At 37.7% G+C, this 115,343-nt stretch carries 133 protein-coding genes, 1 pseudogene and 1 riboswitch (1 of these 135 running past the window's edge); of the genes and pseudogenes, 114 read left to right on the top strand and 20 right to left on the bottom strand.

Going from position 1 to position 115,343, the window contains the following annotated elements; genetic code table 11:
* Positions 1-1,122, bottom strand: the 5' portion of a protein-coding gene (gene zwf / locus KW850_RS18370; protein ID WP_256358322.1) for a glucose-6-phosphate dehydrogenase. It extends 360 nt beyond the left edge of the window; only the first 1,122 of its 1,482 coding nucleotides appear in the window; it begins with the start codon at positions 1,120-1,122; the stop codon falls past the left edge of the window.
* A 268-nt stretch (positions 1,123-1,390) separates the two neighbouring features.
* On the opposite strand from zwf, the gene rnz reads away from it, so the two are divergent.
* Positions 1,391-2,317, top strand: a complete 927-nt coding sequence (rnz, locus tag KW850_RS18365; RefSeq protein WP_218349214.1) for a ribonuclease Z — start codon at positions 1,391-1,393, stop codon at positions 2,315-2,317.
* A gap of 49 nt (positions 2,318-2,366) precedes the next feature.
* On the opposite strand, the gene namA is transcribed toward rnz, so the two are convergent.
* The 3 genes from namA to proC all read right to left on the bottom strand — a co-directional run bounded on the left by namA (position 2,367) and on the right by proC (position 5,512).
* A complete protein-coding gene (gene namA, locus KW850_RS18360; RefSeq protein WP_218349212.1) occupies positions 2,367-3,386 on the bottom strand; it encodes an NADPH dehydrogenase NamA in 1,020 nt (339 codons plus the stop codon).
* An 82-nt stretch (positions 3,387-3,468) separates the two neighbouring features.
* Positions 3,469-4,608, bottom strand: coding sequence for a glycosyltransferase family 2 protein (locus KW850_RS18355; protein ID WP_218349211.1), 1,140 nt, complete (start codon positions 4,606-4,608; stop codon positions 3,469-3,471).
* 58 nt (positions 4,609-4,666) lie between these two features.
* Positions 4,667-5,512 carry a pyrroline-5-carboxylate reductase gene (gene proC, locus KW850_RS18350; protein WP_218349209.1) on the bottom strand — a complete coding sequence of 282 codons (846 nt, stop codon included), beginning with the start codon at positions 5,510-5,512 and terminating at the stop codon, positions 4,667-4,669.
* A gap of 482 nt (positions 5,513-5,994) precedes the next feature.
* On the opposite strand from proC, the gene KW850_RS18345 reads away from it, so the two are divergent.
* Positions 5,995-6,957 carry an MBL fold metallo-hydrolase gene (locus tag KW850_RS18345; RefSeq protein WP_218349207.1) on the top strand — a complete coding sequence of 321 codons (963 nt, stop codon included), beginning with the start codon at positions 5,995-5,997 and terminating at the stop codon, positions 6,955-6,957.
* A 30-nt stretch (positions 6,958-6,987) separates the two neighbouring features.
* Positions 6,988-7,785: an SDR family NAD(P)-dependent oxidoreductase gene (locus KW850_RS18340; RefSeq protein ID WP_218349206.1), complete on the top strand. Its 798-nt coding sequence runs from the start codon at positions 6,988-6,990 to the stop codon at positions 7,783-7,785.
* Positions 7,786-7,838: 53 nt separating this feature from the next.
* On the opposite strand, the gene KW850_RS18335 is transcribed toward KW850_RS18340, so the two are convergent.
* Positions 7,839-8,030 (bottom strand): YqzH family protein, encoded by a 192-nt coding sequence (locus tag KW850_RS18335; RefSeq protein ID WP_218349204.1) that lies wholly within the window; start codon positions 8,028-8,030, stop codon positions 7,839-7,841.
* A 161-nt stretch (positions 8,031-8,191) separates the two neighbouring features.
* On the opposite strand from KW850_RS18335, the gene KW850_RS18330 reads away from it, so the two are divergent.
* Both KW850_RS18330 and KW850_RS18325 read left to right on the top strand, forming a co-directional pair.
* Positions 8,192-9,451: a Y-family DNA polymerase gene (locus KW850_RS18330; RefSeq protein WP_218349203.1), complete on the top strand. Its 1,260-nt coding sequence runs from the start codon at positions 8,192-8,194 to the stop codon at positions 9,449-9,451.
* 35 nt (positions 9,452-9,486) lie between these two features.
* Complete coding sequence (locus KW850_RS18325) at positions 9,487-9,822, top strand: YolD-like family protein (RefSeq protein WP_218349201.1); 336 nt, start codon at positions 9,487-9,489, stop codon at positions 9,820-9,822.
* Positions 9,823-9,861: 39 nt separating this feature from the next.
* On the opposite strand, the pseudogene KW850_RS18320 reads toward KW850_RS18325, so the two are convergent.
* A pseudogene (locus KW850_RS18320) lies at positions 9,862-10,067 on the bottom strand (CDGSH iron-sulfur domain-containing protein).
* 45 nt (positions 10,068-10,112) lie between these two features.
* Between KW850_RS18320 and KW850_RS18315 the strand changes: the two are divergent.
* Complete coding sequence (locus KW850_RS18315) at positions 10,113-10,550, top strand: iron-sulfur cluster biosynthesis family protein (RefSeq protein ID WP_308128824.1); 438 nt, start codon at positions 10,113-10,115, stop codon at positions 10,548-10,550.
* Between the two features lie 21 nt (positions 10,551-10,571).
* Here KW850_RS18315 and KW850_RS18310 read toward each other — a convergent pair whose 3' ends face one another.
* From KW850_RS18310 to KW850_RS18300, 3 genes are all read right to left on the bottom strand, one after another.
* Entirely contained in the window at positions 10,572-11,492 is a 921-nt protein-coding gene (locus tag KW850_RS18310; RefSeq protein ID WP_026564006.1) for an alpha/beta hydrolase, read from the bottom strand.
* A 316-nt stretch (positions 11,493-11,808) separates the two neighbouring features.
* A complete protein-coding gene (locus KW850_RS18305; protein WP_218349199.1) occupies positions 11,809-11,952 on the bottom strand; it encodes a hypothetical protein in 144 nt (47 codons plus the stop codon).
* A gap of 78 nt (positions 11,953-12,030) precedes the next feature.
* Positions 12,031-12,933: a hydroxymethylglutaryl-CoA lyase gene (locus tag KW850_RS18300; protein ID WP_218349198.1), complete on the bottom strand. Its 903-nt coding sequence runs from the start codon at positions 12,931-12,933 to the stop codon at positions 12,031-12,033.
* 146 nt (positions 12,934-13,079) lie between these two features.
* Here KW850_RS18300 and KW850_RS18295 point away from each other — a divergent pair, with 146 nt between their 5' ends.
* From KW850_RS18295 to KW850_RS18275, 5 genes are all read left to right on the top strand, one after another.
* Positions 13,080-14,267: an acetyl-CoA C-acetyltransferase gene (locus KW850_RS18295; RefSeq protein WP_218349197.1), complete on the top strand. Its 1,188-nt coding sequence runs from the start codon at positions 13,080-13,082 to the stop codon at positions 14,265-14,267.
* 29 nt (positions 14,268-14,296) lie between these two features.
* Entirely contained in the window at positions 14,297-14,986 is a 690-nt protein-coding gene (locus KW850_RS18290) for a CoA transferase subunit A (RefSeq protein ID WP_218349195.1), read from the top strand.
* A 23-nt stretch (positions 14,987-15,009) separates the two neighbouring features.
* Positions 15,010-15,678: a 3-oxoacid CoA-transferase subunit B gene (locus tag KW850_RS18285; RefSeq protein ID WP_218349194.1), complete on the top strand. Its 669-nt coding sequence runs from the start codon at positions 15,010-15,012 to the stop codon at positions 15,676-15,678.
* Positions 15,650-15,874 carry a hypothetical protein gene (locus KW850_RS18280; RefSeq protein WP_218349277.1) on the top strand — a complete coding sequence of 75 codons (225 nt, stop codon included), beginning with the start codon at positions 15,650-15,652 and terminating at the stop codon, positions 15,872-15,874. The genes KW850_RS18285 and KW850_RS18280 overlap by 29 nt, the downstream gene beginning before the upstream one ends.
* 98 nt (positions 15,875-15,972) lie before the next feature.
* The gene (locus tag KW850_RS18275; RefSeq protein ID WP_218349192.1) at positions 15,973-16,227 is read left to right on the top strand and encodes a YqkE family protein; all 255 of its coding nucleotides are present in this window, start codon (positions 15,973-15,975) and stop codon (positions 16,225-16,227) included.
* Between the two features lie 38 nt (positions 16,228-16,265).
* On the opposite strand, the gene KW850_RS18270 is transcribed toward KW850_RS18275, so the two are convergent.
* Positions 16,266-17,177: an aldo/keto reductase gene (locus KW850_RS18270; RefSeq protein WP_218349191.1), complete on the bottom strand. Its 912-nt coding sequence runs from the start codon at positions 17,175-17,177 to the stop codon at positions 16,266-16,268.
* Positions 17,178-17,325: 148 nt separating this feature from the next.
* Positions 17,326-17,457, bottom strand: a complete 132-nt coding sequence (gene mciZ, locus KW850_RS18265) for a Z-ring formation inhibitor MciZ (RefSeq protein WP_218349187.1) — start codon at positions 17,455-17,457, stop codon at positions 17,326-17,328.
* Positions 17,458-17,528: 71 nt separating this feature from the next.
* Here mciZ and KW850_RS18260 point away from each other — a divergent pair, with 71 nt between their 5' ends.
* From KW850_RS18260 to lysA, 18 genes are all read left to right on the top strand, one after another.
* Positions 17,529-18,083, top strand: coding sequence for an NUDIX hydrolase (locus KW850_RS18260; RefSeq protein WP_218349186.1), 555 nt, complete (start codon positions 17,529-17,531; stop codon positions 18,081-18,083).
* Positions 18,080-19,243: an endonuclease Q family protein gene (locus tag KW850_RS18255; protein WP_218349184.1), complete on the top strand. Its 1,164-nt coding sequence runs from the start codon at positions 18,080-18,082 to the stop codon at positions 19,241-19,243. Before KW850_RS18260 ends, KW850_RS18255 begins: the two co-directional genes overlap by 4 nt.
* Positions 19,244-19,371: 128 nt before the next feature.
* Entirely contained in the window at positions 19,372-20,019 is a 648-nt protein-coding gene (gene spoIIM / locus KW850_RS18250) for a stage II sporulation protein M (protein ID WP_218349183.1), read from the top strand.
* Positions 20,020-20,137: 118 nt separating this feature from the next.
* On the top strand, positions 20,138-20,602 hold the full coding sequence (fur, locus tag KW850_RS18245) for a ferric iron uptake transcriptional regulator (RefSeq protein WP_218349182.1): 465 nt from the start codon (positions 20,138-20,140) through the stop codon (positions 20,600-20,602).
* A gap of 148 nt (positions 20,603-20,750) precedes the next feature.
* On the top strand, positions 20,751-20,978 hold the full coding sequence (locus tag KW850_RS18240) for a YqzK family protein (protein WP_218349180.1): 228 nt from the start codon (positions 20,751-20,753) through the stop codon (positions 20,976-20,978).
* Positions 20,979-20,983: 5 nt separating this feature from the next.
* Complete coding sequence (xerD, locus tag KW850_RS18235) at positions 20,984-21,871, top strand: site-specific tyrosine recombinase XerD (protein ID WP_218349178.1); 888 nt, start codon at positions 20,984-20,986, stop codon at positions 21,869-21,871.
* Positions 21,872-22,092: 221 nt separating this feature from the next.
* Positions 22,093-23,277, top strand: coding sequence for a phosphopentomutase (gene deoB / locus KW850_RS18230; RefSeq protein ID WP_218349177.1), 1,185 nt, complete (start codon positions 22,093-22,095; stop codon positions 23,275-23,277).
* A gap of 13 nt (positions 23,278-23,290) precedes the next feature.
* On the top strand, positions 23,291-24,112 hold the full coding sequence (locus KW850_RS18225) for a purine-nucleoside phosphorylase (protein ID WP_218349175.1): 822 nt from the start codon (positions 23,291-23,293) through the stop codon (positions 24,110-24,112).
* Positions 24,113-24,150: 38 nt separating this feature from the next.
* Complete coding sequence (locus KW850_RS18220; protein ID WP_218349174.1) at positions 24,151-25,455, top strand: pyrimidine-nucleoside phosphorylase; 1,305 nt, start codon at positions 24,151-24,153, stop codon at positions 25,453-25,455.
* A gap of 145 nt (positions 25,456-25,600) precedes the next feature.
* A complete protein-coding gene (locus KW850_RS18215) occupies positions 25,601-26,773 on the top strand; it encodes a D-alanyl-D-alanine carboxypeptidase family protein (protein ID WP_218349173.1) in 1,173 nt (390 codons plus the stop codon).
* 193 nt (positions 26,774-26,966) lie between these two features.
* On the top strand, positions 26,967-27,317 hold the full coding sequence (gene spoIIAA, locus KW850_RS18210) for an anti-sigma F factor antagonist (RefSeq protein WP_218349171.1): 351 nt from the start codon (positions 26,967-26,969) through the stop codon (positions 27,315-27,317).
* Positions 27,318-27,758 (top strand): anti-sigma F factor, encoded by a 441-nt coding sequence (spoIIAB, locus tag KW850_RS18205; RefSeq protein ID WP_218349170.1) that lies wholly within the window; start codon positions 27,318-27,320, stop codon positions 27,756-27,758.
* Between the two features lie 12 nt (positions 27,759-27,770).
* Positions 27,771-28,529, top strand: a complete 759-nt coding sequence (gene sigF, locus KW850_RS18200) for an RNA polymerase sporulation sigma factor SigF (RefSeq protein WP_218349167.1) — start codon at positions 27,771-27,773, stop codon at positions 28,527-28,529.
* A gap of 111 nt (positions 28,530-28,640) precedes the next feature.
* A complete protein-coding gene (locus tag KW850_RS18195; protein ID WP_218349166.1) occupies positions 28,641-29,261 on the top strand; it encodes a stage V sporulation protein AA in 621 nt (206 codons plus the stop codon).
* A complete protein-coding gene (locus KW850_RS18190) occupies positions 29,254-29,673 on the top strand; it encodes a stage V sporulation protein AB (protein ID WP_218349165.1) in 420 nt (139 codons plus the stop codon). Before KW850_RS18195 ends, KW850_RS18190 begins: the two co-directional genes overlap by 8 nt.
* 53 nt (positions 29,674-29,726) lie before the next feature.
* The gene (gene spoVAEA / locus KW850_RS18185; RefSeq protein WP_308128825.1) at positions 29,727-30,296 is read left to right on the top strand and encodes a stage V sporulation protein SpoVABEA; all 570 of its coding nucleotides are present in this window, start codon (positions 29,727-29,729) and stop codon (positions 30,294-30,296) included.
* A complete protein-coding gene (locus tag KW850_RS18180; protein WP_218349162.1) occupies positions 30,283-31,773 on the top strand; it encodes a spore germination protein in 1,491 nt (496 codons plus the stop codon). Before spoVAEA ends, KW850_RS18180 begins: the two co-directional genes overlap by 14 nt.
* 158 nt (positions 31,774-31,931) lie before the next feature.
* A complete protein-coding gene (gene lysA, locus KW850_RS18175) occupies positions 31,932-33,236 on the top strand; it encodes a diaminopimelate decarboxylase (RefSeq protein ID WP_218349160.1) in 1,305 nt (434 codons plus the stop codon).
* Positions 33,237-33,439: 203 nt separating this feature from the next.
* Here the strand turns inward: lysA and KW850_RS18170 are convergent, their stop codons facing one another.
* Positions 33,440-34,303 carry a DUF1002 domain-containing protein gene (locus KW850_RS18170; protein ID WP_218349159.1) on the bottom strand — a complete coding sequence of 288 codons (864 nt, stop codon included), beginning with the start codon at positions 34,301-34,303 and terminating at the stop codon, positions 33,440-33,442.
* 496 nt (positions 34,304-34,799) lie between these two features.
* Between KW850_RS18170 and KW850_RS18165 the strand changes: the two genes are divergently transcribed.
* Positions 34,800-35,150, top strand: coding sequence for a GNAT family N-acetyltransferase (locus KW850_RS18165; RefSeq protein ID WP_218349157.1), 351 nt, complete (start codon positions 34,800-34,802; stop codon positions 35,148-35,150).
* Between the two features lie 29 nt (positions 35,151-35,179).
* Here the strand turns inward: KW850_RS18165 and KW850_RS18160 are convergent, their stop codons facing one another.
* Positions 35,180-35,701 carry a DUF309 domain-containing protein gene (locus tag KW850_RS18160; RefSeq protein WP_218349155.1) on the bottom strand — a complete coding sequence of 174 codons (522 nt, stop codon included), beginning with the start codon at positions 35,699-35,701 and terminating at the stop codon, positions 35,180-35,182.
* A gap of 181 nt (positions 35,702-35,882) precedes the next feature.
* Positions 35,883-35,969, bottom strand: coding sequence for a YjcZ family sporulation protein (locus tag KW850_RS18155; RefSeq protein ID WP_142292238.1), 87 nt, complete (start codon positions 35,967-35,969; stop codon positions 35,883-35,885).
* 208 nt (positions 35,970-36,177) lie between these two features.
* Here KW850_RS18155 and KW850_RS18150 point away from each other — a divergent pair, with 208 nt between their 5' ends.
* From KW850_RS18150 to KW850_RS18065, 18 genes are all read left to right on the top strand, one after another.
* Entirely contained in the window at positions 36,178-36,948 is a 771-nt protein-coding gene (locus tag KW850_RS18150) for a segregation/condensation protein A (RefSeq protein WP_218349154.1), read from the top strand.
* Positions 36,935-37,522, top strand: a complete 588-nt coding sequence (scpB, locus tag KW850_RS18145; RefSeq protein ID WP_218349153.1) for an SMC-Scp complex subunit ScpB — start codon at positions 36,935-36,937, stop codon at positions 37,520-37,522. The genes KW850_RS18150 and scpB overlap by 14 nt, the downstream gene beginning before the upstream one ends.
* Before the next feature lie 119 nt (positions 37,523-37,641).
* Entirely contained in the window at positions 37,642-38,061 is a 420-nt protein-coding gene (locus KW850_RS18140) for a hypothetical protein (protein WP_218349152.1), read from the top strand.
* Between the two features lie 35 nt (positions 38,062-38,096).
* Entirely contained in the window at positions 38,097-38,585 is a 489-nt protein-coding gene (locus KW850_RS18135; protein WP_218349151.1) for a YpuI family protein, read from the top strand.
* A gap of 264 nt (positions 38,586-38,849) precedes the next feature.
* Positions 38,850-39,740, top strand: a complete 891-nt coding sequence (locus KW850_RS18130) for a superoxide dismutase (protein WP_218349150.1) — start codon at positions 38,850-38,852, stop codon at positions 39,738-39,740.
* A 184-nt stretch (positions 39,741-39,924) separates the two neighbouring features.
* Positions 39,925-41,070 (top strand): D-alanyl-D-alanine carboxypeptidase family protein, encoded by a 1,146-nt coding sequence (locus KW850_RS18125; RefSeq protein ID WP_218349148.1) that lies wholly within the window; start codon positions 39,925-39,927, stop codon positions 41,068-41,070.
* Positions 41,063-41,650 (top strand): nucleoside recognition domain-containing protein, encoded by a 588-nt coding sequence (locus KW850_RS18120; RefSeq protein WP_218349144.1) that lies wholly within the window; start codon positions 41,063-41,065, stop codon positions 41,648-41,650. The genes KW850_RS18125 and KW850_RS18120 overlap by 8 nt, the downstream gene beginning before the upstream one ends.
* A gap of 6 nt (positions 41,651-41,656) precedes the next feature.
* Positions 41,657-42,193, top strand: coding sequence for a spore maturation protein (locus KW850_RS18115; RefSeq protein ID WP_218349142.1), 537 nt, complete (start codon positions 41,657-41,659; stop codon positions 42,191-42,193).
* A gap of 240 nt (positions 42,194-42,433) precedes the next feature.
* Complete coding sequence (gene rluB / locus KW850_RS18110; RefSeq protein ID WP_218349140.1) at positions 42,434-43,171, top strand: 23S rRNA pseudouridine(2605) synthase RluB; 738 nt, start codon at positions 42,434-42,436, stop codon at positions 43,169-43,171.
* 98 nt (positions 43,172-43,269) lie between these two features.
* The gene (gene resA, locus KW850_RS18105; RefSeq protein WP_218349139.1) at positions 43,270-43,794 is read left to right on the top strand and encodes a thiol-disulfide oxidoreductase ResA; all 525 of its coding nucleotides are present in this window, start codon (positions 43,270-43,272) and stop codon (positions 43,792-43,794) included.
* Between the two features lie 21 nt (positions 43,795-43,815).
* Positions 43,816-45,438 (top strand): cytochrome c biogenesis protein ResB, encoded by a 1,623-nt coding sequence (gene resB, locus KW850_RS18100; RefSeq protein WP_218349137.1) that lies wholly within the window; start codon positions 43,816-43,818, stop codon positions 45,436-45,438.
* Positions 45,439-46,626 carry a c-type cytochrome biogenesis protein CcsB gene (gene ccsB / locus KW850_RS18095; protein WP_218349136.1) on the top strand — a complete coding sequence of 396 codons (1,188 nt, stop codon included), beginning with the start codon at positions 45,439-45,441 and terminating at the stop codon, positions 46,624-46,626. It abuts the gene before it with no gap.
* 184 nt (positions 46,627-46,810) lie between these two features.
* Positions 46,811-47,527 (top strand): response regulator transcription factor, encoded by a 717-nt coding sequence (locus KW850_RS18090; protein ID WP_218349135.1) that lies wholly within the window; start codon positions 46,811-46,813, stop codon positions 47,525-47,527.
* Entirely contained in the window at positions 47,524-49,299 is a 1,776-nt protein-coding gene (locus tag KW850_RS18085) for an ATP-binding protein (RefSeq protein ID WP_218349133.1), read from the top strand. Before KW850_RS18090 ends, KW850_RS18085 begins: the two co-directional genes overlap by 4 nt.
* A 332-nt stretch (positions 49,300-49,631) precedes the next feature.
* Positions 49,632-50,183, top strand: coding sequence for an RNA polymerase sigma factor SigX (sigX, locus tag KW850_RS18080; RefSeq protein WP_218349131.1), 552 nt, complete (start codon positions 49,632-49,634; stop codon positions 50,181-50,183).
* Positions 50,158-51,333 carry a hypothetical protein gene (locus KW850_RS18075; RefSeq protein WP_218349130.1) on the top strand — a complete coding sequence of 392 codons (1,176 nt, stop codon included), beginning with the start codon at positions 50,158-50,160 and terminating at the stop codon, positions 51,331-51,333. Before sigX ends, KW850_RS18075 begins: the two co-directional genes overlap by 26 nt.
* Positions 51,334-51,588: 255 nt before the next feature.
* Positions 51,589-52,323 (top strand): peptidoglycan DD-metalloendopeptidase family protein, encoded by a 735-nt coding sequence (locus tag KW850_RS18070; RefSeq protein ID WP_218349128.1) that lies wholly within the window; start codon positions 51,589-51,591, stop codon positions 52,321-52,323.
* A gap of 144 nt (positions 52,324-52,467) precedes the next feature.
* A riboswitch (FMN riboswitch) is annotated at positions 52,468-52,600 on the top strand.
* 166 nt (positions 52,601-52,766) lie between these two features.
* Positions 52,767-53,351 (top strand): ECF transporter S component, encoded by a 585-nt coding sequence (locus tag KW850_RS18065; RefSeq protein WP_305730407.1) that lies wholly within the window; start codon positions 52,767-52,769, stop codon positions 53,349-53,351.
* Between the two features lie 166 nt (positions 53,352-53,517).
* Here KW850_RS18065 and KW850_RS18060 read toward each other — a convergent pair whose 3' ends face one another.
* The gene (locus KW850_RS18060; RefSeq protein WP_024030326.1) at positions 53,518-53,766 is read right to left on the bottom strand and encodes a ferredoxin; all 249 of its coding nucleotides are present in this window, start codon (positions 53,764-53,766) and stop codon (positions 53,518-53,520) included.
* 257 nt (positions 53,767-54,023) lie between these two features.
* Here KW850_RS18060 and KW850_RS18055 point away from each other — a divergent pair, with 257 nt between their 5' ends.
* The 5 genes from KW850_RS18055 (at position 54,024) to KW850_RS18035 (ending at position 58,431) form a co-directional block, all read left to right on the top strand.
* Positions 54,024-55,061 carry a YpbB family protein gene (locus KW850_RS18055; RefSeq protein WP_218349127.1) on the top strand — a complete coding sequence of 346 codons (1,038 nt, stop codon included), beginning with the start codon at positions 54,024-54,026 and terminating at the stop codon, positions 55,059-55,061.
* On the top strand, positions 55,061-56,575 hold the full coding sequence (locus tag KW850_RS18050; protein WP_218349126.1) for a RecQ family ATP-dependent DNA helicase: 1,515 nt from the start codon (positions 55,061-55,063) through the stop codon (positions 56,573-56,575). Before KW850_RS18055 ends, KW850_RS18050 begins: the two co-directional genes overlap by 1 nt.
* Positions 56,572-57,183 (top strand): CPBP family intramembrane glutamic endopeptidase, encoded by a 612-nt coding sequence (locus tag KW850_RS18045; RefSeq protein ID WP_218349124.1) that lies wholly within the window; start codon positions 56,572-56,574, stop codon positions 57,181-57,183. The genes KW850_RS18050 and KW850_RS18045 overlap by 4 nt, the downstream gene beginning before the upstream one ends.
* Positions 57,173-57,886, top strand: a complete 714-nt coding sequence (locus KW850_RS18040; RefSeq protein WP_218349123.1) for a LysM peptidoglycan-binding domain-containing protein — start codon at positions 57,173-57,175, stop codon at positions 57,884-57,886. Before KW850_RS18045 ends, KW850_RS18040 begins: the two co-directional genes overlap by 11 nt.
* Before the next feature lie 89 nt (positions 57,887-57,975).
* Positions 57,976-58,431: a YpbF family protein gene (locus KW850_RS18035; protein WP_218349121.1), complete on the top strand. Its 456-nt coding sequence runs from the start codon at positions 57,976-57,978 to the stop codon at positions 58,429-58,431.
* A gap of 33 nt (positions 58,432-58,464) precedes the next feature.
* Here KW850_RS18035 and cotJC read toward each other — a convergent pair whose 3' ends face one another.
* Genes cotJC through KW850_RS18020 form a run of 3 tightly spaced genes read right to left on the bottom strand, consistent with a single transcriptional unit; the run spans position 58,465 to position 59,565 of the window.
* Positions 58,465-59,034 (bottom strand): spore coat protein CotJC, encoded by a 570-nt coding sequence (gene cotJC, locus KW850_RS18030; RefSeq protein ID WP_218349120.1) that lies wholly within the window; start codon positions 59,032-59,034, stop codon positions 58,465-58,467.
* 43 nt (positions 59,035-59,077) lie between these two features.
* Positions 59,078-59,338 (bottom strand): spore coat protein CotJB, encoded by a 261-nt coding sequence (locus tag KW850_RS18025; RefSeq protein ID WP_218349119.1) that lies wholly within the window; start codon positions 59,336-59,338, stop codon positions 59,078-59,080.
* Positions 59,335-59,565, bottom strand: coding sequence for a spore coat associated protein CotJA (locus KW850_RS18020; protein WP_218349118.1), 231 nt, complete (start codon positions 59,563-59,565; stop codon positions 59,335-59,337). The genes KW850_RS18025 and KW850_RS18020 overlap by 4 nt, the downstream gene beginning before the upstream one ends.
* A gap of 143 nt (positions 59,566-59,708) precedes the next feature.
* On the opposite strand from KW850_RS18020, the gene KW850_RS18015 reads away from it, so the two are divergent.
* From KW850_RS18015 to fni, 15 genes are all read left to right on the top strand, one after another.
* Entirely contained in the window at positions 59,709-60,341 is a 633-nt protein-coding gene (locus KW850_RS18015; protein WP_218349116.1) for a CBS domain-containing protein, read from the top strand.
* 59 nt (positions 60,342-60,400) lie between these two features.
* Entirely contained in the window at positions 60,401-60,772 is a 372-nt protein-coding gene (locus KW850_RS18010) for a hypothetical protein (RefSeq protein ID WP_218349112.1), read from the top strand.
* A 19-nt stretch (positions 60,773-60,791) separates the two neighbouring features.
* Positions 60,792-61,580: a metallophosphoesterase gene (locus tag KW850_RS18005; protein ID WP_218349111.1), complete on the top strand. Its 789-nt coding sequence runs from the start codon at positions 60,792-60,794 to the stop codon at positions 61,578-61,580.
* A 75-nt stretch (positions 61,581-61,655) separates the two neighbouring features.
* Complete coding sequence (locus KW850_RS18000; protein WP_218349110.1) at positions 61,656-62,237, top strand: genetic competence negative regulator; 582 nt, start codon at positions 61,656-61,658, stop codon at positions 62,235-62,237.
* 374 nt (positions 62,238-62,611) lie between these two features.
* Positions 62,612-63,889: a Glu/Leu/Phe/Val family dehydrogenase gene (locus tag KW850_RS17995; RefSeq protein WP_218349108.1), complete on the top strand. Its 1,278-nt coding sequence runs from the start codon at positions 62,612-62,614 to the stop codon at positions 63,887-63,889.
* 118 nt (positions 63,890-64,007) lie between these two features.
* The gene (locus KW850_RS17990; RefSeq protein WP_218349107.1) at positions 64,008-64,988 is read left to right on the top strand and encodes a YpdA family putative bacillithiol disulfide reductase; all 981 of its coding nucleotides are present in this window, start codon (positions 64,008-64,010) and stop codon (positions 64,986-64,988) included.
* A complete protein-coding gene (locus tag KW850_RS17985; RefSeq protein WP_218349104.1) occupies positions 64,988-65,944 on the top strand; it encodes an asparaginase in 957 nt (318 codons plus the stop codon). Before KW850_RS17990 ends, KW850_RS17985 begins: the two co-directional genes overlap by 1 nt.
* 112 nt (positions 65,945-66,056) lie before the next feature.
* Positions 66,057-66,746 (top strand): glutamic-type intramembrane protease PrsW, encoded by a 690-nt coding sequence (gene prsW / locus KW850_RS17980; protein ID WP_218349103.1) that lies wholly within the window; start codon positions 66,057-66,059, stop codon positions 66,744-66,746.
* A 151-nt stretch (positions 66,747-66,897) separates the two neighbouring features.
* Positions 66,898-67,782 carry a spore cortex-lytic enzyme gene (sleB, locus tag KW850_RS17975; protein WP_256358326.1) on the top strand — a complete coding sequence of 295 codons (885 nt, stop codon included), beginning with the start codon at positions 66,898-66,900 and terminating at the stop codon, positions 67,780-67,782.
* A gap of 14 nt (positions 67,783-67,796) precedes the next feature.
* Complete coding sequence (gene ypeB, locus KW850_RS17970; RefSeq protein WP_218349100.1) at positions 67,797-69,146, top strand: germination protein YpeB; 1,350 nt, start codon at positions 67,797-67,799, stop codon at positions 69,144-69,146.
* Positions 69,147-69,225: 79 nt separating this feature from the next.
* A complete protein-coding gene (locus tag KW850_RS17965) occupies positions 69,226-69,405 on the top strand; it encodes a YpfB family protein (RefSeq protein WP_218349098.1) in 180 nt (59 codons plus the stop codon).
* A gap of 162 nt (positions 69,406-69,567) precedes the next feature.
* Positions 69,568-70,242, top strand: coding sequence for a (d)CMP kinase (gene cmk, locus KW850_RS17960; protein ID WP_218349097.1), 675 nt, complete (start codon positions 69,568-69,570; stop codon positions 70,240-70,242).
* Between the two features lie 2 nt (positions 70,243-70,244).
* On the top strand, positions 70,245-70,826 hold the full coding sequence (locus KW850_RS17955) for a lysophospholipid acyltransferase family protein (RefSeq protein WP_218349096.1): 582 nt from the start codon (positions 70,245-70,247) through the stop codon (positions 70,824-70,826).
* Positions 70,827-70,986: 160 nt separating this feature from the next.
* Positions 70,987-72,126 (top strand): 30S ribosomal protein S1, encoded by a 1,140-nt coding sequence (rpsA, locus tag KW850_RS17950; RefSeq protein ID WP_218349094.1) that lies wholly within the window; start codon positions 70,987-70,989, stop codon positions 72,124-72,126.
* 11 nt (positions 72,127-72,137) lie between these two features.
* Entirely contained in the window at positions 72,138-73,196 is a 1,059-nt protein-coding gene (gene fni / locus KW850_RS17945; RefSeq protein WP_218349093.1) for a type 2 isopentenyl-diphosphate Delta-isomerase, read from the top strand.
* Between the two features lie 29 nt (positions 73,197-73,225).
* Here the strand turns inward: fni and KW850_RS17940 are convergent, their stop codons facing one another.
* Positions 73,226-73,366 carry a YpzI family protein gene (locus KW850_RS17940; RefSeq protein WP_218349091.1) on the bottom strand — a complete coding sequence of 47 codons (141 nt, stop codon included), beginning with the start codon at positions 73,364-73,366 and terminating at the stop codon, positions 73,226-73,228.
* A 108-nt stretch (positions 73,367-73,474) separates the two neighbouring features.
* On the opposite strand from KW850_RS17940, the gene KW850_RS17935 reads away from it, so the two are divergent.
* The 28 genes from KW850_RS17935 (at position 73,475) to ypjB (ending at position 98,384) form a co-directional block, all read left to right on the top strand.
* A complete protein-coding gene (locus KW850_RS17935) occupies positions 73,475-74,083 on the top strand; it encodes a YphA family membrane protein (protein ID WP_218349090.1) in 609 nt (202 codons plus the stop codon).
* A gap of 253 nt (positions 74,084-74,336) precedes the next feature.
* Entirely contained in the window at positions 74,337-75,647 is a 1,311-nt protein-coding gene (gene der, locus KW850_RS17930) for a ribosome biogenesis GTPase Der (protein WP_218349089.1), read from the top strand.
* A gap of 26 nt (positions 75,648-75,673) precedes the next feature.
* On the top strand, positions 75,674-76,726 hold the full coding sequence (locus KW850_RS17925) for an NAD(P)H-dependent glycerol-3-phosphate dehydrogenase (RefSeq protein ID WP_218349272.1): 1,053 nt from the start codon (positions 75,674-75,676) through the stop codon (positions 76,724-76,726).
* 281 nt (positions 76,727-77,007) lie between these two features.
* Positions 77,008-77,193: a DUF2768 domain-containing protein gene (locus KW850_RS17920; RefSeq protein ID WP_218349087.1), complete on the top strand. Its 186-nt coding sequence runs from the start codon at positions 77,008-77,010 to the stop codon at positions 77,191-77,193.
* 32 nt (positions 77,194-77,225) lie between these two features.
* Complete coding sequence (locus KW850_RS17915) at positions 77,226-77,936, top strand: hypothetical protein (protein ID WP_218349086.1); 711 nt, start codon at positions 77,226-77,228, stop codon at positions 77,934-77,936.
* Between the two features lie 272 nt (positions 77,937-78,208).
* Positions 78,209-79,687, top strand: coding sequence for a stage IV sporulation protein A (gene spoIVA / locus KW850_RS17910; protein ID WP_218349084.1), 1,479 nt, complete (start codon positions 78,209-78,211; stop codon positions 79,685-79,687).
* A 537-nt stretch (positions 79,688-80,224) separates the two neighbouring features.
* Positions 80,225-80,497 carry an HU family DNA-binding protein gene (locus KW850_RS17905; RefSeq protein ID WP_026563932.1) on the top strand — a complete coding sequence of 91 codons (273 nt, stop codon included), beginning with the start codon at positions 80,225-80,227 and terminating at the stop codon, positions 80,495-80,497.
* A gap of 151 nt (positions 80,498-80,648) precedes the next feature.
* On the top strand, positions 80,649-81,215 hold the full coding sequence (folE, locus tag KW850_RS17900) for a GTP cyclohydrolase I FolE (RefSeq protein WP_218349081.1): 567 nt from the start codon (positions 80,649-80,651) through the stop codon (positions 81,213-81,215).
* A gap of 32 nt (positions 81,216-81,247) precedes the next feature.
* Entirely contained in the window at positions 81,248-81,484 is a 237-nt protein-coding gene (gene mtrB / locus KW850_RS17895; RefSeq protein ID WP_218349080.1) for a trp RNA-binding attenuation protein MtrB, read from the top strand.
* A gap of 204 nt (positions 81,485-81,688) precedes the next feature.
* Positions 81,689-82,510, top strand: coding sequence for a heptaprenyl diphosphate synthase component 1 (locus KW850_RS17890; RefSeq protein WP_308128823.1), 822 nt, complete (start codon positions 81,689-81,691; stop codon positions 82,508-82,510).
* 7 nt (positions 82,511-82,517) lie between these two features.
* Positions 82,518-83,222 (top strand): demethylmenaquinone methyltransferase, encoded by a 705-nt coding sequence (locus KW850_RS17885; RefSeq protein ID WP_218349079.1) that lies wholly within the window; start codon positions 82,518-82,520, stop codon positions 83,220-83,222.
* A 43-nt stretch (positions 83,223-83,265) separates the two neighbouring features.
* Complete coding sequence (gene hepT, locus KW850_RS17880) at positions 83,266-84,228, top strand: heptaprenyl diphosphate synthase component II (RefSeq protein WP_218349078.1); 963 nt, start codon at positions 83,266-83,268, stop codon at positions 84,226-84,228.
* A gap of 99 nt (positions 84,229-84,327) precedes the next feature.
* Entirely contained in the window at positions 84,328-84,774 is a 447-nt protein-coding gene (ndk, locus tag KW850_RS17875) for a nucleoside-diphosphate kinase (protein WP_026563926.1), read from the top strand.
* Between the two features lie 161 nt (positions 84,775-84,935).
* Entirely contained in the window at positions 84,936-86,108 is a 1,173-nt protein-coding gene (gene aroC, locus KW850_RS17870; protein ID WP_218349270.1) for a chorismate synthase, read from the top strand.
* Positions 86,108-87,178, top strand: a complete 1,071-nt coding sequence (gene aroB / locus KW850_RS17865) for a 3-dehydroquinate synthase (RefSeq protein ID WP_218349077.1) — start codon at positions 86,108-86,110, stop codon at positions 87,176-87,178. Before aroC ends, aroB begins: the two co-directional genes overlap by 1 nt.
* Positions 87,179-87,192: 14 nt before the next feature.
* Positions 87,193-87,567: a chorismate mutase gene (gene aroH / locus KW850_RS17860; protein ID WP_218349076.1), complete on the top strand. Its 375-nt coding sequence runs from the start codon at positions 87,193-87,195 to the stop codon at positions 87,565-87,567.
* 54 nt (positions 87,568-87,621) lie between these two features.
* Positions 87,622-88,710 (top strand): histidinol-phosphate transaminase, encoded by a 1,089-nt coding sequence (gene hisC, locus KW850_RS17855; protein ID WP_218349074.1) that lies wholly within the window; start codon positions 87,622-87,624, stop codon positions 88,708-88,710.
* A gap of 36 nt (positions 88,711-88,746) precedes the next feature.
* A complete protein-coding gene (locus tag KW850_RS17850; protein ID WP_218349073.1) occupies positions 88,747-89,853 on the top strand; it encodes a prephenate dehydrogenase in 1,107 nt (368 codons plus the stop codon).
* A gap of 42 nt (positions 89,854-89,895) precedes the next feature.
* Entirely contained in the window at positions 89,896-91,185 is a 1,290-nt protein-coding gene (gene aroA / locus KW850_RS17845) for a 3-phosphoshikimate 1-carboxyvinyltransferase (RefSeq protein WP_218349072.1), read from the top strand.
* A 139-nt stretch (positions 91,186-91,324) separates the two neighbouring features.
* Complete coding sequence (locus KW850_RS17840; RefSeq protein WP_218349071.1) at positions 91,325-92,227, top strand: hypothetical protein; 903 nt, start codon at positions 91,325-91,327, stop codon at positions 92,225-92,227.
* A gap of 21 nt (positions 92,228-92,248) precedes the next feature.
* On the top strand, positions 92,249-93,514 hold the full coding sequence (locus KW850_RS17835; protein WP_218349069.1) for a tetratricopeptide repeat protein: 1,266 nt from the start codon (positions 92,249-92,251) through the stop codon (positions 93,512-93,514).
* A 33-nt stretch (positions 93,515-93,547) separates the two neighbouring features.
* On the top strand, positions 93,548-94,114 hold the full coding sequence (locus tag KW850_RS17830; protein ID WP_218349068.1) for a ReoY family proteolytic degradation factor: 567 nt from the start codon (positions 93,548-93,550) through the stop codon (positions 94,112-94,114).
* A 110-nt stretch (positions 94,115-94,224) separates the two neighbouring features.
* The gene (locus tag KW850_RS17825) at positions 94,225-94,689 is read left to right on the top strand and encodes a YpiF family protein (RefSeq protein WP_218349067.1); all 465 of its coding nucleotides are present in this window, start codon (positions 94,225-94,227) and stop codon (positions 94,687-94,689) included.
* Positions 94,690-94,832: 143 nt separating this feature from the next.
* Positions 94,833-95,339 carry a QcrA and Rieske domain-containing protein gene (locus tag KW850_RS17820; protein ID WP_256358321.1) on the top strand — a complete coding sequence of 169 codons (507 nt, stop codon included), beginning with the start codon at positions 94,833-94,835 and terminating at the stop codon, positions 95,337-95,339.
* 1 nt (position 95,340) lies between these two features.
* Positions 95,341-96,015, top strand: coding sequence for a menaquinol-cytochrome c reductase cytochrome b subunit (qcrB, locus tag KW850_RS17815; protein WP_144547447.1), 675 nt, complete (start codon positions 95,341-95,343; stop codon positions 96,013-96,015).
* 61 nt (positions 96,016-96,076) lie between these two features.
* The gene (locus tag KW850_RS17810) at positions 96,077-96,850 is read left to right on the top strand and encodes a menaquinol-cytochrome c reductase cytochrome b/c subunit (RefSeq protein ID WP_218349066.1); all 774 of its coding nucleotides are present in this window, start codon (positions 96,077-96,079) and stop codon (positions 96,848-96,850) included.
* Between the two features lie 79 nt (positions 96,851-96,929).
* Positions 96,930-97,523 carry a lipoprotein heptaprenylglyceryl N-acetyltransferase LhaT gene (gene lhaT, locus KW850_RS17805; protein WP_218349065.1) on the top strand — a complete coding sequence of 198 codons (594 nt, stop codon included), beginning with the start codon at positions 96,930-96,932 and terminating at the stop codon, positions 97,521-97,523.
* Between the two features lie 66 nt (positions 97,524-97,589).
* Positions 97,590-98,384 carry a sporulation protein YpjB gene (ypjB, locus tag KW850_RS17800; RefSeq protein WP_256358320.1) on the top strand — a complete coding sequence of 265 codons (795 nt, stop codon included), beginning with the start codon at positions 97,590-97,592 and terminating at the stop codon, positions 98,382-98,384.
* Between the two features lie 36 nt (positions 98,385-98,420).
* On the opposite strand, the gene KW850_RS17795 is transcribed toward ypjB, so the two are convergent.
* On the bottom strand, positions 98,421-99,293 hold the full coding sequence (locus KW850_RS17795; protein ID WP_218349063.1) for a YitT family protein: 873 nt from the start codon (positions 99,291-99,293) through the stop codon (positions 98,421-98,423).
* A gap of 202 nt (positions 99,294-99,495) precedes the next feature.
* Between KW850_RS17795 and KW850_RS17790 the strand changes: the two genes are divergently transcribed.
* The 18 genes from KW850_RS17790 (at position 99,496) to KW850_RS17705 (ending at position 115,226) form a co-directional block, all read left to right on the top strand.
* A complete protein-coding gene (locus tag KW850_RS17790) occupies positions 99,496-99,840 on the top strand; it encodes a nucleotide pyrophosphohydrolase (RefSeq protein WP_218349062.1) in 345 nt (114 codons plus the stop codon).
* A gap of 5 nt (positions 99,841-99,845) precedes the next feature.
* Positions 99,846-100,649, top strand: coding sequence for a 4-hydroxy-tetrahydrodipicolinate reductase (gene dapB, locus KW850_RS17785; RefSeq protein WP_218349061.1), 804 nt, complete (start codon positions 99,846-99,848; stop codon positions 100,647-100,649).
* 12 nt (positions 100,650-100,661) lie between these two features.
* Positions 100,662-101,078, top strand: coding sequence for a methylglyoxal synthase (mgsA, locus tag KW850_RS17780; RefSeq protein ID WP_218349060.1), 417 nt, complete (start codon positions 100,662-100,664; stop codon positions 101,076-101,078).
* A complete protein-coding gene (bshB1, locus tag KW850_RS17775; RefSeq protein ID WP_218349058.1) occupies positions 101,071-101,781 on the top strand; it encodes a bacillithiol biosynthesis deacetylase BshB1 in 711 nt (236 codons plus the stop codon). Before mgsA ends, bshB1 begins: the two co-directional genes overlap by 8 nt.
* 2 nt (positions 101,782-101,783) lie before the next feature.
* Positions 101,784-102,911: an N-acetyl-alpha-D-glucosaminyl L-malate synthase BshA gene (bshA, locus tag KW850_RS17770; RefSeq protein ID WP_218349055.1), complete on the top strand. Its 1,128-nt coding sequence runs from the start codon at positions 101,784-101,786 to the stop codon at positions 102,909-102,911.
* A gap of 10 nt (positions 102,912-102,921) precedes the next feature.
* The gene (locus KW850_RS17765) at positions 102,922-104,121 is read left to right on the top strand and encodes a CCA tRNA nucleotidyltransferase (RefSeq protein ID WP_218349045.1); all 1,200 of its coding nucleotides are present in this window, start codon (positions 102,922-102,924) and stop codon (positions 104,119-104,121) included.
* The gene (locus KW850_RS17760; RefSeq protein WP_218349044.1) at positions 104,106-105,083 is read left to right on the top strand and encodes a biotin--[acetyl-CoA-carboxylase] ligase; all 978 of its coding nucleotides are present in this window, start codon (positions 104,106-104,108) and stop codon (positions 105,081-105,083) included. Before KW850_RS17765 ends, KW850_RS17760 begins: the two co-directional genes overlap by 16 nt.
* 238 nt (positions 105,084-105,321) lie before the next feature.
* Positions 105,322-106,158 carry a 3-methyl-2-oxobutanoate hydroxymethyltransferase gene (gene panB / locus KW850_RS17755; RefSeq protein WP_218349039.1) on the top strand — a complete coding sequence of 279 codons (837 nt, stop codon included), beginning with the start codon at positions 105,322-105,324 and terminating at the stop codon, positions 106,156-106,158.
* Positions 106,155-107,003 carry a pantoate--beta-alanine ligase gene (panC, locus tag KW850_RS17750; RefSeq protein WP_218349037.1) on the top strand — a complete coding sequence of 283 codons (849 nt, stop codon included), beginning with the start codon at positions 106,155-106,157 and terminating at the stop codon, positions 107,001-107,003. The genes panB and panC overlap by 4 nt, the downstream gene beginning before the upstream one ends.
* A gap of 33 nt (positions 107,004-107,036) precedes the next feature.
* Positions 107,037-107,420, top strand: coding sequence for an aspartate 1-decarboxylase (gene panD / locus KW850_RS17745; protein ID WP_218349034.1), 384 nt, complete (start codon positions 107,037-107,039; stop codon positions 107,418-107,420).
* Positions 107,421-107,587: 167 nt separating this feature from the next.
* Positions 107,588-110,389 (top strand): ATP-dependent DNA helicase DinG, encoded by a 2,802-nt coding sequence (dinG, locus tag KW850_RS17740; protein ID WP_218349033.1) that lies wholly within the window; start codon positions 107,588-107,590, stop codon positions 110,387-110,389.
* Positions 110,390-110,475: 86 nt separating this feature from the next.
* On the top strand, positions 110,476-111,327 hold the full coding sequence (locus tag KW850_RS17735) for a ComEC/Rec2 family competence protein (protein WP_218349030.1): 852 nt from the start codon (positions 110,476-110,478) through the stop codon (positions 111,325-111,327).
* 115 nt (positions 111,328-111,442) lie between these two features.
* Positions 111,443-111,613, top strand: a complete 171-nt coding sequence (locus KW850_RS17730; RefSeq protein ID WP_081825341.1) for a YpmA family protein — start codon at positions 111,443-111,445, stop codon at positions 111,611-111,613.
* Between the two features lie 15 nt (positions 111,614-111,628).
* Positions 111,629-112,102, top strand: coding sequence for a cell wall elongation regulator TseB-like domain-containing protein (locus tag KW850_RS17725; protein ID WP_218349029.1), 474 nt, complete (start codon positions 111,629-111,631; stop codon positions 112,100-112,102).
* Positions 112,103-112,128: 26 nt separating this feature from the next.
* Positions 112,129-113,331, top strand: a complete 1,203-nt coding sequence (locus KW850_RS17720) for a pyridoxal phosphate-dependent aminotransferase (RefSeq protein ID WP_256358319.1) — start codon at positions 112,129-112,131, stop codon at positions 113,329-113,331.
* 120 nt (positions 113,332-113,451) lie between these two features.
* Positions 113,452-114,147: a DnaD domain-containing protein gene (locus KW850_RS17715; protein ID WP_218349027.1), complete on the top strand. Its 696-nt coding sequence runs from the start codon at positions 113,452-113,454 to the stop codon at positions 114,145-114,147.
* A 61-nt stretch (positions 114,148-114,208) separates the two neighbouring features.
* Positions 114,209-114,877, top strand: a complete 669-nt coding sequence (gene nth / locus KW850_RS17710) for an endonuclease III (RefSeq protein WP_218349025.1) — start codon at positions 114,209-114,211, stop codon at positions 114,875-114,877.
* 1 nt (position 114,878) lies between these two features.
* Positions 114,879-115,226 (top strand): YpoC family protein, encoded by a 348-nt coding sequence (locus KW850_RS17705; protein WP_218349024.1) that lies wholly within the window; start codon positions 114,879-114,881, stop codon positions 115,224-115,226.
* Positions 115,227-115,343: the final 117 nt, after the last annotated feature.

Genomic DNA, 115,343 nt, shown 5'->3' with positions numbered 1-115,343 from the left:
TTGAATATGAATCACAAGGAGGTTTGGATTTAACATTTTTTCGGTTTGGTAATATAGATTCATTGGTATATCTTTAAATTGAACCACAATTTTTGTTGATTTTGTTGACATTCTTTTTCCTGTTCGAATGTAGAAAGGAACACCAGCCCAGCGGAAATTATCAATCATAATTTTGCCGGCAACAAAGGTTTCTGTATTCGATTCCTTGTCCACCATCGGTTCATCACGATAAGCAGGCACTTGGACTTCTTCAACCGTACCTTCACCGTATTGACCACGAATAAAATAATCATTGACTTGTTCACCCTCAACCGCTCGAAGCGCACGAAACACCCGAACTTTTTCGGAACGTATTTCATCGGTAGAGAGGTTTATAGGTGGTTCCATTGCAAGCAAAGCCACCATTTGCATCATGTGGTTTTGCAGCATATCTCTAAGGGCGCCGCTTGTTTCATAATAACGGCCGCGTTCTTCAACTCCGAGAACTTCACTAGAGGTGATTTGAATATTTGAAATATAACGGTTATTCCAAAGCGGCTCAAAAATAGCATTGGCGAATCGGATTACTTCGATGTTCCTCACCATTTCTTTGCCTAAATAATGATCGATCCGATAAACTTCTTTTTCTTCAAACGCACTTCTGATTTGTTTATTTAGCTCGATTGCAGATGGTAAGTCATGTCCGAAGGGCTTCTCAATGACGAGGCGTTTATAACCCTTTACGGCTGTAAGTTTGTCTGATTTTAAGTGCAAAGCAATGGTTCCAAAAAATTCAGGTGCCATCGCAAGATAAAAAATACGATTTCCTTCTAATTGATAGTTTTGATCAATCTCATCTGCTAAATTTTTTAATAAAGCGTAAGAATTGGAATCAGCAACATCATGCGATTGATAGTAAAAATGAGAGATAAAGTCCTCAATCCTGTCTTTTTCTCCTAGGGCTGATATGACCGAGTCTTTGACTGAATGTTGAAATTCATCATTTGACAAGGATCTCCTTGCTACCCCTATCACGGCAAATTTAGTTAATTTACCTTTCTCAAATAACCGGTAAAGGGACGGAAACAACTTCCGTTTTGCTAAATCTCCAGTCGCACCAAAAATCATAATTAATGAAGTCATGTTTCCAGTCTGCTCCAAAGTAAATACCTCTTTTCTGTTTATGTAAAAATGCTTAATAATCTTATGTTCACATTGTTTGATTTTATCGCATTCCATCAGACTTCGCAAAAATAATACAATGCAAGTCGGTCATTTTTTTATTTTTCACATATTAATTCCTGATATTCACTTATTATATAGCTATCCTTTGAGGAGAAATTGAATTCTGTTTGTGCTATATTATCAATATTGGATTTAAGGAACGGAATTTTGAGAGGAGCTTTTATTTGTGGATATATTTTTCTTAGGAACTGGAGCAGGAATGCCGGCAAAACTCCGTAATGTGACATCTATCGCACTGAAATTGCTTGAGGAGAGGGGAGCGGTTTGGTTATTTGATGCCGGTGAAGCCACCCAACATCAAATTTTACATACTTCGATAAAACCACGACGAATTGAAAAAATATTTATTACCCACCTTCATGGCGATCATATCTACGGGTTGCCTGGATTATTATCAAGCCGCTCTTTTCAAGGCGGGGAATCAGAGGTAACGGTGTATGGGCCTAAAGGAATAAAAGACTATATTCATACCAGCCTATCGTTAAGCCAGACCTATTTGAAATACCCTTTGGTTGTTACCGAGATTGAAGAGGGGATTATTTTTGAAGATCAACAGTTTATGGTGGAAGCTCGGCGACTTGACCACGGTATCCCTTCCTATGGATATCGAATCGTTGAAAAGGATAGACCTGGAACATTGCTTGCAGATAAGCTGAAGGAAGCGGGAGTACAGCCGGGACCGATTTTTAGAAAAATTAAAAATGGTGAAGCAGTAACCCTTGAGGACGGCAGGACCATTGATCCAAATGAGTTTCTTGGTCCGGAACAGAAGGGGAGAATTGTCACGATTTTGGGTGATACACGGTACTGCGAAAATGCGATTTTATTGGCTGAAAATGCAGATCTTTTAGTACATGAAGCAACTTTTTCTTCAAATGAAGAAAGACTTGCCCACGACTATTTTCATTCAACCACCCATCAAGCCGCAGAAGTTGCACGGAAGGCTGGCAGTAAACTATTGTATCTTACCCATATAAGCTCTCGTTATGATCGAAATAATTGGCTGGAATTAGTAGATGAAGCGAAGGAAGTATTTCCGAATACCGATATTGCCGAGGATTTTAAAGAAATAACTATTCCGCTTCATAATTAACTAGGTTGCAAATAAAAAGAGGATGTCATGTTGACACCCTCTTTTTGATCTATAACCAACCGCGCTCGTATTGTTTTGGTCCCTCAATCGTAACGCCAAGTTCCTTTGCTGCAGTCCGCGGCCAATACGGATCGCGAAGTAATTCACGTGCTACGAAGACTAAATCGGCTCGGTCATTTTGTAATATTTCCTCAGCTTGAATCCCTGAAGTGATTAATCCTACTGCACCAGTTGATATGTCAGCACCATTTTTAATGGTTTCGGAGTACTTTACTTGGTATCCAGGATAGACGTGAATATGGGCAGGGACAACAGCACCAGAACTTACATCAATTAAATCCACGTCCTGTTCTTTCATCCATTGACTAAAAGCTATGTAATCTTCTGAAGTTAATCCTTGTTCGTGATAATCATGAGCAGATACTCTCACAAATAATGGACCGTCCCAAACAGTTTTCACTGCATCAATGACTTCACGGAGGAATCTGTAGCGGTTTTCAGCTGAACCACCGTATTCGTCTGCTCTTTTATTGGATAGCGGCGAAAGGAATTCATTGATAAGATACCCATGAGCGCCATGGATTTCAATCACATCGAAACCGGCTTTTCCTGCACGCTCCGCACCTTTTTTAAATGCTTCGACTGTTTCTTCAATATCTGTTTTGGACATTTCCTTTGGTGTTTTCATTTTTTCATTAAAAGCTAGTGCAGAAGGGGCAAGAATTTCACCTTCTAATACGGCTTTCCTGCCGGCATGGGCGAGTTGAATCCCAGTCTTGGCACCATGCTCTTTCATTAGGCCAACAAGCTCAGAAAAGCCTTCAACATGCTCATCGCTCCAGATACCTAAATCTCTAGGTGAAATCCTGCCTTGAGGTGTTACTGATGTTGCTTCAACAATGATCAGACCGACCTGACCGACGGCTCTGCTTGTATAGTGAGTACGATGCCAGTTTTGTAAATGGCCATCTTCGTTGTGGCTCGAATACATACACATTGGCGACATCACGATCCGATTTTTAAGTGTGACCCCCTTGATGGTATAGGGGGAAAATAGTTTTACTGCCATTATATAAGCCTCCCGAAATTCAATAGTAAACAATCCTTTTTTAGTATAGCAAAAGGATTGTTTAATGAAAAAAATCAAGCTTTTATTCTTTTTCTCGGAGTTCGCTTAACCGATAAGTTGTTCCCCTCCAAACAATACCGCCGCGCTTAAAGGTTAGAAGGCTCGCCCGAATAATCGAATAAATAAAGAGCAAGGCTGTAATGGGAAAAACAAAAAACATGAGAGGGGAGAATAACGTTAATTTTTTAATGACCACAATATAAAGAATTCCACTCAGTACAATATTACCGACCGATAACAGGGCGACAGTCTTATTACCGGAAAAAATCATCAAAAAGGGGAGAACGTTTGTGATAAAAACCCCAAGGATCGCAAAAATGACCATGCTGATTCGGTAGTGTAATCCGGCAAATGTATTTTTCTCTAGGCCGACGAAAGCTTCTTTTAAACTTCCATACCATTCCACTTCAATTAGATGTAATGCAGTCACAATTCTTTGGCGGTAACCGGCTTTTTTCATTTTCATCCCGAGCTGCAAATCATCATCTGGTCGCATTTTTATCTTCTCATGTGTACCAAAAGCTTCATATGCCTCTTTTAACACAAGATTAAATGCGCCTATCCCTGTTCCAATCATTGATTTTGGGTTGTTGGCTAACCACGGTCGTTTAAAATAAGAAAAACCAAACAGGAAAAAAGCGACAAATGTTTTTAGCCAAAACCGGTTAGCACTTAAGTTTGGCGCAGCAGTAAGGTGATCCAAGCCGTTCCTTTCAAAATAATGGAGCGCTTTTGCAAAGGCATGTTTTTCAAATTTCACGTCAGCATCGGTAAACAACAGCCATTTACCCGAAGCCAGATTTGCACCTGTGTATAATGCGTTATTCTTCCCAAGCCAGCCCTCAGGCAATTTATCAATATGGATGACCCTTATCCGCGGGTCTTTTTTTGTTAATTTTTCCATGATGGTTCCAGTTGTGTCAGTTGAGCGATCATTGACAAGAATCCATTCTACATGTTTGTAGGTTTGCTCTAACTGACTGAGAATACTTGCAGCTATTTGCTTTTCCTCGTTACGTGCAGCAACCACGACAGACAACAGCGGTCCAAGCTCTAAGTCTTCTTCATTTTCTAATTGATCTATTTTTCGTAAACCAATCAGTCCGTCTAGAAGAAAAATAATCCAGACTAGAATACCTAAGGAAAATAAGATGGTTAGCATGCCCGACACTTCCCTAGCTTTTTTAACTAGTTTAATCCAATAAAGGGAAAAATCAAATTTAGGAAGGCTGGTCGGCAGTCTGAAGCTTAGAACTTAATTCGGCGCCCATCTTTTTTGATTGGGCCGTTGCTGCTTTGATACATGAAATGAATGCTTCATGGACCCCATGTTCTTCAAGGACTCTAATACCAGCCTCTGTTGTTCCGCCAGGGCTTGTTACTTCTTTACGAAGCTGGGTAGAGGACTTACTTGAGTTTTTCACCATTTCTGCTGCACCAAGGAGTGTTTGGACGATTAGTTCACTAGCCATTTCTTTTTCAAGACCTACTTCCACCGCACTTTTTTCCATTGCTTCAATTAGATAATAAATGTAGGCAGGCCCGCTTCCGGAAAGTCCAGTAACAGCATCTAACTGCTCTTCTGCTACAAAAGATGCCAAGCCAACGGTTCCAAATAGGTTCTTGGTTGTTTCTAACTGCTGCTGTGTCACACGATGATTTACGGCTACAGCGGTGGCCGACTTTCCAACAGCAGCCGAGGTATTTGGCATTGACCTTACAATTGCAAGTGGTATTCTTGCCAACGTTTCAATCGTATCCATCGATACACCTGCTAAGACAGAGACGACAAGCATTTGCTCAGTTAAGTGTTCACGAATCGATTGAATCGCAGACGCGACGTCCTTTGGTTTCATTGCTAACATTACAATGTCAGCTTGATCAAACAGTTCATTCAAATTATAGGTCGTTCGAATTCCATAACGAGTTTCTAAATTAGATAATCTTTCTTGATTTGAATTGTTTGTAATCCAAATATTTTTTTTATCAATAAAACCATTTTCAAGAATTCCTGAAATGAATGCTTCAGCCATTGATCCTGCACCAACAATTGCTATTTTTTTCATGATTGTTCCTCCTTTATTTTGTCGATAAAAACAAAAAAACCCTTCATCCATAAAGGACGAAAGGTTTAGCTTCCGTGGTACCACCTTCATTTACCCTCGCTTACATTTCAAGAAGGGTTCACTCGACTCCGATAACGCCGGAGATGCGTTAGGTTTTCCTAAGTGCTCCTAAGGTAGGTTCAATGATTAAGAGGGCGGTGAAGTCTTTCAGCCGTCGAACTTCACTCTCTTGCGCCATTTCTCATTTACTGGCCTTATTCATCGCTTTAACGAATCAAATTTTATTAGATTATGCTAGATAAACAACCTATCTGTCAATAGTTAATTTATTGAATTTTTTATTTTTTCTAAAAAATTATGGGAAAATAATGACAATTGGTCAAAAAGTCGCTACACTTTAGTATATATAATAAATGTCACATAATGCTCATATCTATATCAATGGATTCTTTATTTGACAATAATGTTAAGGGGATAATGTAATGACAAAATGGAAAGACGGAATTGCAAAAATTACGGTGCCGACTCCTTTTGCGGTCGGGGATGTCAACGTCTATTTGATTAAAGGCGAACGACTAACACTTGTGGATGCGGGCGTAAAAACGGAACAGTCCTGGATGTCATTTAAGGAGCAATTGGGGGAGCTAGGCTTAAGTCCGGATGATATCGAGCAGGTCATTCTAACTCATCATCACCCTGACCATGTTGGGATGCTTGACTTTTTTCCAGATTCCTTAGAAATATATGGCCATTATCTGAATGAACGATGGATTCATCCAACCGAAGCTTTTTTTCAAGAACAAGAAGAATTCTTCCGTAAACATTTTTTTAAGTTCGGTCTCCCTGAGGAGTATTTTTCGTTGTTGGCTAAATTAAGGAAATCAATGAAGTATTCTTGTAACCGCTCGTTGACGGGACATCTAGTTGAGGGGATGATACCTCCTGGATTAAATGAGTGGAAAGTAATAGAAACGCCGGGTCACGCTCAAGGTCACATTGCACTCTACCGGGAAAAGGATGGAATTTTAATTGGCGGAGATTTAATCTTAGCTCATATTTCTCCGAATCCATTGCTCGAACCGCCAGCCCCAGGTGAAACTGAAAGGCCAAAACCACAACTGCAGCATAATGACTCGATGAAAAAATTGCTTGCGTATCCCATTCAATGTGTCTACACAGGTCATGGTGAAGAAGTTTACAAGTTAGCAGAGTTGGTTGATAAACGATTGATTCGCCAACATGAACGGGCAATGACGGTCCACTGCTGGTTAAAAGAAGAAGAACTTACCGTCTTTGAAATTTGTAAACGCCTGTTTCCATCTGTTTATCAGCGCGAACTGATGTTGACAATTTCAGAAACTGTCGCACAACTTGACTATCTATCATCAATCGGGGAGATTATTAGTAAGGGTACAAATCCCGTTCTTTATCAAGCAAAGCTTTAACAGTGGATCAACTCAGATGAGGTGTAAAAAATGGTTAGGGAACAATTAAAGGGTAAAACGATCGTGATCACTGGTGCATCGGGAGGAATCGGTGCGGAAATCGCCAAGCTTTGTGCATCAAGCGGGGCCAATCTGGTGCTATTAGCCCGGAGTATCGGTAAGCTCGAGCAGTTGCAAACTGAATTACAGCAAAAGCATCAGGTTAAAGTGGATTTTTTTCAGCTGGATGTGTCGGACACAGCTCAGGTGCAGACGGTTTTCCAACTGATTTTCGATACAATTGGTGATATTGATATCCTTGTCAATAATGCCGGCTTTGGAATTTTCCGTGAAGCTCACTTGGCGACATTGGATGAAATTAAAGGCATGTTTGATGTCAATGTGGTTGGGCTTATGGCTTGCACAAGCATGGTGCTGCCGAAAATGCGTGAAAGGCGTTTTGGCCATATTATTAATATTGCCTCACAGGCGGGGAAGATTGCCACTCCCAAATCAAGTGTTTATTCAGCCTCGAAGCATGCCGTGCTTGGTTACACAAACTCACTGCGAATGGAGCTTGCTGATTATAATGTACAAGTGACCTCAGTGAATCCTGGGCCAATTGCCACTAACTTTTTTAATATTGCCGACGAAAAAGGCACCTATGTTAAAAATGTACAGAGAATTATGCTCAAGCCCGAGTATGTCGCCCAGAAGGTCGTCGACAGCATGCTGACGAAAACAAGGGAGATCAATTTGCCGCGTTGGATGAATATGGGAAGCGTTGTGTACGTACTCTTCCCTAGGCTATTTGAGCGGCTTGGCAGACGTGCTTTTAATCAGAAATAGACATTACGTGGAAGCCTCTCTATCTGGGGCTTTTTTTGTTTTTTGCGGTACAGTCAGCCTGTTAAAAATTCATACACTGTATCATTTATGACTTCATATAAGTCTGCAGTCGGTTCCTCCTCTTTTAATTGGAAAATTCGTTTGGTAATCTCTTCCAAATCCTTTTCGCCAATCGGCATAGAGTCCGCTTCATAATATTGTTTAAAACAATTTTTGATCATCTTAACTACTAGTTTTTTATCCATAAACATGCACCTCACAAACATTATACTATTTTTTCTTCAACTTCCATAAACGAGAAAAGTGTAAAAAAAATTTCCATTGAATACGAACGCATATTCGCTTATGATAATGAATATAATAAAAAGGAACGAATGTTCGATATTTGAGTTGTGGGGGATAAGTCATGGTGGATTACAGCGCACTGCCGCAAAATAAAATTTTATGTGTGGACATGAAGAGCTTCTATGCCAGTTGTTCGGCTGTCATGCAGGGGCTTGATCCTATGGAGTGTTATCTAGCTGTGGTCGGTCAAAAAGAGCGGCAGGGAAGTATTGTCCTTGCTGCTTCGCCGCGGATGAAAAAAGAATTTGGCATCAAAACGGGTTCCCGGATGTTCGAGATTCCCAAAGACCCTAGGATTCAAATTGTTGAGCCCAAAATGGCAACGTATTTGCGCATTGCCACAGAAATTTCCCGTGTATTTAACCGCTATGTTCCAAAAGAAGCCATCCATGTCTATAGCGTGGATGAAAGCTTTATTAAAGTCGATGGTGCTATTCATTTATGGGGGGATGCCCAAACGATTGCCCAAAAAATAAAGGATGATATTGAGCGGGAGTTTCAACTGCCATGTGCTGTTGGAATAGGTCCTAACATGTTACTGTCGAAACTTTGTCTTGACCTTGATGCTAAGAAAAAAGGAGTGGTGGAATGGACATATGAAGATGTTCAAACAAAGCTTTGGAATGTGTCGCCGCTCAGGGAAATGTGGGGGATTGGCAGACGCGTTGAAAAAACATTAAATGGAATGGGCATTTTTACTGTCGGTCAACTGGCCCGCTATGATTTAGAAAAGTTAGAAAAGAAATTCGGCATCATGGGGAATCAGCTTTATTATCATGCTTGGGGTGTCGACCTTTCTGATTTGGGGGCACCGCTTATCCAGGGACAGATTAGCTTCGGAAAAAGTCAAATTCTGTTAAGGGACTATAAGGAAGAAGCGGAAATTAAGACGGTCATTTTAGAAATGTGTGAGGAAGTCGCAAGGCGGGCACGGACGCATCGAAAGGCAGGGCGAACGATTAGCCTCGGAGTTGGCTACAGCCAAGACGAGTTTGGCGGCGGTTTTCATCGCTCTAGAACAATCGGTCAGCCAACGAATGTGACGATGGAGCTTTATCGTGTCTGTCTTGAATTATTTCATGAGCATTACTCCGGAAAGACGGTGCGGCAAATCTCGATTGCCATCAGTAATATTGTTGATGACCGTGAACTGCAGCTTGATCTTTTCGACATGGGTGCCTATAAGAGGCGAGAACTTGGCTATGTGGTAGATACGGTTCGCAGACGTTTTGGCTCAGGGTCCTTGTTGCGTGCTGTTTCTTATACAGCTGCTGGAACGGCAAGGCATCGAGCGACGTTAGTTGGAGGACATAAAAGATAGTTGAATTTTGTTAGTATGGAAAGAAGGAAAGGCGTATGATTCGTGACCGCGGAAGGATAAAATGGACGTCGATGATGCTTCCTGAGCACGTGAAATTGCTCAGGGATTGGGTGAAAGAGGATCTGTACGAGCAGAAACGAGAGATGGATGAACAGCAGCTGGAACTGATGAACGAGATCTTGTCCGAAGCGATTGAATATGATCAGTACGTGACAATCACCCATTACCGGAATCGGAACTACGAAATCGTGATTGGCAAAATCCATTACTGGGACGAACTGGCACAGAGGCTTCATGTGATAGACCGCTTTGAAGAAGTGCACCGGATTCCGATGGATGCCATTGCTGATATCCGGCTGACAGAAGTATAGAAAGAGCGGCTTCGTATTATGAAGCCGCTCTGTTGTTGCTTATTCTTCTTTAGGCACCCGCACCTGGGATTGAAATTTTCCTTTATGCGAGCCGTCGCAAAATGGTTTATTATTGGATAAACCACAGCGGCAGAGGGAAAAGGATGCTTTGTTGTATAGACGTTGCCTTCGCCATCTAATAATTCTACATCACCTGTAATTCTCAGTGACCCGTTATCGTTTACTTTGATTTGTGTTCTTGACATGAAAAGCACCCCTTTATTTTAAATTCCTAATAATTATGAGATTAAATGGAAGAGAAGGAAAAAGCAACTAAATCCATAAGCAAAGAAGAAACAACTTTACCAAACCTGTGGTACAATCACCATATGCTAAAAAAGAGGGGAGCAATAAACTTGGAGATAACGATAACTACAGCGGCAGCTGAAAAAATAAATGAGAGAATCAATGGTCGAGAAGGGTACTTAAAACTAAAATACGATACCGACGGTTGTGGTTGTGCCGTAAATGGAGTAGTGGCTTTGTGGTTTATCCCAGAATTAGAAACTACAGATATCGCGATTGAGACAAATGAGCGAGCGATTTATGTAGAAAAATCAAAAACTGTTTTTTTTGATGAGCAAATGAAAATTGATTTTTCCCCTACGGCTAATTGCTTTCAACTAAAAAGCCCGCAGCAAATCCTAAATGGCCATATGAGTTTAATAATCAAAGAAAAAACAGACTGATCCATTTTGGACAGTCTGTTTTTAGTTTGGCAACGCATGGTCAACATACTTTTGTAAAAATTCATCAATCACTCGTTCATAATCAGCCCGGTTTTCGTTAAATGACTGGGCATGGCGGCCGTTAGCCGCTAAATAAAGCATTTTAGGTCCCTTTTTTTGCTCAAATAAATCCTTTGTCATTGTCGGGAGAATAAAATCATCCTTTTGGCTGTGTATAAACAAAATCGGATGTTTGATATTTTCAATAACCGAAATCGGCGATACATTTCGAATCGAATATTTGTCTCGGAGTCGTAAAAGTGCATCACCGATCGGCAATAAAAGACTAGGGACGAGCTTAAAATCCTTTTTAATTAAATAGGCAAGCTGCTCCTTAAAATCCGAAAATGGACAATCAGCAATATAAAAATCAGCCCCGTCCTCAAGAAGCCCAGCATATAGAAGCATGGTAGCGGCCCCCATCGATTCGCCGTGAATTCCGAGTTCAAGCTGAGGTCCTTTTTCTTTTTTGAGCCAATCGACGACAGTTTTTAAATCAAATTTTTCATAATGACCAAAGCTTGTGGTTTTGCCGCCGGATTCCCCGTGGCGGCGATGGTCATAAATTAACGTATTAAACCCCCGCGCTAAAAACAGATTCGCGTATTTAATCGAATTAATTTTCGTTTCGGTCACACCATGTGAAATAATAATATAACGATTGGTCTGGTGCGGTTCAACAAGAAGAGCTTTAATCATATAACCAAAAGGGGAAGGAATATCAATCTCCCGCTTCGGCAGGGACTCAAATTCCTCGGGATTATACCTGCCTGCCTCTTTCTCCCGTCTTAAAATTAAATCCTCATCCTTCTTTTTCATATACATGAGACGGTTTGTAAAATACAAACCAAGAGATAACCAGAAAAACAACAAGACGAACAAGGTTCGGAATGCCTTCTTCATTAATGGCACCTCCCGTAGTATTTATATTAACATATGTAAAATAAGCACCCAGCGCCCATAAATTAACAGTTTTTATTTTAGCATAGAAAAAGCCGCTGACACCAACGAGCGGCTTTTTGAGTTTGGCTGTGCTCTTCTCGGATGTTGATTTGCTCTCCAGGCGCGTGCGGTTCGCGGGTACTAACCGCCTCCTCGGCGCATAGCACCTGTGGGTTCTCACCAGCCCCGTACTCCCGCAGGAGTCTCGCTGTATCCGTTCCAATCAACATGGCTAAAATATCAGCAATAACCATTGACACAGCCTTGAGTTTAAAAGTTATGATTGCTCTGAGTTTTGTCTTTTGGTAGGGTGGATGGCTTTTTCGACTTCTTCAGCGGCCATTACCCGCTGCCCTCCACCTGCTGTGTCAGCATAGTTTTTTCCTTTTTGACTGGAACCTTTATCACGTTTTTGGCTCAAAATAATCAGTCTCCCTTCAAGCTAGTCTCAATTAATAAGATGCATTAGTAGAAGACTGATTATTCACAGAAAGTAAATTTAGACAGTTTGCGCATGAAGGCGATAGTATCCACTTTCAATTTGCCTGGAAAGATGAGGACGTACGACCTCAATCGCATCGATCAGTTGATTCAAATCAACCCCAGTATCAATCCCCATTCGTTCAAGCATATAAACCACATCCTCCGTTGCTACATTTCCAGAAGCACCAGGTGCAAATGGACAACCGCCCAAGCCGCCGGCAGACGTATCAAACCGATCGATTCCTGCCTGGAGAGATGCTAAAATGTTCGCAAGGGCGAGCTTTCTTGTGTCATGAAAATGTGCGGTTAAGAGTGTATGAGGAAAAAGATTTATTAATTGAGAAAATAAAGCAAAGCTTTCGTCGGGGGTTGCCATCCCGATGGTATCGGCAACACTTAATTCATCGACACCGGCGTCAACAAATTCCTGGCAAAGCTTTATCGTATCACTCTCATCGATTTTCCCCTCATATGGACAATAAAAAGCTGTAGATATGCAGGCTCGGACAAAATAATTCTTATTTTTTAATTCAATGATGATCGGTTTCAATTCCGCCATACTATCCTTTGTTGATTTATTAATATTTTTAAGATTAAAGCTATTGCTGACGCCAACAAACACAGCAACAGCTTGGCAATCGGTAGAGTATACCCTGTCGATCCCTTTACGGTTCGGAGCTAGAACAATATTTCTACCATCAGCATCAAGGCAGTCAGCTACAATTTCAGCAGCATCACTCATTTGAGGCACCCATTTCGGTGACACAAACGACGTGAGCTCCATTTCCTGAAGACCAGCCTTCCTTAATCCTCCAATAAATTGTTTTTTAATATCAGTTGGTACAAATAACTTTTCATTTTGAAGCCCATCACGAGGGCCGACTTCGATAATTGTGACCTTTTTAGGTAAATTTAGCATTCATTTTCCACCTCCAATAATCATACTTTCATTGTAGTAGTGTTAATTTCAAAGATGCAAGAATAATAGAAATTTTGACAAAATAAGAGGAATTTCAGCGTTTTAATAGAAATAGTAAAGGAAAAAAGGTGAGAGGAGAAATAAAAATGAGTCAAACAGAAGTAGTCATAGTCAGTGCAGTTCGTACGGCACTTGGAAATTTTAATGGGACCTTAAAAAATGTATCTGCACCTGAATTAGGAGCGACGGTAATCAAAGGGGCGCTACAAGGAGCAGGGGTAAATCCAGATCAGGTCGATGAGGTTATTATGGGGAATGTCCTCCAAGCAGGACTGGGTCAAAACCCGGCAAGACAGGCTGCCATTAAAGCGGGAATTCCTGAAAGCGTTTCCGCGATGACGATTAATAAAGTTTGCGGTTCCGGTTTAAAGGCAGTCCACCTAGCGACCCAGGCTATATTAGCTGGAGATGCAGAGATAGTTGTCGCCGGGGGAATGGAAAATATGAGCCAAGCACCTTTCTTGTTAAATAATGCCCGTGATGGCTTTAAAATGGGGGACCAGAAATTAGTTGATACGTTAACATCTGATGGACTCACTTGTGTGTTTAACGACTACCATATGGGGATGACGGCAGAAAACTTGGCAAGCAAATACTCAATTACAAGAGAAGAGCAGGATGAATTTTCAGCTTGGAGTCAGGAAAAGGCAGTCAATGCCATTGAAGCAGGAAGATTTAAAGATGAAATTGTCCCGGTCGTAATTCCGCAACGTAAAGGTGACCCGCTTATTTTTGCTACAGATGAATATCCGAAAAAAGGAACTACGGTGGAGAAATTGTCCGGATTGCGTCCTGCCTTTAAAAAGGATGGCAGTGTGACGGCAGGAAATGCTTCCGGAATTAATGATGGCGCAGCTGCAGTTGTCGTGATGAGTAAGAAAAAAGCAGAGGAACTAGGACTTAAACCTTTAGTGACGATAAAAGCGAATGCTAATGCAGGTGTAGATCCTAGTATTATGGGGATCGGACCAGTCCCAGCCGTGAGAAAAGCATTAGAAAAGGCATCTGTTTCTATGGAAGACGTTAACTTAATCGAAGCTAATGAGGCTTTTGCAGTACAATCACTCGCAGTAGGCCGAGAACTTCAGTTTAACAAAGAGATTTTAAACGTAAATGGAGGGGCAATTGCTCTTGGCCATCCAATCGGCGCAAGTGGAGCGAGAATCCTGGTTACGTTAATTCATGAAATGAAACGAAGAAATGCGAAAACTGGTTTGGCTACTCTTTGTATTGGCGGGGGTCAAGGGGTCGCTACAATAGTTGAACTTGCATAAGTATCTTTTATTTAAGGGGGGATATTGAAATGAAGAAAATTTGTACATCCTTCCAGGAAGCAGTTGCCGATATTCATGATGGGGCTACCTTAATGGTTGGTGGATTTGGGTTGTGCGGGATACCGGAAAATCTGATTCTGGCCTTAGCCGAAAAAGGCGTGAAGGATTTAACGGTTATTTCAAATAACTGCGGGATTGATGAGTGGGGTTTAGGACTTCTATTAAATAATAAACAAATCAAAAAGATGATTGGTTCCTATGTCGGTGAAAATAAAGAGTTTGAGAGACAGGTTTTAACTGGTGAACTTGAAGTAGAATTGACGCCTCAAGGCACACTTGCTGAAAAAATCAGGGCAGGCGGAGCTGGGATTCCTGCATTTTATACACCTGCTGGAGTAGGAACTCCGATTGCGGAGGGGAAAGAAACGAAGATTTTTAATGGGAGAGAATTCCTATTAGAAGAGGCACTAACGGCCGATTTTAGTCTTGTAAGGGCGTGGAAGGGTGACAAAATGGGAAATCTTGTTTACCACAAAACGGCACGAAACTTTAATCCTATGATCGCGGCGGCTGGGAAGGTGACGATTGCTGAAGTGGAAACACTTTATGATATAGGCGAATTGGATGCTAATTTTATTCATACCCCAAGTATCTATGTGCAAACAATTATCGAAGGAACGCAGGAAAAACGAATTGAGAGATTGACTGTTAGAAAATAGTTTTGGGGAAGGGAGAGAGCAGAATGGCGAATGAAAAAGTCTCTGTCAGAGAGAGAATTGCAATCAGGGCAGAGAAGGAAATAGAAAATGGCTTTTATGTAAACCTAGGCATCGGTATGCCAACCCTTGTTGCTAACTATATGTCAGCTAATAAACAAGTTGTCTTGCAATCTGAAAATGGTCTTCTTGGCATCGGGCCCTATCCAAGTGCGGATGAGGTGGATCCTGATTTAATCAATGCCGGTAAAGAGACCGTTACGGCGATTAGTGGTGCAGCCTATTTCGATAGCGCCGAATCGTTTGCAATGATTCGCGGGGGGCATGTCAATTTGGCGATCCTTGGTGGAATGGAAGTATCTGAAAGCGGCGATTTAGCGAATTGGATGATCCCAGGAAAGATGATTAAAGGCATGGGTGGCGCGATGGATCTTGTTCATGGTGCACAAAAAATAATTGTAATCATGGAGCATGTGAATAAAAAGGGTGAATCAAAAATATTGAAACGATGTACGCTGCCTTTGACAGGTAAAGGAGTAGTCAATCGGATTATCACCGAGCGCGCTGTCATGGATGTGACGGATACTGGTCTTAGGCTTGTGGAAGTAGCAAAAGGATTTACAATCGAGGAGGTTGTCGATAATACGGAAGCCACATTATCTGTGGATGAAAACGTGGTACTTGAAGCTTATTAAAATATTGGCTGTGTTAAAGGTCACTGTTGATTTTGTAACCAAGTTGATTGGAACGGATACAGCGAAGACTCCTGCTGAGGACGGGGCAGGGGAGACCCCGCAGGCGCTAAGCGCCGAGGAGGCGGTTAGTACCCGCGAACCGCACGCGCCTGGAGCGGAAATCAACAGCCAAGTGGCAACAGAACCAAAATATTAGGAAGAGCAGGCTCACTAGGACTAGCCTGCTTTTTTCTGTGGGCATCTTTGATTACATGGTATAATATAAATGAAATTTTGATTACGGAGGCGTTTTGAATGAAAAAGCAAAACAGACAAAAAAATCAATCGAAACCCAAAAAAGATGATGCAGCGGTTACGCTTGGCGATATGATTAATCCAGATCTATTCAAACAATTAAAAGAACAACAGGAGCAGCTAAAAGCAGCAGAAGAAAAAAGAAAAGAAGAAGAAGAGCAAAGAAAGCGGAAAGAAAGAAGATTAAAAGAAAAAAACAAATCTTTTGAAGAACTATTAAATGAGAGCAGCATTAACTGGAAGGAGTTTAAGTAAATAGTAATAAAAAGGAGAGCAAACGAGCGCTCTCCTTTTTATCGGTGATCGTTATAAATACTTGCTTTCGTTAATTCTTTCATGATTGAAACTTCTTCCTCAGACAGGGGCTGGCTTCTGATGGCTTTCGCATTACTTCTAATTTGCTCAGGACTGCTTGCACCGGCTACAACAGAGGCAACAGCGGGATTTGCGAGATTATACTGAAGAGCGATCTCTGTAAATGTGCGTGAGGCTGCTACCTTTTCCTTTAGCAATGGCAAGATATTATTCAACTCGTTTAAGCTGTAGTCTTGATAACCCTTCTCGGTTACCTTCTCGAGCATTTTGTCGCTTAAAAGTCCTTTTGCAAGTGGTCCGCGCGTGACGACGCTAACGCCATGTTCCTGTAAAAGTGGCAGTGCTTCTTCTTCGGGGCGACGGTCTAAGAGACTATATTGCATCATTACTGAAACGATACTAGACTTTTTAACATATTCCCTAATTACATTCGGGCGAATTGATGAAATGCCATAATAGCGGATAAAGCCTTCTTCTTTTAACTCCTCAAACGCTTCAATGGTTTCCTCAATTGGATCATCGATTGTCCCGCCATGCAACTGATAAAGATCGATATAGTCCGTCCCCAGTCGTTTAAGACTTTGTTTGACTTCTTCCTTTATATATGACTTTGATGGGTCCCATGACCATCCTTTCTTATCTTGATTCCAGCGGTTCCCGACTTTAGTTGCAATAATCACATGTTCACGGATTTCCTTTAATGCTGCCCCGACAATTTTTTCATTTTCACCAAAATCATATAAATCAGCTGTATCAAAATAATTGATCCCCTCCTCAAGGGAGGCTTCAATAATTTTCCTAGCTGTTTTCTCTTCCGTTCCAATTGACATACAACCTAGACCTAATTCCGTTACATACAAATCTGAATTTCCAAGTCTTCTCTTTTTCAAAATATCACCCGTCCTTTTCTACAATGTTAATGGTTCTGTTTAACTTGGCTGTTGATTTCCACTCCAATCAGCTTGGCTATAAAATAAAACAGTAACCTGTAACACAGCAATTTTAATAAAGAAAAGGACAGACTACAATTGAAAGACATTATTTTTTATAAACCTTTTCAACCCATTCGGAAACGGTGAGAGAATCTTTATTGTATTCTTTTAGTTTTTGCAGCACTTCCCATCCTTTTCCAACCAGAATGATTCCCTTTTCGTGAACATACACCTTCATCCCATACCCCTCCAAATAAAGTATGGTAAAATGTATGAGCAGATTATAGGAATAGAACAGGAGTGACCCTAATGAGCAATCTCGAAGAAAAAACGCTCCAGAGCGAAGAAATTTTCTCTGGAAAAGTTATCAGTCTTCATCTCCAGGATGTTGAACTTCCGAACGGGAAACAATCCAAACGGGAGATCGTCAAACATCCCGGAGCTGTAGCTATTTTAGCCATTACGGATGATAAGAAAGTCGTTATGGTCGAGCAATACAGGAAAGCACTAGAACGGACCATTGTTGAAATCCCCGCTGGAAAATTGGAAAAAGGGGAAGAACCAGCGCTTTGTGCTCGCCGAGAACTTGAAGAAGAGACTGGCTATGAATGTAAGAGCCTAGATTGGCTCACCTCTTTTTATACCTCGCCAGGATTTGCCGATGAAATCGTCCATGTCTATGTTGCAACAGGGTTATCGAAAAAAGAAAATGCAGCAGCACTCGACGAAGACGAATTTGTAAATCTCGAGGAATTAACCCTTGAAGAAGCTATCCAATATATAAAAGAGCAAAAGATCTATGATGCTAAAACCATTTTCGCTGTGCAGTATTTACAGTTACAAGAGGCGTTGAAAAATAAATGAACCGCTACTTTGTAGATTTACATATTCATATTGGCCGGACATGGACAGGCAAGCCAGTAAAAATCACAGGGGCCAAATCACTAACCTTTACGAATATCATTGAACATGCTCGCCATGAGAAGGGGCTAAATATGGTGGGAATCATTGATAGTCATTCTCCTGAAGTCATCCTCGAAATGGAAAGTCTTATTCAAAGTGGAGATATAGTAGAACATCCCGATGGGGGCTTGGTATTTGGTGATTTAACGGTTATTCCTGGTTCTGAATTAGAAGTTTATGATCAACAATGCAATGGGCCTATTCATTTGCTCTCGTATTTTCCGAATCTTTCCGTCATGAGGGAGTTTTCATCATGGCTGTCTGGCAACTTAAAAAATATTCAACTAAGCTCACAAAGGATCTATGCCTCGGGCCTAACTTTGCAAAAGAAGGTTAAGGAGTTAGGAGGAATCTTCATTCCTGCCCATGTGTTCACGCCCTTTAAAAGCTTATATGGGAAAGGTGTCAATCAGTCTTTGACAGAGGTATTAGACCCAGAATTGGTTGATGCAATTGAACTTGGACTAAGCTCCGATACCTATATGGCGGATCAAATAAAGGAATTGCATAATTATACTTTTGTTACAAATTCTGATGCCCATTCCCTTGCAAAAATTGCCCGAGAATACCAAGTCATTGCGATGAAAGAACCAACATTTTTAGAGTTGCAAAAAGCGTTAAAGAAGGAAGATGGACGTAGAATCATCGCGAATTATGGTCTTGATCCTTTGCTTGGTAAATATCATAAAACAGTTTGTGCAGAATGCCTTAATCCAGCAGCAAACGATGATCAACTATGCACCCAATGTGGAACCATAAAGATTATTAAAGGTGTTGCTGACCGTATCCTCGAATTAAAAACGGCTGAACAAGGACCTGCAGATCGACCTCCGTATATCCATCAAGTCCCGCTCGAGTTTATTCCTGGTTTAGGGCCTCGCCTACTGGAGAAGCTGGTCGATCACTTTGGCAGTGAAATGGCGATTTTACATGATGTTCCATATGATGGTTTGAAAGAAGTGGTCCCCGAAAAAATAGCTGTCCTAATTCTGAAAGCTAGAGAAGGTAAAGTAACTCTAGCAGCCGGCGGCGGTGGAAAATACGGAAAAATTTCGAATTAATAAAAAGTAAACCCCGGTAGCCAAAAGACATCGGGGTTTATTCTGTAATCTATTAAATTTTAAGCATAGAAATACTAGACTGGCATACACTGTATTAACTGAACTGAGAATAGTAGGAGGAAACGCAAATGAAAAAACGATTGTACCAGTCCGATGCCGCTAGTTATTTCCGTGAGCATTCCTCAATTTTTTTGTTTATTGTCGTTTTATTTTTAATGGGAGTAATCTTTGGGGCAATTGTCGTAAACAGTATGAGCATTACCCAGAAGGAAGATTTATTCTATTATTTATCACAATTTTTTGGACAAGTCTCAAGTGGAAAAGATGCCCAAGACAATGATTTATTCTTACAAAGCTTATTCCATAACAGTAAATTCATTGGGCTCATGTGGATACTTGGTATTTCAATTATTGGTCTTCCGGTTATTTTGATTCTATTATTTATCAAAGGTATGGTAGTTGGGTTCACCGTTGGTTTTCTTGTCAGCCAAATGGGCTGGCAGGGGTTCATGCTTGCCTTTGTATCAATATTACCTCAGAATTTGATTATCATTCCCGTCTTCATAATGATGGCAGCATTATCTGTAATTTTCTCACTCAGAATGATCAAAAAGCAGTTTATGAAAAAATATGCCCAACCAATCCTTCCTTTTTTTAAAAGATACATTTTTGCTTTGATTGTAGCGGTAGTTTTTATATCTGCCGCATCTGGAATCGAGGCCTATCTTTCGCCATGGTTAATGAAAACCATCATAAGTTCAACTAGTTTAAAATAATTATCATATAATATTAATTATTAGTAATACTTTGTTTTTGTTTATAATAATTTTAGTTTGATTCTCAATTGCCATCTGTTATAATGAGAATTAACAGTGGCGAGGGAGGGACTTCAGGATGGAAACTAGAATTGAGAGAATTAAAAAACAGTTGCATTCAGCAAGTTATAAACTAACACCTCAGCGTGAGGCAACCGTTCGAGTTTTATTAGAAAATGAAGAGGATCATTTGAGTGCGGAAGATGTGTACCTCCTCGTAAAAGAAAAATCGCCTGAAATTGGTTTAGCAACTGTTTATCGAACGTTGGAATTATTAACGGAATTAAAAATTGTTGATAAAATAAATTTTGGGGATGGGGTTTCCCGGTATGACCTCAGGCAGGAAGGCGCAGCACATTTTCATCACCATCTTGTTTGCATTGAATGTGGTGCGGTCGATGAAATTCAAGAGGATTTACTTGAAGATGTTGAAGCAATTGTAGAACGTAAATGGAATTTTAAAATAAAAGACCATCGCCTTACTTTTCATGGAATCTGCTACCGATGCCAGGACAAAGAAAAAGACGAAGAAAAAGAAGATTAACCGAAAAAAGCTCCGTGAAAAGGGCTTTTTTCTTTTGGTTTATTTACATTCGTTTAATTGAAGCTTCTCTATATTACCAATGATTAGGTATAAAAGTTGTCCATTTTGGCATACATTTTACTAGACGATTGGAATTGGGGGAAGCACAATGATCACATTTATTAAAGCAGCACTAAAAACCTTAAAAGTTTTTATTATATTCACAGGATGCACGATTCTTTTCTATTATGGTATCATGTTGGTAAATGAAGAATATCAAAATTATCATCGCTATGATGAACCGGAAGGAGCTGCACTCAAGGTTTCGAACGCAGTGAATGAAGACAATTCTTCCTTGTTCGATCGGCTGATGTTGTTTTATTTAAATGGGGAGTAAATGCGATGGACGAGCAATTAAAGGATTTTATGCAATACTTAATTAATGAAAAAGGGTTATCTAAGAATACCATTATGGCGTATGAGCGAGATTTAAAAAGCTATCTTCATTATTTGGTAAATGTGGAATCCGTCCATTCTTTAAATGATGTACAAAGAGTTCATATTGTTCATTTTTTAAAATTTTTAAAAGACCAAGGGAAATCACAGAAAACCTTGGCACGACACATTGCTTCCATACGGGCATTTCATCAATACTTATTAAGGGCAAAGGAAACAGATCAAGATCCGTCAGTTCAAATTGAAACACCAAGGCATGAAAGGTCACTTCCCAATGTATTAAGTTTGAAGGAAGTAGAGGTCCTGTTAGAGACACCAAAACCAAATGATCATTTTGGAATTAGGGATAAGGCAATGCTCGAACTGCTATATGCGACAGGTATCCGTGTTAGTGAACTAATAGGTCTTGAGATTGATAATGTTCAGTTATCTATGGGTTTTGTTCGCTGCAATGGGAAAAAGGAAAGAATCATACCAATTGGCCGAACTGCTACTGTGGCAATAAAGTATTATTTAGAAGAAGGAAGACCCCGGTTTGTTTCCACGAAACATATGGATCAGGCTTTGTTTTTAAATCATCAAGGGAAACGGTTGACACGGCAAGGGTTCTGGAAAATTTTGAAAAAGCTTACGCAAGAAGCCGGGATCAATAAGGAGCTTACACCACATACCCTTCGACATTCATTTGCAACGCATTTGTTAGAAAATGGTGCCGATTTACGAGCAGTCCAAGAAATGTTGGGGCATGCTGATATCTCAACAACACAAATATATACACAGGTTACAAAAACAAAGTTAAAAGATGTATATAGTAAATTCCATCCACGAGCTTAATAGAATCGAAGTATTAAAAAAGACATATAATTGTCAAAAAGCTGCCTCAATTTTGGTGGCTTTTTTCTTGTAATTTCTGAAACATTTAGTACAATAGAGATGTCAGACTTCTGACGAATAGAATTATATTAGTTTTCATAAACCTATATAATGAGGGCAACATATTTATATGATTTGAATATTTGCAAACGTTTTCTAGTTGTAGAAGGAGGAAGAATTAAATGGCTGCAAATAAATATAAACGTATTTTTATTATTGTTATGGACTCAGTAGGGATTGGAGAAGCGCCTGATGCTGAAAAGTTTGGTGACAAAGGTGCGGATACTTTTGGCCATATTGCGGAAAGAATGAACGGTCTAAACATGCCACATATGGGCAAGTTAGGTTTAAGTAATATCCGTGAAATACAAGGAATAGAAAAGGCAGAAAAACCGTTAGCATTTTACACGAAAATGATGGAAGCATCTAACGGTAAAGATACCATGACGGGACACTGGGAAATCATGGGTTTAAATATCCAAACTCCTTTTCAGGTATTCCCAGAGGGATTTCCTGATGAACTTCTTTCCGAATTGGAAAAGCGTACAGGTCGAAAAATTATTGGCAATAAGCCTGCAAGTGGAACCGAAATCCTCGTTGAGTTAGGCGAAGAGCATATGAAGACAGGGGCATTGATTGTCTATACTTCAGCTGATTCCGTACTTCAGATTGCAGCACATGAAGAAATTATTCCGCTTGAAGAGCTATATGAAATTTGTAAAATTGCCCGTGAATTAACGCTGGATGAAAAGTATATGGTTGGACGTGTAATTGCCCGCCCATTCTTAGGTGAACCGGGGAACTTTAAACGCACCTCGAACCGTCATGATTACGCACTTAAACCATTCGACCGGACGGTTATGAGCGAATTAAAAGATGGTGGCTATGATGTCATTGCCATTGGGAAAATATCCGATATCTATGACGGAGAAGGAGTAACAAAGTCATTAAGAACGGTTTCTAACATGGATGGAATGGATAAGTTAGTGGAAACCTTGGATATGGATTTTACCGGAATTAGTTTCGTAAATCTAGTTGATTTTGATGCATTATATGGACACCGCCGTGACCCTGAGGGCTATGGAAAAGCATTAGAAGAATATGATGCTCGTCTCCCAGAAGTATTTGCGAAATTAAAAGCAGACGACCTATTAATGATTACCGCCGACCACGGTAATGATCCAGTGGCACCAGGTACGGACCATACACGTGAATATGTACCTTTATTAGTTTATTCAAAGAGCATGAGCGAAGGGAAAGAACTCCCACTACGAGAGACTTTTGCTGATCTTGGGGCAACTGTTGCTGAAAACTTTAATGTCAAATTACCTAACTACGGAAAAAGCTTTTTAAATGAATTGAAATAAAAGGGGTATAAGAATGAACACTGAAAAAATTCAAAATGCTTCAAGCTTTTTAAAACAGAAATATGCAAATACACCTAAAATAGGACTCATTTTAGGTTCTGGTCTTGGAGTATTAGCAGATGAAATTGAGAACCCAGTAAAAATTCCATATAATGAGATTCCAGATTTTCCAATCTCTACGGTTGAAGGTCATGCTGGTCAACTGGTGTTTGGATTATTAAGTGATGTAGAAGTTGTGGCCATGCAAGGACGTTTCCATTTCTATGAAGGATATAGTATGGATAAAGTAACCTTCCCCGTCCGCGTTATGAAAGAGTTAGGGGTTGACATGTTAATCGTGACCAATGCTGCAGGCGGAGTTAATGAGAGTTTCGCAGCAGGTGATTTAATGATTATCTCGGATCATATTAATAATATGGGTACAAATCCGTTAATCGGACCAAATGATTCCAAGCTTGGTGTCCGTTTCCCTGATATGTCAGAGGCGTATACGAAAGAATTACGTGCAGCTGCAAGGGAAATTGCCAGCCGTCTAAACATCAATGTTAAAGAAGGAGTTTATTTCGGAAATCCTGGGCCTGTTTATGAAACACCAGCTGAAATACGGATGGTTCGAGCAATGGGCGGAGATGCAGTCGGAATGTCAACTGTACCGGAAGTAATCGTGGCCCGTCATAGCGGTATGAAGGTTCTTGGTATTTCATGTATTTCAAACATGGCAGCAGGAATTCTTGACCAACCGCTAACCCATGATGAGGTTATTGAAACAACCGAGAGAGTTAAAGCTGACTTCCTTCAATATATCAAAGAAATCGTTAAAACGATTGCACAATAAAATTCTATATAGGAAATTTACGTAAAGTGGTGATTATGATGAGGATGGTAGACTTAATAGAGAAAAAAAGAGATGGACAAGAATTATCGAAAGAAGAAATTAAATTTATTATCAATGGTTATACCGATGGATCAATTCCAGATTACCAAGTCAGCGCCTTAACTATGGCTATCTTTTTTAAAGGGATGACTGAGCAGGAAAGAGCCGATTTGACTATGGCAATGGTTGAATCAGGTGACCAAATTGATTTATCGCAAATAGAAGGAATTAAAGTAGACAAACATTCAACTGGCGGTGTGGGTGACACAACAACTCTAGTACTAGGACCACTTGTTGCTGCACTTGATGTTCCTGTTGCCAAAATGTCAGGGCGCGGCTTAGGTCATACAGGCGGAACAATCGATAAATTAGAAGCAGTTAAAGGCTTTCATGTAGAGATAGAAAATGAGGAATTTATTGACCTTGTAAATAAAAACAAGATCGCTGTAATTGGGCAAAGTGGAAATCTAACTCCTGCAGATAAAAAGCTTTATGCGTTGAGAGATGTGACAGCAACGGTCGATAGTATTCCACTTATCGCAAGTTCAATTATGAGTAAAAAGATTGCAGCGGGTGCCGATGCAATTGTTCTTGATGTAAAAACCGGTGCAGGTGCATTTATGAAGACGCTTGATGATTCTCGCGAACTTGCAAAAGCAATGGTACGGATCGGAAATAATGTCGGCAGAAGAACAATGGCTGTCATTTCTGACATGAGTCAACCGCTTGGATTTGCAATTGGGAACGCCCTAGAAGTAAAAGAAGCGATTGATACATTAAAGGGTGAAGGTCCTGAAGATTTAACGGAACTTTGTTTAACTCTTGGTAGCCATATGGTTTATTTAGCTGAAAAAGCAGACTCATTAGCAGATGCACGGACCAAGCTTGAAGGTGTAATTAAAGACGGTTCAGCGCTTGAAAAATTAAAGGTATTTTTAAGTTCACAAGGTGGAGATGCGTCCATTGTTGATGATCCTTCGAAAATGCCGCAAGCAAAATATATCATTGAACTTGAAGCCAAAGAGGATGGCTATGTATCTGAAATCGTAGCAGATGAAGTCGGAACAGCCGCGATGATCCTTGGAGCAGGAAGGGCAACAAAGGAATCTGTTATTGACTTAGCCGTAGGACTTGTCTTAAGAAAGAAAATCGGTGACCAAGTCAACAAAGGTCAATCCTTAGTAACTATTTACAGCAATTTTGAAAATGTAGAAGAAGTAAAAACAAAACTTTACAACAACATCAAAATTTCAGCAACAAAAATAGACGCACCAATCCTGATTCATGAGGAAATAACCGAATAAAAAGAATCTAAAGGGTGTCAGGCACCATGTGAAAAATTCACATGGTGCCTGACACCCTATTTTTATTTTGTTCGGGAGGGAATATCTGTATAAAGTTATTAATTTTGGAAAAAATGGATGCTATAAAGAATGGAGGGTTATGCGAATGAAACGATTTGTCTCTTTGATAGTGACAATTTTTTTACTTACTAGTTTATTGGGTACATCTGCTTTTGCTGCTGAGGAAAAGAAGAATGCTGATATTGTCAACAATGTAAAATCCGCTATTTTAATTGAACGTGATACAGGTAAAGTGCTTTATGAGAAAAACAGTAATGAAGAATTGCCACCGGCAAGTATGACCAAAATTATGACCATGCTTTTAATTATGGAAGCAATTGATCAAGGAAAACTTAAATGGAATGAAAAAATCCGTGCAAGTGAATATGCAGCTTCGATGGGTGGTTCCCAAATTTTTCTTGAACCGGGCGAAGAAATGACAACGAAGGAAATGCTGAGAGGTATTGCGATTGGCTCTGGGAATGACGCTTCTGTTGCTATGGCTGAAAGAATTGCTGGCTCAGAAGAAGCCTTTGTTGACATGATGAATACTAAGGTTAAAGAACTTGGCTTAAAACATACATTCTTTAAAAATACAACTGGACTTCCAGTCAGTGGTCATTTCAGCACTGCAAATGATATGGCCATAATGGCAAAAGAACTATTAAAATATGAAGACATTACCAAATTTACTGGTTTGTATGAAGCCTATCTTCGTGAAAATACTGACAAAAAATTCTGGCTTGTTAATACCAATAAATTAGTGCGTTTCTACCCTGGTGTAGATGGACTTAAAACTGGTTTTACGGCCGAAGCAAAGTACTGCTTAACCGCAACAGCACAAAAAAATGGTATGCGTGTAATTGCTGTTGTGTTTGGAGCCCCTACTTCAAAGGAAAGAAATGCCCAAGTAACAAAAATGCTAAACTTTGCGTTTAACCAATATCAAACACATCCGATGTATAAACGCGAACAAACAATAGCGAAAGCAAGAGTTAGTAAAGGACAAGTAAAGTCTATCGAAGCTGTTACAAGCGAGCCAATTTCTTTGCTTACAAAAAAAGGTGAAAAAACTGAGGATGTTAAACAAAAGATAACAATTAAAAAAAATCTGAAAGCACCCATTAATAAAGGCGATAAGATAGGGTCGTTAAAATTAATCAAGGATGGCAAAGTCTTTGTAGAAAGTCCTTTATTAGCAAGTGAAGATGTAAAAGAAGCGGGATGGTGGACCCTTTATAAACGTTCCTTTGGAATGTTCACAAAGGCTGGAAAATAATTCACTAATCATCTAGCTTGGGCGCCAAGCAACTAGGGTTTTCACTAAACGGGCGCTTCCGCTATTGAATCTGTCGAATCTTCCGGATATGTCACTTCTTTTAGCGAAATACGACTAGTTTTGTATTTGTAGAAGGAAATTACCAATCCGAAAGAGAATTGTCTCACTATACCAGATTAAGGAGGACGGGATAGTGAGTCTTAAAATTGATATGGAAACAAAACATGACGTTCTATGTATACGTTTAAGCGGTGAATTAGACCATCATACCGCGGATGAACTTCGTGAAAAAGCGGTATCCGTCATTGAGAAAAATGAAATTCGTCATATTGTCTTAAATCTGGAACAACTAGCCTTTATGGACAGTTCTGGCTTAGGCGTGATATTAGGCAGATACAAACAAATTAAACAGGTACACGGTGAAATGGTGGTTTGTGCAATTTCCCCTGCGATACAAAGATTATTCGATATGTCAGGTTTATTTAAGATCATAAAAATGGAACCGACAGAAGAATTTGCATTGCAACGATTGGGGGTGGCCTGAGTGAAGAATGAAATGAATCTTCAATTCAGTGCACTAAGTCAAAATGAATCATTTGCCCGAGTAACCGTGGCAGCATTTATCGCACAGTTAGACCCTAATATGGATGAGTTGACAGAAATTAAAACGGTTGTTTCAGAAGCAGTGACCAATGCGATTATTCATGGTTATGAGAATGATCCGAATGGACTTGTTTATATTCAAGTAATCATCGAAGATAGTTTAATTGATCTAACCATTAAAGATGTTGGATTGGGAATTGTCGATGTGGAAGAAGCTCGTCAGCCATTATTTACAACAAAGCCGGACTTAGAGCGTTCCGGTATGGGTTTTACTATCATGGAGAATTTCATGGATGAGGTAGAGGTTCATTCACAGCCAGGTCGAGGAACCGAAGTTAGATTACGAAAGCATTTACAAAACCGCAAAATGCTTTGCAATTAAGGAGACTTGCCAATGGATGTGGAGGTTAAGAATGATAAAGGTCAAACATATTTAAAGGATCATGAAGTAAAAGAGCTCATTAAAAAGAGCCAAGATGGGGACCAAGAATCAAGGGATTTAATTGTTGAAAAAAATATGCGTCTTGTTTGGTCTGTTGTTCAACGGTTTCTTAATCGAGGGTATGACCCAGATGATCTGTTTCAGATTGGATGTATTGGGTTATTAAAATCAGTGGATAAATTTGACCTTTCATACGATGTGAAGTTTTCGACTTATGCAGTCCCAATGATTATTGGTGAGATCCAGCGATTTATCCGTGATGATGGAACCGTTAAGGTTAGCCGCTCACTGAAAGAAATGGGAAATAAAATTCGAAAAGCTAAAGACGAATTATCGAAGACGCTTGGCAGAATACCAACCGTTAACGAGATATCAGCACATCTTGAACTCACACCAGAGGATGTCATTCTCGCTCAAGAAGCAAGCAGAACACCTTCTTCCATTCATGAAACTGTATATGAAAATGACGGAGATCCAATTACATTACTTGACCAAATTGATGATGGTAATGAAGGAAAATGGTTTGATAAAATAGCACTTAAGGAAGCCATTCGGGAGTTAGATGAACGTGAACGACTTATAGTCTATTTACGATATTATAAGGACCAAACACAATCTGAAGTCGCTCTAAGGCTTGGGATATCCCAAGTGCAAGTATCTAGACTTGAAAAAAAAATATTGCAGCAAATGAAAGGCCGTATGGATCTCTGATTCATACGGTTTTTTGTTTCGGATTTTTATGGTATTTTTTGGATTTCATTAAAAAAGTGCTTATTACTCATACTATTTATACAGGAAATCATTGTTTGGGAAGTGAATGTTTTGGAAGAAACAATATATATCCGCATGCGGAATCGTGTCCAGGCTCCGCCTGAAGAAAAAATATTGTTAAAAGATATTGCCCAAGTCATTGCCCCAGATGAAGTTCTTTCACCACTACAAACTATGATGATTCATCAATTAGCAGATACAGACCGGAATATAGTCATCATAGATGTCATGAAAGTAATCCAAGTGATTAAAAGCGAATTTGGAGAAATGGAAGTTCAAACGATTGGTCCAGCCCAAACCATTATTGAGGTCACTTTTAAGAAAAAGGGAGTTTCCCTTCCTTTTTTTCTTTTAATATGGTTTCTCTTATTTTTCGGTTCTGCTATGGCGATTATGAATTTCCATGATGATGTAAGTATGAGAAGCGTACAAGAAAAAATATATACGATTATTACAGGAAAAAAAGAAATAAAACCATTACTGTTCCAAATTCCCTATTCAATTGGGTTAGGCATGGGGATGATTCTTTTTTTTAATCATGTATTTAAGAAACGGATAAATGATGAGCCCAGTCCACTAGAGGTAGAAATGTTTAATTATCAAATGGATTTAGATAATTACGTAATTATCCATGAAAATAAAGAAAGTATGAAACAAATCAGTGATGATTAAGATTATAGCCATTCTTTTTTTAGGCTTAGCAAGTGGACTGGCAGTAGGCTCTGGTTTTGTGGCTTTTCTAACGGTGTTAGGGATTATTCCTAGATTGACGCAACTTAGCAAAACAATGAAAATGATTCAGCACTATGAATGGGCAGTTGTTTTAGGGGCACTCACTGGGGTAGGAGCAAGTCTTAGAGATCCTATTTTACATATTCCTTCCTTTCCATTAATTCTTCTAGGAATGACTGGTGGAATCTTTTATGGCATGTTAGCTGCTGCTCTCACTGAGGTATTAAATGTGCTGCCTATTCTCGCAAAAAGAATCCGACTGGATGGTGAAATTGTCATCTTAATAATGGCAATCGTATTAGGAAAAATTTTTGGGTCTATATTTCAATGGGTTTATTTTGTTCATCATTGATACTTTTGGAAAAGGTCTAGAACTTGTCATAGAAAGGACATCACATAATGAGTATTCGGAGGCGTGTTATTTTAATTACTGACGGTGATGAATATGCAAAGAGAGCAGTAGAGCATGTTTCTAGGGAAATAGGTGGCAGGTGTATTTCCAGTTCCCAAGGGAATCCGTCAACATTAACTGGTGAGAAAATAGTCCAGTTAATAAAAAGAACCCCTCACGATCCAGTATTTGTGATGTTTGACGATAGTGGCATAGTTGGAGAAGGTGCTGGTGAGAATGCTTTAAAATATGTAGCCCAGCATGAAGATATTGAAGTTCTAGGCATCATTGCAGTTGCCGCAAAATCAAGGCATGAAGAATGGTCAAGGGTGGATGTAAGTATCGATCGTGATGGAAATTTAACTCCATATGGTGTAGATAAATTTGGTATACCTGAGCTTGAAATCGGGAGAATAAATGGTGATACAGTATACTGCCTTGATGAATTAGAGGTACCTATCATCGTAGGAGTTGGCGATATTGGCAAGATGGCTAGACATGACTCCTACAAAAAAGGTTCCCCGATAACGAAAAAAGCAGTGGAGCTTATACTTGAAAGGAGTGGCTTCCATGTCAAGAAGTAATGAACAAAAATGGCCAATCCCAGAATCTGTAACTGAAATAGAAAATTATATGAAACAACGGGTTGGTCTTGGGCTAAGCTTTGATTTTGGCGTCAGGAAATTAAAAATCCTCAAAAAAGACGTACATATTTACTATGTAAATGGTTTGTGCGATTCCCGATTCATCATTGAACTAATCGAAGGATTAGTGGGAATCAATGATCATGAAAAATTATCAACAAATCTCTTTAATGTTGTTGAAAATAGACTTGTTAATCAATCGGTTGAACGAGCTACCACACTTGATTTCATTGTCGATAAGGTTTTGTCGGGATTAATTGCAGTTGTAATGGAAGGCGAAAATACAGCTTTTGTAATTGATGTTAGAAGCTATCCTGGACGGCAGCCCATGGAACCCGATACAGAAAAGGTTGTTAGAGGGTCCCGTGATGGATTTGTTGAAAATATTATTTTAAATACAGCATTAACAAGACGTAGAATTAGAGATGAACGTCTGCGCTTTGAAATGCTAAAGGTAGGAGAACGGTCAAAGGCGGATGTGGCTTTAGGCTATTTAGAGGATGTTGCAGATCCGGATATGGTAAATGTGATCCGTAAAGAAATACAAGGGATTAAAACAGATGGTATTCCTATGGCCGATAAAACGATAGAAGAATTCATCCTGAAACAGGGATGGAATCCATTTCCGCTGGTTAGATATACAGAGCGTGCGGATGTTGCTGCTACACATATTCTTGAAGGGCATGTTGTGATTTATGTCGACACCTCCCCAAGTGTTATTATTACTCCTACAACATATTTTCATCATGTACAGCATGCAGAAGAGTTTCGTGAATCACCAGCAATGGGAACGTTTGTACGCTGGACACGTTTTTTGGGTATCATAACATCTATTTTACTTCTTCCTTTATGGATGTTATTTGTATTAGAACCTTCTTTATTACCTGAAAAACTTTCATTTATTGGACCGAATGAACAGACAAATATACCCATAATCATTCAAATATTTTTAGCGGATTTTGGGATTGAATTTTTACGATTAGCGGCAATTCATACACCCACCCCGCTTTCAACAGCAATGGGCTTAATCGCATCAATATTGATTGGGCAAATTGCGATTAGTGTAGGTCTATTTGTTCCAGAGGTAATCTTGTATGTCGCCGTTTCGGGGATTGGCACTTTTACAACTCCTAGTTATGAATTAAGTGTAGCAAACAAAATTGGTCGATTAACATTGTTAATTCTTGTTTCGTTTTTTCATCTGCCGGGATTTGTCATTGGAGCGACAGTATTTTTTCTCTTCATTGTTAAAATACGTGCCCTTAATACACCATACCTATGGCCTTTCCTTCCTTTTGAGCCAAAAGGATTTTTGCAAATTATTGTACGCAGAGCCATACCAGGATCCATTCTCAGACCAAGTATTGTTCATCCAAGGAACCGCTACCGGCAGCCGCCTAAAGCAAACGAGAAATAATTGCACTTTTCAAACAGGTATGCTAAAGTATTTTTAATTAAATAAAGGAATAAAGAGTAAAAAATAGGCAGTATCTTCTGGAGATTCTGTCTATTTATTATTATCTTTTATAATGGATCACATAAACTATAGTAAGTGCTTGGGAGAGAGGGAAGGGTATGTATTTTTACGGGACAACAGGCGTAAACAAAAACGGAAATTTAGAAATTGGTGGAGTCGATTCTCTAGAGTTGACAAAGGAATTTGGTACTCCCCTTTATGTATATGATGTAGCGTTAATGCGTGAAAGGGCACGGTCCTTTAAACAGGCCTTTGAAGAACAAGAAATCAAGGCGCAGGTTGCCTATGCTAGCAAGGCCTTTTCAACTATTGCCATGATTCAACTCGCGGAGGAAGAGGGGTTGTCACTCGATGTAGTATCTGGCGGTGAACTGTTTACTGCAATTGCTGCAGGGTTCCCAGTCGAGCGGATTCATTTTCACGGAAACAATAAAAGCAGAGAAGAATTAGAAATGGCATTGGATCATGAAATTGGCTGCATAGTTGTCGATAATTTTTCAGAATTGGCCCTTTTGAAAACCATTGCAAAGGAAAAAAATGCCCATGTTAACATCCTGCTGCGTATCACTCCAGGTATTGAAGCGCATACACATGATTACATTTTAACTGGGCAAGAAGATTCAAAATTTGGCTTTGATCTACAAAACGGACAAGCGGAACAGGCATTAACAATGGCACTGCAATTTGATAACTTTGATGTGCTCGGACTCCATTGCCATATTGGATCACAAATTTTTGAAACGACGGGCTTTTTACTAGCAGCTCAAAAGATTGTCGAAAAAATGAACGCTTGGAAAAACGAGCATTCCTTTGAAGCAAAAGTATTAAATTTAGGGGGAGGCTTTGGGATCCGCTATACAAAAGAGGATGAACCAATCCCACCTTCTCAATATGTAAGTGAAATTATTCGGGAAGTAAAAAAGTTAACGGAGAGCTATTCTTTAAAAATGCCGGAAATTTGGATCGAACCAGGACGCTCGCTTGTTGGCGATGCTGGTGTTACCCTTTATAAGGTTGGATCATCGAAAGAAGTTCCTGGTGTTAGAAAGTATTTAGCAGTGGATGGTGGAATGAGTGATAATATTCGTCCTGCCCTTTACCAGGCGAAATATGAAGCAGTTCTAGCCAATAAGCCCTTAACGAAAGCAAAAGAAACTGTATCCATTGCAGGGAAATGCTGTGAATCAGGTGACATGTTGATTTGGGATTTACCCCTTCCAGATGTAGGAGAAGAAGATATTCTTGCCGTTTTTTGTACAGGTGCCTACGGCTATTCAATGGCAAATAACTATAACCGCATCCCGCGTCCAGCAGTTGTTTTTGTAGAAAACGGAACAGCAACCCTTGTGGTTAAGAGAGAGACATATGAGGATTTAATAAAGCATGACTTACCGCTTAAATAAATAAAGAGCTACTGACCCAGAAGGTCGTTGAATACGACTCATTTGGGTCAGTTTTTTAGTTACTATCTGTTTATGTTAGTGTGGTAACTTCATTATACCGGATGGAATGAGTTTCGGCGGGCAAATCAACAGACCAATTTCATAGAACCATACACAAAAAGGGGCGCCCCTAAAGTTATCTTTTGGGACACCCTCTTTTTTATTTAAGAAAATATCGATTTAATCGTATCGATAAGCCAAGTGAAAAATTGCTTTAATTTTTCTAAAAAACCTTGCCCTTCTTCCGATTGAAGAAATTTAGAAATCCGTTCTTTCGCCTTATCAAGTTGATCGCTAACTTGGTTCCAGTCAATGTTTAAATCCTTAAGTTTGTTAAAAAAGTCCATTAACCGCTGCATTTCGGCATCAGTAAGCTTTACATTTAAATCATTTGCAGCTTGTTCAATTATATTTCGTAATTCTTGATCATTTTGTGGTTTATTTTTAGCAATTTCTTCTTTAACTTTAGCAATTAGTGCCGCTGCATTTTTTTCACCGATCGAATCACCGAGTTTGGCAGTTTCGACCATTTCTTGGTTTGCAGCCTGTTTCACCTCTTCTGGAATGGTTTTATCAGCGGATATTTCATACGCTTTTATTATCCCAGTTAATGCAGCTGTACCAGAGACGGTAATCGGGGCTGTAATATAAATTTTTGCATCTTTAACCCCGGCGGTAATCAGGGCATTGACGTACATCTCGTCCGTAACCCAATTAATATTTTTCGTTTCAACTGTAATTCCGGCACCTTTAGGTTGAATAGTGATTGCGGATGATGAGATTGCTTTCGTCCCAATGAGCGATTTTGATACATATTTTCCTAAATATTGATGTTCCTCCGCGTTTGAGACCGTAACGATTTGAACATCATCCGGGGCACCCATTTCTGTTAATAAGGATTTCTTCTGAACTTCAGTTAAATTTTCCCCAAGCGTAACAATCATATCACCTTCAGCTACATCAGCAAATGTGCGGACTGGAATGAGTATTAAAAAAGCCAGCATAAAGTAAATAAGAATTTTTTTCATAGTTTCCTCCTCTTTCTCCTACAGGTAATCAATAAAATGATTATGACTCTGTTATTAATATAACCGAATCCGCTAATTATAACGTAATTATCAAGCTTGAAGTTTCATAGAAAGAAAATCCTCCTCGAAAATATGCAAAATATGTAGGTAGAATAGCTTATTTTTGTAATTTAGTGTAGAATGTAGGTCAGTACAACATCTTCAAATTACTTTTGGAGGAAATTCTTTTATGAAGAAAAGCAACTGGGGGATCTTTAGTATTCTTATCGGAATCTCTGTTTTATGGGGAATTATATACTGGATTTTTATCGGACCGAGACACTAATAATTATTTTGATTGATGATTGACCATTTATTATGTATCATGGTGATTAATGAAACATAATAACTTTCACTACATATAATGAATAATGTTTAATATTGAGTTACTTGGTAAAAATATACTATTGTTAAACCATCTAATTAATCGGTTTATTTTATATAATGAGGGATCTAAATGTTAATTCGTTATAAGAAAGCTTTCGAAAAAATAGCAATGGGATTATTGTCCTTTATGCCAAGCGAAAAAGACTTAAAAAAGCTCCAGCATACTATGAAAGAATATGAAACCGAAGAGGAATGGCAGCTATTTCTTTGGAAAGAAGAAGATATTATCGGGCTTTTGGGTGTCTTGAATCACAATGACACCAATTCTTTAGAAATCTTGCATATCTCCGTTAATCCCTCCCATCGGTATCAGGGAATCGGTAAAAAAATGGTTAAAGCATTAAAAGAAATGTATGCGGAAAAAGAAATTACTGCGAATGAAAATACGGCCGCTTTTATCGAAAAATGTGATTTTTGCTAGATTACATTCAAAAGGCAGTGAATAATTATTTATTCGCTGCCTTTTCGCATTTTTAATGACTGCTGTCTTTCTTCTATTATGCTGGTTCTGTCACGCAATTTATGACGATCGATAATGGATTTATTTTTTAAATCGCTTTCCCTTCCCCAAATAAACCCTTTTTGTTCACATGTCCTTCTCGAAAGTTCTGCTAAGGCTTTGTCTGAGATAGGCAGGGAAACGCTTTGATAGGATTCTCCTTTTTCAAGGGCGGATAGCAGTCCATTTAATAAATGTAAAAGCTCCACATTCTGTAACCCTAGTTTAGTCAGAGAATCTGGCTGTAATTCAAAAATCTTAATTGCTTTTATTAACGTCCTCTTTGCACCGCTAAAATTATAGCGGCGATGATGATAAAGAGACACGGACATTAAGATTAATCCCACCCAGATGGAATCTTTGTTTCTCGAATCAATCTTTTTCCAATAGTCTTCGAGAAGTTCGTGGCATTCGAAATAATCACGATCTCCATGAAAATGTGCTAAAAATTGGATATACTCGCTCGGGTACAAGCAATTACCTCCTTACTAAATATTTATTTTAAGTTTATCACAGTTTAATGGATCCTAAATAAACCAAGGATCCCTAAATGAAAAAAACCCGTCAAGGATGACGGGGACAAAAGGTCTAACTAAAATTGGATGCCTAAGGGAACCGGTTTGGTGGCAGTTCTTTTTAGCCTGCCAAGATTAATTAATAAACCCAGGAAGCACCAACGATAATTAACAAGATAAATAGAACGACAATTAACGCAAATCCGGATCCAAATCCGTCAGACATATTCACTACCTCCTAAAAGATGTTTTGTTCTTTTCCTTGTCATCATATGTAGGATATTTGTCCATTGTTATGGGCAAACATCATGATTTGATAATATTACCACGTCAAGTTGATTTTTCTATTGGATAACCTTATCTAATCCTCTATACTATTAATAGTCGAAATGAATAATTAACAACTTATTTTTAAAGAATTTTGGTGAAGTACAATGCCATATCAGGTGAAAATTGATGCATTTGAAGGACCGTTAGATTTATTGCTCCATTTAATTAATGGGCTGGAAATTGATATATATGATATTCCTGTTGCCCAAATAACCGAGCAATACTTAATGTATATAAAGACAATGAATGAGCTTAAGTTAGATGTAGCAAGCGAGTTTTTGGTGATGGCTGCGACATTACTTGTAATCAAGAGTAAAATGCTTTTGCCCAAGCATGAGGAGGTTCTAGATCATGAGGATCCTGACATGTTATATGAAGAGGATCCAAGAGACGAACTTGTTGAGCGTCTAATAGAATATCGAAAGTATAAAGAAGCGGCCCATGATTTAAAATCGATGGAGGTGGAGCGTGGGCTCATGTACACAAAGCCTCCAAGTGATCTCTCCGAGTTTACAAAAGACAGCCAGCCTGAAAAAGCAGAGTTAAATGTATCTTTATATGATATGCTGGCTGCATTTCAAAAATTAATGCGGCGAAAGAAGCTTCAGCGCCCGATGGCCACGAAGATTACGCGTCAAGAAATATCGATTGACACAAGAATGACAGAAATTATGAATGATTTAAAACAGCTAACAGGTCGGAAAAACTTTAATGATTTATTTCCTTATCCCACTAAAGACCACATCGTTGTAACCTTTTTGGCGATCTTGGAGTTAATTAAAAGAAAAGAGATAGGTGCACACCAACAAGAGAACTTTGGAGATATTTATGTCGAAGCTGTAAAGAAAGGGGCAGAAATGGTTGGACATCATTAATTGGAACAGTATTCTTGAAAGCCTTTTGTTTGCTGCCGGAGACGAAGGACTTTCACTGAAACAACTAGCAGAGGTCCTCGAAGTTAGTGAAATACAAGCAAATGAAATCATCGAAGATCTGAAAAAAGAATATGACCGTGACGTCAATAGGGGAGTTATGATCGTCCAGCTTGCGGGAACTTACCAGCTTGCGACGAAAAAAGAAAATGCTTCTTATTTAAAAAAGCTAGTTGATTCCCCCCATACTTCAACATTATCACAGGCAGCATTAGAAACGTTAGCAATCATAGCCTATAAGCAGCCAATAACTCGGGCTGAAATTGAGGAAATACGTGGTGTCAAAACGGAAAGACCGTTGCATACCCTAATGGCAAAAGCGTTGATCAAAGAGATTGGTCGTGCGGAAGGGACAGGTAGAGCCTATTTATATGGGACAACAAAAGAGTTCCTTGATTATTTTGGGCTTAAAAGTATTGAAGAACTTCCTCAACTTCCTGAAAAAGCAGAAGAAGGATTCGTTCAGGAAGAGGCAGATTTATTTTTCGAGAAATTTGAGGAAACGATTAATTCTTAATTTTCAAATACTTATTCGAATTTATGTTAAAATAAATCTAAGTAAATTATTCAATTCTTTCACAATGAGTTGACCAGATTTAGTTGCCTTATTTTCATTGGCCAAGGAGTGGAATTAATTTGTTAATTAAAGAGTGTAAAGGGTTTGAATTAGAAAAAGAAAAATCAAATACTTCTGAGGATTTTTTTAACAGAAGCATCATTTCTTTTTATGAGGACGGAGAGGAAAAAACACTTCATGTCCTTTATGTAAGGTATTTTGATGAACTTCGCCATGAATTCACACCATATCAACAGGACCCCATTTTTGTTCAGCAAGATCAAGAAATTACCTTTAAAGATATTGTTGCGCTTGTCTGTCTTTTGAAAAATCCGGGGCTGCGCAGCCGGAAACGACTTTATATTAATTCTAAGCACGAATTTGCTTCGTATTTTCAAGATATCAATTATAGTAAATTACCTGAAATCTTTCTTTCTCTAAATCAAAAGAAAGAATATGAACTTCGTTCTCCGCTTGAATTCATAATGCAACCAAAATAGTCTAAAAAACGAAGTAAAAAATTAGGGGGTAAACAATGGGTAATACATTAGTAAAAACACAATTAAATGATGTAAAGAGTTTTCTTGGAAAGTCAATTTCAATATTAGAGGAATTTTTAAATGAAACAACTATTTCACAATTAAACTTAGAAACTGATGAGGATCTTCACTATAATAAATTGATCTTAGCAAATTTACGAAAATTAAGTGTTTATAGTGAAGAAGGATTAGATGCATGTTCTGTTATTTTACAGGGTAATCCTTTTCAAAAAGCTGCTGCTGAAAAAACTCTGTATAAGATTTATCATCAATGTATTGAAGAGTTTTTCTCGCCGAAGAATGATGCATGGTATGAAGACAGCAGATCCGCTTATACCGGAAGGAACTCCATTAAGTTTTACCGCCCTGTTTCAGACATCATCGTTCAGTTGGTCAAAAGTTTAGAAGGTGACTTTCAAAGAATAAGGGAAGAACTTGAGTACTATGAAACAGACTACAGAACAAAAATGATCCAATCAAAATAAAAAGCGGAAGCGCCTTGCCCAGGGGCGACAGGCATAAGACGAGCCGGTGAGAAGGTTGTTCTTTAACCTTCTTGTCGGATTGGCTTATGACCCGAGCCCCTAGGCGCTGAAGCTGGACTGTTATCTTAGTTCAAAGACTTAATATTTTTATTTTTAGAAGGCTGTCCTTATAGGGCAGCTTTTTATTTTGTTCTTATTAAATCGTAATACTCATACCATTTAGGTAGATTAATTATCAAAACCAAGTAGGGGATGAGGAATTGTATGGATAAATTTAGTCAGTATGTAAACGAAATGTTTGAATGGAATGAACAAATGAAGCAGTTTCTTCAATCAGATAAGGAGGGTGGGAATTCTGAATTATGGGAACATTTGGATGAATTTGCTGAATTGATTGAAAATACAAGAAAACAGTTGACAAATGAAGAGCTGCTATCTCTACAAGCTAAAGCTGAAAATATCCATGAGCAAATGGAAAATTACTTTAGTAGAAAACAAGCCAGCGGTGTCATTTGGGTTGCAGAAAAAGCACTACCTCCTGGCGGGCATACACTACCAGAGTTACCCTATGCCTATAATGCTTTAGAACCCTATATTTCAGAGGAAATCATGAGGCTCCATCACGATAAGCATCACCAGTCTTATGTCGATGGATTAAATAAAGCAGAACTTAATCTTAAAAAAGCAAGGGAAACGAATGATTTTTCATTAATAAAACATTGGTCAAGGGAGCTTGCCTTTCACGGATCAGGACATTACCTTCATACGATTTTTTGGAAAAACATGAGCCCTGATGGAGGAGGGAGCCCAAAAGGACTGCTGAAAAGTGAAATAGAAAAATACTTTGGTAGTTTTTCGGCTTTTAAGAAGCATTTTTCTGAAGCGGCCAAACAAGTAGAGGGCGTTGGATGGGCGCTATTGGTTTGGTCACCTCGAGCAAGGCATTTGGAGATCCTGCAATCTGAACGACACATGCTTTTGACCCAATGGGACACTATTCCACTCTTAGTATTAGATGTTTGGGAGCATGCTTATTATCTTCAGTACGAGAACAAACGACCTGAATATGTAGACAACTGGTGGAATATAGTCAATTGGCATGATGTAGAAATGCGTTTTGAAAAAGCTGCGGACATAAAATGGCCTGCTTTCTAAGAAAAGCCGAGCCCCTAAAAACAGACGGCGACCTGTCGTCTGCTTTCGTTTGTGCTACAATCGGCTTTTCTGAATAAATAGTCATAACAAGACTCGTCCTGCATAAACTTGTACAAGAAATATGAAAAGCAGACGCGCCTTGGCGCTAGAGCAGATAACTTTACAAGGGGACGAGGTTAATCTAATGAGAATGATTTGGAAGCTAGTTATTTTTTCTCTCATAGTCTCACTATTCATTGCTAACATTCCTCAAAAGGTGGAAGCTTCTGTTTCCGTAAGTGCAGCAAGTGCTGTTTTGATAGAGCAGAAATCAGGGCGTATCCTTTATGAGAAAGATGCCCACACAAAAAGGCGAATCGCAAGTATTACTAAAATAATGACTGCGAAACTTGCAATTGAATCAGGGAAAATGAATCAATATGTAAAAGTAAGTGAACAAGCAACTCGTGCAGAAGGATCCTCTGTTTATTTAAAGCCTGGTGAAAAAATTAAACTTAAAGATTTAGTTTATGGATTAATGCTTAGGTCTGGAAATGACACCGCTGTAGCCATAGCCGAATATGTTGGGGGAAGTGTAGAAGGATTTGTCTACTTAATGAATCAAAAGGCAAAGGAAATTGGGATGTTAAATACCCATTTTTCTAATCCTCATGGCCTTGATGATCATGAAGAGCACTATTCCACTGCTTACGATATGGCCATATTAATGCGTTATGCCATGCAGGATAAAACCTTTAAAAAAATCTCTGGTACAAGGGTCTATCGAGCATCGAACCCTACAGAGGATTGGGATCGTGTTTGGAAAAATAAAAATCGATTGCTAGGAAAATATAAATATACAACTGGTGGAAAAACAGGTTACACAAAACGGGCAAAACGGACCCTGGTCACAACTGCAACAAATGGAGATATGAATTTAATTGCAGTCACTCTGAATGACCCAGATGATTGGAATGACCATATTACCATGTATGAAAGTGGTTTTAAAGGGTTTGATATGGCTGAAGTATTATCTGAGGGGAAAATTGATGGTATTAAAAATAAATATTATAAGAATCATTTATTCGTTAAGAAAACCATTGTCTATCCGGTAACGAGTGAGGAAATGGATTTGTTTTCGATTAAATATAAGTTGAATAAGCCGGCCAAAAAATTTGATGAAGATAAGAAAAATGATGAAGTTGTAGGTAAGGCAGCAGTTTATTTAGACGGGCGAGTGGTGCAAGAAACCCCCATTTACTATCAAAGCATACCTGAAAAGAAAGAAGGATTGTTTGATTTTGTAAAGAAAATTTTTCTGATCTTCATTGGTGTGAAGGACAATGGTTAATTATATCTGGGGGTTTATGATCATTATTGGTTTTATTTTCGCACTAATCAATGGGACAATGGCTGAAGTGAACAAAGCAATCTTTGATGGGGCGAAAGAAGCAGTGACACTTTGCATCGGGCTAATTAGTGTCCTTGTCTTTTGGCTGGGAATGATGCGAATTGCTGAGGAATCTGGCCTTTTAGAACGTTTTTCCCGACTATTTCGTCCACTTGTTAAACGACTTTTTCCTGAAGTACCGGTAAACCATCCAGCAATGGGATATATATTATCAAATATGATTTCCAACATGTTTGGATTAGGAAATGCAGCCACTCCTCTAGGTATAAAGGCGATGGAGGAACTAAAAAAGTTAAATGGAGGAAAGAATTCAGCCAGCAGGTCCATGGTCACCTTTTTAGCCATTAATACGGCAAGCATTACGATTATTCCCACAACTGTCATTGCGATTAGAATGAATTATCATTCTGCGTCCCCTACTGAGATTGTCATTCCAACAATCATTGCAACAATTATCTCTGCAATAGGAGCAATCTTAATCGACCGTTATTTCTACTATCGCAGAAACAGAAAAGGATGAAGAAACATGGAACTGATTTCGACTATATCCTTAACTTTTATCCCCTTATTGATTGGGTTTATTCTATTGTATGGAACGATCAAACGCGTCTCAACGTATGAAAGTTTTGTTGAAGGCGGAAAGGAAGGCATTAAAATTGCCGTATCGATTATCCCCTTCCTTGTGGGTATGCTTGTGGCAATTTCCGTCTTCAGGGCATCAGGTGCATTGGATGCTCTTATGAATTGGATTCGTCCATTCATGAAAACAATGGGAGTGCCTGCTGAAATTGTTCCATTATTATTGATTAGACCGATTTCTGGTAACGCTGCACTTGGGATGACGAGTGATTTAATTGCGGTTTATGGCCCTGATTCATTTATTGGCCGTTTAGCATCTGTTTTGCAAGGAAGCACGGACACGACTTTTTATGTTTTAACGGTCTATTTTGGAGCGGTTGGTATTAAAAAAATGGGTGACGCTCTTAAAGTAGGTCTTCTCGCTGACGTTGTCGGCATTATCGCGGCGATCGCAGTAGTAGCTTTTATTTTTGGAAATAAATAATAATAGAATATATGAGGCATGTTCTTTTGGACATGCTTTTTTATTTTTTGCTATGTAAAAGGTTATTGTTGATATATTAATATCCCTTACTTTGAAAAGTGGAGGAATTGTGTCATAATTCATAAGGATAGGTTCCTGTTTTCGTTTACGTGCATTCAATCTGATCGAATTGCTCAAAACGAGACAATAGCACTATGCTGGAATCATATCTTTTTATATAGATAAATTCGAGGTGGAATAATGGAAAGATTGCAAAAAGTAATTGCTCGAGCGGGCATTGCTTCTAGAAGAAAATCTGAGGAATTGATAAAAGAAGGGCGAGTAAAGGTAAATGGAAAGGTTGTTACTGAACTGGGTCTGAAGGTATCACCATCTGATAGGGTAGAAGTAAATGAAATTCAGATTGAGAAAGAAGAACCTGTTTATTTCCTTTTATATAAACCAAGAGGTGTTATATCAAGCGTTAATGATGAAAAGGGCAGAAAGGTCGTCACAGATTTCTTTCCACACTTAAAGGAAAGGATTTATCCAGTTGGACGCCTAGATTATGATACATCTGGTTTATTAGTGTTAACCAATGATGGAGAATTTGCTAATTTGCTCATGCATCCTAAAAATGAAATTGATAAAGTTTATGTGGCAAAAATTAAAGGAATTCCATTAAAGGAAAATTTGAGGAAACTCGAAAGAGGCATTCGTTTAGAAGATGGAAAAACAGCCCCTGCAAGAGTGAAATTGCTATCTGCAGATAATAAGAAACAAACTGCGATCGTTGAAATAACCATCCATGAAGGTAGAAATCGTCAGGTAAGAAGGATGTTCGAAGCCATTGGCCATGAAGTGGTGAAATTGAAGCGTGAACGATATGGCTTCTTAACACTAAGTGGGTTAAGGACAGGTGATGCAAGAGAACTGACTCCGCATGAAGTAAAACAGCTGAGAGCATTTGGAATGGGGTCAGGTAAAAAAAATTCATAAAACCGTCACAAAATATGTTCTGCTTTAACACTGTGGTTATGTTGGAAAATGCTATAATTTAAGCAAACTGTGTCAGGTGATTTATTGGAGGGTTATTTATGAAAAAGCGGCGATTAGTTATAAGATCAATCATCTTACTGTTACTAGGTTCAGCCGTTGTTTATACGCTATATGCTAATTTTACGAAGGATACCAAACAAAAAGTAGCGGTGGGTGGACAGGCGCCTGATTTTGCATTGGTAGATATGCAAGGGAATAAACATCAGCTGTCAGATTACCGTGGACAGGGTGTATTCTTGAATTTCTGGGGAACATGGTGTCCGCCATGTAAAAAGGAAATGCCCTATATTAATAATCAGTATCATCAGTATAAAGACAAAGGCGTACAAGTCTTGACAGTAGATATTCAAGAATCTGAACTCGCTGTTAATCAATTTGCTGATCGGTTAAAACTGGATTTTCCGATAATGATTGATACGGATAAAGAAGTGATGAATACTTATGGAATTGATCCACTTCCAGCTACATTTTTGATTGATAAGAACGGCAAGGTCGTAAAGTATTATACGGGTGAACTTACCGAAGAAAAAGTAAGGGAGTTTATGGAGAAAATTAAACCATAAGGTTGTAGGGAGTTTTTTTTTATGAAAGATGTTAAATGTGAATGTGGGCATGTGAATCCACATGGAACCGTTTTATGTGAAGCCTGTGGAAAAGAGCTAATCATTCAAACTAACTCAGAACAGCTTATTGATATGCGCTATGAAGGTAGTGCACGCCGGTCACAAACATACAATAAAACAATTATTGATAAAATATGGAACTTTTTTTCATCGGTAAAGGTTGGCGTTTGGCTGATAATTATTACCTTAATTGCCTCATCTCTTGGAACCATTTTACCTCAGGAAATGTATATTAATTTACCTGCAGATGTATATTACGAGCAAGAATACGGCTGGTTTGGTAAATTATATTACCAATTAGGATTCAATGACTTATATGGTTCCTGGTGGTACTTAATCTTGATTGCGATGATCGGTATATCCCTGGTTATATGTAGTCTAGACCGTGTCGTGCCATTATATAAGGCCTTAAAGGCCCAAAGAGTAACTAGGCATGAGGGCTTTTTAAAACGCCAGCGTGTTTTTGGTGTGAACGAAGCAGCAGGTGAAGGTGATTACACGGCGATTAAAAAACATTTACAGGAACGACGTTACCATATTCGTGAAGAAAATGGTGATATTTTAGCGGAAAAAGGCCGATTTTCTCGCTGGGGTCCATATGTAAACCATGTTGGTTTGATTATTTTCTTATTTGGTGGAATGCTCCGCTTTATTCCCGGAATGTATGTAAATGAAGACCTTTGGGTACGCGAAGGCGAAACAGCTGTTGTTCCAGAGACGGATGGGCAGTTCTATCTTCATAATAATAAGTTCATTCTGGAGCACTATGATAAAAATAAAGATAAAACCTTTGAAAAGGCGATTAATAAGGCCGGAGAAGTAGTAAAAAATTATCAATCCAATGTTATTCTATATAAGCGTGTTGGAGAAAATCTGCCTGGTGAGAAACCGACGCTTAAGAAAATTAAAGATTATAAGGTACGGGTAAATTTACCACTAACCTATGAAGGCTATTCGGTTTTTCAAGCTTCATTCAGGAATGAATTAAGTAAGATGTCATTTGCATTGACAAATCAACAGACAAATAAATCAGCTGGGGAACTTACCATTGATCTCCGGGATCCGAAGATGAAGTATGACCTTGGAAATGGTTACTCGGTTGAAATACTAAACTATTTTCCCGACTTTGAATTTGCGGACAATGGTGAGCCATCAACTAAATCACGAGTACCAAACAACCCGGCTTTTGTCTTTCGGATGGTCTCTCCAGAAAAGCCAAAAGGGGAAACTAGTTTTGTAGCCATCAAGCAAACGATTGAACCTTTCGGTGATAATCAGTATAAGATGACGTTTAAAGGCATTGAAACGACAAACGTTTCAGGATTTATTGTTCGAAAGGATTCAACATTATGGGTGATTATTATAGGTGGAATCATCTTTATGATCGGTGTTATTCAAGGTGCTTATTGGAACCATCGTCGCATCTGGATTCAAAACAAAAATGGACAAGTGTGGATTGCTGCACATACAAACAAAAATTGGTATGGTTTAAAGCGAGAGATGGAAGTTGTATTGGCAGATACGAATCTTGCAATGCCGCTCGATCAAGCGCAAATAGAAGAAACGGACGAAGGGGGAGCCTAGTTGGCAACACTAAGTAGTAATTTATTATTTATTTCTTTTATTTTGTATTTAGTAGCCACTCTATTTTTTGGTGGGTCTATTAAATCCAAAAAGGCTGATTATGAAAAGCAAGGAACCAATAGGTGGGGGAAAATCGCAGTCTTTTTAACGATTGTTGGTTTTATCTCGCAATTAGGGTACTTCATTACTAGATGGATTGCTGCGGGACACGCTCCAGTCAGCAACATGTTTGAGTTTACAACATTCTTTGGAATGGCTCTTGTCGGTGCATTTATTGTTATTTATTTTATTTATCGGACGACCTTACTGGGATTATTTACAATGCCTGTAGCCATATTAGTAATTGCTTACGCTAGTATGTTTCCAAAAGACATATCCCCATTAATACCCGCATTACAAAGTTACTGGCTGCATATTCACGTAACCACAGCTGCGATTGGAGAAGCCATTTTAGCGATTAGTTTTGCGGCAGGTCTTATTTATCTTGTAAAGGCAATCGATCAAACAAAACCCAGCAAGCAGACTTTTTGGTTAGAGGTTGTAATGTTTGCATTAGTTGTCGTTCTAGGATTTGTTGCTATATCTTCGATTTTTTCTGGAATGGGTTTTCATGAAAAATTTAATTGGTTGGATAAACATGATAATGAGGCAGTTGTTGAATATACGATGCCTGCGATTTCCGGACCTCATGAAGGAGAACTGCTAACGAAAGATGGATTCAAGCCTTTGTTTGAAGTGCCTGCCTTCATCAATGCTAAAAAATTAAATACAGTCATTTGGTCATTGATGGCGGGACTCGTTATTTACGGCATAATTCGTTTAATTTTAAGAAAGCGAATTGCGGCAGCCCTAAAACCGATTGTGAAAAATATTAAATTAGACTTTGTTGATGAGATTAGCTACAGGTCTGTATTAATCGGTTTCCCAGTTTTTACGCTTGGTGCGCTTATTTTTGCTATGATTTGGGCACAAATGGCGTGGTCAAGGTTCTGGGGGTGGGACCCAAAAGAAGTTTGGGCGTTAATTACATGGTTGTTCTATGCAGCATTTTTACATCTCCGTCTTTCAAAAGGATGGCATGGAGAAAAATCCGCATGGCTAGCTGTTATTGGCTTTGTCATCATTATGTTTAACCTAGTTGCAGTTAATCTTGTTATTGCTGGACTTCATTCTTATGCTGGGTCTTAATAGGAAAGAGAAAATGAACCTTTAATTTTATAGCCTTCACTTATTTATAAGTGAAGGCTTTTTAAAAATCTTTTTTCTGAAAATAGTTGTCATTATTTAGACACTTTTTACAGGACTAATTATCACGAAAATATAGCATAAAACAATCCCGTTTTGTAAAATAAACTCCATGGGGGGATTAATAATGGAAAAAGATGTGAAAATTTTAGTGGTAGATGACGAGGAAAGAATTCGTCGTTTATTAAAAATGTATTTAGAGCGTGAAGATTATAAAATTGACGAAGCGGAAGACGGAAATGAGGCTCTAGAGAAGGCATTTGAAAATGATTATGATGCGATTCTTCTCGATTTGATGATGCCTGGTAAGGATGGAATTGAAGTTTGTCGTGAATTAAGAGAAAAAAAGGCAACACCGGTAATCATGCTTACCGCGAAAGGTGAAGAGATTAATCGTGTCCAAGGCTTTGAAGTGGGGACAGATGATTATATTGTCAAACCATTCAGCCCAAGGGAAGTTGTTTTACGAGTTAAAGCTTTATTAAGAAGGTCATCGCAAACAAGTTATCTGCAAACGGAAACAACAACGAAAGACGTTATTGTTTTTCCACATTTAACAATTGATAATGATGCACACAGAGTATCTGCTGATGGCAAAGAAGTAAGTTTAACACCGAAAGAATATGAATTACTTTATTTCTTAGCGAAAGCACCTGATAAAGTCTTTGATCGCGAACAGTTACTTAAAGAAGTATGGCATTATGAATTTTTTGGAGATTTACGTACGGTTGATACACATGTTAAGCGCCTCCGTGAAAAATTAAACAAAGTTTCCGAACAAGCTGCAAGAATGATTGTTACAGTTTGGGGTGTAGGCTATAAATTTGAGGTTATTAATGAATGACATTTTTAAGAAGTGTTGTAGGAAAGCTATGGTTAACGATCCTTTTGTTAGTATCATTTGTACTATTCATCTTAACAATCATGCTTCTCGAATTTTTCCAAAACTACAATACACTTGAGATGAAGAAGGGTTTGACCAACACAGCTGAGAAGATTGCTTACGTTATTGAAGAACATTCTAATGGAGAATTTTCATTAGGAGTAGAGATATCCTGGGAAATTATCGATAAAGTATATAATGTAGTGATTATTAAAAATGAAAATGAAATCTATTACTCTCCAAACACGGAAAAGACCAAAAGGTTATCATTGACAGATATTAAAAATGATCCGAGTTTATCAACAGTCTTTAAAAAAGATGTAAATGTAGAGAAAATTTCCAACCTAGCATTCAATGATGATAAGGGAACTCAGTATACGATAATCGGTGTCCCTTTGCACATTCCTGGGGAAGAGCATAGTGCAGTTTTCATTTATCAATCATTGGAAGTCATGCAAGAAACAACCCATGAAACAACCAAATTTATTTTACTGGTTGCGGGTGTCGCTATCATCCTTACGACTATATTTGCTTTCTTTTTGTCAACAAGAATTACCGCTCCGTTAAGAAAGATGAAAGAAGCAGCTTTTGAAGTCGCAAGGGGGAAATTCGATACCAAGGTTCCTATTCTTACTCATGATGAAATTGGTGAACTGGCAACTGCGTTTAATCAAATGGGCAGGCAATTAAAATTTAATATGAGTGCTCTAAGCCAAGAAAAAGAGCAACTCTCCAGTATTTTAAGCAGTATGGCTGATGGTGTTATAACTTTTAATCGGGATGGAACAATCCTCATTACCAATCCTCCCGCAGACCGTTTTCTTCAGTATTGGTATTATGAAATGGAGGGATATAGTCCCGATTCAGAAGCTATACCTCCAGAAGTGATGGATCTTTTTCAACAGGCAGTTGATACTGAAGCAGAACAAGTGGGTGAAATTTCATTTCAAGGAAGGCATTGGGTCATCCTAGTTAGTCCGTTATATAGTAACCAATTTATTCGTGGTGCAGTTGCTGTTCTAAGGGATATGACAGAGGAACGGCAGTTGGAAAAAATGAGAAAAGACTTTATTGCTAATGTTTCACATGAACTTAGAACGCCGATATCCATGTTACAAGGTTATAGTGAGGCAATTGTTGACGATATTGCTGAATCCCAAGAAGAGAAAAAGGAAATGGCTAAGGTCATCTATGATGAATCATTGCGGATGGGGCGGCTTGTTAATGAGTTACTTGATTTGGCCCGTATGGAGGCAGGACATATCCAATTAACAATGGAAGAAATGGATATTACCGCATTTATTAATCGGATTATCCACAAGTTTCAAGGCTTAACCAAAGATAATGACATTCAGTTGTACGCAGATATTGCTAATGGAATCAACTCTATTTCCTTTGACCCTGATCGTATTGAACAGGTACTCACTAATTTAATTGATAATGCAATCAGACATACACCTAAAGGCGGTTCGGTAAATTTAAGTGTGACTTCAGAAGATAAAGGGATCATGATTCGAGTGAAGGATTCTGGGTCTGGTATTCCTGAAGAAGACTTGCCATTTGTCTTTGAACGGTTTTATAAAGCTGATAAAGCCCGAACGAGAGGCAGAGCTGGGACAGGTCTGGGTCTTGCCATAGCTAAAAATATTATTGATGCACATCGTGGTCATATTTCTGTTCAAAGTAAACTCGGTCAAGGTACGACATTTTCCTTCCTCATACCAAGAAAATAGTAAAAAGAACAAGTTTTTTGCCGATTGTTCTTGATTCATGAGAAACACTTAAAGGCGGATGCGACTTGTTTTTAGGATTGACAAGTATAAGGTGAGCCGTCAGGAAGGTTGATTTTTAACCTTCTCGACGGATTGGCTTATGACCTCGAGTCCCCAGTGGCTGGAGCTAATTACAATAAAATTCTCATCCCTTAAAGGGATGAGTTTTTTATATTATTTGGGAATTGGATTCCAAATAATACCTTTCCTTTTGTCACAAAAAAGTCTATATTTATAAGGTGAAACTTTTATACATAAAAATCGACTAATATTATGAACGGGGAGGGGAATTGATGGACTCCGTTTTCGATGAACTTTATCAAAAATATCATCATGACGTATTTCAATTTCTATTTTATATGGTAAGAAATAAAGAACAAGCCGAAGACCTGGTTCAGGAGGTCTATATTAGGGTTTTTAAATCCTATGGACGTTTTGAAGGAAAGAGCAGTGAGAAAACATGGTTATTTTCGATTGCCAGAAATGTAGCCATCGACTTTTTCCGAAAACAAAAAGGATGGAAAGAACGATTACTGGAAAAATTTGATTGGTCGACTGACCAACTGAAAGATGGGTATCCGATACCGGAAGAAATCGCGGTTCAAAGGGAGGAAATAAGATGGGTGTACCACTGCCTGGAATATTGCACTTTTGATCAACGCGCAGTTATTATACTCCGGTATATTCAAGATTTGTCTATTTCTGAAACAGCTCAGGCTTTAGGGTGGACTGAAAGTAAGGTGAAAACAACACAACACCGTTCCTTAAAGGTTTTGAAGAAATATATGGAATTGTCTTATGAAAAGGAGGGATCAGCTAGTGAAAAAGTCAGAGTGGAGCGATAAGCAGCTCGAAGAATTACTAAGGCAAATGCCTAAAATACAAGATGATCGCAATCCTCGTGACATATATCAAAATCTTTCGATTAGGAAAGCAAAAATAAAACAATGGCTGATACCTGGCTTAGCCACAGTGGCTGCCTTGCTCATATTCTTTATCTTAGTTCCTAAATTAATGGTCGGGACCCATTACTCGGGAGATAAAGTAAGTCAAGAAAAATCTTCAGTAAAACAAGATATGCAAACAGCGGATGAAAAATCCTCCATTTCCTTGCAAGAGGATAATGCAAGTTCAAAAGCAAGAACATTTTCAAGTGCGGAAAAAATAGAAATTATGAAAACGGCAATCTATGATGAAGAAGTGGGGAAGGGCAAAGTGTTAACTTATTGGATTCCTGACCCGCAAGCACAAATTCTTATTCCAGTTTCAACCATTGTAAATGATACAAAAGATAAAACATGGCTTGCGCTATTTAATGAAAATATGGAGAATTTAAAGGAGCAGGAATGGGGATTAAGTGAGTTCTATCCACTAAATGCTACATTAAATCTTGATGATAAAAATAAAACTGTTTTGGTTGATGTCCCGGAAAACCACCAGTATGGACAAGGATCAGCAACAGAAACAAATTTTATGAATGTTTTACAAAAGGATATTTCTACAAACAGTAATATCAAAAAAATAAAGTTCTCAACTAATGGTAACCCTGGAATTGAGTTAGGAAATTTTGGGCGCAAGGAAGAATTAAATATTCACGATGAAAAGAATCATGCCTTCTTCTTTTACTATTCCGAAGGTAATGAAATACCCTACTTAGTCCCATCCATCGACACTTATAAAGATATTCAGACTGCTTTAGAGGCGATGAAGAAGGATCAGCCTTTACTAGGGTTAAAAAGTTCACTTATTCCTTCATTGCCTATAAGTGAGGTATCTATTAAAGAAAAAACCTTAATTGTTACAATTAAGGAAAATACCATCATTGAAGACGACCAATCAACAATAAATGCTTATGAATCACTATTATTGACAGCAAAAGAATTTGGTTTAGAAAAAGTCGTTATTACGAATCCCCCATTAAATAATATTGGACCATTTAACCTTTCAAGAGAAAACAAAGTTCCTCGGGCTCCGAACCTACGGACGATTCAATAATTTTTCCAATCAACCAATGATGGTTGATTTTTTTTATGTAGGGACTGTGTTAAAGGTTATTGTTGATAATATAGCAATGTTGATTGGAACGGAAATCAACATACAAATATTACAGCCAATGTATAAAATAACTGTTGTCTCCAAATTATAACAAGTATGCCTATTCACTTCTCCAATAAGGAATATGTTCTAAATGTGAACGAAATAACATATTGTGTGGAGGAGGAAAAGAACTAAGGAGGTTGACAAAAGAAAATGCGAGACTACATAAAGAGGGTTATTATTGCCCTAATTATGGCGCTATGTGTCAGTTTGTTATTTTTAGGAGGAAGACATTCGGAAGCAAGCATGAAGGTTGAAAATGAGGTAAAAGATGGGTGGATATGGCCTGCAGATGGGATTATTTCTGATACATATGGAACAAGGATGGGCAAACATAAGGGGATTGATATCGCCGGAAAATTGAATACACCTGTCCTTGCGGTAGCTGACGGACAGGTGGTAAAATCCTATTATTCTAATACATATGGAAATGTAGTGTTTATTAAACATCCAAGTCATTTTGTTACTGTCTATGCACACTTAAACAAGCGAAATGTATTTGAAGGTCAAAAAGTTAAGCAAGGCACAGAAATAGGGAAAATGGGGAAAACTGGACAAGCTACTGGAACCCATCTTCATTTTGAAACCCATCAAGAAGAGTGGAGATATGATAAGAAGTTTGCCTTGGATCCAGAAAAGATCCTAGGAAGAGCCGATACAGGGGAGACGGTAAGAGGAGGTATCGCTGCCAGTTATGATGATGTATTAGAGGCAAGTTCACATATTAAAATCCAAAATGAAGATAAGCTAAAGCCATATATCGTTAAACAAGGCGATACCTTATATTCGATTTCGATGAAAAGAAACATCTCAGTTAAACGTATTAAAGAGCTTAATCATCTTTCCTCGGATTTGATTAAACCTAAGCAAATTCTAAATGTAAATTAATGTACAACAACAAAACCCGTTGACTATTGTCAGTGGGTTTTGTTGTTGACATGGCTATAAAAGTTACAAACTCGTTAAAGTGAGAACCTTTTACTTAACAAAAAATCGGTTCTAAAGTATAATTAAATTTGTAATTAAATATCGATCTATCTTCGGGGCAGGGTGAAATTCCCGATCGGCGGTATTTGAGTAAAACTCATAAGCCCGCGAGCCGTATTTGGCAGGATTTGGTGCGATTCCAAAGCCGACAGTATAGTCTGGATGGGAGAAGATGGAGGTTCTGCAGACGTTCAAAAATTACAATTGTAATGAACGTTTATTAAGCGTGCCTTTGTTAACTCCCTCAAGCAAACATTGTTGAGGGAGTTTTTATTTACATAGGTTGCGGCTGTTTGCTGAACCTCTCTTCCTTAACGCGATGGATCAAAAAAGGAGAGAGGAAGATGAAGAAGATGAAGAAAAAGAGTAAAATGAATGTAAAGGCTTATGTGTCAATTGGAATGCTGAGTAGTATTGCCTATCTGTTAATGCTATTAAACTTCCCATTGCCGCTATTCCCAAATTTCTTGTTTGTCGATTTCAGCGACATCCCAGCATTAATTGCCACGTTGATTTTTGGACCGATTGCAGGAATATTAGTTGAGTTTTTTAAAAACGTCCTTAATTATATTGCGACAGGAAGCCAAACAGGAATTCCTGTGGGCCATATAGCCAATTTCGTTGCTGGAATTGTGTTTATCCTGCCAACATATTTTGTATATAATAGACTAAAAACTAGAAAAGGTATGACACTAGCTTTAATTACCGGAACGGCAATCATGGCGGTTATGATGGGTATTTTAAATTACTTCTTTATTTTACCTGCTTATACCGTTCTTATGGGCTTTCCAGATATGCGGAATTTGGTAGTGCCAGCCATCTTACCTTTTAACATTTTAAAAGGGGTCATGATGTCCGTTATCTTTATGCTTCTATTCATTCGGATGCAGGCCTGGATTAATAAATTTACAACCATTAAAAGCGCCTAAAAAGTACGAGAGCAGGAAGGTCTGTCCTTCCTGCTCTTTTATTTGTATTCTGTCAAAAGTGAATTTAGCAAATATCACAACTGCCGATTAACAAAGCCCCAAAAATAAAAAATCCCCTCATCTAAGTAGGTGAGGGGCAGTAGCTTAAAGTTTAGTGAACAAAATATTATTCAAATTTAGTTGGATTGCCATCAAAAGCTTCGTCAGCTACTTTAATGGAATCAGTAGGACAGCCTTCAAAAGCATCCATCATGTCATCGATTAATACATCTGGAATTTCAACAATTCCTTCATTATCATCAAGAGTTACGAATGCGATACCTTCATCATCGTAATCATAGATATCTGGTGCAGCTGCTCCGCAAGCGCCACATGCGATACATGTTTCCTTATCAACAATTGTATACTTTGCCATGAAAAAAACCTCCCAGTAAATTAGAAAAATAATACTTCACATTTCCATTATCAATCTGAAAACGGATAACTCATATCTATTGTAAAACTGTATCGACAACTTTTCAATAGAAAAATGCCCATATTCCTTTAGTAATATAGTTGATTTTCTAAATCTTCCACATTTTTGGGCAACAAGTTCCTTTGTTTCATGGTAGAATAAAGAGGAAAAATGGCTATTTTGTCGAATATGTGCGAAATAAGTGGTGGGAGGTTCGTATGCTGCAGATTGAATCCATCATTCTTTATAGTATTAAACAAATAAACAAGGAACGGACCATTTATTCACTATATCACCTTCTGAATGGTAAAAAGTCATCGCAAACCATCCAAGATGCCCACTTATTTTCATTGAAACATTATTTTGGAATATACGAACAATTATCAAGGGAATCGTTCGAATCAATAATCCATTCGATGGCTGGCAAAAGGTTGATAAATAATATCGGTGAACAACGCTTTAACATAACTCCCCTTGGAAAAGAACTACTCGAAAAAGGTCCACTCCCCCGATATATTAATGGCTGGAACTTTCATCAAATCACATCCTTATTTTGGGAAAGATTGTCCTTATTAGTTCAAGTTGTATCAAATTTAATGTTTGGAGAGACACGGTATATTCCTATCCAAAAAAACAAAGAAGTTCATAATTGGTTAAAATCTACCCTAAAAGAGATCGCCCTGCCAAGGCTGGAAATGGGCAACACTGTTTATTTTGAACTGAATAATTGTTTTGATGTGGGAAAAGAAGTTGACCCCTCACTTGTAGTATTTCGGTTAACAGGTTTTCAACAAATTGGATTGACCCCTCTTCAAGTCGCAAAACAGTTAAATTTAGATTACCATGATTATCAAATTGGGTTTACAAATACACTTCATTATTTAATTCAAAAAATCAAGGATGAGGGTAATCAGTTAAAAATCTTGCCATTTCTCATAAACGATTTAATGCAAGATGATGAATTGACTCTAACATCTAGGAAAACACAGAGATTATTAAATCAAGGATATACACTTGATATGATTGCAAATATTAGGCATTTAAAATTGAGTACAATCGAAGATCATCTTGTTGAATTAGCCTTAAATATAGAGGGTTTTTCCATTGAACCTTACGTAGATAGAGAGTTACAAAATAAGATATTGGAAATTTCACGGCAAACAGCAACCAAACAGTTGAAGTTAATTAGAGAAAAAATAGGAACGGCAACCTATTTTCAAATTAGGCTGGTACTGGCGAAATATGGTGATAGATAATGGAATTAGAAAAAGTACTGAAAGATCATTTTGGATATACAACTTTTAAGACAGGACAAAAAGAGGTAATCGCCTCAATACTATCTGGTCAACATACATTAGCAATGCTCCCAACAGGAACGGGAAAATCATTATGTTATCAACTTCCAGGGCTAATGTTACAAGGGCAAATTATTATAATTTCCCCACTTCTTTCACTGATGCAGGATCAAGTAGACCAATTTAAAAGATTTGGAGAAAAGAGAGTAATCGCTTTAAACTCATTCCTATCCGCAGATGAAAGACAGAATGCTCTTCATCATCTTAACCAGTATAAATATATTTTTATATCTCCTGAAATGTTAATGGTTCCCTATATCCTGCGAAAACTTCAAGAACTTACCATCGCATTGTTTGTAGTAGATGAAGCCCACTGTATTTCTCAATGGGGCTTCGATTTTCGACCGGATTATTCAAAACTAGGCGAAATAAGAAAAAAGTTTGGTAATCCGCTCACTCTTGCATTGACTGCAACTGCTACCAAAAAAGTGCGGGAGGACATCATTGATTCACTTGACCTGGAGGATATCGTAAAAATTGATTCAACGATTGACCGGCCAAATATCGGCTTTTATGTCAAAGAGTTACATGACTTCCGTGATAAGCAAGACGTTGTCCTTGAGCTTGTTTCGAAATTGAAAAAGCCTGGAATCATATATTTTTCAAGTAAAAAAGTTGCCGAACAAATGGCATTATTATTAACAGAAAAAGGAATTTGCCGGGCAATGGCCTATCATGGCGGATTCGACCAAAACACAAGAATTCTGATTCAACAACAGTTTATTTATGGGCAACTAGATGTTATATGTGCAACCAGTGCATTTGGCATGGGAATAAATAAAGAAAATATCCGGTTTATTATTCACTTTCACATGCCGATGCAAATAGAATCTTATCTTCAGGAAATTGGAAGGGCAGGTCGTGATGGCGAACAAAGTCTTGCCATCCTTTTATATGCACCAGGGGATGAACAACTCCCTCTCCAGTTGGCTGAAGGTGAACTGCCGACAGAGCAGCAAATAAACTGGTTGTTTAAAAGGATATACGATGAACAGATTCACAAGGATGGAAAGATTACCCTAGGGGTGGAACTAATGGATCTGGGTGGTTTTTCAGAAATTCAATGGAGAATTGTTGAAGACATTATCATAAACACACCGCTGGAAAGAGTAAATCTTGAACGATTACAAAAGCTCATTAAGGATTTTGTTCATGAACGATTATCAATTAAAAAAAATAATATTTATTGCATGAAAAAATGGGTTGAATCAAATTTCTGCAGACGCGAATATATATTACAGTATTTTGATGAAACATTGTTGCACAAGGTTCACCAATGCTGTGACATTTGTGGACTTCAAATAAGCGATTATGAAACAAAACATGCCGCTAATTCTCCTTCTGTCAGAAAAACTGAACAAAACTGGAAGGACTATTTGGGAAATATTCTAATTAATAGTGAGTTGAGGGAATGAAAAAGAAGTATTTTGAATTAATTAATGGATTAACGGATAAAGATTTACTTTTTCATCTGTATATGACACAAGTCATTCTCTGTTTCATCTCATTATTATTAGGATTTATATTTTTTGACCATTTCTCCTATTTTGAGAATATAATTTTGGATGATCCTCACATTTTTTCTATCGGAATTCTTGCAGGGTTAACAGTTGTGATACTTGATATATCCTTAATGAAATGGCTGCCATCGTCCTATTATGATGATGGCGGCTTGAATGAAAGAATCTTTAAGAATAGAAATATTTTTCACATTCTCATCATTGCACTATTTGTTGCGTTTAGTGAGGAATTATTGTTCAGAGGGATTATTCAAACAAAAGTAGGATTAGTATTTGCGAGTATTATTTTTGCTATTATTCATTATCGATATCTTTTTAATTGGTTTTTATTTACAAATATAGTTGTACTAAGCTTTTTTATTGGATTAATTTATGAATGGACCAATAATTTAGCTGTTACCATTGTTATGCATTTTGTGATTGATTTTTTATTAGGTGTGTATATAAAATTTAAAAGTCCTACCAGAGTAGACGACAAGGGAGGAGAGAGCCATGAACAATGAAGAACCATACAGAGACCAGGCGGAACGATTAAAACAGCGGATAGAAAAAATTAATGAAAAAGTGGATGCCAAAGACGGTTTGCCGCCCCGTGAACAGATACATCGTCAAAAGAAGAAAAAAACAAAGTGGAAGTTAAAATATCCTGTTATTCGTTTATTAGTTTTGTTTTTTATCCTCTTGCCAATCATTATTTTTAGTGTGATCTCTTACCGTGATGGGGCTAAAAAAATTAATGGAGTTGAGAAACCTGCTGAGGATTCAGTTGGATATGAAACCATTAATTTGGAAAATACAAATGAGGATGAAGGATCAAAAGCTGTAGATTCCGATCAATCAAAGGAAACGATAACTGAAGATAACCAATCAGAAGAAACTAGTAAAGAATCTAATGATCAGGTAGAGGTAGCTGAAACGTCAACCGATAACTCTGTTGAAACCGACAATACAAATGAAAACAAACCAGATACCCCAGTATCAGATAATAATAGTGAACCAGAAAAAGAGAAAGTAACAGCAGAAACTACAACATCACCAATAGATTCTACTGTTACTCATACCGTTAAACCAAAGGAAAATCTTTATAGAATAGCAATGAGGTACTATCACTCTCCAAAGGGGATGGACATCATTATGAAAGCTAATAATCTTCAGAGCAAACAAATAAGTGCAGGACAGGTTTTGAAAATACCATTGAATAACTAACCGATCCATTAGTGATCGGTTTTTTTATGAAGAAAAACATAATAGAAAGGACAAGTTCATATGTATATATAGAAATGGAGGGTGATAAAATGGATTCTCCAATCCAATTACTTGAAAATACGGATCAAGCAACCAAGCAAGCACTTGAAAATGTAAGAAAAAGAAAAGAAAAGTTTGACCGGTTTAAAAAACGCCATATTCTTTCAATCTGGGCAACCATCATTTTGGCAGTGTGTTTTTTTGTCTATTTATATCTTACGGTAGCCAGCATTTATTCCTATTCTTTTGCTGCTATGTTTTCAGCTTTTGTTAATGATTCCAATAATTTAACACTGTTAGTTTTTTGTGTGGGCATGTATGGAACAATGAACTTGTTGAAAGAGAAAAGAGATAAAGCAGAAAAAGAATACCATGAATTACGATGTGAAATTGTGGATCGCAGTAAGGATTACTGGAAGAAAGAGGAAGAGTGGAAAAACCGGCATATTGTATTTGAAATGATGAAATCGAAATATGACATTAATCTATACCATGAAAAGAAATAAGAAGCAGGGCATAATCTGCTTCTTAATTTTATCTTAAAATATTTTCTTCTGCCCTTGTTCGTCTTTTAAAATTTCTACAGCTTCACGGAACCGTTGCGAATGGATGATTTCTCGTTCACGTAAAAAGCGAAGGCTATCATTGATATCAGGATCATCACTTAAGTTAATCAACCACTGGTAGGTAGCACGTGCCTTTTCCTCTGCTGCAATATCTTCATATAAATCTGCAATTGGGTCACCCTTTGCGGTTATATAAGCAGCTGTAAATGGAACTCCTGCAGCATTATGGTAGTATAATGCGCTATCGTGGTCAGCATAATGTTCCGCCAATCCAGCTGCTTTCATTTGCTCAGGCGTGGCATCTTTCGTTAATTTATAAACCATTGTAGCAATCATTTCGAGATGGGCGAACTCTTCTGTACCGATATCTGTTAGAAGACCTATTACCTTATCTGGAATTGTGTATCGTTGATTTAAGTATCGAAGTGCAGCAGCAAGTTCTCCATCTGCACCACCATATTGCTCAATTAAATATTTTGCTAATGTTGGATTGCAAGTACTAACGCGAACAGGATATTGTAATTTCTTTTCGTAAATCCACATTTACACCAATCCCTCCTCTAAAATAATACGGATACTTCCGCTTTTAAACTTGCCACGGCCATGGACTATCATCCCAATTCCATGGATATCCAGAGTAACTATTCCCATATTGTTGTAATGGGCCGAATTGGCTTTCAAATGCCTTTTTTAGGCGTTTTCTTTCTTTAGCGTAATGATTGAATTGATTGATGGCTTCAAGATCATGATTGTGTGTATCTAAGTAAAGGGTCAACTCGACTAAGACAAAGTCAACAGCCTGCAGTTGCTCCATTAATTGATAATACTCCGCAGGTACTTGTTTCATTGAGGTAATCCTCCTTTGCTAGGCTCAAGTGGACTAAACCAAGGATCATAAAATGCTTTCCAGAGCGTGCCTGCTCTTAGTGCCTCAAGTGGTGAAAATTGTGGAAGATTCGGTGGCTGAAAGCCCATATATAAATGCGGCGGGGTAGAATAAGTTTTTTCAAGTATAGGCTTACAAGGGTCAAACGGACTCGCATAAGGATGATAAGTTTTGAAATGAGTATTCATTGTATCCCTCCCTTTATTCAACATCATTTAATAATATGAAATATTCCTTTTTCTATGTCATAAACATAAATGCTAAAGGGTTTTTTCCAAGCCTTGTAGAAGTATACTAGATAAAGCATGATTATATTTTGAGGTGATGGGAATTGTTTGTAAAAAATATTTTGATTCCAAAGCATGAATGTTTTACCGCACAAGAAGATACAACCCTTAAAGAAGCATTAGAAAGTTTGGAAAGGCATCAGATTGATGGGCTGCCAGTGTTAAGTGGTGATAAGTATGTGGGAGTTGCGACAAGATATAACATATTTGCGGGCCACTTTCAATCAAATAAACCAAAGGAAGAGTATTTAACTTCCACTTTTGTAAAAGATATTGCTTCACATCATGAAAAATTTTTAGAAGGCGGAGAATTATTCGAAAAAACCCTCCTTGATCTAAAGGATTTTCCTTTATTAGCGGTTGTTGATGCTAACAAAAATTTCCTAGGAGTGGTTACACGCTCGGATGTAATTAGTTCTTTCGAAAGTGCATTTGGTGTAAATCGTCCAGGTGTGAGGATTGCTTTTACATCAGTTGAAACGGAAGGACGAATTGCTCGTCTGTCGGAAATCGCACATCAATTCCATGAGCATATTATTTCACTGGTAACTTTTGATGAAACGGATAAACTTGTCCGAAGAATCGTAATGAAGATTGAGAAGAAAGATAACATTGATAAATTTACCAAAAAACTAGAAGAACATGGATTTAGAATATTGAGTATTCAAGAAGATTAATAACGAGCACCAGGTAAATTTTTAAATCCTTCTCATACATTGTATGGGAGGGGTTTTTTATGTTTTTTAAAGTGGCTAAGTGTTTCGTCATTTTTTTATGCGGGTATATACTAATCAAATGGATTTCAATTCCACATCCCTTTGTTTTAGCTGATCTTTTTATAAGTCTAGTTGTAAATCCATTAAAATTTTTTGCGGGTACATTGGTTTTTTTTATCGGGTTTCTCTTTACTGGAAGAGTATTCCGTGAACTTATTGTTGGGACCAAAAAGACTTGGCAAAAACGAAAAGTGATGGTTGATACCCTTCTTTTTGAATATTTATTGCTGATTTTTATTTTTTCGTTTCTTTTTCAATTAGGGTGGGAGCAAACCATTGTCTTTTTTAGTTTAAGTCTTTTTTATGGTATGATTTCCATGGAACGAAGTTAAGAAATGGGGAAAAAGGAAAATGGTTATTACTTTAGTCTTCTTGTTCATCTTTATCATCGGTGTCAGTCTAGTTTTATATATGGTACGTCAAGCTTTTTTAAATAATATAATTGAACATGAATTTAGCTTTCCGGACTTTCCTAAATCACTTGGCAGTGTTTCGATTTTTTTTATATCGGATATACATAGGAGAACAATTTCTGAAAAAGTAATAAATCCTGTTATTGGCAAAGCGGATATAGTGATAATTGGAGGGGATTTAACAGAAAAAGGAGTTTCTTTTGAAAAAGTAAAAGCAAACCTAATGAAATTAAAGCAGGTTGGTCCTGTTTATTTTGTATGGGGTAACAATGATTATGAAGTTGATTATCATAAATTGGATGCGATCCTCCTAGAACTAGGCATTAAAGTATTAGCAAACACAGCTGTAACCTTTGAATCGGCGCAAGGTGAAAAAATTTGTTTATTGGGTGTTGATGATTTAAGTCAAGAACGAGATCGCCTTGATTTAGCCATATTAGATGCAGAAGAAAACAGTTTTAAGATTTTAGCGTGCCATTATCCTAGTATAACAGATAAGATTCTTCCTGAGCATAACATCCGTTTGGTGTTAAGTGGTCATACACACGGAGGACAAATCCACATTTTGGGATATAGTCCACATGAACGGGGAAAAATAAAAAGGGTAGATAATACGGTCCTATTAATAAGCAATGGTTATGGTACCACTGCCATTCCGTTGAGGTTAGGCGCACCTGCTGAATGTCACCTAATAAAACTAAATGGGGATTCTGAAAAGGAAGGATAAATATAGACAATTCACCAACAGAACCCTGAGGCATACACTGAAAACAAGAGTTATGTCACGGCAGGGGGCAAAATCATGCGCTTAGAACGCTTAACAGCCAATAAAATAAAAATTTTTCTTACCTCTGATGATTTATTTGACAGAGGACTCTCCAAAGAAGATATTTGGAAGGATTCCATTAAATGGAATCAGCTTTTCCATGATATGCTGGAAGAGGCAAGTGAGGAATTTGATGTTGATATTCAAGGTTCTGTTGCGGTAGAGGTGTTCTCCCTCCAGGCACAAGGGATGATATTGATCATTACCGTTGATGAAATAATAGAAGATGAAGAAATTTTGTATGATGGATTTATTGAGATGCAAGTAAGGGTTGAAGGCTTTCCAGACCTCTTGTATGAATTTGATGAGTTTGAAGACATTATAGGTCTAGCCAAAAGACTGTCTTCAGTCAATATTTTCGGTGGAAATCTCTTTGCCTGGAACAACCGTTACTATTTATTAATGGAAAATCTAGAACCTGAAAAAAATATGAAAGCAGCTTGCGTTTTGTCAGAATTTGGTAATGCTTCTATTTTAAGCCCGTATGTACTAGCTGAGTATGGTAAACGTATTATCGATAATCAAGCGGTGGAAACCATTCTTCGTTTCTTTAAGTGACTATATTTTTTTTAGCCTTTCAAAGGGCGTCACCGCCCGATAATGAAAGGCTATGTTATAGACTATTGTCGATTTTGACACCCTGTTGATCTACGTTCCAGGCGCGAGGACTCCTGTGGGAGGCTCCCCAGACCGCCCGTGAACCGCACGCGCCTGGAGCGGAATTCAACAGGCAAGTTTTAACTTAGCCTAATGAAAAAAGAAATTGTGCAATAATATTTAGCCATTGCATTAGTAAAATTCTTTTAAAGTACCAATGGCGGCGTTTACATAATGTTTTTTTATGTTTTTCTTATTGCATAAATGAATTAAAGGTGTATACTTGTGTCTGAAAGATGACAACATTCGTAGCATTTTTTTAGGGAGGATTACAAATGGTAGCCGAAAAAGATAATGAAAAGACTAATCAAGAGGAAAAACATGACGTGTTGAAATCGACACAAACAGTTATACATAAGGCCCTTGAAAAGTTAGGTTATCCTGAAGAGGTTTATGAGCTCTTAAAAGAGCCATTGCGTTTAATGACAGTTAAGATTCCGATTAGAATGGATGACGGTTCTATAAAAATATTTACTGGCTACCGTGCCCAACATAATGATGCAGTGGGGCCAACAAAGGGCGGGATTCGTTTCCATCCAGGTGTAACAGAAACAGAAGTGAAAGCCCTTTCAATATGGATGAGTTTAAAATGTGGGATTGTCGACCTGCCATACGGCGGTGGTAAAGGCGGTATCGTTTGTGACCCTCGAGATATGTCGTTTAGAGAGCTTGAGAGATTGAGCCGTGGTTATGTTAGGGCTATTAGTCAAATAGTAGGACCAACGAAAGATATTCCAGCTCCAGACGTATTTACCAATTCGCAAATCATGGCTTGGATGATGGATGAATATAGCAGAATTGATGAATTTAATTCACCTGGCTTTATTACAGGGAAGCCTCTTGTTTTGGGAGGATCGCATGGACGTGAATCAGCAACTGCAAAAGGAGTAACAATCTGTATCCAAGAGGCTGCAAAGAAAAAAGGTATTCAAATTGAGGGGGCTAGAGTAGTTATCCAAGGTTTTGGTAATGCTGGAAGCTTCTTATCCAAATTTATGCATGATGCTGGTGCAAAAGTAATTGGAATTTCCGATGCATACGGGGCATTACATGATCCAAATGGACTTGATATTGATTATCTATTAGATAGACGAGACAGCTTTGGAACAGTGACAAAATTATTTAATAACACAATAACAAATAAAGAATTGCTTGAACTTGAGTGCGATATTCTTGTTCCGGCTGCGATTGAAAATCAAATTACAGAAGAAAATGCTCATAATATCCGTGCAAGCATTGTTGTTGAGGCGGCTAATGGTCCAACGACACTTGAGGCAACTGAGATTTTAACAGAGCGGGGAGTTCTTCTTGTTCCGGATGTTTTAGCGTCAGCTGGCGGTGTAACTGTTTCATATTTTGAGTGGGTTCAAAATAACCAAGGTTATTATTGGTCTGAAGAAGAAGTAGAAGAAAAGCTTGAAAAAGTAATGGTAAAATCCTTTAATAATATTTACGAAACTGCCCAAACACGCCGTGTAGATATGCGTCTTGCCGCTTATATGGTTGGGGTTAGAAAGATGGCAGAAGCGAGCCGCTTTAGGGGCTGGATTTAATTTCAAGCCGCATGTAAATATTATACTTAACCATTGAAACATAGTTAAAAAACTCCTATCATAGACGATAGGAGTTTTTTGTCATCCAGGTATGATTGTTTTAAGGAGTGTACCCATTATGCAAATAGAAGATATTATTATTGTTGGTGGTGGCCCCTGTGGCTTAGCAGCAGCCATCTCCCTTCAGGATAAAGGTAAGGAACCCTTAATCATTGAAAAAGGAAATGTGGTGAATTCCATATATCACTATCCAACCCACCAAACATTCTTTAGCACAGCAGAAAAATTAGAAATTGGAGAAGTGCCATTTATTACTGATAGTTATAAGCCTAAAAGAAATCAGGCTCTAGTCTATTATCGTGAAGTGGCCAAACGAAAACAGCTGCGCATTAACTCATTTGAACAAGTAATAAAAGTATCCAAACAAGGTGAATTGTTTCAAGTTTATACGGATAAAAATACCTATAGTGCACGCTATGTAATCATCGCAACCGGTTATTATGATCATCCAAATTATATGAATGTTCCAGGCGAAAATTCATCAAAAGTATTTCACTATTTTAAGGAAGCACATCCCTATTACGATAAAGATGTTTGTGTGATTGGCGGGAAAAATTCTAGTGTGGATGCAGCGATCGAATTGGTAAAAGCAGGTGCGAGAGTGTCAGTTTTGTATCGTGGTGAAAAGTATTCACCAAGTATAAAACCATGGATTCTCCCTGAGTTTGAGTCGTTAGTACGTACAGGTGCAATTTTAATGGAATTTAATGCTCACATTAAAGAAATAACAGAGGATCAAGTTTTTTATACAAAAGACAATGAGGAAATAACGATCAGCAATGACTTTGTTTTTGCCATGACTGGATACCATCCAGATCATCAATTTTTAAAAAATATGGATATAAAAATTGATGAAGAAACTGGGCGGCCTTTCTTTAATCCCGATTCAATGGAGACAAATATAGAGGGAATATATATTGCAGGAGTTATTGCAGCAGGAAATAATGCAAATGAAATATTTATTGAAAATGGCAGATTCCATGGAGAGGCAATCTCTCGGTCAATCATGGAAAAAGATGCAAAAAGGGTGGCTAAATAATGAAAAAGGTTGTTTTATTAACAACAGGTGGAACAATTGCAAGCAAGGCAAATAAAGAATCAGGAAAATTGGCATCTGGAGCTTTAACTGGTGAAGAATTAGCAAGTATGTGTAATTTGCCAAATGACATCGAAGTAGTGGTTGAATCGGTTTTCCAAAAAGCCAGTATCCATATTACTTTTGAGGATTTAATCCTTTTGAAGAATAAGATCGAAGAATATTTTAAGGACGATGAAGTTTCAGGTGTTGTTGTCACACATGGAACGGATACGATGGAAGAAACATCTTATTTTCTCGATTTAACCATTAAGGATTCCAGACCAGTAGTAGTGACAGGGTCACAGCGCTCTCCAGATGACATAGGAAGCGATGTATACATTAATTTACGCCATGCCATCTATAGTGCATGTTCCCATGATTTAAGGGATGCTGGAACTGTTGTTGTTTTTAATGAACGGATATTTGCCGCAAGATATGTAAAAAAAGAACATGCTTCTAATATTCAGGGCTTTAATGCTTTTGGATTTGGATATCTTGGCATTATCGATAATGATCAAGTCCATGTATTTCAAAAACCGATAAAAAGAGAATATTTTGAATTAAAAACTTCTATCCCACAGGTTGAAATCATTAAATGCTATATTGGAGCAGATGGGAAATTTATTAAGGCAGCGCGAGAAGCAGGGATTTCTGGTATTGTCCTTGAGGGAGTCGGACGTGGTCAAGTTGCTCCTAATATGATGACAGAAATCGATAAAGCTATTGCCCAAGGTATTAAACTGGTAATCACCACTAGCGCAGAAGAGGGATCTGTTTATACAACCTATGATTACGAAGGAAGCGCCTATGATCTTTTTAATAAGGGAGTCATTCTAGGGAGTGACAACGATTCTAAAAAAGCAAGAATTAAATTGGCTGTTGCCCTTGCAAGTAATTTGAGGGAAATTAAATTTTAAGCTTTAACGAGACAATAAAGGAATACCTAATAGTAATTGGAATGAATCTTTCATTTTCTTTATAGAGAATCCATGATACGATTAAGAAAATGGATTTGAAAAGAGGTTCATCATGCTGGGAATATTATCAGCTGGGCTTGCCCCCGGACTGGCATTACTAAGTTATTTTTATTTAAAAGATGAATATGAACCAGAGCCAATATCCTTCGTTTTAAGGACGTTTATGTACGGAGCTCTTTTTGTGTTTCCTATCATGTTTATCCAGCATGTACTTGAAACAGAGCATATTGTAAAATCTGATCTTTTCAATGCCTTTCTTAGCACAGGTCTGTTAGAGGAGTTTTTTAAATGGTTTATCCTTTTCTATGTTGTTTATCAGCATGTTGAGTTTGATGAACCCTTTGATGGAATTGTCTACGGAGTAGCGGTTTCACTTGGTTTTGCTACAATCGAAAATATTTTCTATTTAATAGCGAATGGAATCGAACATGCCGTTACACGTGCATTGTTACCTGTTTCGAGTCATGCCCTATTTGGTGTAATTATGGGCTTTTATATTGGGAAGGCGAAGTTTACGGAAGGGAATAAAGCAAAGTGGGTCATTCTTTCCTTATTTTTGCCATTTATTCTTCATGGATCCTATGATTTTATCTTAATTTCACAAGAAAATTGGCTTATAATCATTTTTCCTTTTATGATTTTTCTTTGGTGGTTTGGACTAAGGAAAGTAAAGAAAGCAAAAATATTAAGTGCCAATCATTTTAAAAAACAATATTCTGTCCAAAAAACCCTTCATTCCTAAAGAAGGGTTTTTTCTTTTATTAACATTTAAATGGAATAAAAAACCGATTAAAACAAAAAATAGATTTACTGCTAAAAAGATTTACAATGGGGGTTAAAATTCCATGATAAAGAAGAAAATCTTAATTAAGTTCTTTATACTAATCTTTCTCATGTTTGTGACATCGACCTTTTCAGAAAGTAAGGAGGTGCGTGCATTTACCAATCAGGTAATTGAAAAAGGTTCGGTTGGCGATGATGTCATTGAGCTTCAATCCAGGCTTCAGTATTTAGGTTTTTATAACGGTAAGATTGATGGAGTTTTTGGCTGGAGCACATATTGGGCATTAAGAAACTTCCAATATGAGTTTGGGTTGCCGATTGATGGATTGGCCGGGTGGTCGACAAAATTAAAATTAGCTAAAGCAAGCAAGTATAACGAACAATTTGTAAAAAAACATATTAACTCTGGTAGAAGGTTTACACATTACGGTGGAGTTGATGAAAGTAAACAGGGTGCACCAAGCCCTGCACCTAAAACTCCTGCAAACAAAGGATCAGCAAACCAAGCACCTGCAAACCAAGCACCTGCAAAACAAGGACCAGCCAAACAAGCGCCAAAACAAAAGGCACCACAGCAAAACACAGCACCAAAAAAGGCAGCGCCTAAAAAGCCTACGGCTGCTAACACTCCAAATGGTTTTTCTCAAAATGATATCCAGTTGATAGCTAATGCCGTTTATGGAGAATCCAGGGGAGAACCTTATACAGGGCAGGTTGCTGTTGCAGCTGTCATCCTTAACAGGGTAAACAGTGCAACGTTCCCTAATACGGTTTCAGGGGTGATATTTGAGCCAGGAGCATTTACTGCAGTGGCGGATGGTCAAATTTGGCTGACCCCAAATGAAAATGCGAAGAAAGCAGTTTTAGATGCAATCAATGGGTGGGACCCAACTGGTGAGGCACTCTATTATTTTAACCCAGACACTGCCACGAGCGGGTGGATTTGGGGACGACCTCAAATTAAACGAATCGGGAAACATATTTTTTGCAAGTAGAGAGGTGAATAGAATTGATAAGAGGAATATTAATTGGCGTTCTCGCAGTCGGTGTTGTGGGAACCGCATATTGGGGCTATCAAGAACATCAGGAGAAGAATGCCGTTCTTTTAAATGCGGAAAATACTTATCAACGGGCATTCCATGACCTTACCTATCAAGTTGATCTATTACACGATAAGATTGGGACCACTCTTGCAATGAATTCAAAACAGTCATTGTCTCCGTCCCTTATAGAAGTTTGGCGGCTTACTTCTGAGGCTCATGGTGATGTTGGTCAATTACCACTAACTTTGCTTCCCTTTAACAAAACAGAGGAGTTCTTAGCTAGAATCGGGAACTTTAGTTACCGTACAGCTGCCAGAGATTTGGATAAGGAACCATTGTCAAACGATGAATACAACACACTAAAGGTCCTTTATAAGCAAGCAGGTGATGTTCAGAATGATCTCCGAAAAGTGCAGCATATGGTATTAAAAAATAATCTTCGTTGGATGGATGTTGAACTTGCCTTAGCATCTGGGAAGGAATCGACTGATAATACCATTATTGACGGCTTTAAGGCAGTTGAAAAGACAGTAAGCGGCTATACTGAATCTAATCTGGGTCCCACTTTTGTAAATATGCAAAAAAAGGATGAAAATTTTAAAAAAATAAAAGGAAAAACCATTACCAAACAAGAGGCAATCCAAATCGCAAAGAAATACATCAAAATTGATGGGAATTCAGAAGTGAAGGTTACGGAAAATGGAAAAGGTTCTAACTATGGTTTTTATAGCGTTTCGATAAAAAATAAAAAAACTGGCGAAGAAGGCAGTATGGATATTACTAAAAAAGCCGGTCGACCAATTTGGTTTATCAATCAGCGGGATGTAAAAAAACAAGTTCTAAGTTTAAATGATGCTGATAATAAGGCAGCTGCTTTTTTAAAAGACACGGGCTTTAAAGATTTAGAGATATTTGAAAGCACACAGTATGACAATATTGGTGTATTCAATTTCGTCACCTCTATTAATGGCGTTAGAATTTATCCAGAATCAATAAAAGTAAAGGTAGCGCTAGATAATGGTGATATTATTGGTGTATCAGCAGAAGAATATTTAAAATCTTTTCAAACAAGAACAATTGAAAAACCGGCTATCTCCGTGAAACAAGCTCGAGCAAAGGTAAATCCAAACTTGAAAATCATGGAAGACCGTCAAGCGATTATTGTCAATGACCTTAATAAAGAAGTATTATGTTACGAGTTCCTTGGAACAATCAATGATGATACTTACCGGATTTTTATTAACGCCAAAAGTGGTGTAGAGGAAGATGTAGAAAAACTTAAGAATGCAGAGGCTGTTTATGAAGATGTGTTATAAGGAAAAGCATTTGCTTTTCCTTATATTTTTTTCAAAAAACTCCAATAATAGAGGTATTAACTCAGTGGAGTGGATAGTCATGAAAAAGGTAGAAAGAGTTTTAATCAAAATTGTTATCATCCAGTTTATTTTTCTATTTCTTTCGCAACTTTTTTTTCATCAATTAGATGTATTTCCGCAAGTAAAACAATTGACAAAGTATGAAGGAGTAAATGAAAATACATATACTGAAATTCTTGAAACCTTTCAGGGAGAATAAGAAAGCAGGGCAGCCTGCTTTCTTTTGATTACCCATTTTTACTGAATAGGTCTGTAAAAATTTCATATTTTATCATGGTAAAAAAAGAGGCAATCCAATATCTTGTGGTAAAATAATAGTAGACAACATCTGAGAAACTCATGATGACAAATAGGAGGATTTATGGAAAAAAAAATATCAATCGCAATAGACGGCCCAGCTGCAGCCGGAAAAAGTACAGTCGCAAAAATAGTAGCTGAAAAACTTTCTTACATTTATATTGATACTGGTGCGATGTACCGAGCTTTAACATATAAGGCAATAGTGAATCAACTGAATTTGGAAGATGAAGCTGCTTTATTGGAAACATTATTATCCACAGATATTCGATTGCAGCCATCTGATAAAGGTCAGTTAGTATTTTTAGACGATCAAGATGTTACGAATGAAATTCGATTTGCTGAAGTAACCAATTCAACTTCCTTTGTTGCTAAACATCAGAAGGTTCGAGAAGAAATGGTCAGAAGACAACAAGCTTTTGCCACTAAGGGCGGAGTTGTTATGGATGGAAGGGACATTGGTACGCATGTATTGCCAGGTGCAGAAGTAAAAGTATTTTTGCTTGCAAGTGTGGAAGAAAGAGCTGAAAGACGTCATATTGAAAATATTCAAAAAGGCTTCCCATCTGACTTAGAAAAATTGAAAGAAGAAATTGCTCGTAGAGATAAAATTGATTCTGAGAGAGAAGTAGCACCATTGAAAAAAGCCGATGATGCAGTTGAAATCGATACAACCTCTTTAACAATTCCAGATGTTGTAGAAAAAATAATGGTGTTGGTGCACGAAAGGATTGGATAGGTGTGACGTTTTATGCGTTTGCAAGATCAGTGGTTACAGGAGTTTTTAAACCACTTTATAGGATTGAAGCTATTGGAGTAGAACATTTCCCTAAAGAAGGCGGGGTTCTTCTTTGTGCGAATCATATCCATAATTTTGATCCCATTGTTGTTGGTATAATGGCCCCTCGCCCTGTCCATTATATGGCAAAAGAAGAGATTTTCTCCGTGCCTATTTTGGGCAATATCGTTAGAAAGTGTAATGCTTTTCCGGTGAAAAGGGGCTTTAGTGATCGTGAAGCCCTTAGAACAGGGTTAAAGATCTTAAAGGATGGACATGTCTTCGGGCTTTTTCCGGAGGGGACAAGAAGTAAGAATGGCGAACTAGGTAAGGGACTTTCTGGAGCGGGTTTTTTTGCATTAAGGTCCACAGCATCAGTTGTGCCTTGCGCGATAATCGGTCCATATCGAAGTTTCCGAAAATTAAAGATTGTCTACGGACAACCCATTGATTTGGAAGAAATGAGAAAAGAGAAAGCATCAGTAGAACAAGTTACTGAATTAATTATGTCAGAAATTGATAAACTTAAAAAAGAACACCAATAGCTTCTGCTTGACAAAATAGACTATTTATAAGAAGTTAATGGAAAGAGTTTTTTTTTAAAATTCACTGCTTTTCTGTTTTTTTATTTGTGTTGTATGCTGCGTGGCATCCACCAGATCATATATAGAATTTTTGAAGTAAATGGATTAAGGAGGAATACATATGTCGGAAGAATTAAATCAAGTAGAAGTGAAAAGCTTTGAAGTTGGGGATAAAGTAACTGGACAAGTTACCAAAGTAGAAGAAAAACAGGTGCTAGTTGATATCCAAGGTAGTAAACTTGATGGAATTATCCCAATCAGTGAACTTTCAAGTCTTCATATTGAAAAGGCATCTGATGCAGTTGCCGATGGTGATGAACTAGAATTAGAAGTTTTAAAAGTTGAGGAAGAAGCAATTATCCTTTCAAAAAGAAAAGTTGATGCAGAAAAAGCCTGGGAGAATTTGGAAAATCAATTCCAAAGTGGAGAAATCATCGAAACTGAAGTCAAAGACGTCGTAAAAGGCGGCTTAGTAGTCGATCTAGGCGTTCGTGGGTTTGTACCAGCATCATTAGTTGAAGCTCATTTTGTAGAAGATTTTAGTGATTATAAAGGCCGTACTCTTACTTTTAAAATTGTCGAACTTGATAAAGAAAAGAACCGTTTAATTCTCTCGCATCGAGCAGTAGTGGAACAAGAAAAAGGGAAGCAAAAACAAAATCGTCTTAGTGCAGTACAAGTAGGTCAAATTATTGATGGAACTGTTCAAAGAATCACTGACTTTGGTGCATTTGTTGATATTGGCGGCATTGACGGTCTAGTTCATATTTCTCAATTATCATATGATCATGTTAATAAACCATCAGATGTAGTTCACGAGGGCCAGCAAGTTCAAGTTAAAGTATTAAGTGTTGACCGTGATAATGAGAGAATTTCTTTATCAATTAAAGAAACACTCCCTGGACCATGGTCAAATATTTCTGAAAAAGCACCTAAAGGAAGCGTCTTAAAAGGTAAAGTGAAAAGATTGGTCTCTTATGGTGCATTTGTTGAAGTATTCCCAGGTGTCGAAGGACTTGTTCATATCTCTCAAATTGCTCATAAGCATATTAGTACTCCGCATGAAGTATTAAAGGAGGGACAAGAAGTAGACGTCAAAGTCCTCGATGCAAATGAATCTGAACAACGTTTATCATTAAGCATTAAAGAACTTCTTGAAAAAGAGTATGAGGATAATCAAGACTATGAACTTCCTGAAGAGTCAAAGGGCTTTCAACTTGGGGAAGTTATTGGTGATAAATTAAAGAATTTAGGAAAATAATGGTGATATGAGTGTCTAGATCTGAACGGAAATGGGACCACATTCGTTTTGCACTTGAAAATAGGCAAAATCATTCTTCAGTTTTCGATGATATAAAATTTATTCACCAAGGTTTACCCGATATCGGTGTGTACGATGTTGGTTTAAACCATGAAGTGGGCGGACTTTATTTAAGTTCGCCTATTTTTATCAATGCCATGACCGGTGGTGGTGGTGATAAAACATATCGTATCAATAAAGAACTGGCAATTGTGGCGAATAATACGGGTTTAACAATGGCAGTTGGATCACAAATGGCTGCTATAAAGGATAAATCTCAAAGATATACCTACGAAGTTGTTCGCAAAGAGAATCCATCTGGTGTAATCATTGCGAATTTAGGAAGCGAAGCAACAGTTGAGAACGCCAAAACCGCAATTGGGATGATTGAAGCAGACGCACTGCAAATACATTTGAATGTTATTCAGGAATTAACCATGCCCGAAGGCGATCGTGATTTTTCTGGAGCACTTAAAAGGATTGAATCAATTGTAAAAGAGGCAGAAGTGCCAGTCATTGTAAAAGAAGTCGGTTTTGGGATGGGGATGGAGACCGTTAAAGACCTTTTATCCATTGGTGTTAAACTAGTTGATGTAGGCGGCTCCGGAGGGACAAATTTTGCAGAAATTGAAAATAAGCGCAGGGATAAATCATTGTCTTTTTTTAATCAATGGGGAATTCCAACAAGTGTTTCCATTCTTGAAGCATCGTCTGTTTCTCAAGATCTTTCTGTCATCGGCTCTGGTGGATTTATGTCAGGACATGATGTTGCCAAGGGATTAGCAATAGGTGCGAATGCAATCGGCATGGCAGGTTATTTCTTGCAAATTCTTTTAAAAGAAGGGATAGAGGTTTTACAGAAAGAAATTGAAGCCCTTCATGACGAATTAACGATCATAATGACGGCTTTAGGTGCTAAAACAATTTCCGATTTAAAAAAAGCCCCATTAATAATCTCAGGGGAAACCTATCATTGGTTAAATCAACGCGGCATCGATACGAAACGCTTTGCCCAGCGTTCGATAAAATAAAAGCTCCCGCATTCGCGAGAGCTTTTTTCTTATCTTTTCCCGTCATTTAATCCCCGTGCTTCTTCAGGCCCAGATAGCTTTGTGGCACTAGGATAGTGCAAGGCCTGATCGCGGTCTGATTCCACTCTTCTACTTTCACGTAACTTTTTTTCCTGTCGGTCTTTTCCCATTCAAACACACCTCCTCTTAATAAGATGATTCACACATGAAATATTATTCAAGGAAGTATGAAACTACATAAAGAATACCAATAATGAAAATAATAGGAGGTGTATGAGTTGGAAGGGGCAATATTTTATTGGGTCTTTTGGGGATTTTGGATATACTTGACTTTTATTCTAGAAAAGCAAAACCCTTATCGACTAAAATTGGCAGTGATCATACTAATGGCATTAATATTGTCTAATGTCCAGTTTACGATAGGCGAATTTGAAGTCCAAGCAAGCGGGTTATTTATGTTAGGCAGTTGTTACTTATTTATGAGCCAAGAAAAACGAGGAGCACTAATATACTTTTTTATTTGTTCATTTACCGTATCCATTGCATATGTGACCTTCCATTTATTTGAGATCTTTGATCCGATTTGGATCATTTTTAAAAAGGAATGGATGATGGGAATAACGTTATGGTATTTAGCTTTATTATTGCAAAAAACGTTAAAAGGTAGATTGCTCATCATATTTGCTGGTGCCATGCAAGGTGAAATTTTATATGCATTTATTTTAAATAAGTTCCAATTTCCTTATTTAATCGGGACTTTTGCGTACTTAGATGTTTGCTCATTAACAGCACTATTGCTTACAGGATGGAGCGCATTAGAAAATATAGGTTCTATCCTCCAAAATCATTTTCACTTTTTTGAAAAAGGAAAGCAAAAATCATCATGAACTGGATTTTTTTAGACAATAGCTTTTCCGCATATTCCACATTTCGTTTTTTTCCATTGCGGGAAAGGATTAACATTGATAAAATAACATAGTTAGGCCCTTCTAGAACACAGAAGGGTTTCTTTACTTAATAAGAACTTAAGGGATTGATCCCGCATTATCGGGAAGTAAGCCCCCCACTGATGTAATTTTCACTCTATGCTAACATACTAAAAAGTATTTAAATATAGGAAAGAAAGGATGGCGATTGTAATTGGTTAAACCTGTTATTGCCATTGTAGGACGGCCCAACGTAGGAAAATCAACGATTTTTAATCGAATTGTAGGTGAAAGAATTTCCATAGTTGAGGACATCCCAGGAGTTACAAGAGATCGTATTTATAGTTCTGGTGAGTGGTTAACACATGACTTTAATCTTATCGATACTGGTGGAATTGATATTGGTGATGAACCGTTTTTGGAACAAATTCGTCAACAGGCTGAAATCGCTATTGATGAGGCAGATGTAATTATCTTCTTAACAAACGGACGTGAAGGTGTAACTGCAGCAGATGAAGAAGTGGCAAAAATACTCTATAGGTCTAAAAAGCCTGTTGTATTAGCTGTTAATAAAATAGATAACCCGGAAATGCGGGATCTGGTCTATGATTTTTATTCGTTAGGATTTGGAGAGCCTATTCCCATTTCAGGTTCACATGGTCTAGGATTAGGGGACTTATTAGATGAAGCTGCAAAACATTTTCCCAAAGACAAATTTGAAGAGTATGGTGAAGATGTCATTAAATTTTCATTAATTGGACGTCCAAACGTTGGGAAATCCTCTTTGGTGAATGCCATTTTAGGTGAAGAACGCGTAATCGTCAGTAATATTGCCGGAACCACTCGTGATGCTGTGGATTCTCCTTATACATACAATGGGGGAAAATATGTCATAATTGATACAGCAGGTATTAGGAAAAAAGGAAAGGTTTATGAAAGTACGGAAAAGTATAGTGTACTTCGTGCCCTGAGGGCAATAGAACGTTCGGACGTTGTTCTTGTTGTGATTAATGCTGAAGAAGGAATCATTGAACAGGACAAAAAGATTGCTGGTTATGCTCATGAAGCGGGCAGGGCGGTTGTTATCGTGGTAAATAAGTGGGATGCTGTTGAAAAAGACGAAAAGACGATGAAAGAACTCGAACAGAAGATAAGGGAACATTTCTTATTTCTTAGTTATGCTCCAATTGTGTTTTTATCTGCTAAAACCAAAAAACGAGTGCACACACTGCTTCCGATGATTAATATAGCTAGTGAAAACCATTCGATGAGAGTGGAAACAAGCGTACTTAATGATGTGATCATGGATGCAGTAGCTATGAATCCGACACCAACTGATAATGGCAGACGCTTAAAAATATACTACACAACACAAGTGGCAGTTAAACCGCCGACTTTTGTTGTATTTGTAAATGAACCAGAATTGTTGCATTTTTCGTATGAACGCTTCTTAGAGAACAGAATAAGAGAAGCTTTTGGATTTGAAGGGACCCCTATCAAAATTTATGCAAGAGAAAGAAAATAAAGATAAGGCGGGTGTAATTTGAATTGATGGATACTAAAACAGCAATAGCCGTAATTGGAGCTGGAAGTTGGGGAACTGCTTTGGCAATGGTGCTTGCAGACAATGGGCATGAAGTTCGTCTATGGAGCCATGCTGAGGAGCAAGTAAAAGAAATTAATGAGCAGCATACAAACAAGAAATATCTCCCGGAAATTGTCCTTTCAGAATTAATTGTTGGATATGCATCATTAAGAGATGCATTATCGGGAGTAGATACACTTATATTGGCTGTCCCTACAAAGGCGATTCGTGAGGTCATCGGGAAAATTCGTGAAGTACATACTGAACCATTGACAATCGCACACGTTAGTAAAGGGATTGAACCTGATTCGTTAATGCGTATTTCAGAAATTATTAAAGAAGAGATGCCAAAAGAATTATTGAAGGATGTCGTTGTCCTCTCCGGTCCAAGTCATGCAGAGGAAGTAAGCCTCAGACACCCAACAACGGTAGCAGTAACTTCTGAAAATATGGAGGCTGCAGAAAAGATACAGGATTTATTCATCAACAACAATTTTCGAGTTTATACCAATTCTGATGTCATCGGTGTTGAAATTGGTGGTGCCTTAAAAAATATCATTGCACTTGCTGCGGGTATTACTGATGGGCTGGGCTATGGAGATAATGCTAAAGCTGCATTAATGACACGTGGATTAGCAGAAATAGCTCGACTTGGTACGAAAATGGGGGCAAACCCATTAACCTTTTCTGGACTTGCAGGAATAGGTGATTTAATTGTTACATGTACAAGCGTTCACTCACGTAACTGGAGAGCAGGAAACCTATTAGGGAAAGGCAAAACCCTTAATGAGGTATTGGACAACATGGGGATGGTTGTTGAAGGTGTTAGAACCACCAAGGCTGCTTATCAGTTAGCTAAAAAGTATGATGTTAACATGCCAATTACTTTTGCCCTTTATGATGTCTTATTTAATGGCAAGAACGCAATCGATGCTGTAGATGTATTAATGGCTCGGGGAAAAACACATGAAATGGAAGATTTGGTAAATGTTTTAGAGGAACGAAATACCGAAGACTGAAAAATGTTCATAAAAAATGAAAATGGGCTTGGCAGAGCTGATGCATTTGAAAAGTTTTTCATAATAAATGGGCGTTCGGTGAGACCTATTGTGTTTAGGTTGCATACAATGCTACGAAGCAACCTAGTAGTTATACGCTGGAGTATGGGTTATTTAGTCGTTAAAGCTGAAGTAAAGAATTCGCCCCTCTTTACTTCAGTTTTTTTTCTTTAGTTCAAAAGTTTTCTTGAAAAGCTATCGCTTGTGATATAATTAATTTTCGAAAAAAGGGGGAGTTATATTTGTCGCCAGCTATGTTTAAAATGTGGGTCTCGATTGCAGGAATGGGATTTATGTTCCTTTCAATTATAACAATTTATTTAAGTAGATATAAATTAAAAGGGGTACTCCGAATTATTACAGCAATTATCGCTTACATATTAATGATTATTGCCGGAATAACGCTTCTTATTGTTTTTTTAACATAATTGACGTAAATACATAAATAAAAGGTGATTGTATGAAATGGAATGTACTCGGTGGTTTTCTAGCAATAATGATTCTTTTGCTGACAGGATGTATGTATCCCGAAGAGGAATTAGCAAAGAATCAAATTCCTTATAAAGATCAAATCATAGCTGTTCAAACGGCAGTAGATGCCTTTAGAGCGGATAATGGCGGGATCCTTCCGATTAAAACAAAAGAGGCAGAAACTCCAATTTATCAAAAGTATCCTATTGATTTTAAAAAAATCTCACCTAAATATATCGCAGAGCCACCTGGGAATGCTTATGAAAATGGCGGGGTTTTTCAGTATGTGCTTGTTGATGTTGAAACTAAACCTGCTGTTAAATTATTTGATTTAAGAATAACAGAAGCGATACGTGATATAAAATTAAGAATTAAAACAAAAGGATATCCTCCCTATAAAGAACAGCTAGCAAAAAATGTTTTTACTTTAGACTATAAACAATTAGGGTATAAAAAAGCACCTTTTGTAACTAGTCCATTTTCAAATCAGAATTTATCTTTTGTGATTACGGGCAATGCTGAGGTATATGTAGATTATCGCCCTGATTTATACCAAGCAATGAAAAATAATGACATTAATGGAAAACCAGGTGAGGACATTCGTCCAATTTTAGTGAAGGATTCCATGTTTGTACCTGCCTATTCATTACCATATACCTGGGATTCTAAGACGAAGGAACCAGTATTTTTAGAAGAATAAATAGTCATAACCCTTTTCCACTGAAATATATTGTAGGAGAAGGGTTTTTTTTTTTTGATAATTCCAAAGAAAAACATATATTGAAACCCTCCACAATCTCGAATGTTCAGACACTATAGATACAAGAGAACCTAGTACATTTTTTATAAGGGGGTAAAAAATTTTTAGAAAAGTGTCATAACATTATAGGACAACGTCATAAACATATATTGTCCAAAAATACCTAAATGGATGTTTAATCCCACTTTACTCTATGATCGGGAGGGGATCACTTGGAAAAGGTTGATATTTTTAAAGATATTGCCGAGAGAACTGGCGGTGATATTTACTTAGGAGTAGTAGGAGCAGTACGAACTGGAAAATCTACATTTATTAAAAAATTTATGGAGCTTGTTGTGTTACCGAATATAAACAGTGAAGCTGAGAGGTCACGTGCACTTGATGAGTTACCTCAAAGCGCGGCTGGAAAAACAATTATGACAACTGAACCGAAATTTGTGCCGAATCAAGCGGCCACAGTTCATGTTGATGATGGATTAAATGTTAATATCAGGCTTGTTGATTGTGTCGGCTATACGGTTCCAGGTGCGAAAGGTTATGAGGATGAAAATGGTCCAAGAATGATCACGACCCCTTGGTATGAGGAACCGATTCCTTTCCATGAAGCTGCTGAAATTGGCACAAGGAAAGTTATTCAAGAGCATTCTACCATTGGAGTCGTTGTAACAACCGATGGAACGATTGGTGAGATTCCAAGAAGTAACTATATTGAAGCTGAAGAACGAGTGATAAACGAACTGAAGGAAGTTGGCAAGCCGTTTATCATGGTCGTTAACAGTGCACAGCCATACCATCCAAGCACTGAAACATTAAGATCAAGCTTAGCAGACAAATATGATATCCCTGTAATTGCGATGAGTGTTGAAAGTATGCGTGACAGCGATGTCCTTAATGTCCTTCGTGAAGCACTTTACGAGTTCCCCGTCCTTGAAGTTAACGTGAATCTGCCAAGTTGGGTAATGGTCCTAAGAGAAAACCATTGGCTGCGAGAAAGCTATCAAGAGGCTGTCAAGGATACAGTAAAAGATATCAAGAGATTAAGAGATGTGGACAGAGTGGTTCAACACTTTAGTGAGTTTGAATTCATTGAAAGAGCAGGATTAGCAGGAATCGAAATGGGCTCAGGGGTAGCTGAAATCGATTTATATGCACCGGATGAATTATATGATGATATTTTAAAAGAAATCGTCGGAGTCGAAATCCGCGGGAAAGATCATCTGCTCGAATTGATGCAGGATTTTGCTCATGCTAAAGCAGAATATGACCACATTGCCGATGCGTTAAAAATGGTGAAACAAACGGGTTACGGTATTGCATCGCCAACTCTTTCCGATATGAGTCTTGAAGAACCGGAAATTATTCGTCAAGGTGCAAGATTTGGTGTCAGGCTGCGGGCTGTAGCGCCATCCATTCATATGATTAAAGTGGATGTTGAATCAGAATTTGCACCGATCATTGGTACTGAAAAGCAAAGTGAAGAACTTGTAAGATATCTAATGCAGGATTTCGAGGATGATCCATTATCGATCTGGAATTCAGATATCTTTGGCCGTAGTCTAAGCTCCATCGTTCGAGAAGGCATCCAAGCAAAGCTTTCCTTAATGCCGGAAAATGCGAGATATAAATTAAAAGAGACATTAGAGAGAATTATAAACGAGGGATCAGGCGGCTTAATTGCCATCATCCTTTAGGCTCTGGACTCCCAATCGGAGTCCTTTTTTTTGTTGAAGGCTGTGTTTTTGATATTGTATCTATATTGATTGTAGCGGAAGGTGCGAGATTCCTGCGGGAGTACAGGACTGGAGAGACCTGCAGGCGCTAATGCGCATGGAGCGCAAATCAATATGCAAAATTAACACAGCCCTTGTGAAAAAGGGAGCTTGATATGGAGGAAAACTCCCAGTATTTTATAATATCTACCAAAATAGGTCGAAATAAGTAGGATTTTGTTGAATTAAAGAAAAGATTACCATAATTTCATGAATTCTTCTTGATATGCTGTATTGATTATGATAATCTTTTAACTGAATTACGTTATAGTGTGTGAACCCTTATCACATCAGGGTTTTTCCTAAAAAAATAGATTTGAATTACTAATTTAATCATTTTAGATTATTTTGTAATAAAACTGAGCTATGACGTATAGAAATTAGAAAAATTGTTTAGAAATGTAGATAAGTAATCTTATTTACGAATCTTGATAATTTCTTTGGGAGGAGGTGAAAGGCATGAACAAGACAGAACTTATTAATGCAGTTGCTGAAGCTAGCGAACTTTCTAAAAAGGACGCAACTAAAGCAGTTGATGCTGTTTTTGATGCGATTTTAGATGCTTTAAAAAATGGTGATAAAGTACAATTAATCGGTTTTGGAAACTTTGAAGTACGTGAGCGTGCAGCACGTAAAGGTCGTAACCCTCAAACAGGTGAGGAAATCGATATCGCTGCTAGCAAAGTTCCAGCATTCAAACCAGGTAAAGCGCTTAAAGACGCAGTAAAATAATTACATAAATTTATTGCATAGGCGAATGCTTAAGCAAAAAGGTCATGGTAAAGTCCATGGCCTTTTTTCTATATTTTTGCTTGAGCTTTAATGAATGTGCTAATATGTATTTGTCATATATACTTGACTGATCATTAGGAGGAATTTTTATATGTCACAAGTGAATCGTGCCCAAATTGAAGAAGCGGTACGTTTAATATTAGAAGCAATCGGTGAAGACCCAAATCGTGAAGGTCTTCATGATACACCAAAACGAGTGGCAAAAATGTATGAAGAAGTTTTTAGCGGCTTAAACGAGGACCCAAAGAAGCATTTTGAAACAATCTTTAGTGAAGATCATGAAGAGTTGGTATTGGTTAAAGATATCCCATTTTATTCCATGTGTGAGCATCATCTTGTACCTTTCTTTGGAAAAGCACACGTAGCATACATTCCTAAAAATGGACGTGTGACTGGATTAAGTAAATTAGCAAGGGCAGTGGAAGCCGTCGCAAAGCGGCCTCAACTCCAAGAACGGATCACTTCCACGATTGCAGACAGCATGATGGAAAAACTAGATCCACACGGGGTCATGGTAGTGGTTGAAGCAGAGCATATGTGTATGACCATGCGCGGTGTTAAAAAGCCCGGTTCAAAAACTGTAACCACTGCAGTCCGCGGTATTCTCTCGGATGATGCTATTGCACGGTCGGAAGTGCTTTCTTTAATTAAGTATTAGTCCAATTTTCAAACAGTATTTGAGGTGATTAAATGGAGAAACGATATAATCAAAATAGTGAGTATGTAGTGATTAAGGCAATCGATGATGGTGTAAATGTGATCGGCTTAACCAGGGGATCTGATACTAAGTTTCATCATTCAGAGAAACTGGATAAAGGAGAAGTCCTAATTGCTCAATTTACTGAGCATACATCAGCAATTAAAATCAGGGGAAATGCGAAAATATTAACACACCTCGGTGAAATTGAAAGTGAAATAAAAAAATAATTCCAATCACACTGTTTTCATCTTATTTCATAGCAGCTAAAATGATTATTTTGTGAATTTCTGCCTAAAGAAAACCTTTTATGGTATAATGGTGTCTGCCTTGTTTTTAGAAAATGATTAGGATTTTCTTTATTAAATGGCATGAATTTTACTATTCAAATAGGAAATAAGAATACATAAAGACATTACTTAGGGGAAGCAAGGGTGATTTTTTTGCTGGACATTCGACAAAAATTTACAAATATTAGAGAGCAAGTTGAAAAAAGAGTTTGTGACACATACTTGCTTAAATATATTGAAATTCCAATTATTGATGAAGATAAACTTCTTATCTTAATCTCCATTATGGAACGACTCGAATTGTCATACAGCGATATGCAGAATTATGCCTTATCCACAATGTTAATCCAAATCGCCCTTGATACCCATGAACATATATCAGATGCATCTGTTGACGAAAAAAATCGTCAATTAACTGTTCTTGCTGGTGATTACTTTAGCGGCCTATACTATAAGCTTTTGGCAGAATCAGAAGATATATTGATGATCAAGGCACTTTCAAAAGGAATTAAAGAAGTTAATGAAAATAAAATTTCTGTTTATCAAAACGAATTAGTGTCAATAGATGAATTAATGACCAGCATAAAGCGGATAGAAAGTTCCTTACTAGGAAATCTTTCAGAATATTTTAAAGTAGATCTTTGGAATGATTTTCTTGAGAATTTGCTTCTGTTTAAACGGTTATTAAATGAAAAGACTCAATTTATTAAAACGGAAAGCTCAGTTTTGTTCGAAGCGTTGAAATCAATTGTTTATCCAATCAATAACTTTAAATTGAATGAATTATCAAGTGAGCAAAAAAGTCACTTGTTTCAATATTGTGACCTGTATCTTGAAAAAACAAAAAAAGTGATTGAAAAAGGATTAGCACAACTTCCGTATTTAAATGAACTCCTAGAGAAGAGAATAATGTCGCTCTTAAACCAGTACCAGCCAAATGCAAAAACTTTTGTGGAAGAAGGGTAATATAAACATGCAGGAATCGAAAGAACAGCGGGTTCACAATGTGTTTGAAAAGATTTCCGATAACTACGATAAAATGAATTCTGTTATCAGTTTTCAACAACACATCAAGTGGCGGAAAGACACAATGAAAAGAATGAATGTACAGCCGGGTTCACGAGCTCTTGATGTTTGCTGCGGTACTGCGGATTGGACAATTGCATTAGCGGAGGCTGTGGGTCCAAACGGTGGCGTTATTGGTCTGGATTTTAGCCAAAACATGCTCAATGTGGGGATTGAAAAGGTTAAGGACCTGGGGTTAAATCAGGTAAAATTAGTACATGGGAATGCAATGGAACTCCCTTTTCCAGATAATAGTTTTGACTATGTAACCATTGGCTTTGGTTTAAGAAATGTCCCTGATTACCTGACCGTATTAAAAGAAATGCACCGTGTGGTAAAACCTGGCGGAATTGCTGTCTGTTTGGAGACATCACAACCTACATTAATCGGATATAAACAGCTTTATTATTTTTATTTCCGTTTTATCATGCCGATGTTTGGTAAATTGCTTGCAAAAAGTTATCGGGAATATGCTTGGCTGCATGAGTCCGCACGTGATTTTCCAGGGATGAGGGAGCTTGCTAAAATGTTTGAACTGGCCGGCTTCAAAGATGTGAAATATAAACCTTATAGCGGCGGCGCAGCAGCTGTTCATATTGGTAAAAAAAATTAATTTATTGAACTTGAAGACAGGATGAAAAGCTGGGTGAATACAAATGAAATTAAAAATGATGTATTCATTTTTGAATTCGGATATTAATTTGATTGAAAAAAAGTTGGAAGAGACCATTGAGGCAGAATCTCTTCTACTTAAACAAGCTTCTATGCATACATTACAAGCCGGAGGAAAAAGAATTCGTCCTGTTTTTGTTTTGCTTGCTGGTAAATTTGGTAATTATGATATACATGTGATGAAGAATGTTGCTGTTGCACTAGAATTAATTCATATGGCATCACTTGTCCATGATGATGTGATTGACGATGCAGATCTGCGTCGAGGACAACCAACGGTGAAGTCTAAATGGGATAACAAAATAGCCATGTATACAGGTGACTTTGTTTTTGCTCTAGCAATAGAATTGATGACTAACATTGAAAATCCAACTGCTCATAAAATCTTAGCCAATACAATCGTTGAAGTTTCACTAGGCGAAATTCAACAAATAAAAGATAAATATCGTTTTAATCAAAATCTTCGCGATTACCTTCGTCGAATTAAGAGAAAAACGGCTTTATTAATTGCCGTCTGCTGTCAATTAGGAGCCATCGCTGCTAATGTAGAGGAATCCGTCCATAAAAAACTCTTCCGTTTTGGGTATTACGTTGGCATGTCTTATCAAATTATTGATGATATTTTGGATTTTACCTCTACTGAGCAGGAACTAGGAAAGCCTGCTGGGGGAGACCTTTTGCAGGGAAATATTACTGCTCCTGCCCTTTATGCGATGGAAATGGATGAATTACGTATAGAGATTGAAAAGGTTCATGAATCAATGGATCCTTCAGACATTACAAAGATTATCTCCATAATAAAAAACTCAGATGCAATTGAAAAATCAATTGCCCTTAGTGATATGTACCTCAAAAAAGCCTTGGCAGAACTAGAGGGGTTACCTGCAAATAAAGCGAAAAAAACTCTTCATGATATCGCAAAGTTTATAGGGAAACGAAAATTTTAAACTAACTTGTTAAATTTTCGAAAAAATGATAATATTTTTCATGGATTGTTATCTAAAAAACAATCATTATACATAATAATTTTTTTAGGAGTGGAATTCATGGAAAAAACATTTTTAATGGTAAAACCAGATGGTGTTCAACGTAACCTAATTGGAGAAATCGTATCACGTTTTGAAAGAAAGGGCTTTCAATTGGTTGGAGCTAAATTAATGAGTATTCCAAATGAACTAGCTGAAGAACACTATGGTGAACATAAAGAGCGCCCATTCTTCGGAGAATTAGTAGACTTTATTACTTCCGGACCGGTTTTTGCAATGGTATGGCAGGGCGAGAATGTAATCGCTACCGCTCGTCAAATGATGGGTTCTACTAATCCGAAGGATGCAGCACCTGGAACGATTCGCGGTGATTTTGGTTTAACAGTAGGAAAAAATGTAATCCATGGATCTGATTCACCTGCAAGTGCAGAGCGTGAAATTGGCTTATTTTTTAAAGATTCTGGAGTAGTAGAATACAATAAACTAGTAAACGAATGGATTTACTAATCGAATTAGAAGAGGGGCATTTGTATAGTCAATATACGAATGCCTTTTTTTTCTGAATTTTATTCTCTTTTTTCTGATTTCTTATACTATGTTTATTGCGCTGTATATGGTATATTGATACAAAATTCTTTAATGAGTTGAAGGGGGAAAGTGAAATGGGAATGAGATATCTTACAGCAGGAGAATCCCATGGGCCGCAATTAACAACAATTATAGAAGGCCTCCCTGCAGGAATGCCATTATTATTGGAAGATATAAATGAAGAATTATCGCGACGCCAAAAGGGTTATGGCCGTGGAAGAAGAATGCAAATTGAAAAAGATACAGCTCAAATTGTTTCTGGAGTCCGTCACGGATATACTCTTGGCTCTCCCATTGCCTTAGTCGTTCAAAACAATGACTGGAAGCATTGGACGAAGATTATGGGGGCAGAACCATTAGAAGAAGGACAAGAAGATGAAATTAAACGGAAAGTTACTCGTGCCCGTCCAGGACATGCAGATCTAAATGGAGCAATAAAATATGGGCACCGGGATATGAGAAACGTTCTTGAACGTTCTTCTGCACGTGAAACAACCGTGAGAGTGGCAGCAGGTTCTATTGCCAAAAAGCTATTATCATTAGTAGGTGTTGAATTAGTTTCACATGTGGTTGAAATAGGTGGAATAAAAGCTAATTTCGATAGTTCAATCTCTTTTGCGGAATTAAAAGAGAAGACAGAAAATTCCCCTGTACGATGTGCTGACTCTAATGTAGAGAGCGATATGATGGCTGCCATAGATGAAGCTAAGAAAAATGGGGATTCGATTGGCGGCGTCGTGGAAGTGATTGCTACGGGTATGCCAGCAGGCGTGGGAAGCTACGTTCACTATGATCGTAAATTGGATGGAAAGTTAGCAGCTGCGATTATGAGTATTAATGCCTTTAAAGGCGTAGAAATTGGCATTGGATTTGAAGCTGCTCGGAAGCCTGGAAGTGAAGTTCATGATGAAATAGCATGGGACCAAGAAAAAGGTTACTACCGTAAAACAAATCGTCTTGGAGGATTTGAAGGCGGAATGACAACTGGCATGCCTGTTGTGGTTAGAGGTGTGATGAAACCAATCCCAACATTATATAAACCATTAATGAGTGTTGATATTGACACAAAAGAGCCTTTTGCTGCAAGTGTAGAACGTTCAGACAGTTGTGCTGTGCCTGCTGCAGCAGTAGTTGCAGAAAGTGTTATTGCATGGGAACTTGCAAATGCATTAGTTGAACAATTTTACAGTGACCGGTTTGAGACTTTTGCAGAGGAAATTAAAAGGCAGCGGGAATTTGCGAGGGAATTTTAATGGAAACCATTCAAATTCATACAGAGTCGAAAAACTATAATGTTTTTGTGGGCGAAGGAGTTAGTAAGGAAATTGGCCCTTTTTTGGCCAGTCATTTTGCAGGTCTAACCAGAATATTAATTATTACTGATGAAACTGTAGCGAATTTGCATCTGGAAAAATTATTGTTGGAGTTGAATTCATTTAACCCGATAGTTTATACAGCTCCTAGTGGTGAGAAAGCAAAAACGTTTGATGTTTATTATGATGCGCTGTCAACAGCTCTTGAAAACCAACTGGACCGTAAATCTGTTATTCTCTCTTTTGGAGGCGGGGCAGTTGGAGATTTGGCAGGATTTGTTGCCGCATCCTTTATGAGGGGCATTCCGTTTATACAAATCCCAACCACAATTTTGGCTCATGACAGTGCCGTTGGCGGCAAGGTAGCCATTAATCATCCACTGGGGAAAAACATGATTGGGGCCTTCCATCAGCCAGATGCGGTTTTTTATGATTTAGCATTCCTTACAACACTGCCAGTTCATGAAATTCGTTCTGGTTTTGCTGAGGTTATTAAACATGCACTTATTGATGATGTCGATTTCTATCATTGGCTAAAAGATAATGTCCAAGACCTGCAAACCATACCAAAGGAGATATTATCTGAATCCTTAATAAAAGGTATAAAAGTAAAAGGTAAAATCGTTGGTCAAGATGAAAGAGAAAATGGGATCAGAGCCTACTTGAATTTAGGACACACGCTAGGACATGCCATTGAATCAGAAATGGGTTATGGCAACTTTACCCACGGGGAAGCCGTTATGATTGGAATGATTTTTGCCCTAAAGCTAAGTAAACAATTACTTGGACTTACTTTCGATATTGAAGAATTTATAGACTGGGTTGAGAGACTAGGTTATGAATCGAAAGTTCCAGGGAATCTATCATATGAGAAATTAATCAACAAAATGAAGCAGGATAAAAAGTCAGTTAGGCATGCAATTCGATTTGTCCTGCTAGAACAATTGGGTCAACCAATTGTAAAGGAATTAACGGAAGCAGTTTTACTTGAAGAATTAAATGGTTATTAAAAGGGGGTGTTGTTTTGATTAGAGGGGTAAGAGGAGCAATCACGGTTGATGAGAATTCAGAGGATGTAATTATCTCTGCAACAGAAGAACTTCTTACGAGGTTAATTGAAGAAAATCAAATTCAACCAGATCAAGTCGGGTCAATTTTCATTTCAACAACCGAAGACGTAAATGCAGCATTTCCTGCTAAGGCTCTTCGTAAGCTCGAAGGGTGGACTTACGTACCTGTTATGTGTATGCAGGAAATTCCTGTTCCAAATTCATTAAAGATGTGTGTTAGGGTCATGATGCATGTGAATACTAATGAACCACAAGAAGATATTATTCATGTATACTTAAAAGGTGCAACAGTTCTCAGACCTGACCTTGGCAGCAGTATAGCAAAATAGGTAGAATTTTGTAATGTTCTTTTAGAATAACCTTTTACGAACGGAGTGATAAACATGAGATGGAAAGAGCAGTTATTACAACTGACTCCCTATCAACCAGGGAAATCAATAGAGGCAGTTAAGAGGCAATATAACCTTGATAAAATAGTAAAGTTAGCATCAAATGAAAATCCGTTTGGATGCTCTGCACATGCTCTAGAGGCTCTTCAATCGAATCAAACCAGTTTAGCAATTTACCCTGATGGCTACGCAACTACTTTAAGAGAGACACTCTCTGCATTTTTACAGGTTGATGGAGAGGAATTAATATTTGGTAATGGCTCGGATAATTTAATTCAAATCATTTCAAGAGCACTTCTACATCCTAATTCCAATACTATAATGGCGACACCTACCTTTTCTCAATACAAGCATAACGCAGTGATTGAAGGCGCAACTTGTATAGAAGTACCTCTTGTAAATGGGGAACATGATTTGGAAGCGATGATGGAGGCTATTGATGATCAGACCAATGTGATTTGGCTGTGCAGCCCTAATAACCCCACAGGTACATATATACCAGAATCTAACTTATTAGCTTTTCTAGAGAAAGTTCCAACAGATATTCTGGTTGTACTTGATGAAGCTTATTATGAATATGTTGTCGCTGAAGATTACTATGATTCCGTTAAATTAGCTAGAAAATATGAAAATTTAATTGTCCTCAGGACTTTCTCAAAAATATATGGACTTGCTGCCTTAAGAATTGGCTATGGGGTTGCTAATCGATCAATCATTAAAGCACTTGAGCCGGCTAGAGAGCCTTTTAATGTCAATTCACTAGGTCAATTAGCGGCAACTGCTGCAATCATTGATCAAGAATTTATCAACAATTGTAAAGTAAAGAACAGACAAGGACTTGAACAGTTCTATGAATTCTGTAGGAAGTATAACCTAGAATATTATCCATCCCAAACAAATTTTATTTTAATTGATTGTAAAATGGATGGGGACCAGGTATTCCAATATCTATTGGAGAAAGGCTATATCGTTCGTTCCGGAAAAGCTCTTGGTTTCCCAAATGGGGTTAGAATTACCGTAGGTTCCTTTGAACAAAATGAAGGTGTCCTCAATGCATTAGGAGAGTTTTTAACTCAAAAGTAAAACAAGTTGTGGTTTGTTGTTTAGGGGGAGTTATCATTGAAAGGCCGAGTTTTTGTTATTGGCTTAGGATTAATTGGCGGATCTCTTGCCCTTTGTATAAAAAAGGCACATGAGGACGTAACAATTGTAGGTTTTGATATTAATAGTGAACAAGCGAGACTCGCAAAAATGCTTGGTGTTATTGATGAAATAGCAGAAGATATCTACAGTGGAGCAATTGATGCTAATTTAATTATTATTTCTGCACCTGTAAATGAAACGGAGGAAATTATTCAGTTCCTTTCGGGTCTCCCTCTTCATCCAGAGGTTATCGTGACAGATACAGGAAGTACAAAAAGCAAGATTGTTGGAAGTGCCAAAAGCCTAAAGGATCGAGGAGTCACCTTTATTGGTGGTCATCCAATGGCGGGTTCTCATAAAAGTGGTGTGTCTGCTGCAAAAGAAATTCTATTTGAAAATGCGTTTTACCTGTTAACTCCACAGGAACATATAGAAGAATCAAGTGTTGAAATATTAAAATCATGGTTAGTGGGTACGAAGGCCAAGTTTTTAACCATCACACCAGAAAATCACGATTATCTAACTGGGATTGTCAGTCATTTTCCTCATATCATTGCTGCCTCTATTGTTCGTCAAACTGAAAAGTTAGCAAAAGCAGAGAATCTAATTCCTCGACTAGCAGCAGGCGGATTTAGAGATATAACTCGGATTGCCTCAAGTAGTCCTAAAATGTGGAAGGATATTCTCCTGCACAATCGCGAAATATTAATTGATTTGCTCGATCAGTGGCAAGTAGAAATGAATGGTGTCAAAAAGTTGCTTGAAAATGAAAATAGCTCCGCAATATTTGACTATTTTAATCAAGCAAAACAATTCCGTGATGGTCTGCCTCAGAAAGATAAAGGGGCAATTCCGGCATTTTATGATTTGTTTGTTGATGTACCAGACTATCCAGGTGTAATTTCAGAGATCACCGGTTATTTAGCAAAAGAAGAAATTAGTATTACAAATATTCGAATTCTAGAAACACGGGAAGATATAAATGGTGTCTTAGTCATTAGTTTTCAAACAGAAGAGGACCGGCAAAAAGCAGAACGATGTATTGGGACCTATTCTAAATTTGAAACATCAATTGGTTCTTAAAGCAAGTTAACAGAGTCAAAATATAAAAAAAGGTGATTTTTCATGACGTCTCTTAAACTGAAAACAAACATAACAAGTTTAAACGGGGAAATAACTATTCCTGGAGATAAATCAATATCGCATCGGTCTGTAATGTTTGGTTCGATTGCACACGGTGAAACAAAGGTATCGAATTTCTTACCTGGGGAAGATTGCTTAAGCACGATATCTTGTTTTCGAAAACTTGGAGTAACCATCGAGGAATCTGATGGTCAACTTCGCATTATTGGAAAAGGATTTGAGGGGTTAATTGAACCTACAGAATTATTAGACGTTGGTAACTCTGGAACAACGATCCGATTATTAATGGGAATATTGGCAGGAAGACCATTTTTCTCCTCCCTTGTTGGTGATGAGTCAATCGGAAAACGGCCAATGACAAGAGTAACAAACCCGTTATCAGAATTGGGCGCCAGGATTGATGGGCGAAAAAATGGTTCCTTCACACCTATTTCAATTCGCGGCGGGGAGTTAAAACCCGTAAATTATCAACTTCCAGTTGCTAGTGCACAAGTTAAATCGGCATTAATACTCGCAGGACTGCAAGCAGAAGGTCAAAGTGTCATTATTGAACCAGAAGAGACACGTGATCATACTGAAAGAATGATCATTAAATTTGGCGGGGAAATCCATAAGGATAATCAACAGATTATCGTCAAAGGTGGTCAAAAGCTAACTGGAACGACGATTCACGTTCCAGGGGATATTTCGTCTGCAGCGTTCTTTCTAGTAGCAGGTGCAATTATTCCAGGAAGTGAAGTTGTCTTAAAAAATGTCGGGTTAAACCCAACAAGAACAGGAATTATTGAGGTAATGCAAAAGATGGGTGCGGACTTAAAGATCGTTCAAGATGAGGAATCGTCATTTGAACCGATAGGGGACCTTATTATTAAAACATCCAATCTCAAAGGTACAGTTGTTGAAGGAGATTTAATTCCAAAATTAATTGATGAAATTCCAATTATTGCTCTTTTAGCAACACAAGCTGAAGGAACAACGATTATTAAAGATGCAGAGGAATTAAAAGTTAAAGAAACAAATCGCATTGATACAGTTGTTCATGAACTAAAAAAATTAGGTGCTAAAATCGAAGCAACTGATGATGGAATGATTATTCATGGAAAATCCCCATTAAACGGCGGGGCCGTTTCAAGTCATGGCGACCACCGAATTGGAATGATGCTGGCTATAGCGGCACTCCTATGTGAAGAAAAAACCGAACTTGATAACCCAGAAGCCATTTCCGTTTCGTACCCGAACTTCTTTGATCACTTAAACAGCCTCATAAACTAAAGCTGCATTTCGATGCAGCTTTTAATTTTTTCACAAAATAGATTTTGTTACAAAGTCATAGTTTTGAGAATTTTCGCATAGCTTGTCTTAAAGAGTAAATTAACCCTGGAACTAACCCAATGAGATAGGGTGGTGGATAATGTATATCATTGAAAATGCCAATCTCCTTAAAGACAAACAGTTGAAAGCATGTTCACTATTAATTAGTAACAATCGAATAGACAAGATTGATACGCATTTTAACTATTATCGGCTTATAAAAATGAATGCTGCTCCATACATTATGACCCCGACATATGTTATGTTAAATTCAACTATTCCACAAATTAAAACCTTTCAAGAATTAAAGAAGTGTTTGATTGAGGAGTTTGTATTGAAAGGTTGCACTACCATGTTTACCTATGTTAATGTTTCCTACGAAAATGAATTATCCTCAAAGATATCCGAACTGAAAACAGCACTCTTAAGCAGCCCATTAGACTTTCTCATTGGGGTAAGGATTCCAATTAGACTTATTACTCAATCGTTTATTCGAAAATGTAAGAAGGAAAAAGTACCTGCCATTTTTGTTGATCTTCAAACCCATGAAGAATTGGAACAAATTCCTTGGGGCTGGATTAAAGATGCCATGTTTCCCTTCAACTGTCCATTAATCCCAATAATTTCTTCAGCCGAGAAGAAGGAAGTGAAGAGTGTTTTGTCGAAATGGAAAGGTACAATGAATAGAGAGAATATCCCTGCGCTATATGAAGAAATTGAAGAAAATACCCCATTGACTATTTCGGTAATGAATAAAATAGGATTATATCCGCAAAAAGCTAGTTTAATGAGTGGTACTGAAGTGAGTTATAACCTATATACAAAAATAATCGAAAGCCGGAATGTTGATGATATGAATTTATTTCATTATCATAGTGATAGACTTGTAGTAACTGTTCACAAGGGGGCCGTTCTGCGAGCAGGTAATGACGTGATATTTAAACCTGGATATGGAGAACATGTTAGGGTCCGCACCCCATCATTTTTTTCTCTGACAAGCTAGGAGAACGAGAGGTAAGAGTCAATGGAACGAGTTAATAAAATTATTACCATGTTAGAAAATGGTCAACATAATGAGGCATTAACTGAATATAATGTTGTATTAAAAAGTGGAATGCCGGATGAAAAATTCCTTCTCGGAGAAGAACTGTATCAATATGGCTTCTTAGAAGAGGCAAGGACTTTAATAGAAAATTTATTAGAAACTTTCCCTGAGGAAGGCGAGTTGCTCGTCCTGTTGGGTGAAATATTAGTCGAAGCCGGGGAAGATGAAGAAGCCATTCTTGTGCTTGAAAAGATTTCAGAGCACGATGCAAATTATGGACAATCATTACTATTGCTAGCCGATCTATATCAAGTTCAAGGTTTATATGAGGTTTGTGAACAAAAACTTCTAAAGGCAAAAGAGATATTGCCAGATGAAGTCATCATCCATTTTGCATTGGGTGAACTTTACAGTGATCAAGGTGAAGTTACCAAAGCTATGGAAGCTTACGAAAAGGTTTTAAAGGAAGTAAATGAAATTGCTGGTGTGAATATAGATCAACGGATTGCGGACCTCTTAAGTGCATCTGGAATGTTTGAGGAAGCACTTGTTTATTATGAGAAGGCCATTAATGAAAAATTAGAGATCAACACTTTATTCGGCTATGCTTTTACTGCACTTCAGGCTGGATATTATCGCACTGCTATAGGGAAATTTAATGAATTAAAAGAGCTGGATCCAGAATATCATTCTCTATATTTACACCTTGCGTTAGCATATGAAAGGGAGGGAGAACTTGAAAATAGTTTACTTACCATTCAAGAAGGCATAAAACAAGATGAATTCAATAAAGAGTTATTTTTCTTTGGTGGAAAAATTGCAACGAAATTAGGAAAAGTCGAGGAAGGAGAAAAGTATTACCGTGAAGCTCTAGCTTTAGACCCAGGTTTTATGGAAGCGGCCTTGACCTTAAATAAACTCTTTTTGCTCCAAGAAAGATACGAGGACATCATTGAGTTACTCACTCAACTGGATATTAGAGAAGATGAAGAGCCCCAACTTTTATGGGATGCTGCAGTAAGCTATCAGAAGCTAGAAAAATTTTCTTACGCATTAGACAAATATGAAAGTGCATATACTTTTTTTAAGAAAAATGAAACGTTTTTACAGGAGTACGGATATTTTTTAATTGAAGAAGGAAAAACCGACCGCGCCGCCGAAATTTTTAAACAGTTGCAAAATGAAGATCCAACAAATGAAGAGTATATGGATTTACTTGAACGGCTTACAGGGTTGAAAGATTAAAAAAAGCTGAATTTGCAGAGGAGGGAAACTATCATGGCAACCCCTGTTTCTGTCAACGAGAAGAAGGACTTTATTCGCTGGTTTTTAAATCATTATCAATTAAAGAGAAGAGAATGTGTTTGGATTCTTAACTACTTAATGAGCCACGATCAACTGATGGAGAAGGTTCATTTTGTGGAGCAAGCACAGTATTGTCCGAGAGGTTTAATTATGTCAACACATTGTGTTGATAAGGTACCATTTCGATTTTATAAAGAAAATGTAATGACAACAGATGCTGAAAAATCCTTCCACGATATACGGTTAAATCGAGATGAGGATATTTTTATCCAATTAAACTTCCATGCTTCTAATCAGGCACACCAGTATGCTGCGGTTCTGGAAGAAAATTTATACGTACCTAAACACCTGCAAGTAAATGAGAAGGACGGAATTATTGCAGAACAATTATTGCAGCGGAGTATTGAACACTTTCAACGTGAGAAAATCCTTCAATTAATCGATGAAGCCCTTGATAAACAAGATCGACATGCATTTCAAATGTTGACGCAAAAACTTAATGCACTAACAATGACTGAACAAAGAGGAAGCGTGCAATAAGCAGCTTCCTTTTTGTTTTGAATTTTTCTAAATATACCCATATATCTTTTATTGTTTGTGTAGAAAATGATATTATTATAATAGTGAAATTAAAGGGTTGGTGGAAAGCTATGAAATGGACATCCCAAGATATTGAGACTTATTTGAATGCCAAGGAATATGTTGACACGGCTATTGTTCCGTTAGTTGCCGTTTCTGTTGGTGGGGAGATGAAACAATCAGCTGCTGCAGCTGAGTTTATTACATTACTAACAGGACATTTAGAAAGGCAATTTACGGGAAGATTAATACTATTGCCTCCATTTACGTATCTGAAGTCCAAAAATGGTGAAAATACCATTAAGGATTTAAAGGATTGGGAGACCAACCTTGAAAAGGGGGAGTTTAAACACTTATTTTACATAACATCCGAAATCGAATGGAGAACACGAGAAGAATACCTAAACGGAACGGTAATATGGCTTCCATCAATACCGTTGGAACATATGAATGATTCACAGAAAATGGCGGTTGTTGATAGTCAAGTAAAGCAGCTCTTGGATCTCTTTACGCAAAAATGGCATGAAAATGAGTAAAACAATTTTTTAAGTATGTTTTTAAAATAGTATGATATTGACCTAACATGCAGATTGATATATCATTGTTATGTCCTAGTTTTATATGTGTTTAAATTTTGTCCGTTGGACTTAACTTCGTAAATAGAGGGGGGGATATAAGCATGAGTAAGCAACGCGTTTCAAGACGTCAATTTTTAAGCTACACATTAACAGGGGTAGGCGGTTTCATGGCGGCTGGTATGCTAATGCCAATGGTTAGATTTGCAGTTGATCCTGTTTTAAAAGCTGAAGAAGGCGGAGATTTCATCGCAACAAAGCAAAAGGTTTCTGAAATAAAGGAAGAACCGGTTCGAGTTGACTTTACTTTTAAGCAAAAGGATGCATGGTACGAGTCAGAGGTAACGAATACTGCCTGGGTTTATAAGAATGATGCAGGTAAAATTGTAGCCCTTTCACCTACATGTAAACATTTAGGCTGTACGGTTAACTGGAATACGGACAAGGAACATCCAAACCAATTCTTTTGTCCATGCCACTATGGGCGTTATACAAAGGATGGAACCAACGTTCCTGGTACACCACCACTTCACCCGCTTGATGTATATCCATACAAGGAAAAAGACGGTTTTCTTTATTTAGGTAAAGCTGAACCACGGAAGGAGGCGTAACATGTTAAACAAGATTTACGATTGGGTAGATGAACGTTTAGATATTACGCCTTTGTGGCGCGATATCGCAGACCATGAAGTACCTGAGCACGTTAATCCAGCGCATCATTTTTCAGCGTTTGTATACTGCTTTGGTGGTCTAACATTCTTCGTTACAGTCATTCAAATTCTCTCTGGTATGTTTCTAACCATGTACTATGTACCAGATATTAAAAATGCATGGGAATCTGTTTATTATCTTCAAAATGAAGTTGCTTTTGGACAAATTGTACGTGGTATGCATCACTGGGGTGCAAGTTTAGTACTTGTCATGATGTTTTTACATACTCTACGTGTTTTCTTCCAAGGTGCTTATAAAAAGCCTCGTGAATTAAACTGGGTAGTTGGAGTTCTTATTTTCTTCGTTATGCTTGGTTTAGGTTTTACAGGTTACTTATTACCTTGGGACATGAAAGCGTTATTTGCAACAAAAGTAGGTCTGCAAATTGCCGAAGCGACACCTTTTATCGGTTCGCAGGTTAAGGTTTTACTAGCAGGACATGAACACATTGTTGGTGCTCAAACATTAACCCGCTTCTTTGCGATTCATGTGTTCTTCCTACCGGGGGCATTGCTTGGATTAATGGGAGCTCACTTCTTAATGATTCGTAAACAAGGTATTTCTGGACCACTATAAAAAACGGCTTTTTTTATCGAAGTTTTTCTACTAACTACAGAAAAAGGAGGGGGATTGCTCGATGCATCGCGGTAAAGGATTAAAGTTCGTAGGTGATTCACGTGTTTTAGCGCCTTCTGAACGAAAAAAAATGATTCCGAAAGATTACTCAGAATACCCTGGTAAAACAGAGGCGTTCTGGCCTAACTTCCTTTTGAAAGAATGGATGATAGGAGCTGTATTTCTTGTCGGCTTTTTATGTTTAACAGTTGCCCATCCGGCTCCGCTTGAAAGGATTGCGGACCCGACCGATACTGGGTACATTCCATTGCCAGACTGGTATTTCTTGTTTTTGTATCAATTATTGAAATATACATTTGCATCTGGTCCATACACTGTAATCGGAGCAATGATCATACCAGGACTTGCTTTTGGAGGGTTATTATTAGCTCCGTTCCTGGATAATGGTCCGGAACGACGTCCAATGAAGCGTCCGATTGCAACTGGTGCTATGCTATTGGCATTAGCTGCCACCGTATTTTTAACTTGGGAATCTGTTGCGACACATGACTGGGCGCAGGCTGAACGCCAAGGTAAAATTGTGGCAAAGGTTGATATTGATAAGTCGAGCGCAGGCTATAAAATAGCTAGTGCAAATACATGTATTACTTGTCACGGTGAAAATCTTTCAGGTGGTGCCGGTGCTCCTGCATTAGTCGGTACTGGCTTGAAACCAGAAGAAATTGCAAAGATTGCCAAAGAAGGTAAAGGCGGAAAAATGCCGCCCGGAATCTTCAAAGGGACTGACGAAGAACTTAAAACACTTTCTGAATTTATCTCAGGCCTTGGTAAGTAATAATCAAATTGTGGAAAGCTGACGAAGGATCGTCAGCTTTTTTCTTCATGGAAAAATAAATCATGAAAGGAGCTTACTTGTGCGTTGGATATATCCTCTCTTGGCCAATAGGCAAATTATGATGTTATTATTAATTATCAATATAGCTGGAACCATCTATGGCTATTATTGGTATGGATGGCAATTAAAAGAGACACCAGCTATTTTTCTTTTATTTGTACCTGACAGCCCAACCGCTAGTTTATTTTTTGTTTTTGTATTAATTGCTTTTCTATTACGGAGAAACTGGCCATTAGTAGAAGCGCTTGCTATTGTTACACTTTTTAAATATGGAATTTGGGCTGTAGTAATGAACCTACTGGTCTACTTTGTTCAGGGAGAACTAGATGCGGTTGGTTATATGTTGATTTTTTCCCATTTTGCTATGGCCGTCCAAGGTATTTTATATGCCCCATTTTATCGATTTAAATGGAAGCATTTAATCATAACAGCTATTTGGACCCTGCATAATGATGTGATTGACTATGTTTTCTTCATGTTGCCGAGCTACCATATGCTTGATGAATACACTCCGCAAATTGGCTATTTTACATTCTGGCTATCGATTCTCTCAATCTTTCTAGCCTATTATTTTTCAATTCGGTCCAATCGATATAAACTTGAAATAAAATAATCCAATCTGGTCTAACCTTGTCCACCCCTACATACATTTTATTAGTAATGAAAGGGGGGACAAGGATTGAAAATCAAATGGTTATTTTTATTTGCAATTATCATGATGCTTACTCCCACAACTATTTATGCTGATCATCAATCGCCAATGGAGAAGCTTGATGATATCTCAGATGAAGCACTCCAAATGGTGAAGTTTCATAGATATGATGATGCAAAAAGAATGCTTGATTATTTTTCTGATCAGTTCACTAGTATTTCTGGTACGGATCAGCCATTAACAATGGATGAGGTAAGAATTATCAATACCTCCCACGATGAAGCAATGGAGGCTGCTGTTAGTTCCAACATGAAAGATGAGGAACGAATAAATAAATTTGTTAAATTTCGTCTTGTTATTGATGCCATTGCAACAAGCCATCAACCATTATGGGTAGAAATGGAAGACCAAATTATGACAGCCTTCCATCAGGCAAAAGATGCTGCAAAAAAAGGTGATTCAGGACACTTTCATACAAACTTCAATTCATTTTTATCTTTGTACAATGTTATCTATCCCAGTATGAAAATTGATGTGTCCGTAGAAAATGTTCAAAGACTAGATGCTCGGATTGATTTTATTAATGAATATCGTTCCCAAGTAGTAAGTGATTCAAAAAGTCAAGAGGAATTAGAAAAACTAGATACAGACTTAGTCAATCTCTTTTCCAACATGGAAGAGGATCAGGCAGACCCTAATATTTGGTGGGTTATCATCTCAACAGGAAGCATAATTATCATGACCTTATCCTATGTAGGCTTTAGAAAATACCAAGGTGACAAGAACATGAAAAAAGACCGTTCCAGGGATTTAAAGGATTAATTAAAAAAAGCAATGTCCAGCTGGACATTGCTTTTTTTAATCCACTAAAGGCATTTTATTTTCATCCAAGGTAAATCCTTCACCATGAACATCATGGACAATGGTGATGGAAACAAAGGCATGAGGATCTACCGAAGTGATCACATTTTTTAGCCGGACTATTTCATTTTTAGCCACAACACAATATAAAACTTCCCGCTCACTTTTCGTGTATGACCCATAACCTTTTAAGGCTGTTACCCCGCGGTCCATTTCCTCCATAATTTTAGAGGCAATTTGTTCGTTCTTTTCCGAAATGATCATTGCTCCACGTGCAGAATAAGCACCCTCTAATATGAAATCAATGACTCTTGCACCTATAAAAACAGCCACTAGGGTGTACATGGCCTGCTTATAATTTAAATAGGTTAAAAGTGATAAGGTGATAACACAGGCATCAAACAAAAACATCGTTTTCCCCATATTCCAGCCTGCATATTTTTGGACGAGTCTTGCAATAATATCGACTCCGCCTGTCGTTCCTCCATAACGGAAAATGATTCCCAACCCAATACCTGTTAAAACGCCGGCAAATAATGCAGCTAATGTTAAATCACTTTCAAGCGGCATATCAATGGCATAACGCTGAAATATCCATAAAAAAATCGATACCCCAACCGTTCCTATAATTGTATAAAGGAAGGTATTTCGTCCTAATAATTTCCACCCAATAAAAAAAAGAGGAATATTTAATAATAAATTTGAATAAGATGGATCCCATTTGAACAAGAAATAAAATAAGAGTGCAATCCCTGTAAATCCACCTTCTGCTAACTTGTTTTGCATATTAAAATTGACTAGTCCAAACGACAAGATTGCTGCCCCTAATAGGATGAACAATATGTTTTTTACTTTAAGCCCTGATAACATTAATAATCCCCCCTCTGCCATAAATTCTCTTATATGGCGGTTTTTATTATAGCGAATAAAAATTGCAAGAGCAATGAGTAGCGAAAAAGAGCAGATTATAAATGAAATCATTTGTAAATCGGCGTTAATTTAGCTAACATAAACAATGGATAGTAGTTGTAATATGGACATAATTATCGGACGTAGTAAAGAGGTGAAATACATGGCAAAAGAAAAAACGATGAAAGACCTTCAACAAGAGGTAGATTTGTACATTAGTCAATTTAAAGAGGGTTATTTTAGTCCACTAGCAATGCTGGCGCGACTTACGGAAGAATTAGGGGAATTTGCTAGGGAAATAAATCACTATTATGGAGAGAAACCGAAAAAAACTAGTGAAACCGAAAAAGCCATTGAGGAAGAACTAGGGGATCTTTTATTTGTACTAATTTGTTTTGCTAATTCTTTAAATATTAGCCTCGAAGATGCACATGATTATGTGATGGCGAAATTTAATACAAGAGACAAAGATCGTTGGACAAGAATTAACGATGTTAAGATGGAGTGATTTGGATGGAAAAGATTAGAATTATAATCGCTGGACCCCGCGGAAGAATGGGCAGTGAAGCTGTAAAGTTAGTAACCAATACGAAACACTTTGAACTTGTTGCTGCTGTGGATCATAAATATGATGGGATTATGTTAAGCGATATAGAAGGTTTTCATTCGATACATAATGTGCAAGTTTATTCAAATATTGACACCTGCCTGCAAAATGTTCAAGCTGATGTGTTGATTGATCTAACCACACCTGAAGTCGGCATGCACCATACCAAAACGGCACTTGCCTACAATGTCCGTCCAGTAGTGGGCACTACAGGATTTTCTGCTAGTGATTTAGAGGAATTAGAAGAAATTTGTCAGGAGAAAAATCTGGGATGTATTATCGCTCCAAATTTTGCAATTGGAGCTGTGTTAATGATGAAATTTTCGCAAATGGCTGCAAAATATTTCGAAGATGTAGAAATTATTGAATTGCACCATGACCAGAAGCTTGATGCTCCATCAGGAACAGCTGTAAAAACAGCTGAAATGATTTCTGTTGTTCGAGAGGCGAAAAATCAAGGCCATCCAAATGAAAAAGAAACAATAGAAGGTGCTAGGGGTGCAAATTATGATGGAATGCATATTCACTCCGTACGGTTACCTGGATTGGTCGCTCATCAACAGGTGTTATTTGGTTCCGATGGTCAGACTTTAACCATCAAGCATGATTCCTATCACCGCGGTTCATTTATGTCAGGAGTAAAAGTTGCAGTAGAATCCGTAATGACAAATAATACCTTTGTTTATGGACTTGAAAATATATTAGAGTAGGGAGTCATAATTATGAATATTGCTTTAATCGCTCATGATAAAAAGAAAAATGATCTGGTTCAATTTGCAACCGCCTATCAGTATATTTTTGCGAAGCATACCTTATTTGCAACAGGGACTACCGGACAAAGGATTAGTGAAGCAACGGGGTTAAATATTACTCGTTTCCAATCTGGACCTCTTGGTGGTGACCAGCAAATAGGAGCAATGATTGCCCAAAATAACATGGATGCTGTTTTCTTTTTCCGCGACCCTTTAACCTCTCAGCCGCATGAACCAGATGTCACTGCATTGGTCAGGCTTTGTGATGTATACTCCATACCTCTGGCTACAAATATGGGAACTGCGGAATTATTAATTAGAGGTTTAGAACTAGGACTAATTGAATGGAGAAATCTAAAAAAAGAGAATGGTGTAATCAATGAATAATCCACACCTTCAAGTCCTTGCATTTGGAGCCCATGCAGACGATGTCGAAATTGGCATGGCCGGTACGATTGCAAAATTGACATCAGAAGGAAAACGTGTTGGTATCTGTGACCTAACAGATGCCGACCTTTCTTCGAATGGGAACGTTGAATTAAGAAAATTGGAAGCAGCAAATGCGGCTGAGATTCTTAAAGTTTCAATGCGAACTTCACTTGGTTTTCCAGATAGGGGATTATTTTTTAAAGAAGAATACATAAGAGAAATTGCTAGGATGATTAGACTTACGAAGCCTCGGGTTGTTTTTGCACCTTATTTTGAGGACCGGCATCCTGACCATGGGAATTGTGCTAATTTAGTGGAAGAGGCAGTATTTTCTGCTGGAATAAGAAAGTATGAAACAGAAGGAAATGAACCAGCACACCGCGTGGAGCAAGTTTATTTCTATATGATTAATGGTTTTCATAAACCAGATTTTACAATCGATATTTCACGATATATGGATCAGAAACTCCAAGCATTGAGGGAATACAAAAGCCAATTTGAGCAAACAGAAGAAAGTTACAATACCCCGCTCGTAAATGGGTATATTGAAACAGTAGAGGCAAGGGAAAAAATGTTTGGAAAACTTGTTGGTGTCGCATTTGCTGAAGGGTTCAAAACGAAAGTTCCCATTCTTTTGAATCGAGATTTGATAGGAGAATAACGATGAGGAAATTAAAAATTGGCATTACTTGCTATCCAACCGTAGGTGGTTCAGGTGTGGTAGCGACGGAATTAGGAAAAATGCTGGCTGAAAAAGGTCATGAAATTCATTTCATTACATCAAGTATCCCTTTTAGGTTAAATAAAATTTATCATAATATATATTATCATCAAGTTGAAGTCAATCAATATTCCGTATTTCAGTATCCACCTTACGATATTGCTTTAGCAAGTAAAATGGCGGAAGTAGCAAATCGGGAAAAATTAGATGTGCTTCACGTCCACTATGCTATCCCTCACGCAGTTTGTGCAATATTAGCGAAGCAAATGAGCCACCGTGATGTTAAAATTGTCACCACGTTACATGGAACAGATATAACGATCTTAGGGTATGATCCATCGTTAACAGATGCCATTAAATTTGGAATTGAAAAATCTGATGCAGTAACGGCAGTCTCCAAAGCGTTAGTGGACCAAACCTATGAACTCATTAATCCTGATAAACCAATCGAAACCGTTTATAATTTTATTGATGACCGTATCTATAAAAAAAGTGATGCGCTTGCTTTAAAGTCAGATTTTGAGATAAGGGAAGATGAGAAAGTTATTATTCATGTTTCCAATTTTCGTCCAGTTAAGCGGGTGAAAGATGTAGTGAAATCCTTTGCCAAGATCGCATCTGTAATACCTGCTAAATTACTGTTAGTCGGTGATGGTCCTGAAATGACCATTGTTTGTAAGTTGGTTAGAGAGCTTAGATTAGAAGATCAAGTCATATTCCTTGGAAAACAAGAAAGCTTAGAGGAATTGTACTCCATTAGTGATTTAATGTTGTTATTATCGGAAAAAGAAAGCTTTGGCCTAGTTGCATTAGAGGCGATGGCATGTGGGGTTCCATGTATAGGTACCAATGTTGGCGGTATTCCTGAGGTTATTAATCATGGTGTCAATGGTTTCATTTGTGAAGTGGGTGATATCGAAGATATTTCCAATAAAGCACTAACTGTTTTAAATGACAACATCCTTCACCAACAATTTTCTAACCAATCCGTCTACACTGCAAAAACCAAATTTAAAGCTGACCAAATCGTTGAACAATATGAGCAAATTTATTTTAATTTACTGAATTAAGGTGAAGGAAATGACAGATCCATTCTTAACAGCAGCTCCTGTTTTAAAACAGCTGGAGGATGCTGGCTACGAAGCCTATTTTGTCGGTGGTTCAGTTCGAGATTTTCTGTTAAAAAGAGAGATTAATGACGTAGATATCGCAACTAGTGCCACACCCGCTGAAGTGAAAAAGATTTTTCCGAAAACAATTGATATTGGAATAGAACATGGAACGGTTCTCGTCCTTGTTCAACATGGAGCATATGAAATTACTACCTTTAGAACGGAATCAGAGTATCAAGATTATCGTAGACCCAAAGAAGTTACTTTTATTCGTAATTTAAAGGATGATCTAAAGCGTAGAGATTTTACGATGAATGCAATTGCAATGGACAAAAATAGAAAACTGATAGATCCATTTAATGGTTTATTATCCATACAAAAAAAAGTAATTCAAACAGTCGGAAATCCAAGTGATAGATTTCAAGAGGATGCTCTAAGAATAATGAGAGCTGTTCGGTTTGTTAGCCAACTTTCTTTTCAAATTGAAAAGGGAACAGTTCAAGCATTAGCCATGCTGGTTCATTTGCTTGAGAACATTGCGGTTGAGAGAAAAAGGGTAGAGTTTGAAAAACTTTTAATCGGAAAGAATACACGAACTGCACTTACTATTCTCCTTGAAACAAACATTTATTTATATTTACCTGGTTTGAAGGACAAGAGGCAGTTTTTAGAAAAAATGCTAGGCTTTGAAAGCCCTGACCTTAAGATGAATGAAATATGGTCATTATTGATTTTCTGTTTAAATCTAAAGGAAAAAGAGATTGAGGTTTTCCTAAAGGAATGGCGGCTTTCACTTAAGGAAATTAGAGAGATTCAGCGGATTGTCCATTTCCTCTATATAAGACTTGACCATGAATGGTCTATTTATGACTTATATTCTGCGGGGCGTAATACGATTCTTTCAACAGAAAGGGTCTACCTTGAAATTAATAACATCAAGGAAACAGAATCTTTGCAACGTTGGATCAATCTGTACGACTCTCTACCAATAAAAGATCGTGCAGAAATAAATGTGTCTGGGAATGACCTAATGGCCTTGTTCAATAAAAGAGGAGGACCATGGCTGAAGGAGACGCTTTTAGCTATTGAAAAAAAGATCTTAGCTGGACAACTCGATAATAACATTGAAAAAATCAAGGAGTGGCTAATGAAGTGCAATCTGAAATAAGAAAAGAGCTACTGGATGCCTTTACAAATGCTGGGAATGACTTTCTGTCAGGACAACATCTTGCAGAACTCATTGGATGCTCTAGGACAGCAGTTTGGAAGCATATAGAGGAACTCAGAAAAGAAGGATTTAAATTAGATGCGGTTAGAAATAAAGGCTATCGGATACTAAAAACACCAGAAAAAATAACAGCTGATGAAATACGGCTCGGTTTAGCAACTACCTTGATGGGGAGAAATATCCATTATGAAGAGAGTGTTGAATCTACCCAGAAGATTGCACACCGTTTAGCTTCAGAAGATGCCCCAGAAGGGACAATCATCATTGCCGAAGAGCAGTTGGCAGGGAGGGGGAGAATGGCCCGTAAATGGCATTCCCCAAAATATACTGGTATTTGGATGAGTATGATCTTACGTCCTAATATCCCTCTTAGTAACGCGCCACAATTGACATTGCTAACAGCTGTTGCAATTGTTCAAGCAATTGAAGAAATGACAGACCTTATTCCAGAAATAAAATGGCCAAATGATATTCTTATAAATGGAAAAAAGGTAACGGGGATATTAACGGAATTACAGGCTGAAGCAGATCAAATTCATTCGATTATTATTGGAATAGGTATAAACGTGAATCAAAAGAAAGATGATTTCCCATCAGAGCTTCAAGAAATTGCCACCTCCCTTTTTATTGAGAATAAAGTATCAGTTTCGAGAGCTGAGTTAATTAGAAGTATCCTCAAGCACTTTGAAAAACTGTATACAGTGTATCTCGAACAGGGCTTCTTACCAATAAAACTTTTATGGGAGGGCTATGCCAGCAGTATCGGTAAAAACATAAAAGCAAGAACATTATCGAATACCATTGAGGGAAAAGCTCTTGGCATTACAGATGATGGAGTGTTGAAATTAGAGGATGAGTCTGGTTTCATCCACCATATCTATTCAGCCGATATTGAATTATAATGCTTGAACTTTTCTTGAAATTTGTTATAATTCATTCCAATGGGCAGTATCCACAGCGAACTGCACCTTTATGTGACAAACAATTAAAAAGGTTTCTGCCTAGATCCGTTTAACGGACCGGGACAGAGGGATGAAGCATGTAAAAGAGTAATCGGGATCCTCTGCCTTCAGAAGGATCTTTTTATTTGCTCTTCGAAATCTTCTTTTCCCCTCTCCCAATTAAAAGGAGGGAAAATGGATGAAGCAAACAACAGATTTTTTAAAAATGAAGGAAAATAATGAAAAAATTGTCATGCTGACAGCGTATGATTACCCATCTGCTAAACAAGCAGAAGAAGGAGGAGTCGACGTCATTTTAGTGGGAGACTCCCTCGGAATGGTTGTTCTTGGTTATGACTCAACCATCCCAGTTACGCTTGAAGACATGATCCATCATACGAAGGCGGTTAAACGGGGGGCTAAAGATACATTTATTCTCGCTGATATGCCTTTTTTAACTTATCACCTATCCGTTCGGGATACATTGATGAATGCAGGCAGACTTATTCAAGAAACAGGTGCACATGCGGTAAAACTTGAAGGGGCAGATGATGTCTTAGAAAAAATTGCAGCTCTCACAAAGGCAGGCATTCCTGTATGCGCACATTTAGGGTTGACCCCTCAATCAGTAGGAGTATTAGGCGGGTATAAAGTACAAGGGAAAGATGCACAAGCTGCAAGGAAATTAATGGATGATGCTAAGAAATGTGAAGAGGCAGGAGCATTTGCCATTGTTCTTGAATGTGTCCCAAAACAATTGGCTGAGGAAATTTCACAAAGTCTTTCGATTCCTATTATTGGTATTGGTGCCGGAGTTGACGTGGATGGTCAAGTGCTTGTCTATCATGATATCCTTGGCTATGGTGTTGAACGAGTACCAAAGTTCGTGAAACAATACCATTCCGTAAATCCATTCATGATCGAATCCATTCAAGCGTATGCAAGAGACGTAAAAAGTAAACAGTTTCCTGAGGATAGGCATTCTTTTACAATGAAGGAACAGGAACTGAAAGGGCTTTATGGAGGTATAAAATGAAGGTCATCACAACGATTAAGGAAATGCAGGGGATAATCTCCAACCACAAAAGCCAAAGTAAATCGATTGGCTTTGTCCCAACGATGGGATTTCTCCATGAAGGACATTTAACACTTGTGAATGAAGCAAGACAGGAAAATGATATAATTGTCCTAAGCATATTTGTTAACCCATTACAATTTGGACCAACAGAGGATTATGCTGAATATCCACGTGATTTTGAGCGTGACCGTGCCTTGGCTGAAAGTGAAAAGGTTGATTATCTGTTTTATCCTTCTGCCGAAGAAATGTATCCAAACCAACTTTCAGTCAAAGTTACCGTACAGGATCGGACTGATGTTTTGTGTGGGAGTTCTCGCCCTGGCCATTTTGACGGCGTAGCTACAGTCATTACAAAGCTTTTTAACATCATTATGCCAACAAGAGCCTATTTCGGAAAAAAAGATGCCCAGCAAGTTGCGGTTATTGAGGGATTAATTTCTGATTTTAATATTCCTGTAAATCTTGTTGCCGTAGATATCGTTCGGGAATCTGATGGGCTTGCGAAAAGTTCTCGAAATGTAAATCTGCTTCCGCAAGAAAGACTTGAAGGACCGGTTCTATTTCAAAGCCTTCAAGCTGCAGAAGCAGCCATTAATGAGGGTGAGAAAGACCCTGCTAAATTAATTAACTTGATTCGTGAAATGATTAATCATGAAGCGAGTGGTGTTATTGATTATGTACAAATTTACTCCTATCCACAATTAAAACCATTGGAAAAATTAGAGGGTACAATTATTATTGCGCTCGCTGTAAAATTTTCAAAGGTACGTTTAATAGACAATTTCATCACGAAAATAGATTAATAGGGAATAAGAGGAATTGGAGGAAGAAGATATATGTTTCGCACCATGATGAACGGAAAAATCCATCGTGCTACTGTTACAGAGGCAAATTTAAATTATGTGGGCAGTATCACAATTGATGAAAATATATTAGATGCAGTTGGAATGATTGCAAATGAAAAGGTTCAAATTGTTAACAATAATAATGGTGCTCGTTTAGAGACCTATATTATTCCAGGTGAACGAGGCAGTGGAGTCATTTGTTTAAATGGTGCAGCTGCCCGCCTTGTTCAAAAAGGTGATATTGTCATTATTATTTCCTATGCGGTAGTCGCTGAAGAAAAACTAGCCGCGCATAAGCCAAAAGTGGCAATTATGGATGAAAACAATCGTATAAAAGAACTAATCCATGCTGAACCTGCACTCACAATCATGTAATCCCCAGTTCTGGGGATTTTTCTTTTTTAACAAGAGTTTATATAATATACATAATAATAAAAATCGTAATGATAATGGTAGAATCTGATTCTCCACATAGCATATCCTTTTTGTTTGGAAGATAATGTGATACCGTTTTACTGAACGAAGGTTTGGGGTGTTAATGAATGCTTAATAAATTCGTCGTAATTGATTTGGAAACAACGGGAAACATTCCAAAAAAGGGTGATAAAATCATCCAATTTGCAGCTGTGGTCATTGAAAATGGAAAAATTACAGAAAAGTTTTCATCACTAGTCAATCCAAAAAAATCCATACCATTATTTATTGAAGAATTAACTGGTTTAAATAATGATATGGTCAAAGATGCGCCGCTTTTTTCGGAAATCGCAGAAAAGGTCATGACTTTACTGGATGGAGCCTATTTTGTTGCACATAATGTTTTGTTTGATTTGTCCTTTTTACAAGAAGAATTAATCCAGTCTGGCCAGGAAGGGTTTTTCGGACCTGTTCTTGATACAGTTGAAATGGCAAGAATCCTTTATCCGACTGCAGATGGCTATAAACTATCTGATTTAGCAGAAAGAGAAAAATTGACTCATGATCGTCCCCATCAAGCGGATAGTGATGCACAGGTCACGGCTGAACTTTTTCTTATTCTTTTGGATCGAATGACATCATTACCAATCGTCACGCTAAAACAGCTTGCTCATTTATCAGGAGGACTGAAAAGCGACCTTCAGCAGTTTCTTGATGAATTACTGGTTAATAAAGATGATGCATTGGAAAGATTGCCTGAGTCTATCGAGATTTTTAAGGAACTAGCCTTAAAAAGACTTCCAGATCCTACAGGTTCAACTGCTAATGGTAGTGAGTATCAATATCCTGCAACTGAGTCAGATAAAATTGATTTGGTAAGTAAGGCATTTGATGCATTTGAAAAGAGGACTGGCCAATTTGCGATGATGGATACAGTCTATCAAGCATTTCAAAGTGAAAGGCATTCGGTGATTGAGGCTGGAACTGGTGTTGGTAAATCACTTGGGTATTTGCTTCCAATTGCCTACTTTTCAAGGCAAAATAGGCTTCCTATTGTCGTAAGTACACATACCATTCATTTGCAAGAACAGCTTTTAAAAAATGAAATCCCTCTCTTGGCAAAACTTTTGCCGTTTCATTTAAACTTTGTTTTGCTAAAAGGGAGAAATCATTATATTAGTTTAGAAAAATTTAAACAGACCCTGGAAGAAGAAAACGATAATTACGATACTGGTTTAACCAAAATGCAAATTCTTGTTTGGCTGATCGAAACAGAAACCGGTGATCGGGATGAATTAAACCTTTCAAGCGGTGGGCAAATTTTTTGGAACAAAATTAAAAATGAACCAGCTATTTTTTTACAGAACCAAGAGTGGCAAGATAGAGATTTTTATTTAAGGGCCAAAAGAAAAGTGCAAGCAGCAGATATCATTATTACAAATCATTCTTTATTATTAAGCGATATTAAAGGGGAAGGCACGATCCTACCTGATTTTTCTTACGCTATTATAGACGAAGGACACCATTTTGAAAAAGCGGCAAGTCAGTTCTTTGGACATACATTAGATTATTTATCCACCCGTCTAACATTAAGTCAATTTGGCCTTTATGAACAAAAACAACTCTTTTATGAGATGGAGAAGCTAATTGATACAGTATCAGGAAAAAACGAGATTCTGACACCTACAACTAAGATAAATCAATTAATGGCTGATCTTACGTTTGAAACAGACGAATTATTCCAATTGATTGCCCATTTTGCAAGAGCCAAGATGTCGAATAAAAAAGGAATTAATCGTACCAAGGTTCGTTTTTCAGCAAATGACGAAGCGAAAGAAAAAAAGGCACTTATTCACAGTGCAGAGAGGTTTGCCTTTTTACTTAAGGACCTCTATTCAGAAATTTCCGACCGTCTTGAATGGATTAAAAAGGAGAGTAATTCTTTATCACGTTCGGATGAAAATAAATTGGAAGAAATTCTATCATTTCAATGTGAATTGGCAGAACTTAGAGTTACGGTTATTGATTCCTTTCTTAAACTAACCAACGATGTAAAATGGATTGAAATCGATATTCGTTCACCGCAAAATGTGACTACATTTATGGTTCAGCCGACTTCCGTGGCCGGACAGTTAAAGGAACAATTCTTTCAACTAAAAAAAGCGGTCGTCTTTACATCTGCGACACTGACTGTAAATAAATCATTTGATTATTTCATAAAGGAAATTGGCCTTGATCCTAATGAAACTATACAAGTAAATATCCCTTCTCCATTTGCCTACAATCACCAGGTACAGCTTTTAATTCCGGAAGACTTACCAGAAATAAATTCTGTTTCTCTTGATGATTATGTTATTTCAATTACGGAGCATATTATTACAATTGCTGAAGCAACAAAAGGAAGAATGCTGCTTTTATTTACAGCTTATGACATGCTTAAGAAAACTTATGAATTAATTAAAGAAAGTGGTTTTTTACATGATTATGCGATGATTGCTCAAGGGATAACAAGCGGCAGCCGAACAAGGCTAACCCGGAATTTCCAGCGCTATGATAAAGCTTTATTATTAGGAACCAGCAGTTTCTGGGAAGGAGTAGATATACCTGGTGAAGACTTATCCTGCCTTGTTATAGTCAGGCTTCCATTTAGTCCGCCAGATGATCCTTTAACCGAGGCTAAATGTCAGTTGATAGAAAAACGCGGGGGGAATTCATTTTCAGAATACTCACTCCCTGAAGCAATTCTTAGATTTAAACAGGGATTTGGCCGCCTAATTCGAACAGAAAATGATCGTGGCATTATTGTAGTCTTTGACAAAAGGATTGTAACAACGAAATATGGGAAGGCTTTTTTGAAGTCTATTCCTACTGTACCTATTAATAGGGGAAGGGTCGATGATTTAGTTGAAATTATCCACTCGTGGTTATGATTTGATGTTCATATCAGCGATGACAATTGGATATTATACTGGATAAAAATTGGCAATATACACATCCTATATGTGGGAGGTGTGTCATGAGAACCTTACTCGTACTATTGGCCTTTTTTATTCAAACGACACTCACGGTAGAGGCCTCGAATCCTTCGTTAAATAATATAGAAAACATCGATTTAAATATTAAGGATCATGAAGTTGCAGTGACTTTTCTTGGACTTTCGGAAGGGGAAGCAACTCTTATTCAAGGTGCAAATAATGAGAATATCTTGGTAAATGTCGGCGGGAAAGAAACCAACGCGGAATTAGAAGGCTGGCTTTACCTTTATGATGTGAAGGAGATTTCTAAATTAATCCTTACTAATAATGATCAGGAAGTTACTGAAAAACAAATCAATCGGTTAATATCGAAATACAAAATTAAGGAAATAATTACAACACCTGAACGATCTACTCAAATCAGAAAAAAACTGGATTCAATCAATAAACCAGCAGTTATATCGTGGGGAGCGGGAACAAAGAAAACAATCCTGCCTGAGATGACTGCTGTCGTTCAATTTTTGGGTAGTGAAGATAATGAAGGTATGGATCTGACATTTGAATTTTTTAATCACCGAATTTTCTTTATGACGTCATTTACACCACGCGCGGAGGAAACTCTATTAAGGAAGAATCTTGAGAATATTAATGTTTTTAAAATTCCTAATTGTGCGGTGGAAGACTCTATTTCTGAGAAGTTAATTCAGTATTTAAATCCGCAAATTTCAATTCTATTTTCACCCGAAGAAGAGCAGCATGATCCAGAAATTCTTGTTGATCTGCATGAAACTTGGTCGGAAATTTATTCAACTAAAAAACATGGTACAATAACAATCAAATTCACCGATTCAAATTATGAGGTGATCACAATCCCAATTGAATCGGATGAATAAAATTTAATTTGAAAATCATATCATCTTAGACCCTCTTTTTGCTTCAACCTGTTATAATAATGGATAAGATTTATCAAAAAATGTAGAGAAATAGGAATACATTGGAGGAAAACGGATGGAAAGTAAAATAGAAGTTTTATCAACAGTGAAAATCCAACACAGTCCGGATTTATATAAAATTGTTGATGCCCTTAATCGAACTTTGAAACAGGAAGACCTTATGTTTGGTCTAGCACTGGATCAAGAGAATCAAAATACAGCGATTTTTACGATTTATCGTACATAAAGAAGTGATTTCTAAATGAAAAAGTGGATTATTGTTCTATCAATATTAGTATTAGCTCTGTGTGGATTATTGATAAAAGTTTATTTATCAGCAGTTGATCCTTTAAAAACAGCCGAAAAAAAAGCTGTCACACTTGCGAAAAAGGAAATATCATTAACAGAGGTTGAAGATTTTCATATTTATAATGGGAATGAAACGGTAAATGTCATTGAGGGAAAAAGTAAGAAAGGCGAAAAGGTTATTGTATGGATTCCTGAAAAAAGTAAGGAAATTTTCGTCAGAAAAGCTAACAATGGGCTAACAAAAGAAGCAGCTATACAAAAACTTCAACAAGAAAAAAGCCCTAAGAAGATCATTTCTGTTCGTCTTGGCATGGAAAAAAATATCCCATTATGGGAAATTTATTACCGGTCCAATAATAATTTAATAAATTATTATTATGTTCACTTTGATACTGGTGAGTGGCTTAAAAAAATTGAGAACTTATAAATAAATGGAGAGCGGAGGAAATTGGTATGGTAGTGGAATTAGCTAATCGTGTAAAAGCACTTACACCTTCAACAACATTAGCGATTACAGCGAAAGCAAAAGAACTAAAAGAACAAGGGGAAGATGTCATCGGTCTGGGAGCCGGTGAGCCTGACTTCAATACTCCACAGCATATTTTAGATGCTGCTTATCAATCCATGAATGAAGGACATACGAAGTATACACCTTCAGCTGGCTTACCTGGCTTAAAAAAAGCAATTATCAAGAAATTCGAAGAGGATCAGGAATTAGCATATAATCTTAATGAAATCATTGTCGGCAATGGTGCTAAACATGTCCTCTATACTTTATTTCAAGTGATTTTAAACGATGGCGATGAGGTCATTATCCCGACACCTTATTGGGTTAGTTATCCGGAACAAGTGAAATTAGCAGGCGGTATCCCCGTTTATATTGAGGGATTTGAGAAAAATCAATTTAAAGTCACACCAGAGCAATTAAAAAATGCAATCACAGAAAAGACAAAAGCAGTTATTATTAATTCACCTAGTAACCCAACTGGAGTCTTATATACAGCTGAAGAACTTTTGGAAATAGGCAAAGTTTGTCTTGAAGAGAACATTCTCATCGTTTCAGATGAAATCTATGAGAAGCTGGTATATGGTGAAAATAAGCATATTTCGATTGCTCAACTCTCTCCTGAATTAAAAGAGCAAACGATTGTAATCAATGGGGTTTCCAAGTCACATTCGATGACTGGTTGGAGAATTGGATACGCAGCAGGTAATAAAGTGATCATTGAAGCAATGACAAACCTTGCTAGCCACAGTACATCTAATCCTACAACAACTGCTCAGTATGCAGCAATCGCCGCTTACAATGGTCCACAACAGCCGGTAGAGGATATGCGAAAGGCATTTGAAGAAAGATTAAAAATTATTTTTGAAAAGCTTGTGGCAATTCCAGGTGTGACTTGTGTGAAACCACAAGGTGCTTTTTATCTTTATCCAAATGTGAAGAAAGCAGCAGAGATGACAGGTTACAATAATGTGGATGCTTTTGTTGAAGCCCTGCTGGTGGATGCTAAAGTGGCTGTGATCCCTGGTTCAGGATTTGGAACTCCTGATAATATTAGACTTTCCTATGCAACCTCTTTAAAATTATTAGAACAAGCAGTTGAAAGAATACGCCAATTTGTTGTTTCAAAATCAAGCATTGTCAATAATTAATATTTGCAAAAAGTCTGCGAATAGCTGCAGGCTTTTTGCTTTTAGTTACCAAAGATGGATGCCTAATACTCTTACTCGAACATATTGTTCATGATATACTAAACAGGAGGTGTCCTTAACATGAAAACAAACTTATTAGCATGGATTCAAGAAGGGAACATTACTGTTCCTACATTATTATTTTCTGAATACCGTAATTTAAATTTAAATGAATATGAACTTGTTCTTATATTAAATATTCTCACCTTTTTAGATAAAGGACATGAATTCCCTACTCCCGACGAGCTTTCAGCACGTATGACGATTACCGTTTCTGAATGTAACGAAATGCTCAGAAGACTTATTCAAAGAGGATTTATTCAAATCACAGACGAATATAACAATGATGGCATTCGCTATGAGAAGTATTCAGTCGAGCCTTTATGGGAAAGACTGATAGAACAATTCTTGAAAAAGAATAATAATAAAGAATTAGATAAGAAGACCGATGAAACGGACCTATATACGTGTTTTGAAAAGGAATTTGGACGTCCGCTTTCTCCGTTTGAATGTGAATCTCTAGCTATGTGGATGGATGATGACCATCATGACCCAATTATTATCAAAGCTGCTTTACGTGAATCTGTAATGTCGGGGAAATTAAATTTCCGCTATATTGATAGAATTCTCTTTGAGTGGAAGAAGAATGGAATAAAAACAATTGAGCAGGCAAAAAACCATGGGCAAAAATTTCGTCAAAAGCAAACGCAGAAGGGGAATATTAAGACTGAATCACATCAGCCTAGCGTTCCTTTTTACAATTGGTTAGAACAATAATTTGACTAACGAGGGATCTATCTCTCGTTTTATTTCATTTTAATAGTAGTAGGTGATAGAAATGCTAAATAATATCCAAATCCGTTATTGCCTTGATCAAATGGGAGTGATGTTTCCAGAGGCCCACTGTGAGTTAAATCATTCGAATCCCTTTGAACTAGTCATCGCTGTGGCTTTATCAGCACAATGTACCGATGTGCTTGTCAATAAAGTAACCAAAACATTATTTGAAAAATATAAAACACCTGAGGATTACTTAGCAGTTTCTCTTGAAGAATTGCAAAACGACATTCGCTCGATTGGCCTTTATCGGAATAAGGCTAAAAACATTCAAAATCTTTGTAGAATGGTATTAGATGAATATAACGGTGAAATTCCAACGGATCGTGATGAGTTAACCAAACTGCCTGGCGTTGGCAGGAAAACAGCAAATGTTGTGGTGTCGGTTGCTTATAATGTACCTGCAATTGCAGTAGACACACATGTGGAGAGAGTAAGTAAACGATTAGGTATATGCAGGTGGAAGGATACTGTCCTTGAAGTGGAAAAAACATTAATGAGAAAGGTTCCAAAAGACGAATGGTCTGTCACACACCACCGGATGATATTTTTTGGACGTTATCATTGTAAAGCTCAAAATCCACAATGTCCAAGCTGCCCTTTGTTAGAACTCTGCAGGGAAGGGAAAAAGAGGATGAAAGGTCAGGTCACGCTAAATGGAGCACAATGAGGTGGAGATATCCAATCTACTTACCGAATGGGATAAAAGTAAAAAGCAACTTGAAAAATACTTTCGTGAACGGGATTACCACAATGCAAAAGTGTTGATGGAAAAAGGAATTTACTTATTTATCCAATTTCTATCTAGGGCAAATGAGCTGCCAATTCCACAGAATGAATCGATTAATTATAAACAGTTTGATTTTAAACCTGTTAATGTGGAGGAGCGATTAGCCTTTATTATGGCAAGGCCTGGATTATATCATTCCTATCGGCAGCTTTCAGAGCTAATGATTGAACAAGAAAAGTTGTTTGTAAAGAGAAACATACTAAAAAAAGCGTCTAAACCTGAACTGTAACCCGAATAATGGACACTAATTAAAAAGTGCCCCTTTATTCGGGTTTTTCTATGTCCCCAGAAAGAAAACCCGTTTATAATAAAAGAATTATTGTGGACGGAGGATTTACATGAGTAA

The organism is Bacillus sp. sid0103, from assembly GCF_019219025.1.
This window is presented reverse-complemented; position numbering and strand designations above follow the sequence as displayed.

Bases quoted from the DNA above. Each gene is read 5' to 3' on its own strand.
- KW850_RS18255 (WP_218349184.1), top strand. From the start codon at position 18,080: ATGAACCGCTACTTTGTAGATTTACATATTCATATTGGCCGGACATGG.
- KW850_RS18115 (WP_218349142.1), top strand. From the start codon at position 41,657: ATGGAACTGATTTCGACTATATCCTTAACTTTTATCCCCTTATTGATT.
- KW850_RS18335 (WP_218349204.1), bottom strand. From the start codon at position 8,030: ATGGATAAAAAACTAGTAGTTAAGATGATCAAAAATTGTTTTAAACAA.
- KW850_RS17825 (WP_218349067.1), top strand. From the start codon at position 94,225: ATGAAATGGACATCCCAAGATATTGAGACTTATTTGAATGCCAAGGAA.
- cotJC (WP_218349120.1), bottom strand. From the start codon at position 59,034: ATGTGGATTTACGAAAAGAAATTACAATATCCTGTTCGCGTTAGTACT.
- nth (WP_218349025.1), top strand. From the start codon at position 114,209: ATGCTAAATAATATCCAAATCCGTTATTGCCTTGATCAAATGGGAGTG.
- KW850_RS17715 (WP_218349027.1), top strand. From the start codon at position 113,452: ATGAAAACAAACTTATTAGCATGGATTCAAGAAGGGAACATTACTGTT.
- qcrB (WP_144547447.1), top strand. From the start codon at position 95,341: ATGTTAAACAAGATTTACGATTGGGTAGATGAACGTTTAGATATTACG.
- KW850_RS18125 (WP_218349148.1), top strand. From the start codon at position 39,925: ATGAGAATGATTTGGAAGCTAGTTATTTTTTCTCTCATAGTCTCACTA.
- KW850_RS18340 (WP_218349206.1), top strand. From the start codon at position 6,988: ATGGTTAGGGAACAATTAAAGGGTAAAACGATCGTGATCACTGGTGCA.
- KW850_RS18240 (WP_218349180.1), top strand. From the start codon at position 20,751: ATGATCACATTTATTAAAGCAGCACTAAAAACCTTAAAAGTTTTTATT.
- KW850_RS18060 (WP_024030326.1), bottom strand. From the start codon at position 53,766: ATGGCAAAGTATACAATTGTTGATAAGGAAACATGTATCGCATGTGGC.
- ndk (WP_026563926.1), top strand. From the start codon at position 84,328: ATGGAAAAAACATTTTTAATGGTAAAACCAGATGGTGTTCAACGTAAC.
- panD (WP_218349034.1), top strand. From the start codon at position 107,037: ATGTTTCGCACCATGATGAACGGAAAAATCCATCGTGCTACTGTTACA.
- fur (WP_218349182.1), top strand. From the start codon at position 20,138: ATGGAAACTAGAATTGAGAGAATTAAAAAACAGTTGCATTCAGCAAGT.
- xerD (WP_218349178.1), top strand. From the start codon at position 20,984: ATGGACGAGCAATTAAAGGATTTTATGCAATACTTAATTAATGAAAAA.
- folE (WP_218349081.1), top strand. From the start codon at position 80,649: ATGTCACAAGTGAATCGTGCCCAAATTGAAGAAGCGGTACGTTTAATA.
- KW850_RS18070 (WP_218349128.1), top strand. From the start codon at position 51,589: ATGCGAGACTACATAAAGAGGGTTATTATTGCCCTAATTATGGCGCTA.
- aroA (WP_218349072.1), top strand. From the start codon at position 89,896: ATGACGTCTCTTAAACTGAAAACAAACATAACAAGTTTAAACGGGGAA.
- sleB (WP_256358326.1), top strand. From the start codon at position 66,898: ATGTTTGTGACATCGACCTTTTCAGAAAGTAAGGAGGTGCGTGCATTT.
- KW850_RS17765 (WP_218349045.1), top strand. From the start codon at position 102,922: ATGACAGATCCATTCTTAACAGCAGCTCCTGTTTTAAAACAGCTGGAG.
- KW850_RS17925 (WP_218349272.1), top strand. From the start codon at position 75,674: ATGGATACTAAAACAGCAATAGCCGTAATTGGAGCTGGAAGTTGGGGA.
- KW850_RS18120 (WP_218349144.1), top strand. From the start codon at position 41,063: ATGGTTAATTATATCTGGGGGTTTATGATCATTATTGGTTTTATTTTC.
- KW850_RS18035 (WP_218349121.1), top strand. From the start codon at position 57,976: ATGGATTCTCCAATCCAATTACTTGAAAATACGGATCAAGCAACCAAG.
- mtrB (WP_218349080.1), top strand. From the start codon at position 81,248: ATGGAGAAACGATATAATCAAAATAGTGAGTATGTAGTGATTAAGGCA.
- KW850_RS18220 (WP_218349174.1), top strand. From the start codon at position 24,151: ATGAGGATGGTAGACTTAATAGAGAAAAAAAGAGATGGACAAGAATTA.
- KW850_RS18295 (WP_218349197.1), top strand. From the start codon at position 13,080: ATGAGTCAAACAGAAGTAGTCATAGTCAGTGCAGTTCGTACGGCACTT.
- KW850_RS17940 (WP_218349091.1), bottom strand. From the start codon at position 73,366: ATGGGAAAAGACCGACAGGAAAAAAAGTTACGTGAAAGTAGAAGAGTG.
- KW850_RS18190 (WP_218349165.1), top strand. From the start codon at position 29,254: ATGATTAAGATTATAGCCATTCTTTTTTTAGGCTTAGCAAGTGGACTG.
- KW850_RS18020 (WP_218349118.1), bottom strand. From the start codon at position 59,565: ATGAATACTCATTTCAAAACTTATCATCCTTATGCGAGTCCGTTTGAC.
- KW850_RS18005 (WP_218349111.1), top strand. From the start codon at position 60,792: ATGGTTATTACTTTAGTCTTCTTGTTCATCTTTATCATCGGTGTCAGT.
- prsW (WP_218349103.1), top strand. From the start codon at position 66,057: ATGCTGGGAATATTATCAGCTGGGCTTGCCCCCGGACTGGCATTACTA.
- KW850_RS18280 (WP_218349277.1), top strand. From the start codon at position 15,650: ATGAAAACGTGGTACTTGAAGCTTATTAAAATATTGGCTGTGTTAAAG.
- hepT (WP_218349078.1), top strand. From the start codon at position 83,266: ATGAAATTAAAAATGATGTATTCATTTTTGAATTCGGATATTAATTTG.
- namA (WP_218349212.1), bottom strand. From the start codon at position 3,386: ATGGCAGTAAAACTATTTTCCCCCTATACCATCAAGGGGGTCACACTT.
- KW850_RS17915 (WP_218349086.1), top strand. From the start codon at position 77,226: ATGAAATGGAATGTACTCGGTGGTTTTCTAGCAATAATGATTCTTTTG.
- proC (WP_218349209.1), bottom strand. From the start codon at position 5,512: ATGAAAAAAATAGCAATTGTTGGTGCAGGATCAATGGCTGAAGCATTC.
- bshA (WP_218349055.1), top strand. From the start codon at position 101,784: ATGAGGAAATTAAAAATTGGCATTACTTGCTATCCAACCGTAGGTGGT.
- KW850_RS18085 (WP_218349133.1), top strand. From the start codon at position 47,524: ATGACATTTTTAAGAAGTGTTGTAGGAAAGCTATGGTTAACGATCCTT.
- KW850_RS17995 (WP_218349108.1), top strand. From the start codon at position 62,612: ATGGTAGCCGAAAAAGATAATGAAAAGACTAATCAAGAGGAAAAACAT.
- KW850_RS18310 (WP_026564006.1), bottom strand. From the start codon at position 11,492: ATGAAGAAGGCATTCCGAACCTTGTTCGTCTTGTTGTTTTTCTGGTTA.
- KW850_RS18000 (WP_218349110.1), top strand. From the start codon at position 61,656: ATGCGCTTAGAACGCTTAACAGCCAATAAAATAAAAATTTTTCTTACC.
- KW850_RS18065 (WP_305730407.1), top strand. From the start codon at position 52,767: ATGAAGAAGATGAAGAAAAAGAGTAAAATGAATGTAAAGGCTTATGTG.
- KW850_RS18025 (WP_218349119.1), bottom strand. From the start codon at position 59,338: ATGAAACAAGTACCTGCGGAGTATTATCAATTAATGGAGCAACTGCAG.
- spoIIM (WP_218349183.1), top strand. From the start codon at position 19,372: ATGAAAAAACGATTGTACCAGTCCGATGCCGCTAGTTATTTCCGTGAG.
- KW850_RS18325 (WP_218349201.1), top strand. From the start codon at position 9,487: ATGATTCGTGACCGCGGAAGGATAAAATGGACGTCGATGATGCTTCCT.
- KW850_RS18315 (WP_308128824.1), top strand. From the start codon at position 10,113: ATGGAAGAGAAGGAAAAAGCAACTAAATCCATAAGCAAAGAAGAAACA.
- dapB (WP_218349061.1), top strand. From the start codon at position 99,846: ATGGAAAAGATTAGAATTATAATCGCTGGACCCCGCGGAAGAATGGGC.
- KW850_RS18215 (WP_218349173.1), top strand. From the start codon at position 25,601: ATGAAACGATTTGTCTCTTTGATAGTGACAATTTTTTTACTTACTAGT.
- KW850_RS18040 (WP_218349123.1), top strand. From the start codon at position 57,173: ATGAACAATGAAGAACCATACAGAGACCAGGCGGAACGATTAAAACAG.
- KW850_RS18155 (WP_142292238.1), bottom strand. From the start codon at position 35,969: ATGTCTGACGGATTTGGATCCGGATTTGCGTTAATTGTCGTTCTATTT.
- sigX (WP_218349131.1), top strand. From the start codon at position 49,632: ATGGACTCCGTTTTCGATGAACTTTATCAAAAATATCATCATGACGTA.
- KW850_RS18055 (WP_218349127.1), top strand. From the start codon at position 54,024: ATGCTGCAGATTGAATCCATCATTCTTTATAGTATTAAACAAATAAAC.
- KW850_RS17840 (WP_218349071.1), top strand. From the start codon at position 91,325: ATGTATATCATTGAAAATGCCAATCTCCTTAAAGACAAACAGTTGAAA.
- deoB (WP_218349177.1), top strand. From the start codon at position 22,093: ATGGCTGCAAATAAATATAAACGTATTTTTATTATTGTTATGGACTCA.
- lysA (WP_218349160.1), top strand. From the start codon at position 31,932: ATGTATTTTTACGGGACAACAGGCGTAAACAAAAACGGAAATTTAGAA.
- KW850_RS17885 (WP_218349079.1), top strand. From the start codon at position 82,518: ATGCAGGAATCGAAAGAACAGCGGGTTCACAATGTGTTTGAAAAGATT.
- panB (WP_218349039.1), top strand. From the start codon at position 105,322: ATGAAGCAAACAACAGATTTTTTAAAAATGAAGGAAAATAATGAAAAA.
- KW850_RS18045 (WP_218349124.1), top strand. From the start codon at position 56,572: ATGAAAAAGAAGTATTTTGAATTAATTAATGGATTAACGGATAAAGAT.
- resA (WP_218349139.1), top strand. From the start codon at position 43,270: ATGAAAAAGCGGCGATTAGTTATAAGATCAATCATCTTACTGTTACTA.
- aroC (WP_218349270.1), top strand. From the start codon at position 84,936: ATGAGATATCTTACAGCAGGAGAATCCCATGGGCCGCAATTAACAACA.
- sigF (WP_218349167.1), top strand. From the start codon at position 27,771: ATGGATGTGGAGGTTAAGAATGATAAAGGTCAAACATATTTAAAGGAT.
- cmk (WP_218349097.1), top strand. From the start codon at position 69,568: ATGGAAAAAAAAATATCAATCGCAATAGACGGCCCAGCTGCAGCCGGA.
- KW850_RS17810 (WP_218349066.1), top strand. From the start codon at position 96,077: ATGCATCGCGGTAAAGGATTAAAGTTCGTAGGTGATTCACGTGTTTTA.
- mciZ (WP_218349187.1), bottom strand. From the start codon at position 17,457: ATGAAGGTGTATGTTCACGAAAAGGGAATCATTCTGGTTGGAAAAGGA.
- KW850_RS18050 (WP_218349126.1), top strand. From the start codon at position 55,061: ATGGAATTAGAAAAAGTACTGAAAGATCATTTTGGATATACAACTTTT.
- KW850_RS17720 (WP_256358319.1), top strand. From the start codon at position 112,129: ATGGTAGTGGAATTAGCTAATCGTGTAAAAGCACTTACACCTTCAACA.
- KW850_RS17985 (WP_218349104.1), top strand. From the start codon at position 64,988: ATGAAAAAGGTTGTTTTATTAACAACAGGTGGAACAATTGCAAGCAAG.
- KW850_RS17730 (WP_081825341.1), top strand. From the start codon at position 111,443: ATGGAAAGTAAAATAGAAGTTTTATCAACAGTGAAAATCCAACACAGT.
- KW850_RS18285 (WP_218349194.1), top strand. From the start codon at position 15,010: ATGGCGAATGAAAAAGTCTCTGTCAGAGAGAGAATTGCAATCAGGGCA.
- hisC (WP_218349074.1), top strand. From the start codon at position 87,622: ATGAGATGGAAAGAGCAGTTATTACAACTGACTCCCTATCAACCAGGG.
- KW850_RS18330 (WP_218349203.1), top strand. From the start codon at position 8,192: ATGGTGGATTACAGCGCACTGCCGCAAAATAAAATTTTATGTGTGGAC.
- KW850_RS18165 (WP_218349157.1), top strand. From the start codon at position 34,800: ATGTTAATTCGTTATAAGAAAGCTTTCGAAAAAATAGCAATGGGATTA.
- KW850_RS18260 (WP_218349186.1), top strand. From the start codon at position 17,529: ATGAGCAATCTCGAAGAAAAAACGCTCCAGAGCGAAGAAATTTTCTCT.
- KW850_RS18225 (WP_218349175.1), top strand. From the start codon at position 23,291: ATGAACACTGAAAAAATTCAAAATGCTTCAAGCTTTTTAAAACAGAAA.
- KW850_RS18010 (WP_218349112.1), top strand. From the start codon at position 60,401: ATGTTTTTTAAAGTGGCTAAGTGTTTCGTCATTTTTTTATGCGGGTAT.
- KW850_RS18150 (WP_218349154.1), top strand. From the start codon at position 36,178: ATGCCATATCAGGTGAAAATTGATGCATTTGAAGGACCGTTAGATTTA.
- KW850_RS17830 (WP_218349068.1), top strand. From the start codon at position 93,548: ATGGCAACCCCTGTTTCTGTCAACGAGAAGAAGGACTTTATTCGCTGG.
- KW850_RS17820 (WP_256358321.1), top strand. From the start codon at position 94,833: ATGAGTAAGCAACGCGTTTCAAGACGTCAATTTTTAAGCTACACATTA.
- KW850_RS18170 (WP_218349159.1), bottom strand. From the start codon at position 34,303: ATGAAAAAAATTCTTATTTACTTTATGCTGGCTTTTTTAATACTCATT.
- KW850_RS18275 (WP_218349192.1), top strand. From the start codon at position 15,973: ATGAAAAAGCAAAACAGACAAAAAAATCAATCGAAACCCAAAAAAGAT.
- KW850_RS18135 (WP_218349151.1), top strand. From the start codon at position 38,097: ATGGGTAATACATTAGTAAAAACACAATTAAATGATGTAAAGAGTTTT.
- bshB1 (WP_218349058.1), top strand. From the start codon at position 101,071: ATGAATAATCCACACCTTCAAGTCCTTGCATTTGGAGCCCATGCAGAC.
- KW850_RS18130 (WP_218349150.1), top strand. From the start codon at position 38,850: ATGGATAAATTTAGTCAGTATGTAAACGAAATGTTTGAATGGAATGAA.
- panC (WP_218349037.1), top strand. From the start codon at position 106,155: ATGAAGGTCATCACAACGATTAAGGAAATGCAGGGGATAATCTCCAAC.
- rpsA (WP_218349094.1), top strand. From the start codon at position 70,987: ATGTCGGAAGAATTAAATCAAGTAGAAGTGAAAAGCTTTGAAGTTGGG.
- KW850_RS18090 (WP_218349135.1), top strand. From the start codon at position 46,811: ATGGAAAAAGATGTGAAAATTTTAGTGGTAGATGACGAGGAAAGAATT.
- KW850_RS18290 (WP_218349195.1), top strand. From the start codon at position 14,297: ATGAAGAAAATTTGTACATCCTTCCAGGAAGCAGTTGCCGATATTCAT.
- resB (WP_218349137.1), top strand. From the start codon at position 43,816: ATGAAAGATGTTAAATGTGAATGTGGGCATGTGAATCCACATGGAACC.
- KW850_RS18300 (WP_218349198.1), bottom strand. From the start codon at position 12,933: ATGCTAAATTTACCTAAAAAGGTCACAATTATCGAAGTCGGCCCTCGT.
- KW850_RS18180 (WP_218349162.1), top strand. From the start codon at position 30,283: ATGTCAAGAAGTAATGAACAAAAATGGCCAATCCCAGAATCTGTAACT.
- KW850_RS18355 (WP_218349211.1), bottom strand. From the start codon at position 4,608: ATGCTAACCATCTTATTTTCCTTAGGTATTCTAGTCTGGATTATTTTT.
- KW850_RS17790 (WP_218349062.1), top strand. From the start codon at position 99,496: ATGGCAAAAGAAAAAACGATGAAAGACCTTCAACAAGAGGTAGATTTG.
- KW850_RS17990 (WP_218349107.1), top strand. From the start codon at position 64,008: ATGCAAATAGAAGATATTATTATTGTTGGTGGTGGCCCCTGTGGCTTA.
- KW850_RS18345 (WP_218349207.1), top strand. From the start codon at position 5,995: ATGACAAAATGGAAAGACGGAATTGCAAAAATTACGGTGCCGACTCCT.
- KW850_RS17965 (WP_218349098.1), top strand. From the start codon at position 69,226: ATGAAAAAGGTAGAAAGAGTTTTAATCAAAATTGTTATCATCCAGTTT.
- aroB (WP_218349077.1), top strand. From the start codon at position 86,108: ATGGAAACCATTCAAATTCATACAGAGTCGAAAAACTATAATGTTTTT.
- rluB (WP_218349140.1), top strand. From the start codon at position 42,434: ATGGAAAGATTGCAAAAAGTAATTGCTCGAGCGGGCATTGCTTCTAGA.
- dinG (WP_218349033.1), top strand. From the start codon at position 107,588: ATGCTTAATAAATTCGTCGTAATTGATTTGGAAACAACGGGAAACATT.
- KW850_RS17795 (WP_218349063.1), bottom strand. From the start codon at position 99,293: ATGTTATCAGGGCTTAAAGTAAAAAACATATTGTTCATCCTATTAGGG.
- KW850_RS17725 (WP_218349029.1), top strand. From the start codon at position 111,629: ATGAAAAAGTGGATTATTGTTCTATCAATATTAGTATTAGCTCTGTGT.
- mgsA (WP_218349060.1), top strand. From the start codon at position 100,662: ATGAATATTGCTTTAATCGCTCATGATAAAAAGAAAAATGATCTGGTT.
- KW850_RS17735 (WP_218349030.1), top strand. From the start codon at position 110,476: ATGAGAACCTTACTCGTACTATTGGCCTTTTTTATTCAAACGACACTC.
- KW850_RS17835 (WP_218349069.1), top strand. From the start codon at position 92,249: ATGGAACGAGTTAATAAAATTATTACCATGTTAGAAAATGGTCAACAT.
- KW850_RS17905 (WP_026563932.1), top strand. From the start codon at position 80,225: ATGAACAAGACAGAACTTATTAATGCAGTTGCTGAAGCTAGCGAACTT.